Origin of the sequence: Alistipes sp. An54 (assembly GCF_002159375.1) — a bacterium.
Classification (GTDB): Bacteria; Bacteroidota; Bacteroidia; order Bacteroidales; family Rikenellaceae; genus Alistipes; species Alistipes megaguti.
Genome location: NZ_NFIA01000010.1, coordinates 1 through 111,055, shown reverse-complemented (window position 1 = coordinate 111,055; position 111,055 = coordinate 1). Strand labels below are relative to the sequence as shown.

Genomic DNA, 111,055 nt, shown 5'->3' with positions numbered 1-111,055 from the left:
GCCCCTTCTGTCAGCCTCCGGGAGGCTGACCGGAGGCTGACAGAAGGGGCTGCCGGGGGGCTGACGGAGGTGGCTGACCGGAGGCAGACTGAGACAGCTGACCGGGATTACAGTCCGGGAGAGTCGTACCGGGGCAGGGATCGGGCCGTACCGAGTAGCTTGGAATATGCCTGAATTGCGGGACTGACAGGTGTCTGGAAAGAAAACCGTAAAAATCATGGAGAACATACGCAGCAAGATGACTTCACGAGGCGTCGAGTCTCTCGACGACCGGGAGTTGTTATCGTTGTTGATCGAGGACGAACAACTGGCCGAGGTGTTGTTGGCAACTTACGGGGGTTCGTTGGCACGCATGACCCGCGAACCGGAAGCCCGATTGCGCATGGTGGGCGGAATGGGGCTCAGGCGGGCCCGAAATCTGTTGTTGGCCGCCGAGTTGGGCCGCAGGGTGGCGGCTGAAGGGGCGGGGGAGTCCGACTCCATTGCAACGAGCGATGATGTGGTGCGGTTGTTTCGTCCGCAACTTGAACGCCTGACCCACGAAGAGTGCTGGGTAGTCTATCTCACTTCATCCAATCGCATCATTGAGCGCCAACGGGTGAGTCAGGGCGGGGTGACAGGGACGGTGGTCGATCACCGGTTGATCGCCAAACGGGCCCTTGAGTTGCTCGCCACGCGGCTTATTTTGATTCACAATCACCCTTCGGGGAGTCCGGAGGCGAGTGCGCAGGATCGGGCGCTGACCGAACGTATTGCCAAGGCGGCTGCACTGTTTGACATTCGGCTGCTGGATCACGTGATCATAGCCCGCGGCGGCGGGGACTTTTCGTTTCGGGAGGCGGGATTGATCGGATAACCGGCCTTGGGGCGGGTTGGACGGAATACCCGGGAGTTCTCGATGATTGGCCACCGGGGCCACCGGGGCCACCGGGACAGACGGGGTAGGCTGAGCGTGACCGGGGCAGGCCGAGCGTGACCGAGGCAGGCGGCAGGAGCGGACGGAGGCAGACGGGGACTGGCCGGCTGACAGCGGCCCTTGGGATAGCGTTCCATGGGTTAGGCGGGCATTCGGGCGGCAGCCCGCAAGGGGAACTTCCGGTCGGACGGCCCCATGAGAAAATTGTTTTCGGAGTTATCCCGAGAAAGCGAAAAACGACGACATCGGAAGATGCCGTCGTTTTTTCGCAGGGTGGTCGGAGCGGGTCAGATGCCCAGATAGGTCAGCACGTAACGGTACTCCGAGCCGAGATTGTTGCTCAGGGTGATCTCCATGCCGTCGATCTCCTCGCCCCGCTGCCAATTGTTGAGGGAATTGTACTTGTAGGAGAGATTCTCGGTCACCTTCTCGCCGTTGGTCAGCGTCGTGACCACCTTGACAGGCAGCAGGTTGCCCGTCGGGCCAAGCAGCCCCAGACTGCGCAGCATGTCGGAGTCGTAGATGAAGAGGAGCCCCGGATCAATGGCCTGAAGCCCGTTGAGCCGTTCGTATTCGGTTGTGTGCTTGTTGACATTCGCGTCGTAGGTGAACTCCTGCGTGCCGTTCTCCTTCCATCGGATTTGCGAGCAGTTGTTGTCCTGGTAGACATAGTGTCCCTCGTCCTGCCAGGAGAGTGCCCCGTCGAAGGTGGCGTCGATGTAGACGTTCGCCAGCTGACCGGCCTCGTATTCAAACGCATGGGTGCGCGACGACGAGGGATCCGCCGATTCGGTGACCGTTGCATAGTTGATCATGGTGCCGTCGTTGGGTTCGTCGAGGCCCATACCTTCGCAAACCCACTTGTAACTGTATGCGGTATTCTTGTCGAAGTGTTTTTCCGTGGCTGTGAGCCGGCTGGCGCTCTCGTAGCTGAACTCCCAGATGCCTACGGCCGAGGTCATCTCGGCATCGTTGTAGGTGGTGATCGAGGTCAGGCGGTTGGCGTTGTCGTAGGCGAAGATCATGTAGTATTCGGCCCGGTCGTTTTCATACTCCGTGATGCGGACCAGCCGTCCGCTCGGAGCCGGCTCCTGTCCCTCGTCGGAATCGCCTGCGGGGGCCTTCTGCGTGATGGAGATCTCGATCTGCGTCGGGCCGCAGGTGATGGTGATGAAGGCCGTGCGGGACTCCTGTCCGGTGTTGGGCTGCAGGTCGATCTGCACGGTGTAGTTGCCGGCCTGGTCGCCGTGGTCGGGCGTGATCGAGATCCAGTCGGGCGTTTCGGCCCGGGTCTCGCGGATCGAGGCGCTCCAGGCAGCTTCGGTGGTGAAGGTCACGCTGGAGGTTCCGCCTCCGGCTTCGGCCATCTGGACCAGCTGGGAGACGTCGGGAACCTGGATCTGGCCGAAGTCGCCCGATTGGGGCTGGCCGTCGTCGTCGTCGCAGGATGCCAGCAGCAGTCCCGAGACAAAAAACAGAACAAAGAATTTAATGTTTTTCATCATTGTAAAATAGGTTTGGTGAGAACTTATCGGAACAAATATAGGAAATAAAATCGGCATAGGGAGCGGCATTTCTTAATAATTTTGTACTTTTGCCATTTAGAATAGGAAATCAGTAAAACATAATACGATGACTCAGGAAGAACTTTTCAAGAAGCTGGTCGCTCACTGCAAGGAGTACGGATTCGTATTCCCGTCGAGCGAGATCTACGACGGTCTGGGTGCGGTCTACGATTACGGACAGAACGGTGTCGAGTTGAAGAACAACATCAAGCGCTATTGGTGGGATTCGATGGTCAAGCTGCACGAGAACATCGTGGGGCTCGACGCGGCGATCTTCATGCACCCCAAGACGTGGGAGGCATCGGGCCACGTGGCGGCATTCAACGACCCGCTGATCGACAACAAGGACTCGAAGAAGCGTTACCGTGCCGACGTGCTGATCGAGGACTGGATCGCCAAGCAGGATGAAAAGATCGAGAAGGAGGTCGAGAAGGCCCGCAAGCGTTTCGGAGCGGACTTCGACGAGGCCAAGTACCGTGCCACGTCGCCGCGTGTGGCCGAGACGCAGGCCAAGCGTGACGAGGTTCACCGCCGCTATGCCGAGGCGATGAATGCCAACGATCTGGCCGGACTGCGGCAGATCATCCTCGACTGCGAGATTGCCTGCCCGATCTCGGGTACGCGCAACTGGACCGAGGTGCGTCAGTTCAACCTGATGTTCTCGACGCAGATGGGTTCGACGTCCGAAGGTTCGTCGACGATCTACCTGCGCCCGGAGACGGCCCAGGGCATCTTTGTCAACTTCCTGAACGTGCAGAAGACCGGCCGCATGAAGATTCCGTTCGGTATCGCACAGATCGGCAAGGCCTTCCGCAACGAGATTGTGGCTCGTCAGTTCATCTTCCGCATGCGCGAGTTCGAGCAGATGGAGATGCAGTTCTTCGTTCGCCCGGGCACCGAGATGCAGTGGTGGAACGAGTGGCGCAACACGCGTATGGCCTGGCACCGTGCGCTGGGCTTCGGCGACGACAACTACCGTTTCCACGACCACGAGAAGCTGGCCCACTACGCCAACGCCGCCACCGACATCGAATATAACTTTCCGTTCGGCTTCAAGGAGGTCGAGGGCATCCACTCGCGTACGGACTTCGACCTGGGCAATCACCAGAAGTATTCGGGCAAGAAGATGCAGTATTTCGATCCGGAGACGGGCGAGAGCTACGTACCCTACGTGGTGGAGACTTCGATCGGTGTCGACCGCATGTTCCTGCAGGTTATGTCGGCGGCCTACACCGAGGAGCAGCTCGAGGGCGGCGATACGCGTGTTGTGTTGCGTTTCCCGGCCGCACTGGCACCGGTGAAGGTGGCCATCCTGCCGCTTGTGAAGAAGGACGGCATGCCCGAAGTGGCGCAGAAGATCGTCGACCTGCTGAAGTACGACTATAACGTGGCCTACGACGAGAAGGATTCCGTCGGCAAACGCTACCGCCGTCAGGATGCCATCGGTACGCCGTTCTGCGTGACGGTTGACGGCCAGACGCTCGAGGACGGTACGGTGACGGTCCGTCACCGCGACACGATGCAGCAGGAGCGCGTCAAGATCGAGGCCCTGCCGGCCCTGGTCGACGAGGAGTGCTCCTACCGCAAATTGTTCAAGAAACTGAATCTGTAGTCGCCGCGCGACGCCATCCGACATGGGACGGATTCTGGCCATCGACTACGGCACCAAACGTACGGGGATCGCTGTGAGCGATCCTCTGCGGTTGATTGCCGGGGGATTGGAGACCGTTCCGACGCGGGATCTCGAACGCTGGCTGGCCGACTATTTTGCGCGGGAGGAGGTCTCGACCATCGTCATGGGCAAACCCATGCAGATGGACGGCACGCCTTCCGAAACGTGGCGCTTCATCGAGCCGCTGGCGCGCCGCCTGCAGCGAGCGTGGCCCGACAAGGAGGTGGTCTTTCACGACGAACGCTTCACCTCGGTGCTGGCCCACCGCACGATGCTCCAGAGTGGCATCGGACGCATGGCGCGGCGTGACAAGGCGCTGGTGGACAAGATCTCCGCGACGATTATTTTACAAAGTTACATGGAATTTAACCGATGATTTACCCGATAGTGATCTATGGAGACGAGGTGCTTCGCAAGGCGTGTGCACCCGTCACGCCCGAGACGCTCGACGTGAAGAAGTTCGAGGAGGACATGTTCCTGACCCTCGACGAGGCGGGCGGCGTAGGGCTTGCAGCCCCGCAGGTGGGCAAGAATCTGCGTTTCTTTGTGGTTGACTGTACGCCGTGGGCCGAGGAGGACCCGTCGTGTGCCGACTACAAGCGGGCCTTCGTCAACGCCGAAATCTACGAATACTCCGAGGAGACGAAGATCTATAACGAAGGCTGCCTTTCGTTTCCGGGGATCTATGCCGACGTGCAGCGTTCGCTGCGGATCCGGATGCGCTACCTGGATACGGACTTCGTCGAGCACGACGAGGAGTTCACGGGGCTCAAGGCATGGGTCATCCAGCATGAGTACGACCACATCCAGGGCAAGGTCTTTACGGACCGCATCTCGCCGCTGCGTCGTCAGCTGCTCAAGAGCAAACTGTTGAATCTGGCCAAGGGAAAGTTCCGTTGTGCCTACAAAACGCGATAACATGAAGAAGTTCCTCTTTGCAGCCCTTGCCGTGGCAGCCCTTTCGCTGACGGGTTGCGTGAAGTCGCCCGTTTCGGGCTTCGCCTATACGGATATCAAGGACGGCATGGCCATTACGGGCAATGCCGGATCGAGCAAGGTCGGCACGGCCGAGGTCAAGGGGTACGTAGGTCTGGTGGCGCTGGGCGATGCCAGCATCCAGACGGCGGCCCGCGAAGCCGGCATCACGCGTATCCACCACGTCGACTACCAGATGAAGTCCTACGTGGGGCTCTATACCATCTATACGATCATCGTCTACGGTGACTGATTGTCGACAGCCGGGCGGGCCGTTTCCCGAATGCCGGAAAGGGCCGAGGGGGCTAAGGGGGCTGAGGGGTCCGAAGGGGCAGAAAGAGCTGAAGGGACAGAAGGAGCAGAAGGTGTGGAAGAGGTTTGCGATGCCGGAGGATGGAAGGCGGATCGGTCGGGGCCTTTTGGCGGTTGTGTGCTGCTGGGGAGCCTTGTTGACGGCTTCGGGGCAGGAGATCCGCTCGCACTATGTCTCGAAGGCCGAGACCGACGGCACGATCTACCACACCCTTCCGGTGACGCTGTTCGAAAATCCCGAGGCGGGCGATCTGACCTTTGACCTTACCTACAAGGAGCACCGTGGAGGACGGGCGACGCTGAACTTCACGTGCCGGATGGCACGTCCCGAGACGGTTGATTCCATGCGTTTTGTTTCGGGCGGCGTAATTCTCTCCGGGCCGGTCGGCCGACTCTACCTCGAGCCCGAAAAGCGAGGCTGGAAACATCGCTATACGTTCGATCTCGACGCTTCGCAGCTGTGCGGCTTCTTCGACGAGCGCCAGCTCCCTGAAGTGACGCTCTATATCGATGGACGCCCGTGGCTCTATCGGGCCAAACGTTCGGCCTGGCGCAGCTATGCGCCGATCGGCTACCGGATCTTCGAGATGATCCGCATCAACGAGGGGGCAGAATAGGGGCCGAGTAGGGGCAGAATAGGGGCCGGACCGGTGAATGGACCTGGTGCAATGACCGGATATGAGGCCGAATATGGGGGCTGAGCGAAGCGTCGCGCTGTGGTACAGATAGTTCCGAAGGGCTGGAAGCCTGCTCTCGAATTCTCTGAGATTCTCCTGAATCTTACCGGATCGGCTTCGGATGTCGGTTCCGCGTGAGGGCTTTCCCCGAAAAATTACCCCGACAGTCGTGAACACGGCTGCCGGGGTTTTTCGTACCTGCAGAAGACGGATCTACCTACTCCCAGGAGGTGCCGGCTGCCTGTTCGATGGCATCCATCTCAGCCGCTGCGTTGCCGACGTCCGGGCGCACCTTGAGGGCGGTAAGACCGAAGTGGTCGTTTTTGAAACGCCCGTAGAACCGGTTGTTGCTCCACGTGATTTCGGCCTGGGGATCCGAGTCCTCGTATCGGACGACATAGTTGCTGGTGTTGCCCTCGGGTACGACCGCTATGTTGTCCTCGATGCGTGATGAGATGACCGGCAGGGTCATGTTCGACGAGCCGTAGTTGATGTGCATGGCCAGATTGCAGTCCACGAAGGTGTTGCCCTTCACCAGGGCATTCTTTACCTGCGCATAGCCGCTCAGCGAGACGTTCTCCTCCCCGCGGACCAGACACAATGCCGCCTTGTATCCGACGCTGTTCAACCGTTCGAACCAGTTTTCCTCGACGACGTGATCTTCGCCGATGATGCGCACACCGCCCGTATCCGCGATGTCGTTGCCCAGAAAGTAGTTGCCGCTGACGGTGCAGCCGTTTCCCTGACGCAGCGTCAGCGTCCCCTTGCTTTCGTAGAAGACGTTGCCCGAGTAGGTGTTGCCGCAGCACTTGTTCGAGACGATCTCCTGCGCCTCGCCGTTGCACCGGTAGAAGTAGTTGCCCTTGACGACGCATCCGCCCTTCTGCATCGAGTGGGCGCTGTCGCCGACGCGGATGGTCTCCTGCTCGTTGGCCGGTTCACCGTCCGCGTCGAGAATTGTCTCGGGACGCGAAAAGTGGTTGTATGAAATTTCGTGACCGGCCGTCACCCCCTCCTCAAGCCAGACGACGCACAGTGCGCCCATGTTGTTCTTGTTCTCGAAGCGGCAGTGCGTAACGACATTGTGTGTGCCGTAGAGCGACACCCATTTCGTGCTGTTCACGGCATCGGACTCCGACCCCGAACCGTCGATGGCGCAATCCTCCAGTCGGCATGCCTGTGAACCGCTTTCGAAGCGGATCAGATGTTCGCCGTCGGGTACCGGGTCAATCCATTGGAATCCGCTTACGTGCAGGTAGCTGCCGTCGATACTGAGAGTCGAAGCTCCCGTGAAGCGGACTCCGCCCGGGTTTTCTGCGCGGAAGAGAATCGGCTCCGCTTCGCTTCCCGTACCTGTAAGGTGAATCTTCTGGGCATCGTAGGTGCCGTCTTTCCAGATAATGGTGCGACCGGCTTCGAGCGGCCCGAGAGCCTCGAGTTCCGCCGCCGAGGAGATGGTGCTGGTCACCTCCCCTTCGGGAATCTCTTCGTCCGGATTATTCTCCTCGTCGGGATTGCCTTCGTCGGGCTTCTCCCCTGAATCCGAACCGGAGCCGCCGTCCGTTTCGGTTTCTGTTCCGGACGCGGGCATTTCGTCGTTGTCGCCGCCGCACGCTGCGCATGCCAGGAGGGCCAGACCGAGCATTCCGGTCCGTACCCACGCGCAAAAGGTCTTTTTCATCTTTGTTTTGGGTTGAAATTGGTTTGCCAATTGCAATATTAACAAAAATAAATTGGTTAACCAAATTCGGAGCCTCTTGATTTCATCCATTCGGAACCTGCAATCCGTTGTTCAGGATGATTCAACAGGGGCAGAAAAAATCCCGGAAGTCAGATGAGTGACATTCCGGGATGGATTGGAGAAGAGGCTGGTCAGAACCGGTAGGCGGCCCCAATACTGATCGTGACCGGGTTTTTGCGTAGATCATCGAACATGGGCTGCCATTTGAGCCCGGCCGTGATGTCCCAGTCGCGAGCGACCTTGTAGTCGAAACCGCCGCCGAGATTCAGACCGGCAGCCCATCGACCGATATCGTTTGCAGTCAGACCGGCTGCGGGATAGATTTTCCAACCGCTACCGAGGTCGAATACATACTGCACATCGACGTTGAGATCGATCGAGCAATAGTCGTGGAGTAAGGCGATTATCGAGGGTTCGATGCGCCAGTTGTCCGTGAAGCTGTATCGGGCGAATGCGCCCAATCCGACGATGCCGTCTCCTGTATTGGTGTAGATGTTCATGCGGGGACCGACTGCCCAATTCCCTGCATCCTGAGCCGAAGCTGCCGTGGCTACGCACAAAGCGGCGATCGCCGAAAGGAGGATCTTTTTCATGGTTTCGTTGAGATTTTAAAAACGTCCGTTCAAAAACTTTACCAAGACAAATATAGCAAAAAAGGGAGTGTCGTGCAAATAAATTCAACCAATCCGACGGATTTGTCAACATACGGAAAATCCCGCAGCCCGAGGCTGCGGGATTTTGACGAATGATCTTTGGAAGGGTAGGGGGTTGTTCGGGGCAGAATCCGGTAGGTTGGCCATCTTTCTGAGGCGGCACGTTGAGGCTGTTTCCCGCTTTCAGGCGGCTTGCTTCGGTCCGTTTCTCTTCCCGACAGGTCCAGCCTTTTTTCGGGGCGGTTTTTTTTCGGTCCGATTCCTCCTTCCGGGCGGCCCGGCTCAGCTTGTTCTCCTTATGGTCCCGGCTCCTTATGGTCCCGGCTCCTCATGGTCCCGGCTCCTCATGGTCCCGGCTCCACTTGGCCTCGGCTCCTCATGGCCTCAGGTTTTTTTTTTCCCCCCCCCTCTCTACGGTCCCGGTTATTTCTGGTTGAGGGCAGCGTGAGCGGCAGCCAGACGGGCGATGGGCACACGGAAGGGCGAGCAGCTCACGTAGTTCAGACCGGCATAGTGACAGAACTCCACCGACGAGGGCTCACCGCCGTGCTCGCCGCAGATACCGCACTTGAGGGTCGGACGCGTGCCGCGGCCCTTGAAGACGGCCTCACGGATCAGCTGGCCCACGCCGTTGCGGTCGAGGATCTGGAACGGGTCGTTCTTCAGAATACCCTTCTCGAGGTAGATCGGGAGGAACTTGCCGATATCGTCGCGCGAGAATCCGAGGGTCATCTGCGTGAGGTCGTTCGTGCCGAACGAGAAGAACTCGGCCACTTCGGCGATCTGGTTGGCCGTGACGGCGGCACGCGGTACTTCGATCATCGTGCCGACCATGTAGTCGATCTTGTCGTTGCGCTCGGAGAATACCTGATCGGCCGTCTGATCGATGATCTTCTTCTGGTAGCGGAGCTCCTTGTGGTTTCCGACCAGCGGGACCATGATCTCGACGTGAACGGGCGTACCCGTTGCGCGGACGTTCATGGCAGCCTCGATGATGGCGCGGGTCTGCATCTCGGTGATTTCGGGATAGGTGTTGCCCAGACGGCAGCCGCGGTGACCCAGCATGGGGTTGAACTCGGCCAGCGACTCGACCTTCTCGACGATCTTCTGCAGAGGCACGCCCATCTCCTCGGCCATCTCCTTCTGGCCCTTCTCATCGTGGGGCACGAACTCGTGCAGAGGGGGATCAAGCAGGCGGACCGTGACGGGATAACCCTTCATGACCTTGAAGAGACCCTCGAAGTCGCCGCGCTGCATCGGCAGCAGTTTGGCCAGGGCGACCCGTCGTCCGGCCTCGTCGTCGGCCAGAATCATCTCGCGGATGGCCTTGATGCGGTCGCCTTCGAAGAACATGTGCTCCGTGCGGCAGAGGCCGATACCCTCGGCGCCGAATTCGAAGGCCTGAGCGGCATCCTTTGGCGTGTCGGCGTTTGCGCGGACTTTCAGCACGGCGTATTTCGAAGCCAGTTCCATGAGCTTGCCGAAGTCGCCGCTCAGATCGGCGGCCTTCGTGGCTACCTCACCCAGATAGACTTCGCCCGTCGAACCGTTGAGCGAGATCCAGTCGCCCTCCTTGACGGTGAATCCGTTGACGTGAATGGTGCGGGTCTTGTAGTCGATCTGCAGTTCACCGGCACCCGATACGCAGCACTTGCCCATACCGCGAGCCACGACGGCGGCGTGCGAGGTCATACCTCCGCGGGCGGTCAGAATACCTGCGGCGTCGAGCATACCCTTCAGATCCTCGGGCGAGGTTTCGATGCGCACCAGCACGGCCTTCTGACCGGTCTTGGCGAAGACCTTCTCGGCATCCTCGGCGAAGAAGACCACGGGACCCGTGGCGGCGCCGGGCGAAGCGGGCAGACCCTTCGTGATGACCTGCGCCGAGGCGATGGCCTTCTTGTCGAATACCGGGTGGAGCAGTTCGTCGAGCTTGGCGGGTTCGCAGCGCAGCACGGCGGTCTTCTCGTCGATCAGCCCTTCGCGCAGCATGTCCATGGCGATTTTGACCATGGCGGCACCCGTACGCTTGCCGTTGCGGCACTGCAGCATCCAGAGCTTGCCGTCCTGGATCGTGAACTCGATGTCCTGCATGTCGGTGAAGTACTGTTCCAGGTGGTGCTGGATCTCGTTGAGCTCCTTGTAGACATCGGGCATCACCTCCTCGAGCGAGGGGTATTTGCTCTTGCGCTCCTCCTCGGAGATGTTCTGGGCCTTGGCCCAGCGCTTCGAACCCTCGATGGTGATCTGCTGCGGGGTGCGGATACCGGCCACGACATCCTCGCCCTGGGCGTTGATCAGATACTCGCCGTTGAAGATGTTCTCGCCCGTGGCGGCGTCACGCGAGAAGGCGACACCCGTTGCGGAGTTGTTTCCCATGTTTCCGAAGACCATGGCCTGTACCGAAACGGCCGTACCCCATTCCGAGGGAATGTTGTTGAGTTTGCGGTAGAGGATGGCGCGTTCGTTCATCCACGAGCCGAACACGGCGCAGATGGCACCCCAGAGCTGATTCCAGGGGTTTGTGGGGAAATCCTCGCCGGTCTGCTTCTTGACGGCGGCCTTGAACTCCTTGACGAGCTCCTTTAGGTCGTCGGTTGTCAGATCGGTGTCGTTCTTCACGCCGCGTTTTTTCTTCATGGCGTCGATAATCTCCTCGAAGGGGTCGTGATCCTCCTTCGAGGCGGGTTTCATGCCGAGCACGACGTCGCCGTACATCTGGACGAAACGGCGGTACGAATCCCAGGCGAAGCGGGGGTTGCCGGTGCGTTTGGCGACGGCCTCGACGGCCTGATCGTTCATACCGAGGTTGAGAATCGTGTCCATCATTCCGGGCATCGAGGCGCGTGCGCCCGAGCGAACCGAGACGAGCAGCGGCATCTCCTTGTCGCCGAACTTCATGCCGGTGAGGCTTTCGATATTCTTCATGGCCTTTTCGACTTCGGGCTTGAGGAGTTTGATGACGGCCTCCTTGCCGTGGCTGTAGTACTCCGTGCACACTTCCGTAGTGATGGTGAATCCCGGGGGAACGGGTATGCCGATGAGGTTCATCTCGGCGAGGTTTGCACCTTTACCGCCGAGCAGCTCACGCATTTTGCCATTTCCTTCGGCCTCTTTGTTGCCGAAGGTGTAGACTCGTTTAACGTCTGCCATAGTTTCGAGATTTTTGAATTGTATGATAAATATATAAAAAATTTTTCGCAAAAAGGAGCCTCCGAAGTCGAAAAAATTGCGGTGATAACCGATTTGCCACCTCTAAAAAAGGGGCTTTTGCCCGGAGGGATTGCGAATATAGCAAAACTTTCCGGAAAAAACAAATCTCAGTGGCCGATATATACAAACACGGGCAGTGAATACCCGTATCCGCCCCGATAGATGCTTCCGGAGAAGGTTCCAAGGGGGTTACCGCTCTTTTGGTCAACCAGTTGGCGGCGGATGTAGACATCGCCTGCCGGGCATTTGAATGCCGTGTCGACGAGAATTCGGTCGCGCATCTCCCAGCGTCCCGCGCGGCGGATATTTCCGCGTCCGGCTTTTTCGGCACGTGCCATGGCATCGCGCAGCCCGAGGCGTGCGGCCTTCTGGCCGTCGACACGGCCCATGACCACGAGCGGCAACCCGGGATAGTTGTCGCGCAAATCCTCCGCGAGCCATCGTCCCGTGCTTCGATCGCCGCACATCGCCAGCCCTACGCGCAGCCCGTCCAGCTCGCCGATGACCAGCAGATAGCGACGTCCGACTTCGGCGCGTTCCGGGTAGAAGCGGTCGCCGTAGTACAGCAGGGCAAAGTCCATGCCGTCGAGCGTGTTGAGTGTTCGGTGGAGGTAGGAGTATTCGCCGCGGCAGGCCGAGCAGAGGTCGCGGACGACCTGTTCGTTTTCGACGCCCCACAGGGCGACGATCTCCAGCGCCATGGAGTCGATGACAGCGGCCGTGTTTCGGATCTTGCGTTCGTAACGCTCCGAGTTCCAGCCGTAACGACCTTGTGGTGTGTACGCCTCGTCATTGTAGAAGAGGGCGGGGATGGTGTCGTAGATTCGGTCGACGTCGTAGAAGGCGATTCCGGCGGGCTGGCGTCCGAATGCGGCGAGCCCCGCCGCGACGAGTGCGATGATGATCGACAGCAGACGCATCATGACCGGCCGGAGAGGTTAAAGGGGGTTTTCGGGGAGGAAATCGCGGGGCGAGCAGCCGAGGAACTTGGCGATTTCGTTGATATGGTGGGGATTGTATTTGATATCGTATTTGGGGCTTTCGACCTGCCCGATGAAACTTTTCGATACACCGATTCCATACGCCAGCATGGATTGGGAGATATTCTGGCGTTTCCGCTCTTTACGAACGGCATCGATAATATATTGGTCGATCGGGTATATCACAAGTTGCTTGTTTTATCAAGTAAAACTAAGCAACTTATTCTTCGAAACGCTTGTGTATACACAACCGATACTCAGTTATCACTGAGCGTCCTTTCGAAAGATGAAAGGTCTTCTCTCTTTTTGGGCCTGGTTGCGCTCAATTGCTTTTGAAATCCAGTGAGACACGACCTCCCCCCCCCGGATTTCAGTCTCTGTACGGCGACGGGTACGTCGTATAGAGTTTGAAGCCCGGTGAGTCTCAGTTGCCTGCGGGGATCATGCGTCGATCACCCCCGAGCCGACCAGCTCGTCGCCGTCATACCAGGCGGCGAACTGCCCCGGGGTGATGCCCCGCTGGGGTTCGTCGAAGAGCAGATAGGCCCCTTCGCGGCGGATGAAGAGCCGTGCCCCCTGTAACGGCTGCCGGTAACGGATGCGTACCGAGAAGCGGGCGCTCTCTCCGACCTTCATCTCCCGCGTGGGGTTGACCCAATGGATGTCGCCCGGCAGGATGCGCAGCGCCGGCCGCCACAACCCCGGATGGGCGTCCCCCTCACCCACATAGATCACATTCTGCACGGTGTCCGTGGCCAGAATGAACAACGACTCCTTGCGGCCGCCGATTCCGAGTCCCTTGCGCTGACCGATCGTGTAGAAGTGGGCGCCGTTGTGCTCGCCGATCTTCTTTCCGTCGCGCACCGTATAGTGCCACGGTTCGGCCAGAGCGGCCAGCTCCTCATCCGAAGGCTCCATGTCCGGAGCCGGCATGGCCGGTTTGCGGGCATACTTGGGCCACGAGGGGAGAATCTCATGGACGTTTCCGAGCTTCGAGGCGAGCTTCTGCTGGAGGAAAACCGGCAGATCGACCTTTCCGACGAAGCAGATTCCCTGCGAATCCTTGCGCTTGGCCGTGGCAAGTCCCTGCTCGGCGGCGATGCGCCGCACCTCGGGCTTCAGCAGCCCGCCGACCGGGAAGAGCGCCCGGCTCAACTGCTCCTGCGAAAGCTGACACAGAAAATAGCTCTGATCCTTGTTGGGGTCCGAACCGGCCAGCAGCCGGTAGACGATGCGTCCGTCCGGCAGCAGCTCCTCCTCCTTGCGGCAGTAGTGGCCCGTGGCGACGTAGTCGGCCCCCAGTTTGAGCGCCTCGCGCAGGAATACGTCGAATTTGATCTCGCGGTTGCACAGCACGTCGGGATTGGGTGTGCGGCCGCGTTCGTACTCGGCGAACATGTAGTCGACCACACGCGTGCGGTAGTCGGCCGAGAGATCGACGACATGGAGCGGAATATCGAGTTTCTTGGCCACCAGTTCGGCGAACAGGCGGTCGTCGTGCCACGGGCAGTCGCCCTCGAGCGTACCGGTTGTGTCGTGCCAGTTGATCATGAAGAGGCCGATAACCTCGTGTCCCTGCTGCCTGAGCAGCCAGGCGGCCACCGACGAATCGACGCCGCCCGAAAGACCGATTACAACGCGTGCCATGTTATTCCAGATTTAAGAGCCCCTCGGGTAGGACGAAGTGGATCCGCCGCTCCTCGAAGTCGATGTGGGCGATGAACTCCTCGGCGGCGGGGATGAGCACCTGATGCCCGCCGGTCTCCACCTCGAACAGGGGATTCATCTCGCTGTCGTAGAAGTTGGTGACGATTCCGGCATGTTTCGTCTCGGATCCGGCCTCTTCGACCACGGCTTCGAAACCGATGAGATCCTCGAGATAGAATTCGTCATCCTGCTCGTCGGCGGGATCGTCTACGCGGAATTCGAGACCGATGAGCTCCTGAGCGCGGCGTTCGGTGTCGAAGTCGGCGAACGAGGCCGTAGCGCCAGCGATTCCGCGGCGCTCGAATCGGTCGCACCAGAGCGGCACCTCCAGGGCGTCGATCGTGACCATCAGCGGCATGGTCTGAGGGTCGAAGTTGTCGGGGAACGTGGAGTAGAGCGAGAGCATGAGGCCCCCGTCCGTGCCGAAAAGTTTGTTGATACGTCCAGCGGATGCAGCCATTACGAAAGAGTTTGGGACAAAAGTACAAAAAAAACAGGAAATCTCCCCTTCGGGTGATCTCCTGTCTTATCGGAATAGAAAACCTGCTTATTCGGCAGCGGGAGCTTCCGGAGCGGTCTCCTCGGTGGCAGCGGCAGCCTCGGCGGCAGCGGCCTCTGCGGCCTCACGGGCAGCAGCTTCGGCAGCGGCCTTCTTCTCGGCGATGGCAGCGGCACGCTCCTCCTTGATCTTGGTTTCGGCAGCCAGACGGGCCTTTTCGGCCGACTTGGCGTCGGAAGCGATCTTGTTGCTCTTGGCCTCGATCTTACCGTTCTTGGCCTCGATCCACTTGTTGAAGCGAGCCTCGGCCTCGGTCTCCGAGAATGCACCCTTGGCAACGCCACCCAGCAGGTGTTTTTTGTAAAGTACGCCCTTGTACGAGAGGATAGCCCGACAAGTATCCGTAGGTTGTGCGCCTTTGAGTAACCAATCCAGAGCTTTCTCGAAGTTCAGATCGATCGTAGCAGGATTCGTGTTGGGATTGTAGGTACCCAACTTTTCGATGAATTTACCATCACGTGGCGCTCTGCTATCTGCGGCAACGATATGATAGAAGGCGTAGCCCTTCTTACCATGGCGTGCCAGACGAATTTTAACAGCCATTTGCTATAAAATTTTGTTAATTAAAGTAAAAACGCTCACCCGGTTCGGGCATTTAAGCGTGCAAATGTAGGGAAAAAAAACAGATTGGCCAAATAATGGGAGAAAAAAGTGATCCCGGCGCGGCTCGAACGCGCGGCCGGCAGATTAGAAATCTGCTGCTCTATCCAACTGAGCTACGGGACCAATTTGCCCGATGACGGGGAAATCGGTGCAAAATTATAAAATAAATCCTCAAATGCAAAGCCCTTTCCGGCCGAAATGCGCGGATGACGGCATTTTGTCCGCCCAGATCGCCAAGCCTCGGCAGAATCCTCTCCTGGGCAGTTCTGTTTTCGCTCCGGATTGCTCGTTCCTTTCCGGGTCGCTTCTCTCATCCCCGCCCGGACCTCTTTTGGATCGCTCTGCGGCAGCCGGGTACTCGACACAGCCCGGCCTCTCTCGGATTACTCTGCCCGGCCCCACCTCAGACCGGATCTGTCGGAGGCCTGTTCGGCTCCGGTCCTCCTCCAGCCCCCCCCCTCCGGTCCTCCTTCGGTGCGAAACGGGGCGTGGTGTATAATCGGCAAAACGAAATGCGACGGAATTCTAAACCAGATGCGACTTTTCGGGGGCTGAGTTAGACCAAAACGAAAAGCGATGAAAATTTCGCGCACACGCACAAAAAACACCGTTCGAAGGCTTTCGACTGCCGCCCGAACGGTGTTTTGCATCAGGCCGAACTGACACGTCTCCGCCTACTCGCCTAAATATCCACCCTCAAACAGCGAACCTTGTGCTCGTTCCTCGTAGTTGCAAACCATCCATTCCTCCTGCCGTCGACGACTCGACTTCGAGGCACTGATAGTTCGCTCAATGCGGTGGATGATCCATCCGTTGCGCTGGGCGTATCTGTCGATCATATTGAAGGGGAACATCGTCAGCATAAACTTCCCCTTCACCGTCTCGAGCAGACGAAGAAGCTGCTCCATATTCTGCTCGTTGAACGTGTCTTCGTAGTGACCGCAATCCGAATTCACATAGGGCGGATCGACGAAGTGAAAGGCCTCCGGCGCATCGTAGCAGGCGATAACATCGAGTGCATTGCGGTTCTCGATCGTCACTCGTTCGAGTCGAGCACATAGCTGTTCCGTAAACTCCTCCTTCGCATTGCGCAGCTTCTTGGGCATCATACCCCCGAAGTCGTATCCGAACGTTCCATCCATCATCGAGGCGAACGACATCTTGCAGAGCACCCAAACGGCCCAAGCGCGTTCGACAGGCGTGAAGAACTGCGGGTAGCTGTTGATGTGCCCAGCGTGGGCGTGAACATCCCGGCTGTGTAGCGTCTTCTCGATTTGTTCCTTCAATTCCGGGTAACAGACCTTTGCCATCCAGTAGAAGTTTGTTAACTCCATGTTGAGGTCGTTGATCACTTCGGCCTCGGCCGGCCGCTTGGCGAACAGCACCGCGGCGCCTCCGCAGAATGCCTCCGTGTAGATCTTGTGGGATGGTATCAGCGGCAGAATATGTTTGAGCATTGTCTGCTTGCCGCCGTAATAGGAAATCGGTGTTCTCATTTTGCTTTTCAATTAAAATCCGTATCTTTGCGCATCCTCTTACTTACGTACTTTACAACACAAAAAACACCCAACCGCGATTGAGGTATTCCTCGGTCGTGCGGTTAGGCGCCTTTGTGTTAGTACGTAGGTAAGAGGACTACTAATAGGCCGGGGGATTTTTATCCTCCGACTTTTCGACTAAAATCACCCAGTCATCATGCTTTTGTGATATAGAAACAGGCTATGACTACATTAGGGAGCTTAGTGACGATGTTCTTCATAATCTTCACGCCTTTTCAACATAGATTCCCACCAGCGCACTCAGATCGTGGTACACCGCCTGCCCCGTGGAGCGGGTGCACTTGTAGGTCACGCCGTTCTGCGAGTAGTATTTGCCCTCGACAAGTTCCATGTTCCCGTTGTACAGAATCGGGTCCTCCAGTGTCCCGGCCGCTGTCTCGTTGATCTCCTCGTAGAGCGCAGCGGTGAGTTCAGACGGCGCCTGATTCTCCAACACCGTGTCGATCTGCTGGCGCACCCTGTAGAGCCGACCTTCGTAGAGTACCTTGAATCCAGCGTCGAGCGACTTGCCGATAAACGAGGCCCATTCGGGATAGAGGTCTTTGATCTCCAGCGCCTGCTCGTCGGATAGCGACATGGTGTTCACGGCCATCGTGGCGAACATGGCCACCTGCCGGATCGTCGTGTCGGGGATCGGCTCGGGGACATACGGCGCCGGTTCCGGGGTGTACTCCTCGTATGTCACCGTGATGCGGTCGCCGTTGTCGGTGTAGGTCTCGCGGAGCTCATTGCCCGGGTTCGAGATCTCCGGGCGCTCGGTGTATTCCACGGGTTTGTACCCCATCGGGCCGAGGATTTCCGGCCCGGGATTCATGATGACCATCCCGTCCTGCCGCACCTCGCCGGGGGCCGGGATCAGTTGTCCGTTTTCAAGTTTGGCGTATTGCATAGCGTTGTTTTGGTTATTCGTTATAGAGGATCTCCGGTGCACCGTCGGCCGTCATGTCGTAGCCTCCGATCGACTGAAAGAGCGGCTCCATCGACTCGTCAGACAGCGGCAACTGCTTCGCGCTGTCGAGCCAGGAAATCGGGACAGACACCGGAGTAATGCTTTTGATAGTCACTTTGAGATGGCGGGCTATAAATTCATTTTGAGCGTTTCCGGCATACAGCGAGATGTATCCTACTTTGTTCCCCGGAAAAACGGCAACGAATGTCTTTGCCTTGCCGACATCCGAAGGCTGGAATGCCCTGAAGTTTGCATCTCCAAATACCTTCACGCCCAATTGTCCACCAAACCCTACAACTCCATCGATATTGCCATTAACGGTCCGAATATCCATCTCTTCGACCACATACTCCACCTCATATGCACAACGATACGGATAGACGATATTCGTCGGAGTGATATTCTCGAAGTACGGACTTTCCATGTCGAACTCGAAAACATCTGCCGTAGGTTCGACCTCGGGTCCTTTTCTCGACTCCATCAGATTCTGCGGCAGGTACTCGGCAAGGAGGCCGACGGGGCGAAGGCTCAAAATAGAAATCTTTAGATTGCGAGTTGTATAATTCTCCAATTTATTACTTCCGACATAAAAATATAATTGATTGTTTTTACCTTCAATATCGAGTGTTTTAATAATAGCAGTAAGAGTCTTGCCTACATCAGAGTTGGAAAAAGAAACGTCTCCCCCAAGAATAGAAGCATTGATAGCTGATAATGCTCTATATCCGGAATCCGGGGTGTATTCGCATTCATCAATTCTAAATTGAAGTTCATATAAATATGGCTTATTTGTTGCTAAAAATTTAGTTACTGCTACCTGAGTAGTATCATCAAGTCCTATTTCAATTATATTGTTTACAACTGCCCATTCCGGGCCTCTTTCTCGCATCGCCTTCGGCACAACGTACCCCGTCGGGTCGCCGTTGTTGTAGAGCGTGGCGATCTCGTCGGCAGAGAGGGCGTAGTTCCACACCCGAACAAATCCCATATTGGAAGAATTGGCAATGCCGATAGTAACATCGCCATAATCGTGAAGAAGGGTTTGTGTTTTTTGTTCCTTTTGTTCTCCCTCAATAAAGCATTTTACCAAAGTGCCAGATCGAGTTACAACGCAATGAAACATACCTTCTTGAGTTGGGGCTACCCAATTAAGATATAAAATATCTTCTGCGGTGTTTCCGGAAATGCCTCTTCCAAAATATACACGGTCAACTCCATTAGTGCCTGCAGGCTGCGTACTGATGCTGAATGTTCCATCACCTGCATTATTAAAGAAAACAGCTGGTTGATAAAAAGTGTTAGACCCGTAGGTATTGCCCCAAAATTCAATTGAAAAATCATCCGTCCCAATGTGAATGGGACTTGATGTGAATTTCAACGTAGAAGATGCATATAGTCCCTGGTTATACCCCAACCTCACTCCGCTCTGCATCCGCTTGGCCTGCCGGTAGGCGGCCATCTTCTGCACGTTGTTGTAGTAGTACAGCAGGCTATTCATCGTAGGTCATATTGCCCGCACCGAACAGGATGCAGATGGTATAATTTCTGTTTTCCTCGGGTTTCGTCCAACCTGTTATATTGAAATTCTCCGAGTAGGAGAACTGCGTAGCCGTAGTACCCGACGTGAAGCGGAGGATCGATGGCTTCGTCGAGTTCTCGACGCTCGCAATTGTCAGCGAGGTCAACTCTCCGCACACGTACATCGTCCCGCCCTTGATATCCAATGAAACGGCAGAACCCTCGACTTGCTGCACGATGGTGCCGTCGTCGGCCCGGTGCGGCGAGGTCACGTACTGCTGCGTTTCGAGGTCGTAGAACGCCCAATAGGCCATGCCGTTGACCTCCACAATCTTGGGCGGATTGTCGGCCAGCGTCCGAACCCGCGCGGCTTCGTCCTCCGCTTTTCGGGTCGCCTCCTCGCTGTTCCGGATCGCCTCGGCGGTATTCTCCTCTCGCTTCGTCTCCGCAGCCTGGCGTCCCGCTTCGGCCTTTTGGCGGGCCGATTCATTCACTGCCCGGGTCTGTTCGGCCAGCACCCGCTGCTGTTCCGCCGTGATGCGCGCCTGCTCGGCCGTGGCTCGGGCTTGTTCCGACGCCTCCCGCCCCTGCTCGGACTGCACGCGGAGTTGCTCGGCCTGCTTCACTGAAACCTCCGTCTCCTCGAGCTGCTCGACCATCGCCAGCGCAACCCCAGCCGCCTGGATGGGCGACTCGGCATACTCCTCCTCGGTCAGCTGCGAATCAGGGTTGTGACGGATATAGAGTTCGTAGGCCGACATGCCCGGAACACCGATCTCCAGGGTTCCGGCTTCCAACTCGACGGTTTCGACATCAAGGCTCGCTCCAGAAAGCACCTCATCGGACTCTTCGCAACTGCGAGCAACAAGCGTGAAAGCATCACAATAATCGACAACAGTCTGCCCGTCTTTCCCATAATTCTCCCACATCGTGAGACTATATCGTCCCACCCGTGTCTGTTCTACGCCCCGGAATGTGAACTCCGCCACATTTTCGGAACTTACAAACGCCATAGGCAGCTCATTAGATGTCGGTGTACGCAATATGAGTTTCAGATCGCGCCCATCAAGCGGGACTGCATTCCCGTTCGTCAGGATCGGCCAGCGGATTTTCAGATCCTTCCCGATCCGTTTGTGTCGACTCTTTTTCATGGTCATGCAAGGTTAACAGTTTCCGGTTTGTCCGCTTCCGGCGCATCGCCAACGGCGTGAACCTGCTCGCTGAATGCATCGATCAACGCTGGTGTCCCGAAGCGTTCGACAGCCGTCCGCAACAGCCGCAATTCGTCGTCCGTGACGGAGATTTCACCGTCGCTTCGATAGATGGCCAATGCCAGATTCAATGCTTCGATGCCGTGCATCCGGCTATACAGCAAATTGGAGATTTCGCGCCGTATGTCGCAGCGCACTCTTTGCCGCTTCGCGATGTCGGTGTAAAGAAAGAAATCTTTAAAATTGATCTTTGCCATAAATTACGAATTAGTTTCTCCAATATTCAAATACCATATATTATTTTCCGATGAATATACAAAAAGAAAGTATATCACCCCTGTCATAAAGGTTGTATTTGTCTCATTTACTCCATTCATTCGATATATGGGAATACCTCCACTATTAAATGAAATGGATTTGCAGGATCTCTTTAAAATCTCATATCTTTGTCCGTTTTGAGGTTTAGAAGGGAATGTTAACGTTATAGGTACTGAATTACCTGCTTGAACTACAATTGTATGATCCATGTCGGAAAGATATGTACTTGTCGTTACTTTTCTCGTTGCAGGTCTAAAACCATATATTTCGCCATTTAAAATTTCTATAGCTGAACCTCTGTTTATTTTATCTATGCTTATTAGGGGTCTATTATATCCTCTACTATACAAATGCACCAACGCCGAATAATCATATTTATCGGAGTTCATAAGGGGATTAACCGCGAATAATTCATATTGGCTATTAGATGCGTCCATGCTTTCGAGGCTAAAAACTTCCGGAGTTATGCTACCACTATACGTATAACCACCTTTATCTACCATGCTATATTTAATAGCCGGCTCATCCCAATCATTAACGCCTATTTCGAAAATGCCAAACTTTCCGCCATTTGCCTCAATATCATTGGTGTAAAGGTGACCGTCTCCGTATATTCTTGTCTTTGCCGATGCTACATTTTGGATATTCTCGGCTCCGGCGAACATCATCAGAATACCATGGTTCGGATCGCTGAATCCGGCATTATTCAATGACTCCACTCCGCCTCCGTATAATCCGGCAACAACGGCGGCATTCGATTCCGTGCTGTTCTTTACGGCCATCAATTGCGACAGGAAAACACCGTTATTGTCCACAACATTGTTCGGGAAAACCGACTTCAGGTAATCGAGGGCCGTGACGCCGTCGGCAAGCTCTTTCCACTCGCCCATGGCGGAAAGGCCTTTCGATCCGGGGCCGAACAGCACATCGCCCTGGATCAGCAGGCGGCGCCGGTCCGTCCCCTCCTGTTTCCGGTATGCGATCCACGAAGCATCTGCAGCCGAGAGGTCCCTGTCTCCGAACAGCACATCGCCGTGGGCATAGAGATAGGCCTCGCCGGTCCGGGTATCCGCTCCCATCCCGACGAAGTTCTTCTCCGAAAGCGAGTAGCTGTCCAGAAGGGCATATACCTCGACGGATCCATTGAGCGGATTGATGACAATGGCCCGTTGGCGGGCAGGGTCCGTACGGTTACCGAACTGTGCGATCTCGTCTCCTGCCTGGGGAATCCCGTCGCCGTCGGCATCCTCTTTCGAGAGATCCACATAGTCGTCGCCCGCAGCCACCACAAGGCGCCAGTAATACTTGACGACCGAGTGTTGTGCGGCGTCGTAGCGCTGGCACCGAACCTGGTCGTCAACCACCAGGCCGCAGAGTCTGCGCCCCTCTTTCGTGTCGTAGTAGCAGCGATAGACATCGTCGAGGTCCTCGACGCGCGCGATTTCACAGCCGCCGTTTGAGAAGACCGTGGCCCCAACCTGAAAGGTCACCTGATTGATGACCGCCGTATTGAATACGGCCTCCCTGCGCGCCCGCAATATGTCCACCTCGGCCACCGCATTGCCGTTCTCGTCCCGATAGAGGCCGAATCCAGCCCCGGAAAAATCTCCCCGGCGGAAATCTTTGGAGGCGATGGCTCCGCCGACTGTCACGTCCTTGTCGAAGACGACATCCTCTTGGACGGTTCCGCCCCGACGCTTGTTGAGAAATTCCCGCTCACTTTTGCGTGACGTATAGAGCGTTGTGTCGCTGGCGGGCGTCTCTTCCCAGGAGCGGATCAGGTCGGGAAACTCCGACGCTACCTGCTTTGTCAGCCGCTCGACCGAGGTGATGTTGCTTTCGATGCGGCTGATGCGGCCGGTTGAGAGTACATCGCTCATCTTGAGCGTCATGCTCCCGGGCCGGACGACCGATCGCGAAATCGACACGATACGCGTCTCGCGGAACCCCGTATCGGGGAATACCTCCGCAGACTCCAGCCGGACCCGCTGTCCGGGCCGCAGGTCGATGGCCCGGCGTTCGATAACCGTGAAATCGGTCGGCGCCTGCCAGACGGAGACATCCTTGCGGTTGTCAGCCATGAACCGGTCTACAGCCTCCTTATACTCCTGCTCGGCGGCCGGATAGTAACTCTCGGGCATACGGATGTTCCAGAGGATATATTCGTCGCCCGGGGCCGGGATCAACGGTTCGGACGGCAGCTGCAGGTCATCGTCATAGGGCCACTGGGTAATGATCTCGAACTCCTTTTTCTCCGTATCGTAGTTTACCTCGAACTCCCGGCCGCGCAGCTCGCCCGACTGGAAGGTTACCTGCTTGACCAGCCCACCGATCTCGTACTGATTCGGATCGAACGGCATGTCGGGGTCGGTGAAGTACCAGATCGTGAAGGGCTCACCATCGTCGCCCGTCGCCTCCTCGTGGCGCACCGTGCCAACCTGCCCGATGCGCCGGGGAAAGATCCCTTCGAATGCTTCCTGTTCGTAGTGTTCGATGATGCCGAGCTGGGTGTCCTGCTCGACGTATTTCGCCCCGTCGGGAAGTTGCAGACGGGCGTGCCCATAATAGTCGGGGTCGATGTTGCGCGATGACCCCACCGGGAAGAGCCGCGTGAAAAACTTCACCCCGTCGGCCGTGGTGCGCGAGATCCCTCCCAGCAATCCGTCGCCGTACGACAGCGGGATGGGCTCGCCGAACTCGCAGCGTGAGATATTGAGTGTCATACCGTCGAACCACCACTCCGTCCCGGCCGCCCCGGAGAGTTCGGAAAGGGCATCGGAGGCATATTTGCCCGTGTAGTCGATGTCGATGTACTCCGAGACGACCACCTCGCCGACCTTCCAGTCGGTCGTCCCCATCCGGCGGTTCAGGTTTGCCACGATCAATGCCGCATGTTCCCGGGCCGGCGCCGACAGGATCAGCACCGGGTTGTCTCCGTCGTCCGGATTGACCATCAGCGTCTGGGCGGCCAGTCCCTCGACACCGGACAGTCTGACCGAATAGGCCCACTTCCTGCGGGCGTTCATCTGCGGAACATATCGTTCGGTTACCCAGTAACGCCGCCCTTGGAACTCCGCATAGTCGTAGACTTCGAGCGTGACGCATGCAAATGCGGTGAAGGAGAGCGACAGAGTGCTCTCTTCCTGAATGCCGAGCGACTCGGCATTGCTGCTCTCGGGAGCGACGGTCAGCTTGAGCCGTCCGTCTTTCGAATAGATATCGAGTTTCATTCGAATGGTATTTGAACGTTATTCATGGGTTTGACCGGTGAATTCGAAGGTCGGTTGCGGCTCATGGAATTTCACCGTGAAGGAGGCTGCGACCTCGCCCCGGCCGAAGGGTACAAGTTGCGAATAACCGGGCGAAGAGACCATGTACACCCGGAACTGCAGCCCCACGTCCGTCAGGCGGAGTGTCAGCCACCCGTCGTCGCCTTCCTTCAGGAAGCGCATGAAGGCAAAATAGCGCGTGAGGAATGTCCGGGCATCGGGTGCTGCAATGGCGAACTGTAGCGTGATGTCTCGCGCTTCGTATGCCTGAGCAACCACATCGGGAGTCCGCTCCCCGTCCTCATCCTGGAGCGACACCTTCGGCTGTTCCTTGAGATCGGGAAACTGGAGCAGCGAGTCGTAGTTGACATTGCCGTCTTCCGTTTCCTCCGCAAGAAAGGCCCCATACTGTGTATATATGTCTGTTCCGTTGATCAGTAACAAACCGGCAAGCACCTCTTCCATGTCATTTTACTTTTATTCCTTCGCGGTCAAACTTTACAAGCATATCATACATCAAGGGCAGCGACTCGGTATTTGTCGCTATTTTCCGAAGTTCGTCGAGCGATCTGCCGAGCGTCGGAATGATCCCCTCCTCCACAGCATCGTCCATATTTGCCGCATGAATCTGTATCGACGTGACAAGTCCCTCGACACGGGAAAAAGACTCTTGCGTTACGGTGTTCATTGTCCCGGCCTTGCCACTTTGGGTCGTTCCCTGCTGTGCTTCATCAATGGAAAGGCCGTTGGCAGCAGCTATGCGACGGAACTCCTCCCACATCTTGTTGAAATCATCCTGCTGTCCCAACGCGTCGGACACCATCTGCTGCATCGCTTCCGACCACCTGGCAAAACGATCTTCATCCGACAGATTCTCCCGATTGATCGCGTCGAAACGCCGTTGAGCATCCTCGAACGCCTGCCCGACGGTATTCGAATAGATCATCTCCTTGGCCAGCTTCCGCATGGCCTGGCCCACGCTCTCCACGAACGAATCGGCCGCATCCGTACCGTTTTCGAACGCATCAACCAAGGCGTCGGTCAGCGTATTTCCCAGATCGTCAAATATGCCCTGCAAATAGTCATTGACCGCGGCTATGGCCTCCTCATAAGTTTCCCAATCGTTAATCAGAGACTGAAGCAGTGTCCGGTTCTCTTCTGACAGTCTGCCATACATCGAACTTGAATCCTGGACAAACTGCTTCAACGCCTCCATGTTCAGATTCCCGTTGTCAAATAGCTCCGGGGAAATGCTGGCCAGCGACTGATATTTTGCAGATCGGAACCACGTGGAATGTCGAACCTGCACCTGCATGTTGGCCACAGACTGCGCCGCGGATTCCCAGGTTTTGGCCACCTTGTCAAGCCCCGACAATCCTGTTGTTCCTTTGGATAATTCATGGTAAACCTCTTCGCCTCGGAGTATGATTTGCTCCTGGGTTTCCCGCAGCCCGTCAAGCGCCGTTCGTACGACCTCTATATTCTGCTTGTAACGATCGTAAACCCGATCTCCGAAGATCGAATCGTAGGCATCCGAGTCGATCTTCGAACGCTCCTTCATGATGCGCAGTTCCTCGTTAAACTCTCGGGCCAGGCGAAGGTTCCGCTCCATGGAGCTTTCCTGGTCGCTGAACAACCCGACAACGGCCGTGATAACCTGTACGGCAGCCGCAATGATTGTCAGTATCACTGAAGCCTTTTCGACATTCGATATGGAGATTGCAGCGGCATTGGCCATGGTTTGGATTCCTCCGATCATGGTGATTATGGAGGAAGAGATTTGTCCGGCCAGTTGGAGGATCTCTCCGCCCGTGCCTCCCACCTGGTTGCCGATTTGCTCAAACTCATTACTCGCATCGCGGAGCACCTCCTGGAGATCCTGCCACTTCTTGATTGATTTGTCGTCGGGAGAAAGAGATTCCTTGGCTCGCATCTTCTCTAACTGAGCTTCGACTGTTGCAACTTTACCTCGGGCTATTCCCAACGTTTCATCATCCAGATAGGCAGAATCCTGCAGTTCATCCAACTCATTATGTACACGCACAAGTAGTTTCTCCAGATCCTTAATCGACTTGGATACAATGAAATCGGCCCAGGCCTCGAACTGCGGGAACTGCGAGGCGAATTTTACGTCGAACTCATCAAGAGCCTTCTGCTTGGCTTGTTGTGCCACCTCCTGATTCCGGGGATCTGCGGCGAGCTTCGCAATTTCGGCGTCGTATTTCTCGGCCAGGTGCAGACGCCCCTGCTGATAGGTTTCGTATTTCTGCAGCAGTTTCTCGTAAGTTGCCTCCTCCTTCTTGTCAACCTCTTCGAGCTGCCTGTCACGGAGTTTCGCAGCAGCGGCAAGTGCCGAGGCAGAGGTTGCCATCACTTGTGCCTCCGCTCCCGGATCGACATCGGCTCCCGATGCCCGCAGCTTCTTGATAAGCGCGAGCATCTTCCGCTCCTCATCCTCATATTGCTGCCGTTTTTTCTCGTAGTCGAGCCGTATCTGCTCGCACTCCTTCTCGGCCCCCTCCTGCAACGCATCCACCTCGGTCTGCGAAGCCTCATCGCGCAACTTGCGGAGTGATGTCTGCAACTCCTCTTCACGACTTTGTGCATCCTTTAGGGCCTGTTCTACTGCCCTTCTGCGAGCCTTCTCCGCCTCATTCTGATCGTCAGGGCTGTCTATGGTGAATGACTTGGAAGCCTCTTCGGTAAGCCGGAGGCGCAATTCGTCGTTACTGCGGAAATAGTTTGCGAGATTTCCGTCGAATTGCTCGTTGATCCGTTTGATAATATCTTCACCCCCTTCAAACGAACCGATTTCGTCAAAAAGCCGTTTACGAGCCTCGGTCATTGCATCCGCGGCCTCCATGAAACGCTCCTCCGAAGCTCGGGCCGCCTCGAGTGCCGCCGTGTCGTTAGCCGGGCCCCGGGAATAGGCCTCCCGAAGTTCGTTCATCTTGGACATTGCCTCCGCATACGCCTTATATGCCGAGACAAACGGCTTGTATGACGGGGCTCCCGTAACAAGGATCTCCTCTCCCTCCATCTTCGTCAGCGCCTGCGAAGCGGCCCTTGCACGAGCCAGTTCAACGATCGACGTGCGGAGTTTGTCGTAGGTCGCCTTCAGGTTGCCGGCCATAATCAACTCAGCATCCATATTGCCGAAGTAGGCCGGGTAAACCTCCTGCAACTTCTCGACCGCCCGCTTTCGTTCCTCATAGGGACGGGCCGCATCGGTGGCTGCCTTGTAGAGCAGGTTCAATTTCGTGATCTCCTCCTGCGCCGAGACATTTCCTTTCGCCATTGTCGCGTGAAAAGCCTCGGCCGAAAGGGCTGCCGCATCGAAGGCCTTTTTACCCTGGAACAGGTTCGATACGAAGTTTCCGATCTCCTTGCCATAGACGACAGCCAGGGTAATGCCCACTGCCAGCAGGGTCTGGAAGGATCCGATCGACGAGATCACCTGTTTCCATACAGGTGTGGCCTTTTGACCGCTTGCCGTAAGCAGGTCGTACTCCTTACGGGCCCGGGCCAATTCGTCGGTAAAGATCGGCAAGTTGTTCGAGATGGCCATGAAGAACATTTGCGGGCCCATTGCCAGCGACGGCAGTTCCCGCGCCATCTGCTGGATCGACATGTTCAGCCCGTTGTAGGTGCGCTGGACGGTCTGTGCATTCACGGGCGTCAGGTCGGTCTTCTTCGCTGTGGCCTGCAACGCCTGAAGCTCCCGCTGCAACATCTCGATCTGTCGGATGTTCTCCGTCTGATCCATCTTCGGGGTTGCGGCCATGACCTTGTGCAACCGCGCGATCTCCGCCTCAAGCGCCTGGATCCGTTTCTGTGCGGCCGCAGCATCCTTCTCCACACCCTCAATCCCGCCGGAGACTCCGGAGAGTCCCTGGCGGGTATTGTTCTTCACGAGAAATTCGATCTCGACGGGTTTCATAACTTCAATTTCGATTGAAAGATCTGTTCGGTTGTCATCCCTCCGGCCTGCTTGTCGTCGGAGAGTTCGTAGTGCGGCGCATCGGCCAGCATCAGGGTAAGCGTCTGGAAGTTCACCCGCCACAGGATGTAATGCACGGACCATCCCGTTGCCGAGGCGATCTGCCAGATGATTCCGAACGGGCTATGGGAGCCTTCCTGAACGGCTCTTAACTCCCGCTTGTCGGACTTTTTTGGCTCGCGGCGGGCCGAAACGGATTGATTGCTTCGACCGAGGCGATAATATCGGTAAAATCCCGGGTGTTGCGCAGCTTTCTGAACCAGCGCTGCGCCTCGATCAGGTATTCGGGCGGCACCTTCCAACGGATCAGCCAGGCTACGACCGGAGCAAGGATCAGCCCCGAGAGATAGCCCCGGCAGACAGCGTAGGCCACCATCATCGAGAGCTCGCGGAGGTGTTCGACAAAGAAGTCCCGTTCCTGGTCATCGGTAAATCGCTCAACCTGCCGGGAGGTGATGCCGAGCTTCAGGAACTGACGCGCGATGCGCATCTGCGATCCCAGGCAGGGCCGACGCATGACCACCCGCCATGTCCACCCCTTGCCCCAGGGCATCCGGATACGGAAAAGAGGCAGCGAAATCCCCACATCGAGCAGGGCTTCCGCCGCCTCCAGTTCGACGGATCTCTTCATGGCTTATGCGTTGGGCTGCGTGAGCGTTACCGTCGCCTCCTGCTCGGGATTCGACTCAAGGATGAACTTCAGTTCACCGCTTCGCTCGCCGCCCGAATCGTTCGCTTCGGCAATCACCGTCACACGGCCGTTGACGATCTCCACGGAGAATCCTTCGGGAACGGCTCCGACGGAGAACGGCCCGGACGCCTCGATGTTCACAGCCTTGCTCCCGCCGGCCTTTTCGAAGGTGAGCGACGTGGGATCGACCGTGATGAACGGATCCGTCGGCTTGATCGATCCGGGCGAGGATCCATCCAGCGGGGCAAGCATCTTCAGCCCGAACTCGATGCCCAGGGTATTCTCGCCACCGAGACCTCCGCGGATCTTGGATGCCCGCAGGGAGGCCCGTTTGAGCAGGATCGTCTGGCCCGTACCGGTCAGGATCTTCAACTCGCCCTCGACGCGGATCGAGTTGGCGGGCATCTGCCACTCGTCTCCCACGGCCTTGCCGCCCATGATGTCGACACAGTTCTCCGGAACAAGTTCGATCATCTTTCCGGTGATCTCGTTCGTCGCGGCCCGGGTCTCGATGTCGAGGACGGGATTGTTGCGGATCTGTGCCGCCCACAACTCCACGGTTTGTGCATCCTCGCCTCCCCAGTCGATACCGTCTTCGGAGATGTTGCCGATGCGCTTCCCCTTGAAATAGATTGCATCGAGAAGCATCAGGTATCCCTGGTAGTTCGTATTTACTTTTGACATAGTCAGAAAAATTTAATGAGTTTGCGTAAAAAATCAGTCTTGTGAGCCCACCAGCCTCCGAAGGCTCCGAGGATCATGCCGATGAGTATCCAACCTCCCCGATGGGCCGGTGAGCGTGTCCGCTCGACAAGCGTCTGCTCCTGTTCGGCCGAAGAGATATCGGCAAGCAGATCGTAAGCCTCGCGGGCCGCTGCCAGGCTCCGTTCAAGGGAGTCCACCCGCCGGGATTGCCTTACCGTCGTCGCTTCGTAATACTCGATGCGCCGTGACAATGAATCGCACCGTGCCGTAATGCGGAAGAGCTCCCCTTCGCGCCGGGCTTCGAGTGTCAGCGACCCGTCGCGTGCGGTGTAGGCCGCACCGTCGGGAAGATTACGGAGGTTCTCCTCCGTTACCGTCACCGAGGTTGTCCGTGGGGGTATCACCTCCGAGCGCACTTCCCGTTGTACCGAGATCGCCTCCGACTGCGAGGTCGTCGCCGCCTGCATCGTCCGCTTCGTGGTGTCCTGTACGAGGCGATGCTCGTGCCGGGCGGTGTCGGCCCGGATGACCGTTTCGGTCGAGACCGAGCTCTTCATCGGTGCGCAGCTCGTCAGCAGCGCGACGAGTAGCACTGAAAAGTGTATTGTCTTCATAAGAGGTTCGTTTCCCGATGGCCTTGCGGAGCCGCTCGACCTCCTTGGTCAACCGGTCGATACGCATGAGCATCTCCTCCTGGTTGACCTTGAGGTCGATATTCTCCCGACGCAGCTGGATATTCTCCTCGAGGATCTTCTTGTTCTCACCCGAGAGCAGGTTGATCGAACTCTGCAGTTCCCGGAGGAAGTCGTTGTTCTGCTTGCGGCGCGAAACGAACCACGTGACGACGGAGCTGATCACCGGGAGGAAGACGAGCAGGATGTCTTTGATTACAGGCCATCTTTCCATTGTTCTGTCGCTTTATACGCGCTCGATCATCCGGGCGATATCAGAGATCAAGTCGGCGTAGGTTGTCGGATCAGCCGTGCAATAGCCGGCTTTAGCGATCTCATAGGCGAACCGGGTCACATCGTTTCGATACGCCATCGCCGAGGCATAACGTTTGGCCGAAAGGACCTTTGCGTGATCGCGGATGCCATCCTCCAGCGTATCGTAGTCCCGGAACTCCCGGTCGACCTCGTACCGGAAACGCCCGTTCGAGGCACGGGTGATCGAATAGACCCGCTCGAAGCGGAAGCCCTGCCGGTCATCCGGGAAATATTCGAACGTCCGTACGGTCTGCCGTTTTCCCGCCCACTTGTCGCCGGCCGTGATACCGAAAAGGTTGTTGCCGATGGCCGAGTCGCCCCATCCGCTCTCGAGCGCGGCCTGTGCCGCCACGAACAGGGGATTCAGCCCCGTTTCGGCGCAGACCCGCTCGATGGCCGGATAGTATTGGCGCTTGAACTCCGCAGGCTTCATGGCGTTACTCGGTTGCGGCACCCACCAGCGCCATTACACCCGCATTGTCGCTGCGCATGATGCGGCCGCCGGCCCGGACGAGGAAGGAGTAGATATCCCCATAGTAATCCGGAGCCTTCTCCTGCTCGAAGGCCTTGACCTGTCCCAGGGCGCGGCATACCGACTGATCGTGCCAGGCGAGGGCGGCGGCCAGATCTGTGGCGGCCCCGCTTGCGCTCCACGCCTTCGGGGCTTTTGCGGTGGTGTAGAGCGCGGCGCGCGAACGCATCATGACGTTGAACGAGAAGAGCTTTCCGATGATGCCGTTCTGCGCATCCGCCGAGGCGAGGAACGCGGAGTTCTCGTTTTCCGTAAGGCTGTTGAGCAGCTGCGAGTACATCACCGCATCGAGCAGCAGATAGCGGCCCTCCTGAGGAATGTTCTCTTTGTTGAACTTCGTCATGAGCGTCATGACATCGGCCTTGGTGATCGCCTTGCGCTTGCCCGTAGCCGACGGCGTATAGGCGTCTGCCGCCTCACCCGTGGTTTCGATCACGCGGCTCGATTCCGGGCTCCAGTTGAACAGGAAGTCCTCGGCCACGGAATCATACAGGCCGAGCTTGTCCTGGCGCAGCACCGACTCGCGCTTGTCATACGACAGCTCGACCTTTTCGGCGTCGTCGATCAGGACGGGATCCGTTGTAAACTTGTTCAGCTCGAACGTCACATCCGTATCGTTGCGCTGCTTGACGGTTGCCGGCAGCGTCGTGCGATTCTTTACGACCTTCGAGGCTGCCCCGGCCTGCGGGATATGCACGATCTTGCCCGCCTCGACGTATCCGTCGGCGTTGAATGCCTTGGAGAGGAAACTGTTGGAAGCAAAGAGACCTTCGACGATCGCTCTCTCCCAGATTTCTTTCTGAATTGCCATAGTATTATCTGTTTTTGATGAGTTCTACATGTTGGGTTCGGTGCCGAACTCGGCCTTGAACTTCTCGCGGTAGAGTTCCGGGGCCTTGTCCTTGAGCTCGACCAGGCGTCCGGCCTTGTCGAGTTCATTCCACGACTTGCCGGCCAGGTCGGAGAGTTCTGCCGCCTGCTGCCGTTCGCCTTCGCGGATGCGACCGGTAACGGACTGGCGGCGCGGAATGGCGTCGAGCGTGGCCCGCGTGTTCTCGAAATCCGCATCGAAGAGTTTCAGGTATGCCTCCTTGCCTGCGGCATGGATCCGCCCGTCGGCAATGGCTGCATCCACAAGACGGACCGCTTCGGCATGGCGGGCCTCCTTGCGTTCGGTCTCCGCACGTGCTGCGGCCTCTTTGAGTTCCTGGTTTTCACGGGCCAGCCGGTCGTGGTTCTCGATCAGCTGCTTCACGGCGCCGATCACCTCGGCGTCCTGTGCGGAGTCCTGCAGTTTGAGGATCTCCTTCAAGGTTTTGTCCATATTCGAATCGTTTTTTGAGTGATTGAGTCTGTCCATAAGCCGGATGACGGTCGAGGCATCCGTCAGGTCGAGAGGTTTCCCCGTCGAGCGGTCAAAGAGCACCAGAGCGTTGTGGTTGGCGCCGATCGTCATGATGGAGACCTCGCGGGCCGTCCAGCGCGTTACGGTCGGAAGCGTCTGCCCGGGAAGTTTCAGCTCCTCGGCATCGCTTACCTCCTCGGGCGGCCAGGCGCCCATGGAGGCCATGCGCAGGAATCCGCCTTCGACCTTGCCGGCAATCTTCACCGCGATGTCGTCCTTTTCATCGAAGAGGGCATCGGCAAGGATCTGCGTACCCTCGATGCGGATGTTCTCCCAGCGACCGATCGGAAGCTCCCAATCCTTATGGTTGAGCAGAATCACGGGGTTCTTGCGGAACTCCTCGAGGTTGGCACCGCCGGTAAGCATACGGAAGCCGTAGGTGTTGACCGTCTCGTCGTGCAGCACGAATGTGGGTTGTTTCATAAAAGCCATCATTTTTCGGCAAAGTTGGATCGAAAACAGGCCCCTTGCAAATCGCATTGTATTGGTTTACATTCTATTGCAGTTTAACTGCACTTTGCCGGCAGACCATTTATCCGCGATTCGCTCCGTTCGGGCCGAGGCCTTACCTTTGGGGTGTAAAACCGAGATTTTCATGGCGCAGGAATTGGACAACAAGCAGAAAAAGGAGTGGGCAAAACTGCTCTTCCTTACGACGGACCTCACGCAGGCGGAGATCGCCACAAAGGTCGGCGTCTCACGGATCACCGTCGTCCGGTGGGCCAAGGAGTGGGAAGGTCTCAAGCTGAACTTCCTCCAGACCCGGGAGGCGCGGATCAAATCGACGCTCATGCAGCTCAACGAACTCGACGAGAGCATTGCGGCCCGTGAGCAGGGGGCGCGTTATCCGACAGCCAAGGAGGCGGACATCCGGCGCAAGCTCACGGCCGACCTCGAAGCGCTCGAACAGGAGGCCTCCGTGCGGGACATCGTCAATGTGTCGCGGGGCATTCTCGACTACATCCGGGGCCTTGATCTGGAGAAGGCCAAGATACTCTCGGACTATTTCGATTCATACATACAGGAGCGGTTGAAATGGGTAAAGTAGACGACATGCGCGCCTGGAACGAATGGCGCGAATATTACCGGGCCCTGAAGCGCGACAAGGCGGTGGACAGCCTCTCTCCCGTGGAGCGGAAGCGGCGGCTCGAAACGATCGAAAAGGATCCCATAGCGTGGATGCTCTTCTTCTTTGCGGAGTATGCCCGGTATCCCTTCACGCCCTTTCAGAAGAGAGCCATCCGGCGGATCACCTCCAATTCCGAGTGGTACGAGGTGTTATCCTGGTCGCGCGAGCTGGCCAAATCGACCATTGTCTTCATGTGCATCATGTACCTTGTGGTGACGCGCCGCAAGCGCAATGTGCTGCTTGTGTCGAACAGCCACGAGAATGCCACGCGCCTGCTCGAACCCTACAAGAAGGCCTTCGAGCAAAACGCACTGCTGAAGGCCTACTACGGCGACCTGCGGGAGGCCGGCAACTGGACCGCCGATGAGTTCTCGCTGACCTCGGGAGCGGCATTCCGGGCGCTCGGTGCGCTCGAATCGCCGCGAGGCACCCGCAAGGATGCCTTCCGGCCGGACACGATCCTCCCGGACGACTTCGATACGGATGCCGATTGCCGCAATCCCGACATCGTGAAGAAGAAGTGGCAATGGTTCGAGGAGGCGCTGATCCCGACCCGATCGGTGAGCGGCGACCTGCTGGTCGTCTTCTGCGGAAACGTCATCGCCCGGGACTGCTGCGTGACGCGAGCCGGGGCCAAGGCCGACCACTGGGACATCGTGAACATCCGCAATGCCGAGGGCCGTTCGACCTGGCCCGAGAAGAACTCCGAAGAGCGCATCCGCCGCATCGAGCAGACGATCTCCACCAAGGCCTTCCAGCAGGAGTACATGAACAATCCGCTCTCCGAGGGCGAGGTGATCAAGGAGGTGGTCTGGGGAAAGTGCCCGCCGCTCGAACGGCTCCAGTTCGCAGTGGCCTATGCCGATCCGGCGCCGTCGAACGCCCGCAACAAGGCATCGAGCTTCAAGGCGAATTTCCTGCTCGGGTACTGCGACGGGAAATTCTACGTCTACACGGGATTCCTCGACCACGTCACCAACGACGAGTTCGTGGAATGGTTCTACAACCTGCGCGACTATGCGGGCGAGCGGGTGCAGGTCTATTACTTCATCGAGAACAACACTTTGCAGGATCCCTTCTACGAACAGGTGTTCCTTCCGATGTTCGCAGCGCGCGCCCGCGAGCGGGGATTCATCGGCATCACGCCCGATGTACGGTGCAAACCGCCGAAGTTCGAGCGCATCGAGGGTAACCTTGAACCGCTGATCCGCCAGGGCCGCCTGGTGCTGAACTCCGACGAACGCGAGAACCCGCACATGAAACGCCTCGAAGAGCAGTTTCTGCTGCTCAACCGGCAAATGAAATCCCCGGCCGATGGCCCCGACTGCATCGAAGGCGGCGTGTGGATCATCAACCAGAAGATCTCCACGCTTGGCGAGGGCTCCTACACCATCGGACGGCGACATCACGCTTCAAAACGATTCTGATATGGCTTTTCTGACACCTGAAGAGTTGCAGACGCACCTCTACAAAGAGAACATCGCGACCATCTCCCGGGAGGATGATGCGATCGTGGCGGCGGCCATCGATGCCGCCATCGAGGAGGCCTCGGGCTATCTCGGGGCCTATGACCGCAAGAAGATCTTCGGCGCCGTGGGTGACGAACGCAACGCGCTGCTGCTGATCTTCGTCAAGGACATCGCCGTGTGGCACTTCGTCAACCTGTGCAATGCCGGCACGGACCTCCAACTTCGGCAGGACCGCTACGAACGGGCCGTTTCCTGGCTGAAGTCCGTACAACGCTCGGAGACCAAACCCAACCTTCCCGTCGTGAAGGATGCCGACGGCGACGGCAAACCCGACCCCGCCGTCGGAGAGTACATTTTCGGGTCGAATCCCAAACGATCGCAACATTTCTGACCATGGCACAGACTGGCAACAAAACATCTGCCCGAAAGGGCTCCGGCTCGAAAGCCTCGAAGCCGATTGTGGTGCAGCAGATCGTCGTACAGGCGCCGCAGCGCCGCGTGTACGACATCGGAGACTGGCGTACAGCCCTTCGGGCGGCCGACAACGGGCGGCCGAAATACCTCTACAACCTCTTTGAGGACATTCTGATCGACGGCGTGTTGGCCGATGCGATCAACAAGCGCATCGAGGCCGTGCTGAATGCCGAGGTGGTCTTCATGAATGGCCAGGGGAAGGAGGAGGCCGCCATCAGCTCGATCATCGACTCGACGGCCTGGGAGACACTCATCCGCGAGATCATGCACCGGCTGTTCTACGGCCGGGCAGGAGTGGAACTCTTCTTCAACGGCAGTTTCTGCGTCGAACCCATCAAGCCCAAGTATATCGACCTGGACAATCGCCGGATCCTGCTCAATGACGTGGGAGACCGCTCGGTACCGTACGACGATGATCCGAACCTGATGGTCATCGGCCGTCCCGGAGACTACGGACTGCTGCTCAAGACCGCGCCCTATGCCATCTGGAAGCGCGGCGGATTCGGCGACTATGCCCAGTGGATCGAGCTGTTCGGCATGCCGCAGCGTGTCGGCAAGTACAACACCTTCGATCCGCAGAGTCGAGAGCTGCTCAAGAAGGCGCTGGAGGAGGCCGGGTCCGCGCCCTACCTGGTCATTCCGAAGGAGGCGGACATCGAGACCAGGGAGGGAAACACCGGCTCCGGATCGTCGTTCAACGAGTTCCGCCAGGCGACGAACGAGGAGATGCTCATCACGATCCTCGGGCAAACGCTGACCACGATCCAGGGCGAACGCGGGGCCCGTTCGCTCGGGGAGGTGCACCTGCAGGTCGAGGATGCGAAGCACAAGAGCGATCTGCGCTTCGTGCAGCGCACACTCAACGAACGGCTGCTCCCCATTTTGGAGGCTTACGGTCTGCCTGTGAACGGAGGCCGGTTCGTCTATCCGAAGGCGGCCGAGCCGCTCTCGGTGGACGATATCGTGAAGCTCGCGACGATTATCGACATCCCCGCGGCGTTCATCCACGACAAGTATTCGATCCCGATGCCGGACAAGGGAGAGGAGATTGCGGGCAAGAAGATTCAATCGGCTACCGTCCCTCACTCCGAAGAAGATCCCGACGACGGGATCCGGAACGCCGACAGCCGCAGCTTCTGGCACCGTCTCCGGGATTTTTTCGCCGCAGCCCCGCAGGGCGGGGCGACCGATGGCACAATCCCCATGCGGATGCAGGACAGTGATACGCTCGACGAGCGGCTGATGGGACGCGTGGCCGCCTCGCAGCCTACGTTCGACACGGAGCTCTTTCGATTCCTCTCCGAAGACCTTTTGAAGGCCGTTCAACCGGATGCTGACAACATCGGGAATGCCGACGTCGGGATTGCGTACAGCGTGCGCGACGATGCCTTGCAGACGGCCATGGAGATCAACCTGTTCCAGTTCTCGGCCGCCAAGACCCTGGCCGAGTTGCAGGAACTCAACCGTCTCTTCCGCGAGAGCGGCAGCTTCGCGGATTTCGAACGCGAGGCCCACAAGGTTTGCACGGCGTTCAACCGCGACTGGCAGCGCACCGAGTACGACACGGCGCTGCTCACGTCCGAGGCGGCCAGCACCTACCGCCGGTTGATGGGCAAAACGAAGCTGTTTCCCTACTGGGAGTACCGGACCGTCGGCGACGACCGGGTACGTCCATCCCACCGTCGGCTCGAAGGGGTTGTCCTTTCCTGGAATGACGCCCGCTGGAAGAAGATCTTCCCGCCGAACGACTGGCGGTGCCGCTGCCGGGTTGTGCCGCGAATGGCCCACGAGGTCACGAAAGAGGAGGTCGAGGCCTCGCAGCAACGTGTGGACGAGTTCTTCGGAACGGCGACCTGGAAGAAGGCCGAAGCCCAGGGCTGGGGCGTGAACCGAGCTCTCACCGGAGAGGTGTTCACGCAGAACCAGTTCTACATCCGCCGCTTCCAGGACAAGGCCTCGAAGCTGCTCGGCCAACTCTACTACAACGACTGGGGGCTCGACTCCTTTGCCAAACGCCTGGCGGCAGCCACGGAGCGGATGCCCGAATACAGCGGTACGGCCTCCGAGTGGTACGAGGTGCACAAGACGCTGCGCGACTACAAGGGGCGGATGGTAGTGCTGGATAAAGAAGTATTTCAGCGGCATACAACCGGAAGCTATGAAAAAACACGCATACCTCTATTGGGTTGTATTGCTGATGTCTTGAATAGCCCTGACGAAGTCTGGCTGAATGACTATCAGAAATTATTTAAAAATCTAAACTTTATCAAGTTCTATGATGGAAAGGTAATCAATGTGATCTGTGAAGTGGATGAAAATCTCGAATATCGGATAACCACCTGGTTCGAGATCATTCAGACTCCGAACTTGAAACAGAAAACGCGTAACAGCCGCCACATTGACCCGCGATGGAGATACCGGCGGGGCTTGCTTATAAAAAAGTCGTAGCGGCATGTCTTTGCGTCCGGACGTACTGTTGTTTACTCGGGGAACACGTCCCGCAGGTATCCGCAACGCCTTGGATAGCCAGTGTCATACCGCTGCTTCGGGTTTCATACAACTCCCGCCGTCGTGGTCCGGAGACCGGTCCTCTTTGATACCCCCATCACCCGCGAGGGTGGTATCATACCATTCACCAGTAGTCATATGCTTCGGGACAAATATACGCAATTTTCATGAAAATAGAAATCGACAAACTCCTTGAAAACCAAATGGCGGAGATTCTGCAGGGGACAGCCCAGATCGTCGCCGAGACATCCATCGAATATTTCCAGGACTCCTTCCGGCATAAAGCCTTCGACGGAAACCCCTGGGCGCCGCCTCGGGTGCCCAAGCGGTCGGGATCGCTGCTCGTGCAGTCCGGAGCGTTGCTCAACAGCATACGTCCCGTCCTGGTCTCGCCCGAGCGGATCGTCATTGCGGCCGGCAATGAGAAGGTCGACTACGCCCAAGTCCACAACGAGGGTTTCAAAGGATCGGTAACTGTCCCGGCTCACATCCGGCACACACGGCGCGGCGACCAGACCGTCCGACAGCACACCCGGAGCGTGAACATCCCCCAACGGCAGTTTATCGGCGGCGCTCGGGAACTCGAGACCGAGTTGCAGAAAAGGATCGAGGCTTATGTAGAATCCGTATTAACCGACTGACCATGGAAAAAGAACTCTTCATTGCTCTGTGCGACCTGCTGAAAAGCAAGGTCCCCGAGCTGCAATGGGTCGATGCCGACCAGGGGCAGCTCAACGTCTCCGAACGACCTCCCGTAGCGTTTCCCTGCTGTCTGGTGGAGATGAGCTACCCGCAGTGTGTGAACCATACAGCCGGGACGCAGCGCGTCCAGGTGCGGTTCCAGTTGCGGGTGGCATTCAATGTCTCGGCCCCGACGAATGCCTCCGCACCGATCGAGGTGCGCGAGAAGGCCCTTGCACAATACGATACCCTGCAACGAATCCACAAGGCATTGCAGTGGTGGAACTACGGCCGCAGAATCAACCCCACGGCGCGGGTTTCGGTGGCTCCCGAGAGCCGTTCGGACGGTTTGAAGGTGTACAGGATGATCTATGAATCGGCCTTCATGGATTAGCTCCAGTCCCAGCCGGGGAACATCCGCCGCAACTGGCGCTTGGTCGTCCGCTGGCGGATCAGCGTGTTGTAGAACTCATCCTCGGCGACCAGGGCATTGCTGATCGTGCGGTCCTCGACGAAGAATTCATTATCGGCAAGGATCTTCAGCACATCGTCGAAACGTCGCCGTTCGAGCTCCGTCCAGTAGTAGTAACGGGCCGTCAGGATGCGGTTGCGCTTGGCGATCCGCTCCCGACGCGAGGTGATGCTACCATCTCCCGAACGGGCCAGCGAACGCGTACGCCGACGGTTCCCGGCCTTCTCGATGGTCGGGCAGTGAAACAGCTCCTGTGAGTTTATGTGCGTCATGTCACAAAGATAGGGATTACTGCCGAAATTCGGGATGCCTTGCAGATAAAAATCCGCCGGAATCGAATGACTCCGACGGATTTTTCGTCTGCTCCGGATTGTCCGGCTATTTATGCGTCAGTTTCCGGTCGGCCTTGAACAGCTTTCCGTATTCGTCGTAGGAAATCTCGAAATAGAACTTGTCCATGCCGACAGGCTCCCCCATAGTGACATATGCCGGAAAAACCTGGAACCGTACGACGTCCCTGCCTTCACTGGTGGTACGCAACACCGCCAGCATGAACTTGTCGGGATACTCCTTTTGCCAATAGGTCATTGCGGCATCGGTACCGTACGCCTTCTCGTAGCTGTTGTAGAGCGTGCAAGCCGAAGAGTAAAGCAGACGTGTCATATCCAGGAATCCGGAGAACGAGTATTGCGCATTCTTGTGAGATTCGTTGGCGTAGTGCGACACGACACTGACCTGCTGCCCCGGAGTGATCGTTCTCAACGCATTGTAGTCAGTCTCCTCAAGAAGTCCCGCACAGATCGTTCTAAAGTAGCACCAATCCATCTCCAGATTCGGATAGAGGTATGCTCCCTTGTCGTATTCGATGAAGAGGAAACGCATCGTATCTATGCACCCGACAAACAGAGAGCGGAAATTTTCACATTGGACACCTGACTGGAAACGGATCTCCGTATTGTAGCGGCTCTTCCACTTGCCGTCGATTTGTTCCCAGTAGAGGGCTCTCTTTATCTCCTGGGATTTGTACGACAACGTGGTGGCCGGTTGATCCACCCGATCCTGCGCCGACAGACTGCCCGAGCCGAACAGCATGAGCAGACAAAAAATGAGGAGTTTTTTCATAGTCGAGGTATTACGAAGGGTTTATTTGTCCGAAGATACGAAAATTTGTACTCCCGGCAAAATGCAGGATCCCGATGCATTTTCCTCGGCATCGGGATCCTTGCTTATCGGAGACCGGGAGATGACTCCGCCTGGTAGATAAAATCGACATTCACACGGCGGAAAACGGTCAGTTCCATGGTGAAGTCCAGGAATCGGGCGTCCTCCTTCTGAAGCCGGCTTCGGATGAACTCCGTGCATTCCCGCTTCATCTCCGACACCGGCATGCCTTCCTGTCGCGGGATATAGAACCCGCTCAAGTAGCGTTTCCGGTATCCGGGCCGCTGGATGATAAACCGCACCCGGTACATGGCTCAGTCCATGGCTGCCATCGAGAGTGGCAGCGTGTGCTTGACGCCTTTGTCATCCTTGTAGGAAGCCGAGATGAACTGGCAGGTCTCCTCGGGCCGGTAGGCGCCCTGGATGATGTCGGTTGCTTCGATAAGTTCGGAGTACCCGGACTTTCGGGCAATCTCCCGGAGCTGCAGCACACGGCTCGCCTTCAGATTGCCCTTGCGGTCCTTGGACAGCAGGTTCATTACCATCTCTGCCAAAGCTGCCGAGTCGGCATCCCTGGCCAGCGATTTGACGAACTCCTTGACCTTGGCGACACCGACCTCGACCGTATCGTCCCACCCGTCGTTCGTGCGATTGCCCAGCGCCAGCGTGATGCGGCCATCGGAGGTGGTGAACTGGTCGCTGTGACGGTCGGATTTCGTCTTGAACAGCTCCTCCTTGAGTTGGATCAGCGTCTCGGCATCGGCGAACACCACGTCCTTGAGACGCCGCATCTCTTCACTCATGGCCTTGAGCCGTGAGAACTTCAGCCTGCAGAACTCGTCCACGGCGGACTTGTAGGCAGTAACATCGTCTTCGCGTTTCTGTTTCTCGGCACGCTCTTCGGCCTCAAGCTGCGCCTTCAATTCGGCGCGTTCCGCTGCTGTCATTTTCGTGATATCCATATTGAAAAAAGTTATATCTTTGTATCGGGAAGAGGGTTAGTCCAAGGGCAAGAGCCAGACTAATACAGCCCCCAATAGATAATCGGCTTCGGCCGGTTTTAATTAAAAAAAGTTCAAAATTATGGAAACCTTATTTTGAATGTTGGCAGGGTACCTGTTTGGTAAGGCTGTCGACTGACTCATTTATCGTAGTAAGCGATAGCGCCTGCCTGTACAGGGCTTTTGCTACTCCCCCTAACTCGGGGGAGTTTTTATTTCCTTTCATTATCGGGTTCAAACGTCTTGTCGCCTCATCGGTCTCTTTTTTGGCTTTCATACTTGCCTCCATCAGCAGTGAATCCGTGCGACTGCGGGGAATGAACCGCGGAGCTGATGGGCGCACTTCCCGGCCAACCGACAAATAGTGCAAGGGGGACTTCCACAAATACGACCGTCTTTCGACATGAGCAGCACCCCGTCATAAGCAGGGCGCAAACACCCAGAATGATCCGTTTCATAGGTTACTTGTTAGGTGAGATTGCAATAAAATGCTCAAGCAGCGACACCTTCTCCTCTGTTTCACAGCGGCGATTCTCCTGCCGCTCGGTGGCTTCCCCGGACTCATGAATGTCGTCCAGTCGTTCAAGACGTTTTCGGAGCTCCTTCAATGGCTTTTGAAGGATCCTTGCCAGCAACGCTGCCTCCCTCTTGTCGAGGGCGAGCATCTGCTCGTAATACCCGGTAAGCGGGATGGGTTCTTTGATCCACTTCATAAATTCTGATCTTTACGGTTCATTTCGTATTCAGTTCGATTATATTGTCCAGCCTGTAGTCTGTGATGTTCGCACACGCGATCAAGGCCGGGATCCTGTACAGAGGTTTTGCCGGGGCGAAGTCGTAACGGCCCGAGATCCGGCCGTTGTACTTCTCGATCAACCGACACAACGACACTACGATGTTGTAGGACTTCTCCGGCTCGGACAACAGAATGCAGGCCGAGATCCTGCCGTACATCCAGTCAAGTTGGTCGTTGTACTGCCGCGAGGCCGCAGGATTGACCGAGTGCAGCATGTTAAAGGCTGTTCCGTGCGCGTATTCCGTCATGTGGCGAATCTGGCCCATCCGCAGTTTGACCTGATGGCGAAGTTTTCCGACATCGGCAAGTGCCGCCTCAAGGTCGAGAACCGCGTATCCCATACAGGCGACCATCGTAAGCATGCGAACCGCAATCGGCACATATTTCGCGTCGGCCTCACTCGGTCCCCGATCGAGAATCTGAAGGTTCATCCAGGCCGTGCGCCGGATCAACTGCATTTGTTTGTATTTCATATCCAATAGCATATACGATTGTTCACTTGTCAACTCGGCAACTGACCTTCGCGTAGGATGAGCGGGATCATTACCTTTCGAGGTCGGGAGTATCCTTTTCGGCCCATCGCTTCGAGCTTCGAGATCATGATCTCGAGTTCTGCAAGCGAGAGCCGGGCAAACTCCTTCCCTGCGATTCTGTTGCTCAAACAGAAGGTATCGACCACATCCCAATCCGAGGTGTCAATACCCAGACGTTGCATTCGGTGCAGTACTGCGGACCGCAGACGTTTCCGCTCACGATGGAACTCCTCGACGCTTAATCCTGGATGCTCGATCTCTGCTTCGAGGGCCGTACACATGGCCTCGTATTCCGACGTCCGCATATCGCGCAGAGAGGTCGTACGGCCCTGGGTAAACCGCATTACAAGAGCCTCCTTTATTTGCTCCCTGTCGCCGGACACCCGATTGAGGAGTGCGTAAAAGCGAGCATAGCTTGTAGGTTTCCGCTTCATCATTTCGCGCTTTTTGAGAATGGTTTCGGTTTGTTGGGGTCTCCCCAGTATTCCTCGGCTTTTTCGCGCCATATCGTATATTCTCCCGTTGGCCCGAAGAAGCGACCGTTCGTGAAGGCCTTGTATCCCTCGACCCATATCTTCAATCCGGCATCGTACATGACCGACCGGGCTGCCCGACCTGCCGGTTGTTTTCCGTCGGCATGACTCACGAAGACGAGCATCTTGTCCGGATGCCGTTCCTTGAATGCGATGTACTGACGGTAGTCAAGTTGCGTGTACTGGAATGAATCGATGATAACGAAATCCGGAGATTTGCGCTTTGACAGCCGTTCGTCGAGATCTTCCATGGACTCTCCGGCCACCACCTGGAACCGGCGGCCGCAGTCCTGCATGGCATGACGCCGCAGCGCGTTCAGGAATGAAACGGAGAGACCCTCTTCGAGTGAATTGTAAAGAACGCGACCAAACCGGGCCAGTTCCTTGCCGAACGATAATACCGCCGAAGTCTTGCCGTTGCCTGATTTTCCCCAGAAGAATACGACACCCGTACGGTCGATTTCGCCGACACAGTCGCCCCATCCACCTTCGAGACGGAGTGTGGACCGACGGATCGACAACGCCTGGGTTACGGAGAGAGATTTTGCCATTACCGTATGATTGAATAGTGATTGAACAGTGTTATTTCTCGGTTATTGCCGCCAGTCGCTTCTGTTTGTGAACTTCGCGCCGCACCCGCCTCAGATCGAACTCGCACCCGGCAGCATCCTTTACCACGACATTGACCGTCCGGTCGTCTGTGATGCCGTTGGCGCGAGCGATGGCTGCCACCTCGTAGGACGAAGCGGGCGTCAGTTCAATGAATTTGCGGCAGATGCGCGAATGGATTTCGTCATATCCCTTCTTGTTGTAGGCAAGACCGATCTCCATGCGCCGTTTGATATAGCTGGTAGAAATAAAGATGATGCCGCAATAGTTCTCCAGCCGGTTGTAGATGGTGATGAAGTAGTAGAAAACCGTATCGGAGAGTTTGTCGCCCTCGTCGAAGATGAGCAGCGGCCGGTCGAGCGTCAACAGGTGGCGCGTGATCCGTTCAAGCAACTCATGCATGCTCCGGTCCGAGATGGCAATGCCCAGGGCCCGGGACATTTCCCGGATGAAGTCGATACGGTGCATATCCTCCGAACAGGGGATTACGAAGACGTTTTCGTGTTGCGATGCGTAGTCGCGTGCCGTTGTCGTTTTCCCCGAACCGGCCGGAGCGATGGCCCATGCGACGTTCTGGAATTGCTGTGCGTCGGAGAACAGCTCGGAGAGTTCCTGGTACATCCGGGTCTTGCAAAGCTGCCAACCTTCGGCCCGCTGTCCGGAGATCTGTGCCCGCAGCTTCACGAACATCTCGTCGCTGATTGACTCGTATCGGCCATTGAGGATCGTCGACACCGTGCCGGCCGAGATCCCGGTCAGGGAATTTGCGGCCTTGTTCTGGCTCGGATAGCGGCTCACATAGGCCTGCAACATCTCGCGGATCCCGTTTTTCTGTTCGTTGGTAAGTTTCATATCCTAAAATCTGTTTAAAAGTGACACTTCGTCAAAAGTCATATTGCTGAGCTGCTTCTCAACCTGGCCGACGGCAATCGGCTCGCAGCGCTCCTCCTGCAGTGTACAGTCTGAAAAAGCTGCATCCGCATAGCGGTCAAGCAGCCGCTCCTGTGCCCGTGGTGTGAGCCCCTGCAGGCGCGGCGTATGCAGCCCGTGCTGCTCGGGAGCGACACCGTGGGCCACCTCCAGCTCGTAGCCCTCCATCTGCCGGAGGATGCGTTCCCGCTTGTTGGCTTCGAGTGTTTCGCGCAGGAATGCCTGCTCCTCGGGAGTTTGCTCCTGGATGGCGCGGTGAACGACCGCATAGGGAACAGCCGGCATTACCATCCGCAAGCCGCCGACAGCCGGCTTTGTGCAGAGCCAAACGCGCGTCATATCGTCCGGATCGTATCGGACGAAGAACTTGCGTGTGGTGTTCGAGCGGCGGAACTCCATGTCGGGATGCCCTTCGGCGTCGAGTACTTCGTAGCTGTACCGTTGTCCCGCTACCTGAATGGTGATGCCCGAAGAGGTGAATTCGCTCGGGCGCTCCGTAACGCTCCAGAACATCTCCATATAGTCGTATTGCGAGAGGGCCGGAGCTTCGGGGTTCTGCGAACGCAGATACATCTCCCGGCGGCTCATCTTCGATTCGGGATGGCGCAGGTCATTCCATCGCTGGCGGTAGTCGGCATAGGCCGCACACATCTCCTCGAATGTGTAGAGGTTGTCCACGTTGGCCCCGATGAACTCGGAGTTAGGACGGGAATCACGGCTTGTCGCCGTAATATTCTGCCCCGTGAAGCGCCAGTCGGCATGGAGCACCTCGCGCTGGAACCGACCAAACACCGACTCGATGCTCTTGGCCTGCGGCGTATGGGGTGCCGTTTTGCGCGTGATGTGGCAGATCCGCGACATGAAACTCAGCGAATCGGTCGTTTTCTGCCCGCCCTGGTTGTCGGTAACGATCTCGAAGGGCTTGTGTCCGGCTGTTTCGATGGCCATACGGAAGGCGCGGCGCTGCAGCTCGGCATTCTCGGTATCTCCGATGCAGTAGCCCAGCAGCATCTCGCTGTAGGCATCGATCACCTCGTAGACCATGGCCGTCTTCTTGACCAGGCCTCCGTCCTTGTCACGCCCCTTGTAGTAGAGATTCAGTTTCGTACCGTCGCCATACCACAGCGCATCGCGCACTCCGGGGAGAATCGTCTGCTGCTTGCGGTCGAACTTCTGACGTGCGGAGAGCTCTCCGTACACCGCAGCCCACCATTTCGGCGCAACATCCGGCCGCTCCAGGTAGGAGGTGACCGAGTTCATCGATTCGAGCGTCTTCCATCCCTTGCGCTCGGCACGCCGGTTGTACTCGTCGAAGATCTGGCGCAGGGTATAGACCGGTACGCGGCTCCGGCGCAAGGCAACGAGCAGCCGACCTCCCTCGGGTGTGATCTTTGTCCTGTTCGTATTGCAGAACTTCTTAGAGACGAGGCAGATGAATCCCTCGCGCTCATAGGTGCGCACCTTGTCTTTCAATCGGGCTTCGTTGTTGGGCAGCGTATGGTGAAAATCCGCACGCAAGCGCTCGGCCGAGGCCAGAATATTCTCCCAGATGATGCGGGTAGATTGCTTGAGACGGTTGCGGCCAAGGCGTTGTTTCTCGACCTCCTCGTGCAGCACATCGAGTACCGAGGCGTTCAGCGTGTACTCCTCGACCTTGTCGTCGGGGAGCGTCTCCCCGTTCGGGAGTCGGAATGTTCCCGGCTCGAGGCCGGCAAAGAAACGGCGTGCCTCGGCGTTGATCACCAGTGCAGGCTTGTCCTGGCGCAGCAGCTCCTCCGGATCACCGTACTTGGCCTCAAAACGCTTGCGGAACCGCTCCGGCAGCGATGAATACTCGATCTGAACGCGACGGCCAAGTCCTCCTCCGGAATCGATCTTCTTGAGGCGTTTGCGACTGGCCAATTTTTCATAAGTCGTATAAGTCATAACCGCCTCTCCGTCATCGCTGCGCGTCAGATCCTCCACCGTGACTGCAATTGTTTGACCGTATCGTTGCATGATGTTGTCTCATTTATTGGCTCCCGTGCCGGCATCGCTCCGGACAACCCCTGCGAGTTCACGGGAGAATCGCTATATTTGTGCTGTCAACTGCAAACTTTTAGCGATTTATGGGTAAGATCTTTCGTTTGAATGTAACCGTCTCTTATTTTGAGGGTACGAACATCAACCGGTATCGGAAATCTATCTTGGATATTTTCAAGAGTTTTGCCTGGCTTTATCACCTCGATTATGCGATTTCAGTCAATCACGATTTCGGGCTCGAAAGCGGAGAGGCTGATCTGGTGTATCTTCGCTCGACAGACAAGACCGAGATTTCCAAAAAGGAGTTAGACAAGGTTATTCACGATGTGTTTCGCCACAGGCCTTCGTTCTTGTGGGAAGGTGTCGATGTCGGGCGGCAGCTATACAAGGCTTTGCCGGACTTCCCGTTCCCTGATGAGTTCTTTCGGCCACTTCATTATCCATATGTGGAGTTCCATAACGGGAATAAAGCAATACTCTTTGTGCACGAGGAATCTCTTTCAGAGGTACTAAATGAGAGTGAGGATGAACAAAGTTCGATTTCATAATAGCGTTGTTTTAAAGTGGGCTCCCGTGCCGGTATCGCTCCGGACAACCCCTGCGGGTTCACGGGATTTGTCGAGGTTTACGCCATCACTTTCAGCGTATCCTCGATATACTGCTTGTCCTCATCCCACAGCGGCAGATCCATGCGCAGCTTCGTAAGTGTTACCTCCCGCTGACCGATCAGCTGCACGGCTTCCCTGTACAGGTCGGAGTCCTGGTATGCGCAAGCCTTGCCGATGAGTATCTCGGCCAGTTCCGCATGCTTCCTCTTCGTCTCTCGCTTCAGGAAGTTGAGTTCCGCATCCATTGTTCCGACGCGTTTGCCCAGTTCCTTCAGGCATCGGCGAATCTCAATACGATCGTTGGCGCTGTCGTAGGCACACATGATCCGGATCTCCTTGCAGAACTCCGCTTTGTCCATTTCTCCTGCGGCCATATACAGGTTTTCGATCAGCCGGTAATCCTCCGGTGCGATGATTCGTTTTGTCAAATTTTCGAACTCCTTGCGTGTCATAGTATTATAGTATTATTGTTGTTTTTCGATTTGCTTTGCTTCGTACCATAATGCCCAGCTTACCGAACCGCTGGCAATGATCGTGAACAGGTGGATCAGGTTCCCGGCGTACACGCCGAAGATTCCACCGAGCGCCAGGATCCCGAATATCACCGATCCGACGTAGTTCTCGCGGATCATCCACTGCTCGTTCATAGTTGTGTCGGATTTTGTGTTGGTTTGAAGACGCCACCCCGGGCGAGGGCCAGTTTGCGGATTTTGCAGGCTAATGGGGTATTCGTCTGGCCGCTTAAGGCTTCCCGGACGGTCTTGCGGGCTACCCCAAGCAATTGTGCCAGCTTGACGATCTCCCCATGTTCTACAAGTACTCTTGCCATAAAATCAATTATTTCGTATATTTGCCACACGGGTTCCATTTGAAACCTCGATGCAAATATGGGGATAATTATCCCCGATTCCAAATTTTACAGGGATAATTTTCAACGAATATGAATAAAATCTTGCCCCGAATTGAAAGTATCGCTAATAATGAAGGCATTACGATAGGTGCTCTGGAACGAAAAATCGGGGCAAGTAAAGGGGTGTTATCGAGAGCTATTGCCAATGGGACCGATATCCAATCGAAATGGATACAGGCGATAGTTGAAAATTATCCCCGCTACTCGACTGAATGGCTACTATCTGGCAAAGGTGAGATGATCCGAGAAGAAATCACGCAACGGGCTACACCAAGCGTTCAGGCACAATTCTCGCTCCGCACGGATCATCCTGTCGAAATGCAGAATGTCCCCCTTTACGAACTCGATGCCTCGGCGGGGTTGGTTGCTCTATTTGCTGACCAGAACCGTCGCACACCCATATCTCACATCCAAATTCCCGATTTGCCTCCATGCGATGGGGCGGTCTACGTCCGAGGTGATTCGATGTATCCGTTACTGAAGAGTGGCGATATTGTATTGTATAAGGAGATCCCCAACGGATCTCAAGGAATATTGTGGGGCGAGATGTACCTTTTGTCATTCACCATCGACGGCGAGAGCTACATCTCGATTAAATACATTCAGAAGGCAGATGACGATCGTTTTGTCCGACTCGTCAGCCACAACCCGCACCACTCTCCGAAAGATATCCCGGCAGACTCAATTCAGGCTCTGGCGTTAATCAAAGCAAGTATCCGGTTCAATACGATGGGATAAACTCAACAAACCATCGCACACACGCTTTTCGGGGTGGCTATTTTGATCAGCCACCCCGAATTATTTGCACATCAGAATATTATAATCATGTGCATTTATTGTACTGTTGGAATATACTCTGTTGAATACTCTGAAACCCCCTTAAATAAGACATCTAAAATAGTTATATATCCATACTAATAGTATTGTCATAGAGCCTAATATGAACACCTAAATGAACATCTTATAATGATTTTTTGTTTTTTATATACGCATCGGATGAACATCTTAACGAACATCTAAATGAACATCTAAATAAAAAAACGACCATATCGGTGCACCTGCCAATATGGTCGTTTGAAAGGGAATTACGATGCGATTGAACAGCGTTTTGAACGGTTGAACGGCTTGCCGAGACAACCACCTATTGTCTATAATGAAGCCCCGCCAGAATTGCCGTTTTATCGGACTCTGGCGGGGCATTGCATGGATTACACACGCATACAGGAAGGCTTATTTTGGGCTGTTTTTCGGGCGTATTTGGGGGCGTGTAACATTTCCTGCTCGAACGTGCCGTTCAAAAGTCCTCCGAAGTAACACGAAAGTATCACCAAAGTCGCATTTCGATCGATCGGCCGCCCGAGGTGGCTTCGCACTTATCTTTCTGTATTACATCGTATTTACGGGTTTGTTGCTCTCTTCCGCTTTGTCACATTTCGTTTTTACCCCCATAGGTGCTTAGCGGTCGAGCGGTCGAAGCGTCCCTTTGGCGGTTCCTTCCGGACGGTCCCGTTCGGTGCGGAACTCCAGAAAGACCCGGTCGGAGTTGTGGAAGAGGGTCACCAGACAGGAGCGGCTTCGCTGCTGCCATCCCCAGCGACCGTGAATTCGGAACTGCACATCTCCGTTTGCCTTCGTGCCGATTCTTTCGATGCGGCCCTGTTCGTCGGTCGCGCGCATCTGGTCCATTCTGTGGGAGTTCCGCGGCCCGAAGAGGTCGGGTGCGAAGCTGACCTCGAGTTGCGGCCCCTGCATGCGGACGTAGCTCTGGTAGGTGTCCAGTCTTTTCCCCTTTCGGGTGTAGACCTCGTCGATGTCGACGACAAACCGCTGCGATTCGAGCGCCGCAAGCGCCGTTTGAAAGGTTTGGTTGCCGGAGTCCGCCGTGGCGGTTGCCCGCCGTTGCGAGGCACAGCCCGACAGCAGGGCGGCCAGCGTCAGTAAAAAAAGATGTGCAACGTGTCTCATGTTTTTTATCTCTTTTTGTCCATGTTTCGGTGACGGTTCCGGCCTTGATCGGAAGTCGATGCGGCTGACGCCCGCGACAGAGGGTGTCATGTCTTCTGATGACAAGATACGAAAAAAATACAATCGTGCAACGTTGCCGGCGTTGAGAATATCACTATCTTTGCACACGGTATCCGGGGCGAACTGCACCGTGGCACGAACCTCGGAGACCGATGAGCGATGCGGAGAGGAACGGTTCTTCCGGCCTGGCCGCGATGCTTGTCTTGGTTGCGGAGTCCATGACCCGATCCTGTTTTGGCCCGGCTTTTGAACTCCGACAGCGGAAGCAACAATGCCTGAACTAAATATATTGTAGCGATTATGAAAAAGATTCTTGCAGCCGCCGGGCTACTTCTGGCGATGACCGCCTGCTGCTGCCAGCAGGAGAACCTGCCTCTCGAAGGCACTTCGTGGAAACTCTCCAAGATGGAGTCGATCCCCGCAACGGCCATTTCGGCCGAGGAGGATGCCTTCACGCTGATGTTCAATGCCGCCGATACGCTGGTGGCCGGACGTACGAACTGCAACCGCTTCTTCGGCCCTTACATCCTCAATGGCAAGAGCCTGAAGTTCGGGGATCTGGGCATGACGCGGATGGCCTGCCCCGATCTGCAGTACGAGACTTCGTTTGTCGAGATGCTCTCGAAGGTGAACGGATTCGAGATTAAGGGTTCGGATCTGAAGCTTCTCGACGGCGATCGGGTTCTGGCCGAGTTCCAGGGAACGCAGGTAGCCGCCGAATAGCCGGATGTCCGGGGCGGGGTGCGTTCTGCCCGCTGTGGTCCCGATCCATCTCTCTTCCCGATACCCGAACCTGCAGCGGTCTGGGTTTCGGGTTTCGAAAAAAGGGTCCCGCGTCAGTCAAGGACGCGGGACCCTTTTTGTGGGGAGAAGGGGCGCAGGCGAAGTTGCAGCGGGGTGCGATAACCAAAAACGGTCCTCTTCCGCAAGGAAGAGGACCGTTATCTTCAGACAGAGGGAGACTACTCGCTCAGCGGGGTAACGCTGACATAGGATCTTCCTTCGCGCTTCTTGCAGAACTCGACGGTTCCGTCCACGAGAGCGAAGAGCGTGTGGTCTTTGCCCATGCCGACATTTTCACCGGCGTTGTGCACCGTACCGCGCTGGCGGACGATGATGTTGCCCGCCTTTGCGAACTGACCGCCGAACAATTTGATGCCGAGTCGCTTGCTTTCGGACTCACGGCCGTTCTTCGAACTACCTACACCTTTTTTGTGTGCCATGATGCTTCAGTTTTTAAAGGTTTATGCAACGATTTCTTCCACGAGGATCTGGGTGAGGTACTGGCGGTGTCCGTTGCACTTCTGGTATCCGGTGCGACGTTTCTTTTTGAAGACCAGAACCTTGTCATCCTTCAGATGCTTGAGGATCTTGCACTTTACTGCGGCGCCTTCAACTACAGGTGCGCCGACTTTGACCTGACCGTCATTGTCTGTGAGCAGGACCTTGTCGAAACTTACGGACGAATTCTCTTCGCCCTGGAGACGGTGAACATAAAGTTTCCGACCTTTTTCAGCTTTGAATTGCTGACCTGCGATCTCTACGATTACGTACATTCTACGTGTAATTGAATGAATTCGGGAGGCAAATATACGGATAATTTCCGAGAAACAAAACGCCGGCGACAAAAAAATTGTCGGGAGGGATCGGGGCACGGTTTTGGCGGGAGGGGTGAGTGGCGATTTTCGGATCGAATCTGTACTCTTTGACGGGAAGAGGGGCTGACGGGTCCGAAAAATTTCCGGGTCTCATAAATTCTTGCTACCTTTACCATGACAATGACGGAAACAGAAGTCAGGAATCCAAAACCGCGAGTGACGATGATAAACGACAAGGTGCGCCAATATCTGCTGCCTCCGCTTTTCAATGCGGCAGTCAGGGCCGGGGCCTCGATCATGCAAGTATACAAGAATTTCGACGATTACGACATCAGCCTCAAGGCCGACTGTACACCCATTACGCTGGCTGACCGGCTGGCCCACCGCACGATCCGCGAGTATCTGGGGCCGACGCGTATTCCGATTCTGTCGGAGGAGGGTCGTGAGATGCGCTACGACGAGCGCCGCAACTGGGAGCTCTACTGGCTGGTGGATCCGTTGGACGGGACCGTGGAGTTCATCAAGGGCAACAACGAGTTCACGGTCAACATCGCCCTGATGGAGAACAACGTCTGCATCGGAGCGGTGATCTACGTGCCCTATTTCGAGAAGATGTACATTGCCGGGCGCGACTCGGGGTCTTACCTGAAGGAGCATGTGGTGCCGGATGCCGGGGCAAACTATACGTACGAGGAGATTGTAGGCGGATGGAGGCGTTTGCCGCTGGAGAGTGAGGCGCACCACGACCACCTGCGGGTGGCTCTTTCGCGGTCGCACCAGACGCGCGAGACGCACGAGGCCGTCGAGCGGCTCCGCGAACGTTATCCCGATCTGGAGATTGTCGAGCAGGGGAGCTCCTACAAGTTCTGCATGCTGGCCGAGGGTCGGGTCGACTACTACGTGCGCACGACCCATACCTACGAGTGGGATACGGCGGCCGGCGAGTTGATTCTCTTGGAGGCGGGGGGCTCCACGCGGTCGCTGCCCGACGAACGGGAGCTGCGCTACAACGAGGAGGACCTGCACAATCCGTGGTTCTGCTGTCGGTCGAAGTACTGCCCCTTCTGAGGACCGGCGGGCGACATTATAATCCGGTGGGCGACATTATATATAATATAAAGGTCCCGGTTTCCGATGTGCGGAGACCGGGATTTTTTTCGTGAGGGGCGCCGGGATTTGTCGGGCAGCCGGAATGTTCTCGGAATGTGTCGGGGTCGATGGCGTTGGGCTGACTGACGTCTGGCGGTGCTGTCGGGGATGGAATGGCCGGGATATTGCCGGGAGGTGCGGACTTCGGCCATGCCCCGGGAATTGTCGGGCGTCTGCTGCTGTCGGGGATGCGGAGCCCCGGAGGTTGTGGTATGCGTTGATGGAAAGATGGTTACCTGGCGGCCTTGTGTTCGATGTCGCAAGCGCCGCAGTTTCCCGAACATCCGGCCAGGGAGTGGCTGTCGGAGCAGTCGGCCGTACCGTCGGCTTCGCGGGTCTCCTGCACGGCGCACTTGATTCCCAGTCGCTGCATGTCCTTGTTGGTCGAGATCTCCGAGTCGATGTGGTGACCCTTGATCATCAGCGTCAGGGACATCCCCACGACGAAGAAGGCAACGGCAACGATGGCGCAGATCAGTACGATTAACCAGGCGGGCATGGCGGTCAAGTTTTTGTGGTTTGAAATTTTGGCTTTCGGGGACAAATGTATATATTTGTCAGATAAATTGCAAAAATGTTGCCCGAAGGATTCGGGCGACGGATCGCAGGATACAATTTCGGAAAACGTATGAAAATCGTCATAGCGGGAGCCGGAGAGATGGGCAGCCATCTGGCGCGGATGCTCAGCGGCAGCGGACACGACATCACGGTGGTGGACAGCGATCAGAAGCTGTTGGCCGAGGTAGGGGCGCTGGCCGACGTGATCACCGTCGAGGGGGACTCGACGACCTTTGCGGTGCTGCGCAAGGCGTCGGTCCGCAAGTGTGACCTCTTTATCGCCGTCAACCACGAGGAGAACGACAACATCGTGGCGGCGATGCTGGCCAAGAAGCTCGGAGCGCGGAAATCCATCGCGCGCATCGACAACAACGAGTATCTCGAGCCCAACAACAAGGAGATGTTCATCGACATGGGCATCGACTACCTGTTCTATCCGGAGAAGGTGGCGGCGCGGGAGGTGATCAACCTGCTGGGCCACACCTCGACGACCGAATACGTGGATTTTTCGAGCGGCAAGCTTTCGCTGGAGGTCTTCCGCCTGGAGCCGGCCTCGCCGCTGGTGGGACAGGTGCTGACGGGCTTTGCCGACGACCAGACTCCGTTGAGCTACCGTACGGTGGCCATCACGCGGGGCGGTCAGACGATCATCCCGCGTGCGGGGGAGGAGTTCATGGAGGGCGACATGATCTACGTGATAGCCCGCCAGGACGCCGTGCACGAGGTGATGGAGTTTTCGGGGCAGACGAACATCGAGATCCGCAACATGATGATCCTGGGCGGTTCGCGCATCGGCATCCGGGTAGCCACGGAGCTGCAGGACGAGGTCAACATCAAGCTCATCGACTACAACGCCGAGAAGGCCTACCGGCTGGCCGAGATGCTGGACAAGACGCTGATCATCAACGAGGACGGCCGCAATACGGAAGCCATGATGGAGGAGGGCCTGTCGAACATGGACGCCTTTGTGGCGGTGACGGGCCGCAGCGAGACGAACATCCTGGCGGCGATGCTGGCCAAGCGGATGGGCGTGAAGAAGGTGATCGCCGAGGTCGAGAACCTGAACTACATCAACCTGGCGGAGTCGATCGGCATCGATACGATCATCAACAAGAAGCTGGTGACGGCGTCGAACATCTTCCGTTTCACGATGTCGACCGACGTGCAGGCGATCAAGTGCCTGACGGGGAGCGACGCCGAGGTGCTGGAGTTCATCGTCAAGCCCAATTCGCCGGCGACCAAATGCCGGATCAAGGATCTGGGGCTTCCCGAGGATACGATCATCGGCGGCATCGTGCGCGGGGACAAGGTTTTCATCGCCGTGGACAACATGGAGATCAACCCCTACGACCGCGTGGTGGTCTTTGCCATGCCGGCGTCGGTAGGGCGCATAGGATATTACTTTAACTGATTTAACTGACGGGGCGGTGCCCCGGGACGGAGAGATACCGGTCGGGAGGCGGACGGGCGCCGGGCATTCCGATGCGGACGACGCGGCGTCATCCGCCGAAAACTGGAGAAAATGTCTTTTCGAAACAGCATACTCAGAGCGTGGTTCTCGCAGCGCGAACGGTCGATAGACCGGTTCCGCCGCCATCCGGTCGAGACCCAGATGCGCATGTTCCGCCGGCTGTTGCGCCGCGGCCGCATGACGGAGTTCGGCGAACGTTACGACCTGCGGCATATCCGTACGGTGGAGCAGTTCGAGTCGTTGGTTGCGACGTTCGACTACGAGACCTTCAAGCCCTACATCGAGCAGATGCGTGCCGGGGCGTGGAACGTCACGTGGCCGGGCCGGGTTTCGTTGTTTGCCCGCTCGTCGGGCACCACGTCGGACCGGAGCAAATACATCCCCGTGACGCGGGAGTCGTTGTGGCGCAACCATACGCTCGGCATGCGCGACGTGGCGACGGTCTATGCGGCCAACTACCCGCGCAGCCGGGTGCTTGAGGGCAAGACGCTGACGCTGGGCGGTTCGTGCATTGCCGAGGGCCGCAATCTGGTGGGTGATCTTTCGGCGCTGCTGATCCACGAGACGAAGTTCTGGAGCGGGTGGTTCCGGGCGCCGCGCATCGAGACGGCCATCATTGCCGATTTCGATGCCAAGTGCGAGGCGATCTGCCGCGAATGTACGGGCGAGCACATCACGGCCTTTGCGGGGGTTCCGTCGTGGAACCTGGCGCTGATGCGCCGCGTGCTGGAGTACACCGGGCGTCGGAATCTGCTGGAGGTTTGGCCCGATCTGGAGATGTTCGCCCACGGCGGGGTGGAGTTCACCCCCTACCGGCGTTCGTTCGAGGAGCTGATCCCCTCCGACGGGATGCACTACATGGAGACCTACAACGCCTCGGAGGGCTTTTTTGCCCTGGCCGACGATCCTTCGCGCAGCGACATGCTGCTGATGCTGGATTACGGGACCTTCTTCGAGTTCCGCGACGGCGAACGGATCGTTCCGCTCGAGGGGGTGGAGTGCGGCAAGGTTTATGCCGTGCTGATCACGTCGAACAACGGCCTGTGGCGCTATGAGATCGGCGATACGGTGGAGTTCACCTCGACGAACCCCTACCGGATCCGTTTTGCGGGGCGCACGCGTCAGTATATCAACGTATTCGGCGAGGAGCTGATTGTCGATAATGCCGAGCGGGCGCTCGCGGCCGCCTGCCGCCGGACGGGAGCCGTGGTGAGCGAATATACGGTCTCGCCGTGCTACATGTCGCTGCGCGAGCGGGGCGCCCACGAGTGGATCGTGGAGTTCGACCGCGAACCCGATTCGATGGAGTCGTTTGCGGCGGCGCTCGACGAGGAGCTGCGGGCCGTCAATTCGGACTACGACGCCAAGCGCCGCACGACGCTCGAGAGGCTGCATCTGCTGTGCATGCCGCGCGGGGGCTTCCTGGCGTGGATGCGGGCGCGGGGGAAGAACAAGGTTCCGCGGCTGATGAACGACCGCCGGGTGGCCGACGACGTGAAGTCGTTTGCGGGGCTCGGCGGCGAAGAGGGGCACTGAGCCTGTCGTTGTTCGTAAACTGGGCGCCATCAGATCCGATAAAACGAGCGTATGAAAACGGTTTCATCATTCCTCATTTTGTTGTTGCTCCTGATCATGCAAAGCTGCGGATTTGTCTATGAACGGCATCTTACTGGGAATTATTACTTGATCGCAGTGGATACCAAAGAGGATATGGATGTGTGTTATCATCAACCGGAAGATGATGCACCTTATACGGGCATAACCGGGGCGAGTGTTTATGCCGTGGGATATGACGATGATTTTATTCTGGTCAAGGCGTACCGTGCGTTGAAGGACAGTATGGGAGTTTCCTTACCGCGTTATGACAGGCATACAACCGAATATTACATCATTCCCGTCAATAACGCGCAGGAGGCCTGGGAGGCGCAGGAAAACAAATTCGGGGCATTCGATGAAGAGGCCTTTGAAGTGAGGCGGAAAGAGCTGGGAGTACCGGATGATATAACATTCAAGAAGCTGTAATAAAAATTATTAACGATATTAACGGGAGGATAACGCTTTACGTTATCTCTTTTCAAATCATTAACGGATACGGTCATGTACATAGCCATTGCAGGAAATATCGGGAGCGGGAAGACGACGCTGACTGAGATGTTGACGCAGCGATACGATGCCAAATGCTATCTGGAGGAGTGTGACAACCCCTATATCGGCGATTTCTACGAGGACATGAACCGTTGGGCGTTCCAACTTCAGATCTCGTTTCTCGGGAGCCGGATCCAGCAGACGATGGACATGCTTTCGGACAACAAGTCGGGGGTGATCTTCCAGGACCGCACGATCTACGAGGATGCTCACATCTTCGCCGACAACCTCCATGAAATGGGACTGATGTCGACGCGCGACATCGAGACCTACATGAAGATCTTCCGCCTGGTGACGTCGCTCATTCCGCAGCCCGACCTGCTGATCTACCTCAAGGCGAGCGTTCCGACGCTCATCTCGCAGATCCGCAAACGGGGCCGCGAGTACGAGATGAATATCGACGAACTCTATCTGAAACGTCTGAACGACAAATACAACCATTGGATCGACACGATCTACGAGGGGGAGGTCTTTGTCGTGGACAAGGACCACGAGGATTTTGTTTCGGATCCGGCGGTCTTCGAGCGGATCTGCGCGCGGTTGGATGCCCTCAAAGCCCGCGAAGAGCGATGAGTCTGCCCGAACGATTCGTCGAACGCACGCTGCGCGAACTCGGCGTGGAGGAGGGTCGGGCCTTGTGCGAGGCGCTGGAGTCGGAGTCCCCGACCTCGGTGCGTCTCAATGCGTCGAAGTGCCGGCCGGCGGGAGCTTCACCGGCCGATAACCGACAAGAGACTGCGACGTTGCCGGGTGGCGCGACGTTGCCGGATTTGCCCCGTCTGCCGCTGTTGAGACGGGTTCCGTGGTGCGCTGACGGCTGGTATCTGCGTGAACGCCCCTCGTTCACGTTCGACCCCGATTTCCACGCCGGGGCCTATTACGTGCAGGAGGCCTCGTCGCAATTCGTCGGCCACCTGTTGCGTGGTCGGCTCCCCGCGGGGGCCCGTGTGCTGGATCTCTGTGCGGCGCCGGGAGGCAAGACAACCCTCTATGCCTCGCTGATCGGACGTGAGGGGCTGGTCGTGGCCAACGAGATCGACCGACGGCGGGCTTCGGTGCTGGCCGACAACGTGCGCAAGTGGGGGACGGGCAACGTGGCCGTGACGTGCTGCGACGCCGCCTCGCTGGGACGCTTCGAGGCGTGGTTCGATGCCGTGACGGTCGACGCCCCCTGCTCGGGCGAAGGGATGTTCCGCAAGGACCCGGCTGCCCGCGGGGAGTGGAGCGAGGCGAACGTGCGTCTCTGTGCCGCGCGTCAGGACGAGATTCTGCGCGAGGCGTGGCGGGCCCTGAAGCCCGGCGGCGTGCTGCTCTACAGCACCTGCACCTTCAACCGCGAGGAGGACGAGGGGTCGCTTGAACGGATGCTCGCATGGGCCGAAACGGAGGTGGAGGAGACCGGACCGGTCGAGGTCGACCCGGCGTGGGGGATCTGCTGCGGCAGGGTAGGGGCCTTCCGTACCTTCCGCTTCTATCCCCATCGGACTTGCGGCGAGGGGTTCTTTGCCGCCGTGGCCCGCAAGTCGGCCGAAGCCGATGCACGGGCGCGCACTCCGAAATCGCGCCGTTCGGTGCTGACGCCCGTCGACCGCAAATGCGCGGCGGAGCTGTTGCGCTGGTTGACGGAGCCCGAAGCGATGCGTTTCGGGATGGCGGGCGACACCTGCTACGCCTGGTATGCCGGACAGGCCGAGGCGGTGCGGACACTATCCGAAGTGCTGCCGGTGATCGGCTCGGGGGTGGCCCTCGGGCAGATCTTCAAGGGGGTGCTGAAACCCGATCCGGCGCTGGCCTTCTTCCCGGGGCTGAACCGCACGGCGGTACCCGTGGCAGAACTGGCGGAGGAGGAGGCGCTGCGTTACCTGCGGCGTCAGGAGATTGCGGCAGCCGGACTGGCCGAGGGGATGAACCTCATCTGTGTGCGGAACCGCGGACTGGGCTTTGCCAAACGGATCGGATCGCGGGTCAACAACCTCTATCCGAACTCATTGCGAATCATGAAACAATAGATATGGCCGAAAAGATTTTTTATACGATGGGCGAAGTGGCCGAGATGTTCGACGTCAACACGTCGCTCCTCCGCCACTGGGAGTCGCAGTTTCCGATTCTCCGCCCGAAGCGCAACAAGAAGGGCAACCGCCTCTTCACGCCGCAGGATGTCGAGCATCTGAAGATGATCTACCACCTGGTCAAGGAGTGCGGCATGACGCTCGACGGGGCCCGGAAGGTGCTTCGCAAGGAGGGGGCAGCCACGGCGGTCGAACGGGATACGCAGCTCATGGAGCATCTGCAACGGATCCGTTCGCTGCTGGTTGAGGTCCGCGAGGATCTGAAGGCCGACAACGGACAGGTTGTCGATGAAGAGGAGGAATCTTGCGTTGCGGCACCGGAGGAGGAGATGCCCCGCAAGGAGCCGCGACGCCGGGGGGTGTCTGCGGATCGGCTCCGCAAACCGAAGATGGTGGATGTAGAGCCAGCCGCCGAACCTGTGGTCGCCGAGCCTGCCGTTGAACCTGCCGAGTCCGCTGCCGAACCCGTGGTCGCCGAACCCGAGGCCGATTCTGCCGCCGGAGTTGGTGTCGAGCCCACTTCCGGGCCTGCAGCCGACCCCGTGATTGTCGAGCCTGCCGCTGAACCTGCCGAGTCCGCTGCCGAACCCGTGGTCGCCGAGCCCGTTGCTGAGTCCGCCTCCGAACCCGTGGTTGCTGAACCCGCTTCCGAACCCGTCCCCGGACAACCGACCCGACGTACGGCCCGGAAACCTCGCCGCAAAAAGGAGGAAACCGAAAACAAGGAGCTCTTTGCCTTCTACGAGCAGTCACTTTTCTGAACGGTTCGAGACCACCGGTTCGAGGCCACCGGTTCGAGGCCACCGGTCAGAGGCCGTCGGTCAGCGCCGTGTCCTGCTTTGCGATCACCCGGAATCGAAAACCTGAAAATACCTATGAATGCCATGAAAATAAAAGAGATAACCGATGTCATCGAACGCTTTGCTCCGCTTGGCTGGCAGGAATCCTATGACAATGCGGGACTTGTGGTCGGCCGCAGCGACGACGAGGTACGTCGGGCGTTGCTGGCTGTCGATGTCACCGAGGAGGTGCTGGACGAGGCCGAAGAGACGGGGTGCGATCTGATCATCACGCACCATCCGATCATCTTCCACGCTCTGAAACGCTTCAATTCGGCGGATCCCGTGCAGCGCTGTGTCGAGCGAGCCATCCGCAGCCGCATTGCCCTCTACGCCTGTCACACGAATCTCGACAGTGCGCCCGGCGGCATGAGCTGGCGTCTGGCCGGGATCCTCGGTATCGGGAATCTGCGACTGTTGCAGCCCTCGTCGGTCGAAGGGGTCGGTTTCGGCGTTGTCGGCGAACTGCCCGAAGCCGTGGAGCCCCTCGCTTATCTGGGCACGGTGCGCGAACGGCTCGGCTGCGGTGCCATCCGATACAGCGATATCGCCATCCCGGCGGTGCGTCGTGTGGCCCTCTGCACGGGTGCCGGAGCCTCGCTCATCGGCGATGCCCTGCAGGCCGGGGCCGATCTCTACATCACGGCGGATCTCAAGTATAACGACTTTATGACCCCCGACAAGCGTCTCATGGTGGCGGATGTCGGTCATTTTGAGAGCGAATATTGTGCAATTCAGTTATTATTTGAGGTTTTGTCGAAAAATTTATGTACCTTTGCGGTTCGCAAGAGTGAACGCTCGCGCAATCCGGTGAATTATCTCGTGTAAGTCTAAACTATACAGTACATTATATGGCAACGCAAAAGAAAACCGCCGACGTTGATTATTCGATGCAGGAGAAGATCCTCGCACTCTACGAGCTGCAGAAGATCGACAGCAAAATCGACCAGATCAACAAGGTGAAAGGTGAACTGCCTCTCGAGGTCCAGGATCTCGAGGATGAAATGGCCGGAATGAAGACCCGCATCGACCACATCAACGGGGAGATCGAGGAGCTCAATGCCCTGACCAAGCAGCGCAAACGCGAGGTGGATCAGGCCAAAATCATGATCGGCAACTACAAGGAGCAGCAGAACAACGTGCGTAACAACCGTGAGTTCGATGCCATCTCCAAGGAGATCGAATATCAGGAACTCGAGATCGAACTGGCCGAGAAGCGCCTCAAGGAGTATGCGGCCGGCATCAAGGCCAAGAAACTCCAGCTCGAAGAGGCCGAAAACCTCTCCAAGGACCGCTCGGCCGACCTGGCGGCCAAAAAGGCCGAACTCGACGGCATCGAGGCCGAAACCGGCCCGCAGGTAGCCGAGTACGAGGCTCAGCGCGAGCAGGTCAAGGCCAAGATCGACGAACGTCTGCTGGCCGCCTACGACCGCATTCGTCGCAATGTCCGCAACGGTTTGGCCGTCGTGACGGTCAAGCGTGATGCCTGTGGCGGCTGCTTCAACCGCATTCCGCCCCAGCGTCAGGTGGAGATTCGTCAGGGCAAGAAGATTATCGTCTGCGAGTATTGCGGCCGCATTCTCGTAGCCGATCCCGAGGCCGCCCAGGAATAAGTGGGTGCCCGGGGGCCCGGGGGGGCAGGCAGGGGGCCGAAGCAGGTGGCCGAGGCAGGGGACCGGAGCAGGGGCCGTCATCCGAAGGTCCCACCTTTGAAAAGCCTTCTCCCTTGAAAGTATCGAATCATGGAACGGGATTCCGCACCGGCGGAGTCCCGTTTTCGTATGCCTCTCTTTTTTAAAGTTTTTTCGGAACTGCGGATGTTAATTTATTAACACGGAAAAGTTTTCCTACTTTTCCAAATAATCCTTAAATTTGCCGCGATTGGATCTTTCCGACTTAAATTACTGCCATGAAAATAGCCATAGCCCAGTTGAACTACACGATCGGTGACATCGACGGCAATACTTCGAAAATCATCGATTCCATTAACAAAGCAAAGGCCCGGCATGCCGATCTGGTCATTTTCGCCGAGCAGGCCGTGAGCGGGACTCCGGCGTTCGACCTCCTCCGCAAAACGACGTTCCTCGAACTGTGTGAAGATGCCCTGGTGGAGATCGCCTCCTGCTGCGACGGTATCGCCGCCATCGTCGGCCTCCCGATTCTTACCGACAAGGGTACCGTCAGTGCCGCAGCCCTCATCCAGGATCGCAAGGTCCTTCGCTATGTCGGCAAAAAATACATCTCCGCACGCCGCGAAATGGGTTTCCTGGTCCCCTCCAAAGGATACGAATACGCCACCATCAAGGGGCACAAGTGCGCCATCATCGTCGGCGATGACCTCAGCCGCGAACACGACTTCGACAAGTCCGTCGAGACCATCATCTCCATCAACGCCCGCCGTTACGGCAAGGGTACGATGATCTACCGCTACGAAATGATGCACAACCTGGCCTTCGTCGAGGGCAAGAACCTCGTGATGGTCAACCAGGTCGGCGGTTCGACCGAGATCGTCTACGACGGCACGTCCGGCGCCCTGAACAAACACGGCGTCCCGGTGCTGATGATGAAGAACTTCGAGGAGGATTTCCAGATCTTCGACACGGAGGCCGCCGAAACCATGCCCCCCGTCGTCATCCCCTCGACCTACAACGACCGCAACCGGCTTGTCTATGAGGCAGCCCGTTGCGGTCTGCGCGATTTCTTCCGCAAGAACAACTACGAAAAGGCCGCCATCGGCCTCTCGGGTGGTATCGACTCGGCCGTAGTGGCCTGTCTGGCCGTCGACGCGCTGGGCGCGAAGAATGTCCGGGCGCTGCTCATGCCCTCGCAGTTCTCGTCGAACGCCTCGGTCGAGGATGCCAAGACCCTGGCCCGGAACCTCGGCATCGAATACAACGTCATCCCCATCTCGGAGATCTACACCAGCGTGGTCAATACGCTGAAACCCGCCATCGGCGTCACGGAGTTCGACTCCACGGAGGAGAACATCCAGACCCGTATCCGCACGGTGCTGCTCATGGCCCTGCAGAACAAGACGGGATACGTACTGCTCAACTCCTCGAACAAGAGCGAAAATGCCCTGGGCCTCTGCACCCTCTACGGCGATACGGCCGGTGCGTTCAGCCCCACGGGCGACCTCTACAAGAGCGAAATGTACGACGTGGCCCGCTATATCAACCGCCGCTTCGGCGATGTGATTCCCGACTCGATTCTCAACAAGGAGCCTTCGTCGGAACTCCACCCCGGTCAGAAGGACAGCGATATCCTTCCGCCCTACGAGGTGGTCGACGCCATTCTGTTCCGCATGATCGAGGAGGGGCAGCACCGTGAGGAGATCGTCAACGCCGGTTTCGACTCCGCCGTGGTCGAGAAGATCCACTCGATGATCATGCACAACGAAAAGAAACGTTTCCAGTTCCCGCCCGTGCTGCGTTTGTCCTCCTGCTCGTTCGGGCACGAGCGCCTCATGCCACTGACGAACAAATACGGAGACTGAACCGTGGAGGCTGGAATCATCGAACACGACGGGATCGTCGAACGTGTCGAAAAGAGGTGCGTTCGCGTGAAGATCACCTCGCAAAGCGCTTGTGGAGCCTGCAAGGCCCGGCAGGCGTGCGGTATGGCCGAGGCGCAGGAGAAGATCATTGTCGTCCCGACGTCCGACGCGGAGCAGTATCGCCCCGGGGAGGAGGTCCGGGTCGGTGTCCGGAAAAAGGCCGGGCGCATCGCCGTTATGCTGGCATATGGCGGTGCGCTTGTCGTTTTGCTGGCGGCGCTCGTCGTGACGATCGTCGTCTGCGGAGCCTCCGAGGGCGCAGGGCTGCTGGCCGCACTGGGCAGCGTGGCAATCTACTACCTGCTGCTGTGGGTCTTCCGCCGCAGAATCGAACACACAATTCAATTTACAATAACTAAAATCTGATGGAAGTATTACTTTACACGATCCTGACACTGTGCGTGTTGGGTGTGCTCGCCGCCGTGATCCTCTACTTCGTGGCCCAGAAGTTCCGCGTCGAGGAGGATCCCCGGATCGACGAGGTGGAGAAAATGCTGCCCGGAGCGAACTGCGGCGGTTGTGGTTTCGCCGGATGTCGCGGTATGGCCGATGCCCTGGTCAAGCGCGATGACATCTCCGAACTCTTCTGCCCGGTCGGCGGCGGCGACTGCATGAAGGCCATTGCCGGCTATCTGGGCAAGGCTGCGGCCGAAAAACAGCCCGAAGTCGCTACGGTCCGTTGCGGCGGTACGTGCGAAAAGCGCCCCCGCACGAACGAGTACAACGGTGCCCGGTCGTGTGCCGTGGCCGCATCGCTCTATGTCGGCGAGACCGGATGTGCGTTCGGCTGTCTGGGATTCGGCGACTGTGTGGCCGCCTGCGTCTTCGACGCCATCCACATGAACCCCCAAACGGGGCTGCCCGAGGTCGATCCCGACAAGTGTACGGCCTGCGGCGCCTGCGTCAAGGCCTGCCCCAAGATGGTCATCGAACTGCGCAAGAAGTGGCCCAAGAACCGCGCCGTCTATGTGTCGTGTGTCTCGAAGGACAAGGGCGCCGTCGTGATGAAGGCCTGCAAGGCCGGTTGCATCGGCTGCGGCAAGTGCGAGAAGGTCTGCGCCTTCGGGGCCATCACCGTCACGAACAACCTGGCCTACATCGATCCGCAGAAGTGCAAGCTCTGCCGCAAGTGTGTCAACGAGTGCCCGACGGGTGCCATCAAGCTCGTCGGCATGGATCCGCTGCCCAAGGAGCCCAAGGCTCCCGCCGCCCCGAAGGCCGCGGCGCCCGCCGAAAAGGCCGCACCGGCTGTCCCGAAGGCCGCTCCGGCTGAAAAGGCCGCTCCGGTTGCCCCGAAAGCGGCTCCGGCGGAGGCTCCTTCGACCCCGACAGAGCCCAATCATGAATCGTAAATAACGTTAGCAGAGATATGAAGACATTTCCAATAGGCGGAGTCCATCCGTCGGCAAACAAACTGAGCAGCGCCAAGGCCATCGAGGTGCTTCCGCTGCCCGAGGTGGTGACGATTCCCCTCGCGCAGCACATCGGAGCTCCGGCCGTGGCCAAGGTCGCCAAGGGCGACAAGGTCCTCACGGGGCAGCTCATCGCCGAAGCCGGCAGCTTCATGTCGGCAAACATCCACTCCCCGATCTCGGGTACGGTGACGGCCGTCGACCTGGTGGCCAACGGTCAGGGCCTGCGCCAGATGATGATCACCATCAAACGCGAGGGCGACGATTGGGCCGAGGGTATTGACCGCTCCGAAACGCTCGTCAAGGAGTGCCGCCTCTCCGCGCAGGAGATCATCGACCGCATCAAGCAGGCCGGCATCGTCGGCATGGGCGGCGCCACCTTCCCCACGCATGTCAAACTCTCGATCCCGGCCGGCAAGAAGGCCGAATGCGTCATCATCAACGGCGTCGAGTGCGAACCCTATCTGACCTCCGACCACCGCGTGATGCTCGAACACGGCGAAGAGCTGGTCGTTGGCGTCACGATCCTGATGAAGGCCGTGGGCGTCGAGAAGGCCTACATCGGTATCGAGAGCAACAAGCCCGATGCCATCGCCCATCTGCGCAAGATCGTCGCTGCGTACAAGGGAATCGAGGTCGTGCCGCTGCAGGTGCGTTATCCGCAGGGCGGTGAGAAGCAGTTGATCGCTGCCGTGACGGGCCGTCAGGTGCCGCCCCCGCCCGCACTGCCGATCGACGTCGGCGCCGTGGTCTGCAACGCCTCGACCACCTATGCCGTCTACCAGGCCGTGCAGAAGGGCATGCCGCTCATTCAGCGCGTGGTGACGATCACCGGCAAGAGCCTCAGGGAGCCCAAGAACCTGCTGACGCGCATGGGTACCCCCGTTTCGACGCTGATCGCCGCCGCCGGCGGTCTGCCCGAAAATACGGGCAAGGTGATCAACGGCGGTCCGATGATGGGTCGCGCGATGGTCAACCTCGATTCGCCCGTCACGAAGGGCTGCTCGGGCATCACCGTGATGTCGGAGCACGACGCCCGCCGCCGGGTGGCCACGCAGTGCATCAAGTGCGCCAAGTGCGTCGCCGCCTGCCCGATGGGTCTGGAGCCCTACTATCTCTCGAAGATGACCCAGAAGAAGAACTGGGACGAGATCGAGGCCCGCATGATCACCTCGTGCATCGAGTGCGGCTGCTGCCAGTCGACCTGCCCGGCCTATCTGCCGCTGCTGGACTGGATCCGTCTGGGCAAACAGACCACCATGGGGCGTATCCGCGCCCGTGCGGCCGCCGCTGCCCCCAAAAAATAACGCGGTCCGTCAATCCGAAAATTAAAACTTACGATAACACTTATGGCAAACAAACTTATTGTCGCTCCCTCGCCGCACGTCCAGACCTTGCAGTCGACGGCCCACATCATGCGCGACGTGGTGATCGCCCTGTTGCCCGCGCTGGTCGTCTCGACCATCGTCTTCGGGGTCGACGTGCTTCGGGTGACGGCCCTCTCGGTCGCTGCCTGCGTGGTGTTCGAATTCCTGATTCAGAAATACGTGGTCCGCGGCCCGCTGACCATCTCCAACTGGTCGGCCGTCGTTACGGGCGTGCTGCTGGCCTTCAACCTCCCGGCCTCGATCCCCTGGTGGATCGTCCTCATCGGCGCCTTCGTCGCCATCGCCATCGCCAAGATGACCTTCGGCGGCCTGGGCAAGAACCCCTTCAATCCGGCTCTGGTCGGACGTGTCTTCCTGCTCGTGGCCTATCCCGTGCAGATGACCACCTGGCCCCTGCCCGTCAACGGCGCCTTCGACGCCCTGTCGGGCGCTACGCCGCTGGCGGCCGTCAAACAGGGTCTGGCCGCCCCCGATGCCCTCGGCGTGCAGGATCTGCTGCTGGGCAACATGCCCGGTTCGCTGGGTGAGGTTGCCGCACTGGCCCTGCTCGTCGGGTTTGTCTACCTGCTGTGGCGCCGCGTCATCACGTGGCACATCCCGGTGACGATCCTCGTGACGATGGCCCTGTTCGCCTTCGTGGTGGCCCTGTGCAAGGGCGAGTCGGGCGCCATGCTCTGGCAGCTGCCCCTGTTCCACGTACTGGCCGGCGGCGCCATCCTCGGTTCGGTCTTCATGGCCACCGACTACTCGACCTCGCCGATGACCGTCAAGGGCGGCGTGATCTTCGGTATCGGTATCGGCGTCATCACGATGCTCATCCGTCTGTGGGGCGCCTATCCCGAGGGCATGTCGTTCGCCATCCTCTTGATGAACGCCTGCGTGCCCCTGATCAACAAGTATGTCAAACCCAAACGCTTCGGCGTAAAATAAGGAGGAAGGATCCATGAAAAGTACACTTGTCAACATGACTGCGGTCCTCTTCGTCATTACGCTCGTGGCGTCGGCCGGCGTCGGCGTCGTGAACATGATCACCGAAGAGCCGATCGCCCTGGCCAAGGAGGCCGCCACGAAGGCCGCTCTTGCCGAAGTGCTCCCGGCCTTCGATTCGACCGAGGAGCAGACCCTGACCGTCGATGAACTCCCCATTACGGTCTACACCGCCACCAAAGAGGGTCAGGTGACCGGTTATGCCGTGCAGACGATGACCAAACAGGGCTTCAACGGCGTTGTTCGGCTGATGGTGGGCTTCACGCCCGACGGCGAGGTCGTCAACGTCAACGTCCTCGAACAGTCCGAGACCCCCGGTCTGGGAACCAAAATGGCCGATGAAGGCAACCCGCTGCTGGGCAGCATTCAGGGCCAGAAACTCGAAAACAAGAAACTCGTCGACGGAAAACTCGCCGTGACGAAGGATGGCGGCGATGTCGATGCGCTGACGGCCGCTACGATCTCCTCGCGTGCCTATGTCGATGCCGTCAACCGCGCCTGGATGGCCTACAAGAGTGTGGCTGCGGGCGTCGAGGCTACGGATACCGCCTCCGGTGCCACGCATTCCGTCGCTGAACAAACCAATGAGCCTGTGGCTCAGGAAGGAGGGCAATATGAATAAACTGAAAATCGCCTTGAGCGGCATCATCAAGAACAACCCGACGTTCGTACTGGTGCTCGGCATGTGCCCCACGCTGGGTACCACCACCTCGGCCGAAAACGGCATGGGTATGGGTCTGGCTACGGCCGCCGTGCTGACCCTGTCGAACCTCGTGATCTCGCTCATCAAGAACCTCATCCCGGACAAGGTCCGCATCCCGGCCTTCATCGTCGTGATCGCCTCGTTCGTTACCGTGATCCAGATGCTGATGCAGGCCTTCGTGCCGGCACTCTACGCCTCGCTGGGCGTCTTCATCCCGCTGATCGTCGTCAACTGCATCATCCTCGGACGCGCCGAGGCCTTCGCCTCGAAAAACTCGCCCGTCGACTCGATGATGGACGGTCTGGGCGTCGGTCTGGGTTTCACCCTCTCGCTGACGGTCATCGGCGCCGTGCGCGAGATCCTCGGCAGCGGCGCCATCTTCGGCGTCAGCCTCGGCATCTCCGACTACACGCCCCTGATCTTCGTCCTTGCACCCGGTGCCTTCCTCGTGTTGGGGTATCTGATGGTTCTGTTTAACAAATTAGCCAAGAAGTAGTCATGGAGATCTCCTATTTCGCAATCATCATCGGCGCCATCTTCGTCAACAACGTCGTTCTGGCCCAGTTCCTCGGCATCTGCCCCTTCCTGGGCGTGTCGTCGAAGGTCGAAACCTCGATGGGTATGGGTGCCGCTGTTACGTTCGTCATGGCCCTGACCGCGCTGGTGGCCTGGCCCATTCAGACCTATATCCTTGTCCCGCTGCACATCGAGTACATGCAGACGATCGTCTTCATCCTTGTCATCGCAGCGCTGGTGCAGATGGTCGAGATCATCCTCAAGAAGGTTTCCCCGTCGCTCTATCAGGCGCTGGGTATCTTCCTGCCGCTGATCACCACGAACTGCGCCGTGCTGGGCGTCGCCATCCTCATGATCCAGAAGGAGTTCAACCTGCTGCAGAGCGTCGCCTATTCGGTCTCCACGGCCCTGGGATTCGCCCTGGCACTGGTGATTTTTGCCGGCATCCGCGAGCGTCTGGAGTTCGAGGAGGTGCCCAAGGCCTTCCGCGGTGTCCCCATCGCCCTGATCACGGCCGGCATCCTGGCCATGGCCTTCCTCGGCTTCTCGGGTCTGGTTTAGTGAATGCTCCCGGGGACGGACCTGCGCCGGTCCGCCGCCCGCCAACGATTTGGTCCGTACGTCGTTCTGCCTTCGTGCAGCGACGTGCGGACCGTTTCTTTGTAAAAAAATGAGGCGTTTCTTCGTTTCTTGACGGCAATTCGCTATTTTTGCACTATTGTAATCTCATAATCCCCAAAAATTCCCGAACTGCATGGAGGATATCATAAAACTTCACGACAGGAAGTTCAAGATCATGATTCCCGCGGCCAAGATCGACCAGGCGGTCGAGGCGGTCGCCCAACGGATCAATCACGATTACGCCGACAAGGAGACCCCCTTGTTTCTGGGCATTCTCAACGGTTCGTTCATGTTCATGAGCGATCTGATCAAGAAGATCGATTTCCAGAACGAACTCTCGTTCGTCAAACTCGCCTCCTACGAAGGCACCGAATCCTCGGGACAGGTGCGCAGTCTGATCGGTCTGACCACGCCGATCGAGGGCCGTCACGTCATCATCGTCGAGGACATCGTCGACACGGGCGAGTCGATCGACCACATGATCCGCGATCTGGAGAAGCGCAAACCTGCCTCGATCGAGGTCTGCACGCTCTTCTTCAAGCCCGGCTCCTACCGCAAGACACGCCCGATCAAGTACCGCGCCATGGAGATCGGCAATGAATTCATCGTCGGCTACGGTCTGGACTACAACCAGCTGGGCCGCAGTCTGAAGGATATTTACGTCGTGACGGAGTAATGGCTGTGACGACTGATCCCGCGTTGTTCGACGGCGGACGGCTGCTGCCCCTCGTCGAGGACTTCTATACGATTCAGGGCGAGGGTTTCCATGCCGGAAAGCCCGCCTATTTCATCCGGCTGGGCGGCTGCGACGTCGGCTGCCGGTGGTGCGACGCCAAGTATACGTGGAACCCGAAGCTCTATCCGCCGACCGACGTGCGGACGGTCATCGAGCGTGCCACGTCGTGTCCGGCGCAGGCCATCGTCATTACGGGCGGCGAACCGCTGCTCTATCCTCTGGGCGTGCTGACCGACGAACTGCGCAAAAAGGGTCTCGAGATCTTCCTCGAAACCTCCGGGTCGCACCCCTTCAGCGGGGTGTTCGACTGGGTCTGCCTCTCGCCCAAGCGGCAGCAGCCCCCGTTGGACGAGGCATACGGCCGGGCCGACGAACTGAAGGTAATCATCGAATCGGAGGCCGATCTGGAGTGGGCCGAGCAGAATGCCGCCCGCGTACGCCGGCGTTGCCTGCTCTACCTGCAGCCCGAGTGGAGCCGTTCGGAGGAGGTCATGCCCCTGCTGGTGGAGTATGCCAAGGCCTATCCGCACTGGAACATCTCGATCCAGACCCACAAGTATATGCATATTCCGTAGCCGGTGATGAAGATTCGGATTGGACGTCGTTTCTGGATCCTCCTCACGGCAGGCATCGTGGTCTTCTCGGTCTTCGTGATCGGGCGGAACGCCCTGCATGCCGTGAAGATCAAACGGCAGATCAATGGCCTCGAGCGGCAGTATGACTTCTACGTCGAAAAGATCGCTCAGGACAGTACGCTGCTCGAAAGACTGCGTTACGACGACTATCTCGAAGAGTATGCCCGCGAGCATTACCACATGCAGCGGCGCAACGAACACGTCTACATCCTGGAAGAGTAGACGGCCGATAGGCGGCACCAACGAATCGGGCCCTTCTCCATCGGGAGAGGGCCCGATTTTTTGGGGGCTGGCGGGAGTGGCCGGTGAGTTGCTCCCGGAACGACGGTGGAGCGAAAGTACGGGCTGTCGTTTCGGTCCGCGCGGGTGCTCCGCTAATAGTGCGAAAATCCCTGCCAGTCGTGGGGCTCGGGGCGGCCGTTGCGCAGCCAGGTGAGCCCCGCCTCGGAGGTGATGCGGCCGATGGGGTAGAGCGGCGTGCCGAAGCGTGTGCGGAACTCCGCCGTGAGCCGTTCGGCCGAGGCGGTGTCGGCCGTCAGCAGCAGCTTGTAGTCCTCGCCCCCGCAGAGCGCCGTCTGCAGGTCGGAGCCCGCGGCCACGGGAATCTGTTCGAGGTCGATCTCCGCCCCGACGTGCGAGAGGTCGAGGATGTGGCGCAGATCCGAAGCCAGCCCGTCCGAGAGGTCCATCATGGCGTGGACCTCCGGCCGCGAGCCGAACCACACCCCCTCGTCGACCTGCGGCACGGGGTTGCGGTGGAGGGCAGCCAGCGGGGTGTCGAGCCGTCCGGCAAGCAGATCGCGCAGTCCGGCTCCCGAGGCGCCCAGTTTGCCCGCTGCAAGGATCACGTCGCCCGGGCGGGCGTCGCGGCGCCGCTTGAGGTGCGTAAGAGGGGCGCGGCCGATGGCCGTGACGTTGATCGTGATGCCGGCTTCGGAGCGCGTCGTGTCACCCCCGACAAGCGGCGTGGAGTAGCGTTCGGAGAGCGTGCGGTACCCCTCGATGAACTCCAGCGCCCACGACTGGGCGGCATCCCGCGGAAGGGCAATCGACAACAGCGTCGCTACGGGACGCGCCCCCATCGAGGCCACGTCGCTCAGATTGACGGCCAGCGATTTGCCGCCCAGTTCGCGCGCCGAGGTGGCGTGGCGCAGGAAGTGGACCCCCTCGGTCAGCAGGTCTGCCGTGAAGACAAGCGCCTCGCCCCCGGCGAGCGGCAGCACGGCGCAATCGTCGCCGATTCCCTCGAATCCCTGATCGGGAATCGGGGCGAAAAGTCGGCGTATCTGTTCGATGAATCCGAATTCGGTCATGTTTTTGTTGCGGCTGTGGGGCAAAGATACCGATTTTTCGTCGAAAATAGTTACCTTTGTTCCGAATTCCCCGGCCGCGATCCCCGCGGCGCGGACCCATAACCCGTAAACTCATGAAAATACTGATTCTCAACGGCCCGAATCTCAACCTGCAGGGACGTCGCGACCCGGCCGTCTACGGCACGCAAACCTTCGGGAAACTCTTCGATGAATTGCGCTCCCGTTATCCGCAGGTCGAGTTCGACTACGTGCAGTCGAACCACGAAGGGGTGCTCATCGACACGATCCAGCAGGCCGACGGCCGCTTCGACGGCGTCGTGCTCAATGCCGGCGGATACACCCATACGTCGGTGGCACTGCGGGATGCCGTGGCTGCCGTCGAGGTGCCGGTTGTCGAGGTGCACATCTCCTCGATCCTCGCCCGCGAGTCGTTCCGCCACACCTCGCTGCTCGCCTCCGTGGCCATGGGGTCGATCATGGGCTTCGGGCTCGACTCCTATCGTCTGGGTGTCGAGGCGCTGATTCACGCCGCTGCGGCCCGATAATTGGGGGATTCACAGGTTATCAACGCAAAAAAGAATTTCGTTATGTATCGCATGAAAAACACCAAGATCGTCGCCACCATGTCGGATTTCCGCTGCACCGAGGAGTTCGTCCAGAAGCTCTTCGATGCCGGAATGGACGTCGTCCGTGTCAATTCGGCCCACGTTACCGAGGAGGGTGCCACGAAGATCGTCGAGACCGTACACCGGGTTAACCCCGCCATTCCGATCATGATCGACACGAAAGGCCCCGAGATCCGCGTCACGACGATCGCCGATGAATACGGAAACAGCATTCGCTTCCAGGCCGGCGACCGTGTCGTCGTGCGCGGTTCCGACGGCTCGGACCTCTCGACGCGCAAGGTCATCTACATGAACGTTCCCTCGATCGTCCGCGACATCCCTGTCGGCGCCCGCATGCTGATCGCCGACGGCGAGTTGGAGATCCGCGTTCTGGGCAAGAGTGACGAGGAGCTCGACTGTGAATTCGTGGTCGGCGGAGCCCTCCGCTCGCGCAAGAGCGTCAACGTGCCGGGTGTCTCGATCGACCTCCCGTCGGTGACGGTCAAGGACCGCCGCTTCATCGAGTGGGCCGTGCGCAACGACGTCGACTTCATCGCCCATTCGTTCGTCCGCTCGGCACGCGACGTGAAGGCCGTTCAGGAGATCCTCGACGCCCACGGCAGCCATATCAAGATCATCTCCAAGATTGAAAACCAGGAGGGGCTCGATAATATCGACGAGATCATCGAGGCCTCGTACGGCATCATGGTCGCCCGCGGCGACCTGGGGGTCGAACTCCCCGCCGAGGAGATCCCCAATGCCCAGCGCCGCATCGTCGAGAAGTGCATCTGCGCCAAGCGTCCGGTGATCATCGCCACGCAGATGCTCTATTCGATGGTCAAGTCGCCGCGCCCGACCCGTGCCGAAGTCAGCGACGTGGCCAGCGCCATCTACGAGCGCGTCGATGCCGTGATGCTGAGCGACGAGACCGCCATGGGCGACTATCCCGTCGAGTCGGTCGAGACGATGGCCCGCGTGGCCCGCGCCATCGAACGCGACGGCGAGCACTTCCAGCCCATGATCGACATGAACATGGTCTCCGTAAACCACGAAATCACCGCCCAGCTGGCCCGGTCGGCCGTGCGCGCCTCGACCAACCTGCCGATCAAGTATGTCATCCTCGACACCAAGACCGGCCGCACGGGGCGTTATCTGGCGGCGTTCCGCGGCCGCAAGAACGTCATGGCTGTCTGCTACTCGCTCCACGCGCAGCGCATTCTGGCCCTGTCGTACGGCGTGGTGCCCATTCTGCGCAAGCAGGAGCTCTCGGATCGCTACCACTTCCTGGTCGATGCGCTGGAGTTCATCGACCAGTACCACAAACTCGACGACGAGGATCTGATGGCCATCGTCGGCGGCAGCTTCGGCCCCGACGGCGGCGCTTCGTACGTCGAGATCTCCAACGTGAGAAATCTCCGGCGCCGCAACGCCGAGATCGTCGCCCAGCAGAAAGCCTAGGTCTTGGCCGGAGAACTCAAAGAGAAGGTCACTCAGGGGGTCGCCTGGAGCATGGCCGAGAAGATCGGATCCATGCTTCTGACCATGGCCGTGCGCTTCGTGATCCTGCGTCTGCTGACGCGCGAGATCATGGGCTTCATGGCCATCCCCACGGCCATCGTCACCGTGCTGCTGGTCATCGTCGACGGCGGTTTCTCGCAGGGCCTCATCCGCCGCAAGGATCCTTCGGGAACGGACTACAAGTCGGTCTTTCTCTTCAACATGACCGTCTCGCTGGGCTGTTACGTGGGAATGGTGGCTACGGCGCCGCTGCTGGCCCGCTGGTACGACATGCCCGTCATCGCTGAGATTGCTCCGGTCTTCTACCTGCTGCTCCCGCTGACGGCCCTGTGTGCCGTGCAGAACACGATATTCATCCGGCAGTTCCGCTTCGCCCTGCTGTCGAAGGTCACCTTCCTCTCGTCACTCGTCGGCGGACTGGCCGCCATCGGCTGCGCGCTGGCCGGGTGGGGAATCTGGAGTCTGGTCATCGAACGGGTCGTCTCGGTGGGGCTGCGCACGGGCATCCTCTGGTGGCTCAGTGACTGGCGCCCCCGCGGCAGCTTCTCCCCGCAGCCGCTGTATGAGATGTCGAAGTTCGGATGCAGCCTGATGGCCACCGACCTGATCTCGAACTTCTACAACAAGATCCCGCAGTTCTTCCTCGGATCGCTCTATCCGGCCGCTACGCTCGGCTCGTTCGATCAGGCCGTCAAGATCAAGGACATGCCCGCGGTGACGGGCGTCCAGGCCGTGCAGAATGTCACCTTCCCGGCCTTTTCGAAGATCCGCGACGACCTTCCGAAACTTACCGAAAGCTACCGCCAGGTGGTGATGATCGTCGCCTACGTCATGTTCCCCGTCATGCTGGGGCTCTCGGCCGTGTCCCACGACCTCTTCGCCGTGCTGCTGTCCGAAGAGTGGATGCCCACGGTCCCCTATTTCGAGGTGGTCTGTCTGGCCGGGTTGTTCTCGCCCGTGGCCGTCATCTCGATGAACATCCTCAAGGCCCGCAGCGCCGGCCCGCTCATCGTGCGGCTCGAAATCCTGAAAAAGATCGTTATGACGGTGATCTTTGCCGTGACGATCCCCCACAGTGTCATGGCTGTCGTCTGGGGACTGGTCGCCATCGCCTTCTGCGAAATGGCCATCAACTTCTGGGCCACGCGCCGCTTCACGCAGCTGACCCTCGGCCGCTTCCTCCGCACGCTGCTCCCCATGGCACTGCTCTCCGTCGTGATGTGGCTGGCCGTACGCGGCGTCGGAATGTGGATCCCCGACAGTGCCATACTGCGTCTGCTGGCCGGGGTGACGGTCGGCGTGGCGCTCTACGTCGGCCTCTCGGCCCTCTTCCGCCTCGAAGCCTTCCGTCTGGTCTGCGACCTCCTGAAAAAACAGATCGTCCACAAGGCGTAGACGATCTGTTTTCCATTCGGGTGCGATGCCCGGCTCCTATTCGTAGACTTTCGGGGTGATGATCCCCCGCAGCACCACCAGCGCATTCTGTACCAGCGCCTCGAGTTCATTCTCTCCGGGATAGACCGTCACCGGGGCGATGAACGAGCAGTGGCGGCGGATATACTCCACGACCGGCTCGTTGTAGGCGATGCCGCCCGTGAGCAGAATGCCCTCCACGTCTCCCTCGAGTGCGGCGGCCATTGCGCCGATCTGCTTCGAGATGTTGTAGCACATGGCGTCCAGCACCTTCCGGGCCCGCTGGTCCCCCTGTGCGATGCGTTCCATCACCTGAATGACGGAGTTTGTCCCCAGATAGGCCACCAGTCCGCCCTTGCTCGAAACGTATTTCAACAGCTCCTCGCGGGTGTACTGTCCCGAGAAGCAGACCTTGATCAGGTCGCTCGACGGAATGCTCCCCGCACGGTCCGGGGCGAAGGGTCCGTCGCCGTCCAGCGCATTGTTGACGTCGACGATCCGCCCCCGGCGGTGAGCTGCCACCGAGATGCCGCCGCCCATGTGGGCCACGATCAGGTTCGTCTCCTCGTATGTGCGGCCCGTCTTCTTGCAGTGCAGCCGCGCGATGGCCTTCTGGTTCAGGGCGTGGAAGACCGACTTGCGCGGGCACATCGGCATGCCGGTGATCCGCGCCGTGTCGTCCATCTCGTCCACCACCGGCGGATCGGCAATGTAGGCCTTCACCTTGGCCATGTGGGCGATCTGGGCCGCAAGCAGTCCGCCCAGGTTGCAGGCGTGCTTCATCACGGCGTTGCGCAGGTCGTAGCGCATCCGCGAATTCACCTCGTAGACTCCTGCCGGTATCGGGTGGATCAGCCCTCCGCGGCCGATGACGGCCGACAGTTCGCGAAGCGGAAAGTTTGCCTCGCGAAGGGCCGAAAGGATCAATCCCCGCCGCCAGTCCAGCTGGTCAATGACGTCGGTGAAGCGTTGCAGCTCCTCGGTCGAATGGCGCAGCGTCAAATCCAACAAAGGCCGCTCTTCCTCGTAAAGAGCGACCTTTGTGGATGTTGAGCCGGGATTTATAGCTAAGATCTTGTAGCTCATAAAGTTTTCGGTTCAGGGTTAGTGCGCGGCTATCCCGCCGCAAAGGTCATTTCTTCACGGCCAGGCAAGCCAGTGCGATCGAGTAGAGTTTCGTGAGGCTCGTATCGCCGCGCGAGGTCAGCACGCACGGTACGTTCGTACCCATGACCATGGCGGCCAGCTCGCCGCCGCACAGGTGCGTCGTGCTCTTGAAGAAGACGTTGGCCGACTCCAGGTTCGGGAAGAGCAGGCAGTCCGGATCGCCGGCCACCGACGAACCCTTCACCTTCTTGTGCTCGGCAACCTCCTTGTAGAGGGCTACGTCCAGCGACAGCGGGCCGTCGACAATCACGTTGCCCAACTGGCCGCGGTCGCCCATCTTGGCCAGAATGGCGCCGTCGGTCGACGATACCACGCTCGTGAGAACCTGCTCCGAGGGGGCGATGCAGGCGATCTTCGGGCAGTCGATGCCCAGCAGCTTGGCCGTCTGGGCCAGGTAGCCGATCTGCTTCATCTTCTGCTTGAAGTCCGGCAGCGGAATGACGGCCACGTCCGAGATGATGAGCAGCTTGTGGTAGCACGGCATCTCGATGATCGAGACGTGGCTCAGCACGCCCTTCGGCGGGAAGAGGCCGGCATCCTTGTTCAGGATTCCGCGCATGTATTTGTCCGTCGAGACCAGACCCTTCATCAGTACGTCGGCATTGCCGGCCACTACGGCGGCGACGGCCTGCTGCACGCACTTCACGTCATTGGTTTCGTTGACGATGTTGAAGGCCTTGATGTCGATGTTGTTTTCCGAGCAGACCTGCTCGATCACGGCCTTGTCGCCGTAGAGCGTCGGCTCGACAAGTCCCTTCTTGTAGGCTTCGTAGACCGCTGCCAGCGTGTGCGAATCCTGGCCGTAGGCTACGGCAAGACGTCTTTTACCCCTCTTTCTCGCCTCTTCGACGATCTCGGTAAGATGCTGAATCATGATGTTTGAGTTTTTTGGGATGGTTTATCCGTTGTTTGTTTGTCTCTTCTATTTGACCAGGTTGTAGGTGTCCGTGGCGATCATCAGCTCCTCGTCGGTGGCAATCACGGCCACCTTCACCTTCGAGTCGGCCTTCGAGAGCAGCTTGTTCACGCCCCGGGCGCCGCGGTTGGCCTCCGGGTCGAACTCCACGCCCATGAACTCCAGACCCGTGCAGACCGCCTCGCGCATCTCGCTCGAGTTCTCGCCCACACCGCCCGTGAAGACGATCAGATCCACGCCGCCCATCTCGGCCGCATACTGCCCGACGAACTTCTTGATGCGCAGGTAGTACATGTCGCGCGCCAGGATGGCCCGTTCGTTGCCCTCGTCGTAGGCGCGGTCGATGTCGCGCATGTCGCTCGAGATGCCCGTCAGACCCAGCACGCCCGACTTCTTGTTCATCATCGTGTCGAGTTCGGCGTAGCTCATCCCCTCCTTTTCGCCGATGAAGGTGATGGCGCTGGCGTCAACCTGGCCGCAGCGCGTGCCCATGACCAGACCGTCGAGCGGCGAGAAGCCCATCGACGTGTCGTACGACTTGCCGTCGAGCACGGCCGTGATCGAGGCGCCGTTGCCGATGTGGCAGGTGATGATCTTCGAATGTGCGAAGTCCAGACCGGCCAGTTCGGCGCCGACCCGTGCCACGTACTTGTGGCTCGTTCCGTGGAAGCCGTACTTGCGCACGCGATATTTCTCATAGTATTCGTAGGGCAGGGCGAACATGTAGTTCACGGCCGGGATCGTCTGGTGGAACGACGTGTCGAAGACCGTCACCTGTCTGATGCCCGGAAGCACCTTCTCCACGGCGTTGATTCCCTCGAGGCTGGCCGGGTTGTGCAGCGGCGCGATCTGGCACAGCGACTGGATCTTGGCCTTGACATCCTCCGTGACCAGGCAGCTGGCCGGGAAGTATTCGCCGCCATGGGCCACGCGGTGGCCGACGGCCTTCACCTCGTCGAGCGACGCGATGACGCCGTGCGAGGGGTCGGTCAGTGCCTCGAGCACCAGTTTGATGCCGGTCGTATGGTCGGGAATCGGCTGGTGGAGTTCGAAGGGCGTCTTGCCCACGGGTTTGTGCGTGAGGTCTCCCTCCGGAAGGCCGATGCGTTCCACGAGTCCTTTGGCGAGCAGTTTGCCCGATGCGTCCGTCATGTCGATCACCTGGTATTTGATCGACGACGAACCGCAGTTCAATACGAGAATTACCATAGTTTATTCTTTTTGAGTCTTTGTTGTTTCATTCGTTTTTGCCTCACGCCGTGCGGGTCTGCGAGCCGAGGAGCATGCCCAGTGCCGTAAAGAGCAGGCAGACCGCGATGCTCAGCACCACATAGCAGACCGCCGGGGTGTAGTCGCCGGCCCTGAGCAGCCGCACCGTATCGGCCGAAAAGGTCGAGAAGGTCGTGAAGCCTCCGCAGAGTCCCGTCACCAGCAGCCATCCCCACGTTGAGGAGTTGAGTGTCTGGAGCAGGAAGCCGATCACGAGCGATCCTACGGCATTGACCGTGAAGGTCCCCAGCGGAAAACCGAACAGCAGATGGCCGCCGAGCATCCATGTCGAAAGCGCATGACGGGCCATACAGCCGATGGCGCCGCCCAGTCCCACGCAGAAGAGTTCACGAATCATAAGTAAAAGTAGGTATTATTCTACGGACTTGCAAATTTAACGAAAAAATGATTACGGATTGTTCTGTTTTTTGCCCGAAAAGCGGGATTTTTCATCCGTTCTGCTACGGTTGCCGGATCTGGCCGTCGCCCGTGACGATGTATTTGTAGGTGGTCAGTTCGGGAAGTCCCATCGGACCCCGGGCGTGGAGCTTCTGGGTCGAGATCCCGACCTCGGCCCCGAAGCCGAACTGTCCGCCGTCGGTGAACGACGTCGGCAGGTTCACGTAGAGGCACGCCGCATCGACGCGGCGCGTGAAGCGTTCGGCCGCCGACGCATCTTCGGTTACGATCGACTCGCTGTGGTGCGACGTGTAGCGGGCGATGTGTGCGAGCGCCTCGTCAAGCGACGCAACGCTCCGGATGGCCAGCTTGTAGTCGAGAAACTCCGTGCCGTAGCTCGCTTCGGTGGCCTGTTGGAGCAGCTCGGCAGGGTAGTGCCCTTCGAGGGCCGCGAGCGATGCGGTGTCGGCGTAGAGCGTGACGTGGCGTTCGGCCAGCGGGGCGCAGAGCGCCGGCAGGTCGTCGAGCCGCGAGCGGTGGACGAGAAGGCAGTCCAGGGCGTTGCAGACGCTCACACGGCGTGTCTTGGCGTTGCAGATCACGCGGCGCCCCTTTTCGACATCGCCCGCCGCATCGAAGTAGGTGTGGACGATCCCCGCACCGGTCTCGATCACCGGTATGCGGGCCTCTTCGCGCACGAAGCGGATCAGTCCCGCACCGCCGCGCGGAATCACCACGTCGACGTAGCCCACGGCGTGGAGCAGCGCCCTCACGGCGGCGTGGTCCGAAGGCAGCAGCGTGAACGACGCTTCGTCGAGCCCCGACCGGCGGAGCGCTTCGTGCAGCACGCGGGCAATGGCCTCGTTCGAGCGGCGGGCGTCGCTGCCGCCCTTCAGCACGCAGGCGTTGCCCGTCTTCAGGCAGAGCGAGAAGATGTCCGTCGTGACGTTGGGCCGCGCCTCGCAGATCATCCCCACGACGCCGAACGGCACGCGCACCTTGCGGATCGTCATGCCGTTGGGGCGCTTCCAGGCGGCCAGCGTCTCGCCCTGCGGCGAGGGAAGCCCGGCAACGGACTCCATGTCTGCGGCCATCGTCTCGAGCCGCTCGGGCGTGAGCCGCAGCCGGTCGCACAGCGGCGACGCGGGATCCATGGCGGCCAGATCCTCGGCGTTGGCCGCGAGGATCTCCTCCAGGTGGCGGCGCAGTGCTTCGGCCGCCGTGCGGACCGCCTCCGAGAGGCGTTCGGCCGGGATGTCAGGCAGGGCGGCGCCGGCTTGCCGGGCCGCCTCGAAAAGGGGTTGGTAATCGGTCTGCATGCGTCTATTCCAGATAGAGGTAATCACAATGAATCAGCGGGCGGAGCCCCTTGCGGCCCAGGTTGCGGCGGGCCGTGGCGCTGTCGCACGCGATGCGTCCCACGCCCAGCGGCATCCCTTCGGGCGAGAGGATCCGCACGATGTCGTCGCGCTCGAAGTCGCCCTCGACCTGCGTGACCCCCACGGCCAGGATGCTCGCCGCCTGGCTCCGCCGGATGGTCTCGACCGCTCCGGCATCGAGCCGCAGCGCCCCCTTGGCGAAGCCTTCGCTGCTGGCAATCCACTTCTTGAGCCCCGAGGCCGGGCGGGCGGAGGGTTCGAAACGCGTGCAGATCACCTCGCCGTCGCCCAGAACGAGCTCCGTCAGGATGTTGTCGCGGCGGCCGTTGGCGATCACCACCTCGATCCCTTCGCCCGCCACGCGGCTGGCGATGCGGTTCTTCGAGGTCATGCCCCCGCGCCCGCGCGACGAACGCGTCGCGTCGATATAGGGCGAGAGGTCCTCGCCCGGAGCCACGCGCCGGATGACGCGCGAGGCGGGATCCGACGGCGAACCGTCGTAGATGCCGTCGACGTTGCTCAGAATCAGCAGCGCATCGGCCCCCATCATCGCCGCCACGAGCCCCGAAAGTTCGTCGTTGTCGGTGAACATCAGCTCCGTCACGGAGATCGTGTCGTTCTCGTTGACGATCGGGATCACCCCGGCCGTCAGCATCGCCTCCATGCAGTTGCGCTGGTTGAGGTACTGGCGCCGCGTCGAGAGGCTCTCCCTGGTGGTGAGCACCTGCCCGCACGCAATGCCGTATTCGTGGAACAGGTCGTAGTAGCGCGTCATCAGCCGCACCTGTCCCACGGCCGAATAGAGCTGGCGTGCCGAGACCGTGTCGATGCGTCCCGTGCACGGTTCGAGCAGGCTGCGCCCCGAGGCTACGGCCCCCGACGAGACGAGTATCGTCTCGATGCCCGCCCGGTGGAGGCGTGCCAGCTGGTCGACCAGCGCCGAAATGCGCGTCGTGTCGGGCCGGCCCTCCTCGCGCGTGAGCACGTTGCTGCCCACCTTGACGACGATCCGGCGGTATTTACCTTCCTGTATCATGACTCTTAACCTTGCTAACCCTTTTCATGCGGACCGATCTCCCATCGGTCCGACCGAACGCCCCCCCCCTCAGGGCTCGTACTTGTAGCCGACGCCCTTGACCGTGACGATGCGTTCGTCGCCGATCTTCTGGCGCAGCTTGCGGATGTGGACGTCGATCGTGCGGTCGCCCACGACCACCTCCGTACCCCAGATCTTGGCGTAGATCTCCTCGCGCGGAATCAGCTTGCCCGGCGACGAGTAGAGCAAATCGAGCAACGCGAACTCCTTGCGCGGAAGGCTGATCTCCTCGCCGTCGCGGATCACCATGTAGCGTTCGCGGTCGACCGTAATCCCCGCCGAAGGCCGCTTCTCGGGAGGCGTGCCGGCGTCGATGCGCTTGAGGATCGCCTGCACGCGGCTCACCAGCAACTTCATCTTGATCGGTTTGGTCAGATAGTCGTCGGCCCCCACGCCGAAGCCCGTCAGCTGCTGCTCCTCCTCGCCCAGCGCCGAGAGGAAAACCACCATCGTATCCTTCAGTTCGGGGTTGGCGCGGATCGCCCGGCAGGTCTGCGCACCGTCCATCACGGGCATCATCATGTCCAGCAGGATCAGATGCGGATGGCACTCGGCGGCAACCTTCAGCGCCTCGGCGCCGTTCTGCGCCGTGAAGACCTCGTAACCCTCGCGGACGAGGTTGTATCGGACGAATTCGAGGATGTCCACCTCGTCGTCCACCAGCAGGATGCGATGGCTCATTGTCGTCAGGTTCTGGGGCGGCGGACCGGAGTGCGCCGCGGGGTATACAACCTGCGAATGTAACAAAAATTTTCCGAAATCCCGCCGTTTTTTTCGGCGGATCACCTCCCCGCGATGCGGGACCGTTCCGCTGTAGGTCGCGATTGCGCGCTTGTTGCAGGTTTTGTCGATTTCTCTTTCGGGTTCCGCATAAAATGGTTATATTTGCGGGATTTATGGACGCTCCCTTCGCCGGGATGCAAAAACCTCTACTGTGATGGCTACTGAAAAATCGACACTTCCTGCTCCCGAGGAGCAAGTCAGCCCCGTGGCTGAAGATGCGAAAACGAGTCCCGTGGCGACTCCCGAATCCGCTGAACCCGAAACTCCGACCGAGGCGTCGACCCCGGCTGAATCCGTGACGGCCCCGATGCCGGAGACCCCGCAGGAGCCCGTCGGTGCCGCTCCGGAAGAGGTAGCCCCGGAAGAGGTGGCACGCCCCAAACGCGCCCGGATCAAACCCGCTGCGGAACCCGTCGCCGATTTCGATGATGAGACGGCTCCCGCTGACGTGCGGGTCGATTTCGCCGACGAGGAGGCCGCTCTGGCCGCCCACGACGCCGGACTCGAACTCGAGGGCGAAACCGCCGAGGAGGCCGAAGCCGATCGGCTGGCCGAAGAGCAGAAAAGTTCGCCCGAGGAGAAGTTCGCCGGCAAGAGCAAGGAGGAGCTCGTGGGACTCTTCGCCCGCATGCTCGAAGAGCAGCCCGTACAGTCGATCCGCCGCGATGTCGAGGCGCTGAAGATCGCCTTCTACCGCCTGCGCCGCGCCGAGGTCGAGGCGGCACGCCGCCGCTTCCTCGAGGAGGGCGGTGCCGAGGAGGATTTCGCCCCCGCCGTCGACGGCGCCGAGGTGCAGCTCAAGGAGCTCTTCAAGGAGTACCGCCGCCGCCGCGACATCTTCATCGCCAACCTCGAGGCCGAAAAGGAGGCCAATCTCAAGGTCAAGCAGCAGATCATCGAGGAGCTCAAGGAGCTCGTAAACTCCGATGAAACGCTCAACCATACCTTCAACAAGTTCCGCGAACTGCAGCAGCGCTGGCGCGAAACGGGACCCGTTCCCCAGCAGTACATCAAGGATCTCTGGGAGACCTACAACCTCCATGTCGAGAACTTCTATAACTTCATCAAGATCAACAAGGAACTGCGCGACCTGGATCTGAAGAAAAACTACGAACAGAAGGTTGCCCTCTGCGAACAGGCCGAGGCCCTGCTGCTCGAACCTTCGGTGGTCGAGGCCTTCCACAAGCTGCAGAAGCTCCACGATCAGTGGCGCGAGACGGGTCCCGTGGCCAACGAGTACAAGGAGGCGCTCTGGGAGCGTTTCAAGGCCGCCTCGAGCCGCATCAATAAACTGCATCAGGAGCACTTCGAGGCCCTGAAGGCCGAACAGGTCAAGAATCTCGAACTCAAGACCGGCCTCTGCGAGGCAACCGAGGAGCTCGCCTCGCAGCCGCTCACTACCCGCAAGGAGTGGAACCGTGCCAGTGACAAGCTGCTCGAGATCCAGAAGACCTGGAAGACCATCGGTTTCGCCCCCAAGAAGGACAACAACCGCATCTACGAACGTTTCCGCACGGCCTGCGACAAGTTCTTCGAGGCCAAGCGCCAGTTCTACGCCGGCCTGAAGACCGAGATGGAGCACAACCTGCAGCTCAAGAACGAGATCTGCGAGGCCGCCGAATCACTGGTGAACAGCGAGGAGTGGAAGAAGACCACCGACGAACTGATCGCCCTGCAGGCCCGCTGGAAACAGATCGGCGCCGTCTCGCGCCGCCACTCCGAGGCCGTCTGGAAACGCTTCCGCGCCGCCTGCGACAAGTTCTTCGAGCGCAAGGCCGCCCACTTCGCCTCGGTCGACGGCGAGTATGAGGAGAACCTGCGCCGCAAGCAGGCCCTGCTCGACGAAATGGCCGCGGCCGACGTCCGCACGGGCGGCTACGAGGTGATCCGCGACTTCCAGCGTCGCTGGAGCGAGATCGGATTCGTGCCCATCAAGCAGAAGGATGCCATTCAGAAGCGATACAAGGCCGCTGTCGACGAACTCTTCAACGCCCTGCGCGGTTCGGAACGCGACCGCTCGATGGGCCGCTTCCGCGAGAAGATCTCCTCGATGAAGGGCTCCGGCGACCGCCGCCTGCGCACGGAACGTGACCGCCTCTACAACAAGGTGCGTCAGTTGGAGCAGGAGATCGCCCTGCTGGAGAACAACATCGGATTCTTCGCCAAATCGAAAAACGCCGAGTCGCTCATCGCCGACGTGCGCGCCAAGATCGAACGGGCCCGCCAGGAGATGGCCGCAACCGTCGAGAAGGTCCGCATGATCGACCGCCAGGAGGCCGACGCAGACAAGGACCCGAACGCCTGACAGACGCTTCTCAAACCGTATCGATCGGAGCCAGTCCGGTCGATCGGTGTTTAAGGATTCAACCGTAAGAGACAGACAAGACAAAATACAGAAAATCAAGACAGCATGAAACTGACCAAACCCAAGTACATATTCGTGACGGGCGGTGTGGCATCGTCGCTCGGCAAGGGTATCATCTCGGCTTCGATCGCCCGCCTGCTGCAGGCGCGTGGCTATTCGGTGACCATTCAGAAACTCGACCCCTATATCAACGTCGACCCCGGAACGCTCAACCCCTACGAGCACGGCGAGTGCTATGTCACCGAAGACGGCGCCGAGACCGACCTCGACCTGGGCCACTACGAGCGCTTTACGAACCAGCCCACCTCGAAGGCCAACAACGTCACTACGGGCCGCATCTACAAGAGCGTCATCGAGAAGGAGCGCAAGGGCGAATACCTCGGCCGCACGGTGCAGGTCATCCCCCACATCACCGACGAGATCAAACGCCGCATCCAGCTGCTGGGTCAGACCAAAAAGTTTGATATCATCATCACCGAGATCGGCGGTACGGTCGGCGACATCGAGTCGCAGCCCTTCATCGAGTCGGTGCGTCAGCTCCGCTACTCGCTCGGCTACAGGAATACGGCGCTGGTCCATCTGACGCTGATCCCCTACATGGCCGCTTCGGGCGAGATGAAGACCAAACCGACGCAGCACTCGGTCAAGGCGCTGCTCGAGAACGGTCTGCAGCCCGACATCCTCGTGCTGCGCGCCGAGCGTCCCCTGACCACCTCCCTCAAGCGCAAGGTGGCCCTCTTCTGCAACGTCGACGCCAACGCCGTCATGGAGTCGATCGACGTGCCGACGATCTACGAGGTGCCCCTGAAGATGCACGAACAGCACCTGGACGAGGTCGTTCTCGACAAGCTCAACCTCCCGGCCGAGAAGGAGCCCGACATGACCGCCTGGAGCGCCTTTGTCGACAAGATCAAGCACCCCTCCCGGAAGATCGACATCGCCCTGGTCGGCAAGTACACCGAACTCCACGACGCCTACAAGTCGATCAGCGAGTCGTTCATCCACGCCGGGGCGGTCAACGACTGCCACGTCAGGCTCCACTACGTCAACTCGGAGAAGATCACGCCCGAGACTGTCGCCGCCCAGCTGGGCAAGATGGCCGGTATTCTGGTGGCCCCCGGTTTCGGAAACCGCGGCATCGAGGGCAAGATCGAGGCCGTGCGCTTCGCCCGTGAAAACCGCATTCCGTTCCTCGGAATCTGCCTGGGCATGCAGTGCGCCGTGATCGAGTTCGCCCGCAACGTCCTCGGCATCGCCGACGCCAACTCGAGCGAAATGGAGCAGACGCCCCATCCGGTCATCGACCTGATGGAGGAGCAGAAGGGTGTCACGGCCAAGGGCGGCACGATGCGTCTGGGCGCCTATCCCTGCGTGCTGAAGAAGGGTTCGAAGGTGGCTGCCGCCTACGGAAAACTCAACATCTCGGAGCGTCACCGCCACCGTTACGAATTCAACAACGACTATCTGGAGCGTTTCGAGGCCGCCGGCATGAAGGCCGTCGGCGTGAACCCCGACACCAATCTGGTCGAGGTGATCGAGATCGAGGACCATCCCTGGTTCGTCGGTACGCAGTACCACCCCGAGTACAAGAGCACGGTGCTGAGCCCCTCGCCGCTCTTCGTCGCCTTCGTCAAGGCCGCACTCGATTACGCCGACGCGAAAAAAAAGTAGCCCGGTCCGGTTTGATCGCTTCCCCGTTTGATTACTCACTCAAAAACAAGCAACAACGTTTGAATGGACAAGAAATCGATTATCGGTATTGCCGTCGTGGCGCTCCTCTTCCTGGGGTTCGCCTTCTTCAGCAGTAAGGAACAGAAAGAATATCAGGAGCAGAAGGCCCTCTACGACGCCTATGTCGACTCGGTGGCCCGGGCTTCGCAACCCGTGACCCCGCTGGCTGCAGGCGCCGATTCGCTCGCTGCGGCGGATGCCGTGTTGGCCGATCCGGCCGATGCCGATTCGCTCGCCGCTGCGGCCCGGGTGCGTCAGGTCGAGATGCTCGGCGAGGCTCTTACGGCCGCCCGCGAGGCCGAGGCCGAGGAGTTCACCGTCGAGAACGACGTGATCGCCGTCCGCTTCTCGACCCGCGGCGGTCAGGTCAAGGGGGTCACCCTGAAGGATTTCACCAAGTATGCCCCCCGCGGAGAACGCAGCCAGCTTGTCGAGCTGATGGATCCCTCGACGTCGCGTTTCGGGTTGTCGTTCTATGTCAAGAACGGCCTGCGGAATATCCCCGTCAACACGCTGGACTACGTCTTCGAGGCGCAGCCCGTCGAGACGCTCGGGGACGGGGCCCGACAGGTGGTCATGCGTCTGCCCGTGGCCGAAGGGGCCGCGTTGGAGTACCGGTACCTTATATATGATACGAAGACCCCGCAGCGCGACTATCTGGTCGATTTCGACGTGTGCCTGGTCAACATGGCTCATGCCATGGCCAACCAGACCCAGATTCAGATCGACTGGTCGAACGATACCTATCAGAACGAGCGTGGATTCCAGAACGAAAACATGTACACCACGCTGGCCTACCGCTTCCCCGATGAAAACTCGATCGAAGAGCTGGGCATGAGCGAAAAGTCCAAGTCCAAGGAGGTCTCTTCGCAGGTCAACTGGGTGGCCTTCAAGCAGCAGTTCTTCTCGTCGGTCTTCATCGCCCCGGAGAATGTCTCCTATGCCAACCTGTCGTTCACGACGGCCGCTCCCGAATCGGATCTGCTCAAGAGCTTCTCGGCTCAGATGACCGTGCCCTATACGCCGCAGACCCAGAACTATGACTTCGCCTTCTACTTCGGCCCCAACAAGTATTCGATCCTCAAGAAGGTCGAGTTCCCGGCCGGTGACGACATCCACCTCGAACGGCTGGTTCCGCTGGGGTGGGGTATCTTCGGTTGGGTCAACCGCTGGTGCGTGATTCCGGTCTTCGACTTCCTGCGCAACTACATCGCGAACTTCGGCATCATCATCCTGATCCTCGTCATTCTGGTCAAGATCGTCATCTTCCCGATGACCTACAAGAGCTATGTCTCGATGGCCAAGATGCGGCTGATCAAGCCCAAGGTCGACGAACTCAACAAGAAGTATCCCAAGCAGGAGGATGCCATGAAGCGCCAGCAGGCTACCATGGAGCTCTACAAGAAGGCCGGCATCAACCCCATGGGCGGTTGTATCCCGATGCTGATTCAGCTGCCGATCCTGATCGCCATGTTCCGCTTCTTCCCGGCTTCGATCGAGCTGCGCGGGCAGTCGTTCCTCTGGGCCGACGACCTCTCGTCGTACGACAGCGTGCTGAATCTGCCCTTCTCGATCCCCTTCTACGGCGACCATGTCTCGCTGTTTGCCCTGCTGATGGCCATCTCGCTCTTCGGCTATTCGTGGTACAACTACCAGCAGACGGCCTCCTCACAGCCCCAGATGGCCGGCATGAAGTTCATGATGCTCTATCTGATGCCGATCATGATGCTCCTGTGGTTCAACAGCTACTCGAGCGGTCTGTGCTACTATTACCTCCTCTCGAACCTCATTACCATCGGGCAGACGCTCGTGATCCGGCGGATGGTCGATGACGAGAAGATCCATGCCATCATGGAGGCCAATGCCGCCCGAAAATCCAAGGGCAAGAAATCGAAATTCCAGCAGCGTTATGAAGAGTTGCTCCGTCAGCAGGAGCAGCAGCAGCGCGCCCGCCGCAAATAGTCGGATGGCCGTTGTCCGCGGTTCGTCGGGGTCGGTGATCCGGCCTGACTGACGTCCCGGAGCTTCGGACGAAGCCGTATGAAAAAGGGCTCTCCCCCGACGGGAGAGCCCTTTTTCGTGCGGTGCGCTTCGGGATCGGATTGGGTGCTCCTTCTATTCGTCGAACCCGATCGAAAAGAAGGTCAGTATGTCGGCCAGCACCTGCTGCCAGTAGCGCCACGTGTGGCCGCTGTGCCGCCTCCGCCCATCGAAAGCCCGGCTATGGCACGGTGCTGTTTGTCGGCAAGAATCCGGTAGCGGCGCGTCGTGTCGCAGTCGTAGCCGTCGGGCAGGTAGACTGTGCAGCTCTTGTCGGCGTTGAGCAGTTGGCTATGCAGCGTTAAGGTCTCCAGACGGCTCTTTGCCGTCAGTGGGGCGGCGAAACAGAGTATCGCCGCAAGGGATCGACAAGCGTTTCATATTTAGCTGGAATTTGGAATTCGATTCGGCCTTCTTTTCCGCGGCCCGGCTCCTTGCAGCGTCCCGGCACACTCTCGGCGGCTTGGCTTCCTCTCGGCGGCCCGGGTTCTTCACCCCCCCCCTTCGCCTCTTTCGCTACTCGACGTAGAGAACCAACCCCTTGAGGTATTCGCCCTCGGGGTGGTAGATGTTGATCGGGTGGTCGGCCGGCTGGGTCAGCTGGTGCAGAATCCGCACCTTGCGCCCGGCGATGGCTGCCGCCGAGAAGACCGTTGTGCGGAACAGCTCCTTCGAAACTGCCTGCGAGCAGGAGAAGGTGAAGAGTATGCCGCCCGGACGGATCTGTGACAATGCCCGTGCATTGAGCCGTTTGTAGCCCTGCATGGCGTTGCTCAACACCTTGTGGTGTTTGGCGAAGGCCGGAGGGTCGAGGATGATCAGGTCGTAGCGGTCACCGATCTCCTTGAGGTACTCCACGGCATCGGCCGCCAGTTCCCGGTGGTTGTCCGTCTCTCCGAAGTTGAGCCGCATGTTCTCCGTGGCCAGCTCCACGGCCCGCTCCGACGAGTCGACCGAAACCACCTCGCGAGCCCCGCCCGAGAGGGCATAGACCGAAAATCCGCCCGTATAGCAGAACGTATTGAGCACCGTGCGGCCTCGGGCGTAGCGTTTCACGAGCTCGCGGTTCTCACGCTGGTCGAGGAAGAAGCCCGTCTTCTGCCCCTCCTCCCAGTTGACGAGAAACTGTTCGCCGTTCTCGAGGACCACCTGCGACGGGTTTTCGGCGTGGCCCCACAGGTAGCCGTCAACGGCCCCGAGGTGCGCCTTGAAGGGGAGTGTCTGCGACGATTTGTCGTAGATGGCCGTCAGGCGGTCGCCGTAGGCCGCGCGCAGCGCCTCGGCAATCTCCATCCGTGAACGGTACATCCCCACCGAGTGGCACTGGATGACGGCCGTCGTGCCGTAGATGTCCACCACGAGTCCCGGCAGCGAATCCCCCTCGCCGTGGATGAGCCGGTAGCAGGTCGTCGTGGAGTTGTCCGTCAGACCGAGCGTGCGCCGCACGTCGTGGGCCACGGCCACGCGCCGGTTCCACCATGCCTGGTCGATCGGTTCGCGTTCGAACGAGAGCACCCGCACGGCGATCGATCCGACCTGATAGTGGCCCTGGGCGATGAAGTCGCCCGTGTGGGTGTAGACCTCGACGAGGGCCCCTTCGGCGAAATCCTCCTCCTCTTCGGCCCGGATGTGGTCAATGGCCCCCGAGAAGATCCACGGGTGGCGGCGCAGGAGCGACTCCTCCTTGCCTTTGCGCAGAATGACTTGTGGTATCATGATCGTAGCGTTTTTTGCGGGGTGCGGAGCAGCTTTTCGTAGATCCGTGTGCAGACCCACGCATCGGTGGCGGCGTAGAGCTGCTGCTTGTCGGTCAGCGTCGCGGCCTCCCAGTTGCTCAGCCGCTGGGCCTTCGAGACACGCTGTCCCAGCACGATGGCCGAGAGCTTGCGCAGGCTCTTCTCGCCGATGCCCCACTGCGGGGCGATCGACTGCAGGTCGATGAATCCCGCCTCGCGGAAGTGGCGGATCTGGTGCAGCGCACGCAGATCGCCTGCCACATCGGCCCCGACCTTGAGCACCTGTTTGTTCTCGAGCAGCTGCAGGATGGGTTTGGCCAGCGGAATCCGGTTCAGCCGGAAGAGATAGCAGACCGTCGGCGTCGAAAGCTGGAGCAGCGATACGCGGAAGGTCACCCCCGGACGGAACGACGGCCGCGTCTCGGTGTCGAAGCCGATCACCGGTTCGGCGGCAAGCACCTTGCAGGCCTCGACGATGTCGCGTTCGTGGTCGATGATACAGATCCGGCCTCCGAACTCGATGGCCGGAAGCTGGGCGGTCTCTTCGTTGCTGATCTTATCGGTAAAGTTGTTGACTGTGGTCATCCCGAGTGAATGTACCTGCAAAATTACGGAATAATTTTCAATATCCCGCTGCCGTCGGCGACGATTTTGCCCTCGGCGAGCAATTCGCGGAGCACCGAGGCGATGCGTTCGGGCGAGGCGGCACAACCGGCAGCCAGTTGGCGCGGATCGGCCGGACGGGCCGTCAACCGTTCGAGCAGCTGTCGCCGCAACTCCTCGTCCGAAGCCGCGGCCGACGGAGCGGCGGAGACGGTCGATGGGGCGTCGGAGTCGGCCGGGGAAGGGTTTTCGTTCGCATCGCCCGGCGTATTCGGAGTTCCGGCAGCCGCTTTGGCCGCCCGCTTGCGGGCCAGGCAGACGTCGCAGATCCCGCACGGCTCCGCAGACTCGGCCCCGAAATAGCGCTCCAGAATCGTGCTGCGGCACTCCGTTTCGTTGCGCGCGTAGGCGAGCATCTGCTCGAAGCGTTCGCGGATGAGTTCCTGCCGGCGGCGGTAGGTCTCCGGGGCAATGTAGAGATCCTCGCGCGGAAGCCGCTCTTCGTTCAGGTAGAGCAGCGGCGAGCGGTTCGACGGAATGTAGCGGATCACACGCAGCTGCCACAACTCCCGGAGCAGCTCCTTGACCCGTTCGACCGTATAGCCGCTCCAGGTGGCCAGTTCGCCCTCGTCGATGGGGCGGAATTCGGTGAAGATGCCGTTGTAGAGGCGCAGCAGCGTGCGGATGAACGGATCGAGCCGGTCGCGCTGGAGCCGAAGCCGGTAGAGATCGTCGCGGCTCACGCAGAACATTACCCGAGCGGGGTTGTCCTGCAGATCGGTCAGGGTCATGTAGCCGTTCTGCTGGAGCAGCTTCACGGCGCTCTGCACCGTCCCGGCATAGAGGTGTTCCCGCGCGCAGAAGTCGTAGAGGTTGAACAGATGGCTCGTCTCGCCCCCTTCGCCGATGCCGATCTGCAGGTAGGAACAGATCCGCTCGTAGATCTCCTTGATCTTCTCCAGTGGCGGAAACTCCTGCTCGAAACGGCGCGAGATCCGTTCGCCGTCGTCCGAGGCGACGAGCAGCAGCGCGTAGGCCCGCTTGCCGTCGCGTCCGGCACGCCCGGCCTCCTGGTAGTAGCTCTCCAGCGAGTCGCACATCGCGTAGTGGACCACGAAGCGCACGTCACCCTTGTCGATGCCCATGCCGAAGGCGTTCGTCGCAACCATCACCCGGACCCGTCCCTGCAGCCACTCCTCCTGACGCTGCGAACGGTCGGCGTGGCCCAGACCACCGTGGTAGGCGGCCGTCGTAATGCCCTCGTTGCGGAGCTGTTCGGCCAGCTGTTCGGCCCCGTCGCGCGTGCGGGTGTAAACGATGCCCGATCCCGGAACGTTGTGCAGCAGCCGCAGCAGCTGGCCCAGTTTGTCGTCCGTGTGGCGGACGCTGTACGAAAGGTTCGGCCGCGCGAAGCTGCTGCGGATGACGTTCGGCTCGGCGAATTTCAGATGGAGCATGATGTCCTCGGCCACGGGGCGCGTCGCCGAGGCTGTCAGCGCCAGCACCGGGACGCCCGGCAGCCGCTCGCGCAGCTCGGCGATCCGCAGGTAGGAGGGGCGGAAGTCGTAGCCCCACTGCGAGATGCAGTGCGCTTCGTCGACGGCCAGCAACGTCACGGGCATCCGCACGACCCGCAGCCGGAAGGCTTCCGTGGTCAGCCGTTCGGGCGCCACGTAGAGGAATTTCGTGTCGCCGTAGACGCAGTTGTCCAGTGCGATGTCGATCTGCCGCGGCGAGAGCCCCGAGTGGATCGCCACGGCCGGGATTCCCTGCCGCCGAAGCCGGTCGACCTGATCCTTCATCAGGGCGATGAGCGGCGTGACGACGATGCACAACCCCTCGCGCGCCATCGTCGGAACCTGGTAGGTGAGGGATTTCCCGCCTCCGGTGGGCATCAGCACCAGTGTGTCGCGCCCCTCCATTACCGAACGGATGATCTGCTCCTGAACGGAGCGGAAACACGTAAAGCCCCAGTAGCGTTCGAGTGTGCGGTAGATGTTGTCCGTGACAGATTCCATGTTCACAAAGGTACGAAAAATTAGGCGTTCTTCGGAATTTTTCCTATTTTTGCCCTCGGACAAGTCGTTGCATGATGAAGATCCGCTCCGAATACAGGCTCCGCGAAATGGTCGGCGAACAGGTTGCCGTGGCCCCCGGAGAGGCCGAAACCGCCGCTCCGACACGCATTCTGGCGCTCAACGCGTCGGCCCGTGCGCTGTGGAATCTCTTCCGCGGGCGGGAATTCTCGGCCCAACAGGTGGCCGAAGCATTGACGGAACGCTACGACGTGAGCCCCGAAAGTGCCCGCAGCGACGCCCGGAAGCGGATCGGACAACTCGTCCCGTGCGGGATCATCGAATCATGAAGCTCAAACGCTGCATAGCTCTGGCGCTCTGCGCCCTGTACATCGCGGCAACGGCCTCGGTGTCGCTGGCGTCGATGACCTGCAAGTGTCTGGGCATGATGCGTGCGCAGACCGAACACCGTTGTGCGGAGTGCTGCGCGGCCGACCTGTGCACCGATCCGCTGCCCTGTGGCGGAGGGTGGCTCGCTGCGGGCTGCGACTGCGACCGGCACTCCACCGAAATCGAACTCTATACGTCGTCGCATTCGGACGACAGCGAAAAATATCTCCGTTGCATCGTCTCGGAACTGCCGCCTTCGCTGGCGGCCGAACTCCCCGAACCGGCCCGTCTCATCCTTCCGGCCGGCGATGCTTCGCTTGCTCCGGTTCCGCTCCCCCGGGAGGTCATCCTGCGGAACCGCGGGATGAGGGCTCCTCCCGTGAGAGGGTAGTCGGGAGCGTGTGCGGCGGAGCTGCGCACACTCCGCCGCGTATGAGCTCCCTGGCCGTACGTCGCCGGTTTTTCCCCTGTTTCGCAAATCGTTGAACTCCGCTGTCGGGCAGGCCTGACAGCAGTTGACCGTCGAAAAGCATGAACGACAACCGTTTGGAAGAGATTCTGCAACAGCACGGTATCCGCCCTACGGCGGTGCGGATCCTGTTGCTCGAGATCATGGAGCGCTTCGAGAATACGTTCAGCCTCGCCGACCTCGAAACCGAGGCCGACACGCTCGACAAATCCTCGATCTTCCGCTCGCTCACGCTCTTCGCCCGTCACCATCTGCTCCACGTCGTCGAGGACGGCAGCGGTGCCACGAAATACTGCCTCTGCCACAACGACCACGCCTGCCGCGTCGAGGAGATGCATTGCCACTTCCATTGCGAAATCTGCGGAAAAACCTTCTGCCTGGACAACATCCATATCCCCGTGATCAGCTATCCCGAGGGGTATGAGGTCCGGGAGATCAATTACCTGATCAAGGGACGCTGTCCCGCCTGCCGGTCGAAGCACTGATCTTCGCGCGCTGCCCGTCTTTGCAATCGGGTTGCAAAAACGTTGCGATACCTTTGCCGGCGTAAACAAATTGGATGATCTCATGATTCGCTTGCATCTGAACACTCTTTTCATGACGGCTTTGGCCGTCCTCTGCGGGTGCGGGGCCGCCGTGGCCCAGGACCTGCGCGGCGTGGTGCGCGACGCCGACAACAACCCCCTCGTCGGCGCTTCGGTCTACTGGGCCGGAACCACCATCGGGGCCAGCACCGATGCCCAGGGGGTATTTCTGCTCCATCGCGTCCGGGGATACGACCGTCTGGTGGCCTCGTATCTCGGTTATGTCAATGATACGCTCCGCGTCGAGAACGGCGCCGAGCGCGTCGAGTTCGCCCTGCGTGCGGAGGGCGTAGCTCTGGAGGATGTCGTCGTCGAAGGGGCCGTCAGCGGCAACTTCGTCAAGCGCGACGGCATCGTCAAGGGCGAGATGATCTCCTTTGCGGGCCTCTGCAAGATGGCCTGCTGCAACCTGGCCGAGTCGTTCGAAAACTCCGCCTCGGTGACCGTCGGCTACAGCGACGCCATCTCCGGAGCCCGGCAGATCAAGATGCTCGGTCTGGCCGGAACCTACACCCAGATCCTCGACGAAAACCGCCCGATCATGCGCGGCCTGAGCGCCCCCTACGGCATGAGCTACACGCCGGGCATGTGGCTCAACTCGATCCAGGTCTCGAAGGGCGTGGCCTCGGTGACGGCCGGCCACGAGGCCATCACCGGGCAGATCAACCTCGAACACCGCAAACCAACGGACGAGGAGCGCCTCTTCCTGAACGTCTATCTCGACGATGAGCTCCGCCCCGAGGTCAACCTCTCGTCGGCCTTCCCCGTCACGCGGGACAAGAAGCTCTCGAGCGTCATCCTGCTCCACGGTTCGGGTGACACCGACGTGCGGAGGATGGACCACAACGACGACGGATTCCACGATCTGCCCATCTCGAACCAGGTCAACGTGGCCAACAAGTGGCTCTATGCCGCCGATAACGGCATGCAGATCCGCTGGGGCTGGAAGTTCGTCCAGGAGAACCGCCTGGGCGGCATGATGGACTACAAGAATACGACGGCCATGCGCGACGCCATGCTCGAGGACTGGAACTGGAAGGCCGAGGACAAGCCCATGCCGCTCTACGGTTCGCACATCCGCAACCGCAACGTCAACGGCTATTTCAAGCTCGGCATGCCAGTCGGGCCGTCGGTCTACGATGCCGAGGAGGAGGACGAGATGCGCTCGAACCTGGCGTTCGTGGCCGATTTCGACCACTTCAACGAGGCGGCCTACTTCGGGCTGAACAACTACGACGGCAACCAGAATTCGCTGGCCCTGAATCTGATGTACAACCACTACTTCACCTACCGTTCGTCGCTCATCGTCGGCGGACAGCTCCATCTGGACTACTACCGTGAGGGGCTGCTCAACCGCACGCCTTGGATCACACAGTTGGCCAGCGCCGATTTCGATCTGGACCGCAACGAGCGTGAGGCGGGCCTCTACGCCGAGTACACCTACGCCATCAAGGACAAGTTCTCGGTCGTGGCCGGTGTGCGCGGCGACTACAACCACTATTACGACCGCTTCTTCGTCACGCCGCGCGGCCATCTGAAGTGGAACATCACCCGCTCGACCACGCTCCGCGCCTCGGCCGGTCTGGGTTACCGTTCGACGAACCTCATCACGGACAACATCGGCGTGCTGGCTACGGGCCGCGCCATCCGTCCGGTGACCTTCGACGAAGCCGGGCTGCACTTCGACGGTTCGTTCCGCGATATCGACCGTATGGAGAAGGCCCTCACCGCGGGTGGAAGCCTCACGCAGACCTTCGGCCTTGTCGAGCCCGATGACGCCACGCTGAGTTTCGACTACTTCCGCACGCAGTTCTACAACTCGGTGGTGGCCGACCAGGAGATGTTCGCCGATCGGATTGTCTTCTACAGCACCGACGGCCGTTCGTCCACCGATACCTATCAGGTTGACTTCTCGTGGACGCCCATCGAGCGGCTCGACATCTTCGCCACGTTCCGCTACACGGACAGTGAGATGACGATCCGCCGTGCGGACGGCACTTCGGCCCGTGTCGAACGCCCGCTGGTGAGTCAGTACAAGACGCTGCTCAACATCCAGTATGCCACGAAATTCCGCCGCTGGACCTTCGATGCCACGACGCAGCTGAACGGTCCGGCGCGTATTCCGACGCAGAATGCCGATCTGGCCGACAGCTACTACTCACCGCGCTATCCGATGTTCTACGCCCAGGTGAGCCGCAAGTTGGGCAAGTTCGACCTCTATGTCGGGTGTGAGAACATCGCCGACTACATCCAGAAGGACCCGATCCTGAATGCGGAGAATCCATACGATTATCGCTTCAACTCGATGAACGTCTGGGGGCCGCTCATGGGTCGCAAGTTCTATATCGGCCTGCGGCTGAATATCTATTGATCGGCTGCTGGACAGGGGCCGATATGGAACCGATGCAGACAATCCCTCCAAACCTCCCTTTGAGAAGGGAGGCTTCGACAGCGGTTGACAAAGATGCGAAGATCGGCCTGCAGCTGAATATCTATTGATCGGCTGCCGAGCGGAGGCCGATATACCTGACAGGAGACCGATATGCCGGAAAACCCGGAAAACAAAACCGAAACAACAACCGATAAAATGGCAAAAACAATGAAACGAATTCTGATGCTGTGCCTGGCCCTGGTGATGGGCGTGGGCCTGACGGTGGCTGCCCCCAAGGGCGCTCCCAAAAAGATGGTGACGACGATCTTTGCGGCCGAAGTCGACTGCGAACATTGTGTCAACAAGATCCTGAACAACGTCCCTTCGCTCGGCAAGGGGATCAAGGACGTACAGGTAAGCCTCGAGAAAAAGGAGGTGACCGTGGTCTACGATGCCTCGAAGAACAGCGACGAGAAGATCATCCAGGGGCTGGCCTCGCTCAAGGTGAAGGCCGAAGTCAAGAAGTCCTCGAATACCGAATCCGCGGCGAAAAAGTAACTGCCTGCCTCTTTCAAAGGAATCGGGGCGGTCTCTCGGCTGAGAGATCGCCCCGATTCGTTTCGGGCGGGCAAAAGCCTCGCGAGGGTTATTCCAGCGGCCGGATGCGGACCTCGGTCACCCCGTCCAGCTCCTGTGTGAGGCGCTCCAGATCGGTCTTCTCCTCCACTTCGCCGTAGTGGTAGGGGTAGAAGATCGCCGGGCGGATCGCCTTGACCGCCTCCACGGCCTGATCGACGGTCATCGTATAGGGCTGGTTCACAGGCAGGAAGGCGATGTCGATGTTTTTCAGCTTCTTCAGCTCCGGAGTCGGCTCCGTATCGCCGGCCACGTAGATGCGTGTCCCGCCGATCGTCAGCACATAACCGCAATCCTCGCGGTCCTTCGGGTGGAACTGAAGGTGTCCCGGCGTGGTGTTGTAGGCCGCCACGGCCTCGATCTTCACGTAGTCGCGCGGCGTGGCGACGCTCCCCGGACGCATCGTGTAACAGTTCATCTCGAAGGCTTCGGCCGAGGTCCGGTCGCAGAGAATCTCCGTCTCGGGGGTCAGAATCCGATCCACGGCCGTGATGTCCAGGTGGTCGTGGTGCGAGTGGGTGATCAGCACCAGATCGCCTTTCGGCAGCGAGGCGTAGTCGGCGTATTCGCTGACCGGATCCACGTAGATCCACTTCCCGCCGGTCTCGATGGCCAGCGAGGCGTGTTTGAAGAAGTGAAACGTCATTTCGCGCCCGTCGCGCGCCGTGAGCGTGTCCGACGGGTATTCGGGGGCCTTTGAACGGCCGCATCCGAAGAAGGTAAGTAAGGACATAATGGTTGTTCCGATTATCAAATGGGTCTTCATCGTGGATTAAAGATACGATTTTGCGGCGAATTGTCCAAATATTCCGCTCCTTCGTAAAAAAATCGTACCTTTGGGACATGATCCTGTTTTTTTTGCTTCGGGCATGCAGTAATCCGCTCCGGAGCCCGTTTTATGGAAAACGTATAACCGACAACATCGCATGAAGAGAATTTTTGCTACGCTGATGCTCGCGGCCCTGGCGCTCTCGAGCTGTGTCAAGGAGAATGACTCCTACAAGGACTGGCTGCCCGTACAGCCCGGTCAATATATCTACACCTACGTCATGACCCAGGATCGGGTCGCCATGCAGGCTGCCAATGCCGGCATGCGGGTGGCCGTGATGGCTGCCGAGGTGGCCAAGCAACGGGCCGCCGGGGAAGATGAGGTGACCATCGGGACGGTGAAGTACAACAATCAGCTGTTGCTTTCGGCGCTTTTCAACTCCGGAACCAAGATCGAGGAGACAGACGACGGATATATGCTTACCTTCTCGAAGGATTATCTGATGCCCGACGGATTCCATCTCGAAGGCTCGCTGCTTGTCCGCACGGGCGGTGCCGCCGAACTGGCCAACGGAGCCGAATGGCGTGTGGAGATGCAGCCCGATTTCAAACTCTACAGTGACTCCGCTTACGGAAGCGTGCAGTCGCAGGTCAACATGTACGGCGGCACCACGACGCTCACGGACAATCAGGACGGATCTTATACCATTCGTCTCTCAGGCATAGCCGCCGAAGTCGATGGCAGTCACATCGGATCCTCGAACTGGAGTACTTCGGACGAGGGCTTTGTCCTCCGCCCCGAGGATGAGAAGGTGACGCTGGCCTACTCCTCCTGCCACGGCGAGACCTTTCGGATCAACGGATCCGCTTCGGGCCTCTCGATCTATGCCAACATGTCTGGATCCCGCCCGTTGAGCATGTCCTACACCGTGACCGACGGACTCTTCGTCGGGCTGCGGATCATCGGCGGAACCCAGGAGTGTGAGTTTACCTCGACCTCCGACTACGATACGACGGGCTATCCCGCTCCCGATGTCCGCGTCGAGTGGACCAACGGTCAGTCCCGCATCTTCTACAACGGAAACGTCTATCCGAAGGAGTAACCTCCTCCCGCAAGACCGCGAAAAAAGGCTGCATCCACATAAGGGGATGCAGCCTTTTTTCGTGTCCGGAGCCTTGCCAGCGGATCACTGCTTCTGCGTCTGTTCGAGGTAACGCTTGTATTCGACGGGCGTCACCTTGATGAACTGCCGCACGTAGCTCTCCCAGTTCTCCAGCATCCGACGGCCGATGGCGCTGTTCGTGTGGCGGACGTGGGTGATGATCAGCCGGTGCAGCTCTTCGCGGTCATCGGCCCGGTCGAGCAGCGTCAGTTCGACCATCTCCATGTTGCAGTAGTAGTCGAAATCGCCGCGCGGGTTCCAGACGTAGGCGATACCGCCGCTCATGCCTGCGGCGAAGTTGCGGCCCGTCTGTCCGAGGATGGCCACGCGGCCGCCGGTCATGTATTCGCAACCGTGGTCGCCGACTCCCTCGACGACGGCCGTCGCTCCGCTGTTGCGCACGCAGAAGCGTTCGCCGACCCGGCCGTTGATGTAGGCCTCGCCCGCCGTGGCGCCGTAGAGCAGCGTATTGCCGGCGATGACGTTTCCTTCGGCGGCGAAGCGGCTCCCTTCAGGCGGTACGACAACGAGCCGTCCGCCCGAAAGCCCCTTGCCCAGGTAGTCGTTGGCGTCGCCCTCGAGGCGGAACGTAACCCCCGGGCAGAGGAAGGCGCCGAAACTTTGACCGGCGCTTCCGCGGAAGGTCACCGTCAGCGAACCCGTCGTGAGTCCCCGGCTGCCGCAGCGGCGCGTGATGTGGCCGCTGAGCATCGCTCCGACACTGCGGTCCGTGTTGGCGATCGGCTGGGCCTGCACGAGATTCTTCCGTTCGTCGATCACCCGGTCGGAGAGCGGCAGCAGCTGCCGGTCGATGACCTCCGTCAGGGCGTGCTCCTGCGGCTGGGTATGGCGCCGATCGGCATCACCCGCCGGGCGGAAGAGCAGCCGTCGCAGATCGAGTCCGTCGCCCGGTGCGCCGGCGGCAATCGGACGCTGGCGCAGCAGGTCGCTGCGGCCGATCAGATCGTCGAGCCGCGCGTAACCCATGGCCGCCATTCGGCGCCGCAGATCTTCGGCCAGCAGCCGGAAGTAGGTGATCAGGTGTTCGGGCTTGCCGGTGAAGCGCTTCCGCAGTTCGGGGTTCTGCGTCGCCACGCCCATCGGGCAGGAGTTCGTATGGCACTTGCGGATCATCCGGCACCCCAGCACCACGAGGGCCGCCGTGCCGAATCCGTACTCCTCGGCTCCGAGCAGGGCGCTCACCAGCACGTCGTGGGTGCACTTCATCTGCCCGTCGGCCTGCAGCCGCACGCGGCCCCGCAGACGGTTGCCCACGAGCGTCTGCTGGATCTCGGCCAGTCCGATTTCGACCGGTACGCCGGCGTATTTCATGGAGTCGGCCGGGCTGGCTCCCGTGCCGCCGTCCGAACCGCTGATGAGGATCTTGTCGGCCTTGGCCTTCGCCACGCCCGCAGCGATGGTCCCCACGCCGCTCTCGGCGACGAGTTTCACGCTGATCAGCGCCTCGGGGTTGATGTTCTTCAGGTCGAAGATCAGCTGGGCCAGATCCTCGATCGAATAGATGTCGTGGTGGGGCGGGGGCGAGATGAGCGTGATGCCCGGGATCGAGTGGCGCGTGCGGGCGATCATCTCGTCGACCTTGAAACCCGGAAGCTGGCCGCCCTCGCCGGGCTTGGCCCCCTGCGCCACCTTGATCTGGATCTCGTCGGCGTTGACCAGGTACTCGGCATCGACGCCGAAGCGTCCCGAAGCCACCTGCTTCACGGCACTGCGCAGCGACGTGCCGTCCGCCAGCGGCGTGTTGCGGGCCGGGTCTTCGCCCCCTTCGCCCGTGTTGCTCTGGCCGCCGATGCGGTTCATCGCTGCGGCGATCGTCTCGTGCACCTCCTTGCTGATGGCCCCGAACGACATCGCCTCCACGACGAAGCGGTGCATGATCTCCCCGGCCGGTTCGACCTCCTCGAGTGCGATGGGCCGGCGGTCGCTGACGATCTCCATCAGATCGCGCAGGAAACGCGGCTTGTCGCGGTGTTCGGCCTGGCGGGTGAACTCGGCGAAGGTGGCCTCGTCGCCCGTGCGGGCGGCACTCTGCAGCGAGAGCACCGTGGCGGGGTTCCAGCCGTGGAACTCGCCGTCGCGGCGGTAGGCGTAGCGCCCGAAGTTCTCGAGCGGCCTCTCTTCGAGGGCCGGAGCGGCGAAGCCCCGCGCATGCAGGGCCGAGGCCTGGCGCGCCACCTCCTCGAGCCCGATGCCGCCGATCGACGAGTGGCCGCCGCCCATGTAGCGTTCGAGCAGCGCATCGCCCACGCCCAGCGGTTCGAACAGCGCCGCGCCGCGGTAGCTGCGGATCGTCGAGATGCCCATCTTCGACATGATCTTCAGCATCCCCTTGTCGACGGCCCGGATGTAGTGCTGCTCGGCCCCTTCGTAGTCGAGTTGCAGTTCGCCCGCGGCGGTCAGCTGCCGGAGGATGGCAAAGGCCATGTAGGGGTTCACGCCGCTGGCGCCGTAGCCCATCAGCAGCGCCACGTGCATCGTCTCGCACACCTCGCCGCTCTCGACGATCACGGCGATCTGCGACCGTTTGCGGCGCGAAATGAGGTAGTGGTGCACGGCCGACATGGCCAGCAGCGACGGGATGGCGGCGTGCTCCGGGTCGATGCCGCGGTCGCTCAGGATCACGTAGTTGTAACCCTCGTCGACGGCCCGTTCGGCCGCCCGGCACAGCGCGTCGAGCGCCTCTTCGAGCGCCCGTCCGTCGCCTCCCGCCGGGAAGAGCATCTGCAGCGTGATGGTGCGGAAGCCCTTGTATTCGAGGTTGCGCAGGATGTCCAGATCGCGGTCCGAAATGATCGGCGAGGCCATCATCACCACCTTGCACAGCTCGGCCGAGGGCTTGAGGATGTTCTTGCGCACGGCGCCGATGTAACTGGTCAGCGACATGACCAGCTCCTCGCGGATCGAGTCCATCGGCGGGTTGGTCACCTGGGCGAACTGTTGTCGGAAGAAGTTGAAGAAGCGCTGCGGCTGTTCCGACAGCACGGCCAGCGGCGTGTCGTCGCCCATCGAGACGGTCGGGCCGGCCGCGGCCGTGGCCATCGGCTTGAGAATGCGGTCGATCTCCTCGCGGTCGTAGCCGAAGGCCCGCAGCGATTGGGCGTAATGGGGCACCTCGTGCGTCACGCGGCGTCCGCTGGTGATGTGGCGCAGGATGATCCGGTTGTCGTGCAGCCACTCGTCGTAGGGGTGCTCCGCGGCCAGCTGGCGCTTGATCTCGTCGTCGAAGAGGATCTGCCCCTGTTCGGTGTCGACCATCAGGATCTTGCCCGGTTCGAGGCGCCCCTTCGATTCGATCTCGTTGGCCGGGATATCCAGTACGCCCGTCTCCGAGGCGATGACCATCAGTCCGTCGCGCGTGATCAGGTAGCGTGCCGGACGCAGTCCGTTGCGGTCGAGCATGCCGCCCGCGTAGCGTCCGTCGGAGAAGATGATCGCCGCCGGACCGTCCCACGGCGCCATGAAGATCGAGTGGTATTCGTAGAAGCTCTTGAGCTTTTTCGAGAGCGGGTTCTTCTCGTTGAAACTCTCCGGAACGAGCATCGCCAGCGCGTGGGGCAGCGACATGCCGCCCCGCAGGAAGAACTCCAGCGCATTGTCGAACGAGGCGCTGTCGCTCATCCCCGGCTGGATGATCGGTCCCAGTCCGCCGTCGGTCCGCCCGGCAAATTCGGGATGGAGCACCGCCTCGCGCGTCCCCATCCAGAGGCGGTTGCCGCGGATGGTGTTGATCTCGCCGTTGTGGCCGATCAGCCGGAAGGGTTGCGCCAGGCTCCATGTCGGGAAGGTGTTGGTCGAGAAGCGCGAGTGGACCAGCGCAATGGCGCTCGAGAAGTAGGGGCTCTGCAGATCGGTGAAGTAGTGGCGCAGCTGGCGCGACGAGAGCATTCCCTTGTAGACGATCGTGCGCGTCGAGAGGCTGGCGATGTAGCAGCTTCGCTTGTCACGGATCGTCGACGAGGCGATCCGTGCCTCGAGGCGTTTGCGCACGACGTAGAGCAGCTCCTCGAGCCGCTGGCGGTCGTCGCACCCCACGATGAAGAGCTGCCAGATGTCGGGCTCCGTGGCGGCGGCATCCTCACCCAGGATCGTGCTGTCGACCGGCACGCGGCGTGTGGCCATCAGCTGCAGCCCCTGCTCCTCGACCGATTCGGTGGCCAGCCGCATGAAGAGCCGCTGGTCCTCCTCGTTGCGCGGCAGGAAGACCATTCCCACGCCATAGCGCCCCTTTTCCGGGACGGGAATGCCGTTCAGCAGGATGAATTCGTGCGGAATCTGCACCAGAATACCTGCACCGTCACCGGTTTTGTTGTCCGAACCTTCGGCGCCGCGGTGGGCCATGTGCTCCAGCACGCAGAGTCCCTGGTCGACGACCGAGTGGTATTTGTTTCCGTTGATGTTGACGACGAGTCCGACCCCGCAGGCGTCATGCTCGTTCTCCGGACGGTAGAGTCCACCCTCCGGCATGGCATACGTTTTCTTCATAGGATTCTCGCTAACTAACCTTCGACAGACTGTGGCGGGGCGACGGGGTGATTTTTGTTTTACCCCCCCCCTCCTCTCCGGCAGCAGTCAATACTTACAAAGATAAGGATTTTTGAAAAATGATGCAAATCGGAGGGTTATTTTTGAAATTATTTTAATATTATTCCGGCCTTGCAAAGTGTGGGTGGAAACTTATTGTGTTGGTTCTAAGTGTGTTGCATTGACTGCTCTTTGCAAGGAGGGGAATTCCGCCGGGGCGTGGGTCGGAAATGGTGGGGGCGTCGGAAGTGAGGGGAATAGTGCCGCTGGTTGCGGGGCGATGGACGGTCGGCCCCGAAAGGGCCGGAGAGTGGGGAGGCGCAGGTGGCTGTTGGGCGAGATCGGGTACGGACGGGACGGTATGAGGTAAAGTCGGCTGTCGCGGGGCGATGGACGGGTTGTTGGGACGTGTGCCGGAGGCGGCAAGATGTCGGGCCGGTGGCCGGGTAGGTTTGCGGCCGGTTAGGAGGTGTTTCGGAGGGATGGCGGCGAGGTTCGGGCCGTGGCCGGGGTGATTTGTGGCCGATTGAGGGGGGGGCTCCCGGAGGGTGGTGGCAGGGTGTCGGGCTGGTGGCCGGGGTGATTTGTGGCCGATTGAGGGGGGCTCCCGGAGGGTGGTGGCAGGGTGTCGGGCCGATGGCCGGGGTGGATTACCGCTTGTTGGAAGAGGAATCCGGCTGTTCGGGGTGTCGGTCGAGCCGCAGCACCGACGGCAGGCAGAAGGCCACGCTCCCCAGCAGGCAGATGGCTCCTCCCGAGAGGACGAACGTTGTGGTCAGCCCCACCTGCTCGGCCAGAAATCCCGTGCTCAGCAGCCCGAGGGCTGAGGGCAGCAGTCCGAAACTGCGGTAGAGCGACAGCACGCGTCCCAGCAGACCCGCCTCGATGCGGGTCTGGAGCACGGCGACGAACGAGGCGTTGAAGACGCTGCTCGAGACGCCGGCGGCGGCCGTCAGCACCGCAAACCAACAGAAGGCCGTCGGTGGCAGCAGTCCCGAGAGCAGGAATGAAAGCCCCACCACGATATACATCAGATTGATCAGCACGATGCGGTTGATCGGGTAGTTGCGGGCCCCCATGATCGCCCCGCCGAGCAGGGCTCCGCCGCCCCAGATGATCTCCACGAAGCTCATCTCCCAGGTGCCGCCGCCGAAGTGGTTGAGCGTCATGAGCGGGAACATCACCCCGACGGGCATGATCAGAAACCAGATGGCGATGGCCAGCACGAAGAACCATCCCAGACCGGGTTGCGAGTGCATGGCGGCGAATCCTTCGCGCAGTTCGCGCCACAGATCGGCCTTGCGCTCCGGGCGCTCGGGGTTCGGAATGCGGACGAAGAGCAGCGTCGTGCAGGCGATCAGCGCCCCCACGACATCGAGCAGCAGGATGTTGCCGATCGAGGTGAGCCCCAGCAGCAGGGCTCCCAGCGCCGGTCCTGCCAGGTCCGAGAACGACGAAATCACCTGATTCACGCCGGCGATGCGTGTCAGCTGCCGCTCGGGGGCCAGCAACGGCACCGAGGCCTGCATGGCCGGTACGTGGAAGGCCGTCCCCACCGAACGGCAGGCCAGCAGCACGTAGACATGCCACAGCTCGGCCCGCCCGCTCCAGAACAGCGCGGCCAGCCCCAGCGTGCAGAGGGCGATGAAGCTGTCGGCCAGAATCATCGTGCGTTTGCGGTCCCAGCGGTCGATGTAGACCCCCACGAAGAGCCCCAGAACGGCCTGCGGCAGCATGCCGGCCATGGCCGAAAGGGCCAGCACCTCGGCCGAACGCGTCTCGACGCTCATCCAGAAGATGATCGCGTAGGCGACGATCGAACTGCTGAGGATCGAGACGGCCTGACCGCTCCAGATGACGGCGAAGGTATGTTTCCAGTTCTCTGCGGACATGGGGATCGGGAAAGAAAAGAAACGGCGGGCACCCGTGAGGGTATCCGCCGTGCTGAACCCTCGTCAGAAGGGTTATTTAACTGCGTTAACTATTGCCTCGAATGCCTTCGGCTCGTTCATGGCCAGATCGGCCAGCACCTTGCGGTTCAGGACGATGCCTTTGGCGTTGAGCTTGCCGATGAATTGCGAATAGGTCATTCCCTGGGCGCGGACGGCAGCGTTGATACGCATGATCCACAGCGAACGGAATGTCCGCTTCTTGAGCTGACGGTGTGCATAGGCAAAGCACAACCCTTTCTCGACCGTGTTTTTCGCAACGGTCCATACGTTTCCCCTTGAACCAAAGTTACCCTTGGCAAGTTTCAAAACTTTCTTTCGACGTGCGCGAGACGCAACAGCGTTTACTGAACGTGGCATAATGTAAAGTTTTTGGAGGACGGCCAGCGACACGGTTCTCCCGTGTTCTTCGGGGCTGGTTTGTCCCGGTTTGTGAATTGGGTTTGCCCTGGCGGGCGGCTATCCGAATCGGCCGGCGGATTACTTCACCAGCAGGTTCTTGATTTTGGCCTCGTCGGCCGCAGATACGGTACCCGAATAGCAGAGGTTCCGCTTCTGCTTCGTCGTCTTTTTGGTCAGGATGTGACTGTGATAAGCGTGTTTACGCTTGATCTTTCCTGTGCCGGTGAAGGTAAAACGCTTCTTCGCAGCGGCATTGGTTTTCATTTTCGGCATTTTCGTAAACAGTTAATTAGTTAAACATAGCCTGCAAAAGTACGAATTTTTTTGCTTCGTGCAATCTTTTGCCGCGAAAACTTTGCGGTCTCGCCCTTTTTTCGTAATTTGTTGCATCAAAAACGTTGCGTCATGAGGAAGTCTATCTGGTTGTTTGCGTTGCTCGCGGCGGTCGGAGCAGTGCCCGGGGCCAAGGCCCAGCAGCCGCCCGTGCAGACCGTGGGTGTCGAATTGAGGGGGGATACGATGGTTTACCGTACCGTGAATGTCCCGCACCGTCGCCACGGCGTTCTGCGCGGCAGGGCCTGGGCCGGCTATTCGCATACGCCCTGGAGCCCGGAGCAGCGTCTCTTCGCCCTCTCGAAGCTCTGGATGGAGGTGCGGCGCAATTTCGCCTACATGGACCGTTTTGGCGTCGAGCGCTGGGATTCGCTCTACCGTTCGATGATCGTCCCCGTGCAGCAGGCCCGCAACGACGTGGAGTTCTACCGCCAGCTCGAGGGGCTCTGCGCCCGCCTGCAGAACGAACAGACCTTCATCCGCCACAGCCGTGACTTCCCGCAGTCGGCCGTCCGCTTCGAGGATGGATGGCTGCTGCGCCTGATGGATGTCGGCGGGCATGTCGTGGTCTCGGAGGTGAGCCGCGACAAGGCCCAACTCATGCCGCCCGGATCCGAGATCCTGGCGGTCGACGGCCGGCCCGTCGAGGCGTGGCTCGGGGAGGTGATGACACGCGTTTCGGCCTCGACCGACCGTGTGCGGCGGCGTCTGGCCGTCGAGCAGATGCTGCTCGATATGGTCGGCTCGCCGCATGAGGTGACCTTCCGCCGCCCGGATGGCTCGCAGGCCTGCGTGCGGCTGGTCAACGCCCGGCCCGAAGCCGGTGAGCGGATCGCCTGCACGGCTCTGCCCGGACACGGATGGGACGAACTGCACGAGGATTTCCGCGTGACGTGGTATCCCGGTGACGTGGCCTGTCTGAAGATCGGTTCGTTCCGCCCCGGACGTGTCTTCCGGGCCTTTCACGATGCCTTCCCCGGGGTAAAGAACCGGGCCCGGGCGCTGATCATCGACCTGCGCTGGAACGAACGCGGCAGCAGTCGTATGGCCGCCGAATTCCTTTCGCATCTGACCCGCGATACGCTTCTCCGCGGTGCCGTCTGGCGTACGCGGATCTATGATGCCGCTCTGGCTTCGTGGGGTTCCGATGCCACGCCGGCCGACACGGTGGGCAATGCCCGCGTGAAGCTGGCCTATGAATACTACAACGATGCGGCCTTCTCCGAACCCGAGCGCAGCGCCTATCGCTTTCCGCGCAGCCGCGAGGTGTTGGAGGTGCCGACCGTGATTCTTGTCAACGATGCGACGGGCTCGGCCGCGGAGTGTTTCCTGGCGTTGGCCGCTTCGCAACCCCACATGTCGACCGTCGGAACGCCGACGTCGGGGTGTGCCGGAACTGTTGCCCTTTACGAGCTGCTGCCCGGTCTGCAGTGTGGAATCTGTACGCAGGAGGTGCGTTTCTCGGATGGCAAGGAGTTTGTCGGGCTGGGTATTGCCCCCGATGTGACGGTTGAGGATACGCTGGATGACATCCGTGCCGGGCGTGACGCCGCTCTGGAGAAGGCCCTCGAACTGCTCGGCGTGGAGTGATGTGAGGCGTGTCAACGTAACGGAGTGAATGATGAATATGGAGTGGGATTTTCTGATTCGTTTGTGTGTGGCCGGGCTGTGCGGTACGGTGATCGGCCTGGATCGTGAGTACCGTGTCAAGGATGCCGGCTTCCGCACCCATTTTCTGGTGGCGCTCGGAAGTGCGCTGATGATGATCGTTTCGCAATACGGCTTCGAGGATTTTCTGGCCTCGCACGACGGCCTGCGTTTGGACCCGAGCCGCATTGCGGCCCAGGTGGTCAGTGGTATCGGCTTCATCGGCGCCGGCACGATCATCATCCACCGGCAGCTGGTCCGCGGTCTGACCACGGCGGCCAGCCTCTGGGCCACGGCCGGAATCGGTCTGGCGGCCGGCGGCCACATGTATCTCGTGGCCGCCGCGGCAACCGTGCTGACGCTCTTCGGACTGGAGGTTCTGTCGCTCTTCTTCGGCGGACTGGGCTGCCGACGCACGATGGTTGTCTTTTCGGCTCCGACGCGGGCTGTGGTTGACGCCATGTTCAACCGGCTCGAAAGCCGCGACTACGCGGTAATCTCCTATGAGGTGGAGGCCGCCCGCACGCCCGACGGCATTGTCTATCGCGCCACGCTGGTTATCCGCTCCAAGGGGGCGGTCAGCGAGGAGGGTTATATCGACCTGCTGCGGGCCGATCCCGACATTACGATCGAGCGCATCGTCTGACCGGAGACGAGTGTCGGGAAGGTGAGTTTCGGGGACCGGGTGCCGGGGCAGTTCAGAGAGATGAGAGGGGGCGTTTTGAGGCCGGGTACCGAGAGGGACCGTTTAGAATGCTGAGTGCCGAAGGGCTGTCTCAGGGGTGGTTCTCGAGGACAGTCCGGGGAGGGTGGTTTCGAAAAAACGGTCGCGAGACGGCTGTTTTGGACGGTGTTGGAGGCAAGGAAGTACGTTCGGGAAGGGAGCACGAACGTCGGTGCTTCCGGCGCACGGCTGTCGTCCCTTTCAGAACCAGCGGCTGACCTCTTTCAGGTGCGGATCGTGGGCCATATCGTTGGGATTGGTACCCGGCTCACCTTCGGGAATCGGCTCTCCCAGCCGTTCGAACAACTCCATCCAGAAGGCGGGCATCGTCCCGTCTGTAGCTCGGAAATTCATCGGCCGGGCCGGAAAGATCCGCTCCCCGTCCGGCGTGCGATAACTCTCCCAGATCAGTTCGCTGCAGTAGAAGCGTCCATTGTCCGGGCGGTAAGAGTAGTCGTAGGGGAGTCCCCTGAAGCTTCGCGCCCGTGCGACCGAGGCTGCTACGCCCGTCGTATCGCTTAGGCGCATGGCCACGACGGCCGGACGGTCATTGATTCGGGACGCATTCTTCAGAAATTCATCCAGCGAAGTCATCCGGACCCCGCCATTGCTGGTCGCTTCGAGTACCGAATCGGCCCCTTCGCAGGTGATTGCAATTCCTACATGGGTGAAATTCAGCGGGCTGTCGTCTCCGGTTGCGGCGGTGATTGCTCCGCTCATCTCCGATGTGGCGCCGACCTCAAACAACAGATCGCCGGTCCGGATTTCGGGCTCTGATGCCGTGCAGGCAAAAGCCGCCCACAGGGTCGCTATATATATAAGTGTCCGTTTTATTTTCTGCGTGGTTTACTTCGGGCAAAGATATTAAAAAATTTTCATAAGTAACTGCCTGACGGATAGGGATGTTGGAGATTTGGGTAAAAAGAGGGGCAAAAAAAGTGTGGAAAATATTTGGAGGGGACGGAAAAAAGTGCTTATCTTTGCACCCGCTTTGAGAGAGAGACGGCGGTTGCAGCCGCGGGATTTCGACCGAAGTGACGAGGTTCTGAGACGTTTTGACAAGATCTTTCGAAAAGATTTGGAAGATTCGGAAAAGGTTGTTACTTTTGCAGCCCGCAAGGAGGTCAGCGATGGCCGAGATGCGAGTGAGAGGGTTCTGGAAGTTTTCGAATTGAAAAGAAATCTTGAAAAAAGATTTGGAGGTTTCAAAAAAAGTGTTTATCTTTGCACCACTTTCCGCTGAAAAAACGGCGGTCAGTCCAGGGGCGAAGGAGGGCAGAGAGAAGCGATCGGAACCCCGCAAGAATAAGGAATTGTTCATATAGCCATATACGAACAGCGTTCTTTGAAGTGATTGAGCAGCTAAAGTTTTCCACTCTTGAAAAAGAGTGATTTCAAACAATACCTTTGAGATTTGAGCTAAAGATTTAACAAAACATTTTATACAATGGAGAGTTTGATCCTGGCTCAGGATGAACGCTAGCGGCAGGCCTAACACATGCAAGTCGAGGGGCATCGGGATTGAAGCTTGCTTCAATTGCCGGCGACCGGCGCACGGGTGCGTAACGCGTATGCAACCTACCCAGAACAGGGGGATAACACTGAGAAATTGGTACTAATACCCCATAATATATTGGAAGGCATCTTCCGATGTTGAAAACTCCGGTGGTTTTGGATGGGCATGCGTTGTATTAGCTGGTTGGTGAGGTAACGGCTCACCAAGGCGACGATACATAGGGGGACTGAGAGGTTAACCCCCCACATTGGTA

At 59.3% G+C, this 111,055-nt stretch carries 107 protein-coding genes, 1 tRNA gene, 1 rRNA gene and 1 pseudogene; 50 read left to right on the top strand and 60 right to left on the bottom strand.

The features are described from left to right. The first annotated feature begins 217 nt into the window (after positions 1-217). A complete protein-coding gene (gene radC / locus B5G09_RS10415) occupies positions 218-856 on the top strand; it encodes a DNA repair protein RadC (RefSeq protein WP_239403326.1) in 639 nt (212 codons plus the stop codon). Positions 857-1,203: 347 nt separating this feature from the next. Here radC and B5G09_RS10410 read toward each other — a convergent pair whose 3' ends face one another. Next, on the bottom strand, positions 1,204-2,418 hold the full coding sequence (locus B5G09_RS10410; RefSeq protein ID WP_162608265.1) for a BACON domain-containing carbohydrate-binding protein: 1,215 nt from the start codon (positions 2,416-2,418) through the stop codon (positions 1,204-1,206). Positions 2,419-2,548: 130 nt separating this feature from the next. Here B5G09_RS10410 and B5G09_RS10405 point away from each other — a divergent pair, with 130 nt between their 5' ends. The 5 genes from B5G09_RS10405 (at position 2,549) to B5G09_RS10385 (ending at position 6,057) form a co-directional block, all read left to right on the top strand. After that, positions 2,549-4,093 (top strand): glycine--tRNA ligase, encoded by a 1,545-nt coding sequence (locus tag B5G09_RS10405; protein ID WP_087405101.1) that lies wholly within the window; start codon positions 2,549-2,551, stop codon positions 4,091-4,093. A gap of 22 nt (positions 4,094-4,115) precedes the next feature. Further along, positions 4,116-4,529: a Holliday junction resolvase RuvX gene (gene ruvX / locus B5G09_RS10400; RefSeq protein WP_087311703.1), complete on the top strand. Its 414-nt coding sequence runs from the start codon at positions 4,116-4,118 to the stop codon at positions 4,527-4,529. After that, positions 4,526-5,071, top strand: coding sequence for a peptide deformylase (gene def / locus B5G09_RS10395; protein ID WP_087405100.1), 546 nt, complete (start codon positions 4,526-4,528; stop codon positions 5,069-5,071). Before ruvX ends, def begins: the two co-directional genes overlap by 4 nt. 1 nt (position 5,072) lies before the next feature. After that, entirely contained in the window at positions 5,073-5,381 is a 309-nt protein-coding gene (locus B5G09_RS10390) for a TRL-like family protein (protein WP_087405099.1), read from the top strand. Between the two features lie 175 nt (positions 5,382-5,556). Further along, positions 5,557-6,057 carry a hypothetical protein gene (locus B5G09_RS10385; RefSeq protein WP_241147633.1) on the top strand — a complete coding sequence of 167 codons (501 nt, stop codon included), beginning with the start codon at positions 5,557-5,559 and terminating at the stop codon, positions 6,055-6,057. Between the two features lie 277 nt (positions 6,058-6,334). Here B5G09_RS10385 and B5G09_RS10380 read toward each other — a convergent pair whose 3' ends face one another. From B5G09_RS10380 to B5G09_RS10265, 25 genes are all read right to left on the bottom strand, one after another. Further along, entirely contained in the window at positions 6,335-7,798 is a 1,464-nt protein-coding gene (locus B5G09_RS10380) for a polysaccharide lyase 6 family protein (RefSeq protein WP_122120476.1), read from the bottom strand. Positions 7,799-7,989: 191 nt separating this feature from the next. Continuing rightward, on the bottom strand, positions 7,990-8,451 hold the full coding sequence (locus B5G09_RS10375) for an outer membrane beta-barrel protein (RefSeq protein ID WP_087311693.1): 462 nt from the start codon (positions 8,449-8,451) through the stop codon (positions 7,990-7,992). Between the two features lie 483 nt (positions 8,452-8,934). Beyond that, the gene (gene ppdK / locus B5G09_RS10370; RefSeq protein ID WP_087311691.1) at positions 8,935-11,664 is read right to left on the bottom strand and encodes a pyruvate, phosphate dikinase; all 2,730 of its coding nucleotides are present in this window, start codon (positions 11,662-11,664) and stop codon (positions 8,935-8,937) included. A gap of 167 nt (positions 11,665-11,831) precedes the next feature. Further along, entirely contained in the window at positions 11,832-12,647 is an 816-nt protein-coding gene (locus B5G09_RS10365; protein ID WP_241147632.1) for a hypothetical protein, read from the bottom strand. 15 nt (positions 12,648-12,662) lie between these two features. Next, positions 12,663-12,890: a helix-turn-helix transcriptional regulator gene (locus B5G09_RS10360; protein ID WP_087311689.1), complete on the bottom strand. Its 228-nt coding sequence runs from the start codon at positions 12,888-12,890 to the stop codon at positions 12,663-12,665. A gap of 255 nt (positions 12,891-13,145) precedes the next feature. Continuing rightward, entirely contained in the window at positions 13,146-14,351 is a 1,206-nt protein-coding gene (gene mnmA / locus B5G09_RS10355) for a tRNA 2-thiouridine(34) synthase MnmA (protein WP_087405097.1), read from the bottom strand. A 1-nt stretch (position 14,352) separates the two neighbouring features. After that, on the bottom strand, positions 14,353-14,871 hold the full coding sequence (gene rimM / locus B5G09_RS10350; RefSeq protein ID WP_087405096.1) for a ribosome maturation factor RimM: 519 nt from the start codon (positions 14,869-14,871) through the stop codon (positions 14,353-14,355). Positions 14,872-14,958: 87 nt separating this feature from the next. After that, complete coding sequence (locus B5G09_RS10345) at positions 14,959-15,513, bottom strand: 30S ribosomal protein S16 (RefSeq protein WP_087405095.1); 555 nt, start codon at positions 15,511-15,513, stop codon at positions 14,959-14,961. 109 nt (positions 15,514-15,622) lie between these two features. Continuing rightward, positions 15,623-15,696, bottom strand: a tRNA-Arg gene (locus B5G09_RS10340). 551 nt (positions 15,697-16,247) lie between these two features. Beyond that, positions 16,248-17,069, bottom strand: coding sequence for a DNA adenine methylase (locus tag B5G09_RS10335; protein ID WP_087405094.1), 822 nt, complete (start codon positions 17,067-17,069; stop codon positions 16,248-16,250). Between the two features lie 268 nt (positions 17,070-17,337). Then, on the bottom strand, positions 17,338-18,021 hold the full coding sequence (locus B5G09_RS10330) for a hypothetical protein (RefSeq protein WP_087405093.1): 684 nt from the start codon (positions 18,019-18,021) through the stop codon (positions 17,338-17,340). Positions 18,022-18,034: 13 nt separating this feature from the next. Continuing rightward, on the bottom strand, positions 18,035-19,579 hold the full coding sequence (locus B5G09_RS10325; protein ID WP_087405092.1) for a LamG-like jellyroll fold domain-containing protein: 1,545 nt from the start codon (positions 19,577-19,579) through the stop codon (positions 18,035-18,037). Then, positions 19,572-20,750, bottom strand: a complete 1,179-nt coding sequence (locus B5G09_RS10320) for a cell envelope integrity protein TolA (protein WP_143256538.1) — start codon at positions 20,748-20,750, stop codon at positions 19,572-19,574. The genes B5G09_RS10325 and B5G09_RS10320 overlap by 8 nt, the downstream gene beginning before the upstream one ends. A gap of 2 nt (positions 20,751-20,752) precedes the next feature. Next, a complete protein-coding gene (locus B5G09_RS10315; RefSeq protein WP_087405090.1) occupies positions 20,753-21,067 on the bottom strand; it encodes a hypothetical protein in 315 nt (104 codons plus the stop codon). A gap of 3 nt (positions 21,068-21,070) precedes the next feature. Continuing rightward, the gene (locus B5G09_RS10310) at positions 21,071-24,358 is read right to left on the bottom strand and encodes a hypothetical protein (RefSeq protein WP_087405089.1); all 3,288 of its coding nucleotides are present in this window, start codon (positions 24,356-24,358) and stop codon (positions 21,071-21,073) included. Positions 24,359-24,376: 18 nt separating this feature from the next. Beyond that, complete coding sequence (locus B5G09_RS10305) at positions 24,377-24,862, bottom strand: hypothetical protein (RefSeq protein WP_087405088.1); 486 nt, start codon at positions 24,860-24,862, stop codon at positions 24,377-24,379. A 1-nt stretch (position 24,863) separates the two neighbouring features. Then, positions 24,864-28,337 carry a hypothetical protein gene (locus B5G09_RS10300; protein WP_087405087.1) on the bottom strand — a complete coding sequence of 1,158 codons (3,474 nt, stop codon included), beginning with the start codon at positions 28,335-28,337 and terminating at the stop codon, positions 24,864-24,866. Next, positions 28,334-28,474, bottom strand: a complete 141-nt coding sequence (locus tag B5G09_RS14100; protein WP_162608264.1) for a hypothetical protein — start codon at positions 28,472-28,474, stop codon at positions 28,334-28,336. Before B5G09_RS14100 ends, B5G09_RS10300 begins: the two co-directional genes overlap by 4 nt. Positions 28,475-28,545: 71 nt before the next feature. Next, positions 28,546-29,028: a hypothetical protein gene (locus tag B5G09_RS14095; protein ID WP_162608263.1), complete on the bottom strand. Its 483-nt coding sequence runs from the start codon at positions 29,026-29,028 to the stop codon at positions 28,546-28,548. Positions 29,029-29,031: 3 nt separating this feature from the next. Beyond that, positions 29,032-29,772 carry a BACON domain-containing protein gene (locus B5G09_RS10290; RefSeq protein WP_087405085.1) on the bottom strand — a complete coding sequence of 247 codons (741 nt, stop codon included), beginning with the start codon at positions 29,770-29,772 and terminating at the stop codon, positions 29,032-29,034. A gap of 2 nt (positions 29,773-29,774) precedes the next feature. After that, positions 29,775-30,173 carry a hypothetical protein gene (locus B5G09_RS10285; protein ID WP_087405084.1) on the bottom strand — a complete coding sequence of 133 codons (399 nt, stop codon included), beginning with the start codon at positions 30,171-30,173 and terminating at the stop codon, positions 29,775-29,777. Continuing rightward, on the bottom strand, positions 30,145-30,699 hold the full coding sequence (locus B5G09_RS10280; protein WP_087405083.1) for a hypothetical protein: 555 nt from the start codon (positions 30,697-30,699) through the stop codon (positions 30,145-30,147). The genes B5G09_RS10285 and B5G09_RS10280 overlap by 29 nt, the downstream gene beginning before the upstream one ends. A gap of 12 nt (positions 30,700-30,711) precedes the next feature. Beyond that, positions 30,712-31,212 (bottom strand): glucosaminidase domain-containing protein, encoded by a 501-nt coding sequence (locus B5G09_RS10275; RefSeq protein ID WP_087405082.1) that lies wholly within the window; start codon positions 31,210-31,212, stop codon positions 30,712-30,714. 4 nt (positions 31,213-31,216) lie between these two features. After that, the gene (locus tag B5G09_RS10270) at positions 31,217-32,122 is read right to left on the bottom strand and encodes a hypothetical protein (RefSeq protein WP_087405081.1); all 906 of its coding nucleotides are present in this window, start codon (positions 32,120-32,122) and stop codon (positions 31,217-31,219) included. Positions 32,123-32,146: 24 nt separating this feature from the next. Continuing rightward, positions 32,147-33,139 carry a hypothetical protein gene (locus B5G09_RS10265; RefSeq protein ID WP_087405080.1) on the bottom strand — a complete coding sequence of 331 codons (993 nt, stop codon included), beginning with the start codon at positions 33,137-33,139 and terminating at the stop codon, positions 32,147-32,149. A gap of 172 nt (positions 33,140-33,311) precedes the next feature. Here B5G09_RS10265 and B5G09_RS10260 point away from each other — a divergent pair, with 172 nt between their 5' ends. From B5G09_RS10260 to B5G09_RS10235, 6 genes are all read left to right on the top strand, one after another. Then, on the top strand, positions 33,312-33,764 hold the full coding sequence (locus tag B5G09_RS10260; RefSeq protein ID WP_087405079.1) for a helix-turn-helix domain-containing protein: 453 nt from the start codon (positions 33,312-33,314) through the stop codon (positions 33,762-33,764). Further along, positions 33,752-35,272: a hypothetical protein gene (locus B5G09_RS10255; RefSeq protein ID WP_087405078.1), complete on the top strand. Its 1,521-nt coding sequence runs from the start codon at positions 33,752-33,754 to the stop codon at positions 35,270-35,272. The genes B5G09_RS10260 and B5G09_RS10255 overlap by 13 nt, the downstream gene beginning before the upstream one ends. A gap of 1 nt (position 35,273) precedes the next feature. Then, positions 35,274-35,705, top strand: a complete 432-nt coding sequence (locus B5G09_RS10250; RefSeq protein ID WP_087405077.1) for a phage protein Gp36 family protein — start codon at positions 35,274-35,276, stop codon at positions 35,703-35,705. A 2-nt stretch (positions 35,706-35,707) separates the two neighbouring features. Continuing rightward, complete coding sequence (locus tag B5G09_RS10245) at positions 35,708-38,236, top strand: DUF935 family protein (RefSeq protein ID WP_087405076.1); 2,529 nt, start codon at positions 35,708-35,710, stop codon at positions 38,234-38,236. A gap of 227 nt (positions 38,237-38,463) precedes the next feature. Next, positions 38,464-38,937, top strand: coding sequence for a phage virion morphogenesis protein (locus tag B5G09_RS10240; RefSeq protein WP_087405075.1), 474 nt, complete (start codon positions 38,464-38,466; stop codon positions 38,935-38,937). A 2-nt stretch (positions 38,938-38,939) separates the two neighbouring features. Beyond that, complete coding sequence (locus B5G09_RS10235) at positions 38,940-39,371, top strand: hypothetical protein (RefSeq protein ID WP_087405074.1); 432 nt, start codon at positions 38,940-38,942, stop codon at positions 39,369-39,371. Here the strand turns inward: B5G09_RS10235 and B5G09_RS10230 are convergent. From B5G09_RS10230 to B5G09_RS10185, 9 genes are all read right to left on the bottom strand, one after another. Next, positions 39,368-39,721, bottom strand: coding sequence for a hypothetical protein (locus B5G09_RS10230; RefSeq protein ID WP_087405073.1), 354 nt, complete (start codon positions 39,719-39,721; stop codon positions 39,368-39,370). The genes B5G09_RS10235 and B5G09_RS10230 overlap by 4 nt on opposite strands. A 106-nt stretch (positions 39,722-39,827) precedes the next feature. Further along, entirely contained in the window at positions 39,828-40,571 is a 744-nt protein-coding gene (locus tag B5G09_RS10225; protein WP_143256537.1) for a hypothetical protein, read from the bottom strand. 353 nt (positions 40,572-40,924) lie between these two features. Further along, positions 40,925-41,572, bottom strand: a complete 648-nt coding sequence (locus B5G09_RS10215) for a DUF3164 family protein (protein WP_087405070.1) — start codon at positions 41,570-41,572, stop codon at positions 40,925-40,927. Between the two features lie 500 nt (positions 41,573-42,072). Continuing rightward, positions 42,073-42,324, bottom strand: a complete 252-nt coding sequence (locus B5G09_RS10210) for a hypothetical protein (RefSeq protein WP_087405069.1) — start codon at positions 42,322-42,324, stop codon at positions 42,073-42,075. Positions 42,325-42,343: 19 nt separating this feature from the next. Next, entirely contained in the window at positions 42,344-42,880 is a 537-nt protein-coding gene (locus B5G09_RS10205; protein WP_241147631.1) for a hypothetical protein, read from the bottom strand. Positions 42,881-42,909: 29 nt separating this feature from the next. Next, the gene (locus B5G09_RS10200; RefSeq protein WP_143256536.1) at positions 42,910-43,284 is read right to left on the bottom strand and encodes a hypothetical protein; all 375 of its coding nucleotides are present in this window, start codon (positions 43,282-43,284) and stop codon (positions 42,910-42,912) included. A gap of 89 nt (positions 43,285-43,373) precedes the next feature. Then, positions 43,374-44,024 carry a hypothetical protein gene (locus B5G09_RS10195; protein WP_087405066.1) on the bottom strand — a complete coding sequence of 217 codons (651 nt, stop codon included), beginning with the start codon at positions 44,022-44,024 and terminating at the stop codon, positions 43,374-43,376. A 31-nt stretch (positions 44,025-44,055) separates the two neighbouring features. Continuing rightward, positions 44,056-44,934, bottom strand: a complete 879-nt coding sequence (locus tag B5G09_RS10190; protein WP_087405065.1) for an ATP-binding protein — start codon at positions 44,932-44,934, stop codon at positions 44,056-44,058. Between the two features lie 3 nt (positions 44,935-44,937). Next, entirely contained in the window at positions 44,938-47,010 is a 2,073-nt protein-coding gene (locus B5G09_RS10185; RefSeq protein ID WP_087405064.1) for a DDE-type integrase/transposase/recombinase, read from the bottom strand. A 110-nt stretch (positions 47,011-47,120) separates the two neighbouring features. On the opposite strand from B5G09_RS10185, the gene B5G09_RS10180 reads away from it, so the two are divergent. Next, entirely contained in the window at positions 47,121-47,582 is a 462-nt protein-coding gene (locus tag B5G09_RS10180) for a hypothetical protein (protein WP_087405063.1), read from the top strand. A 77-nt stretch (positions 47,583-47,659) separates the two neighbouring features. Here the strand turns inward: B5G09_RS10180 and B5G09_RS10175 are convergent, their stop codons facing one another. Genes B5G09_RS10175 through B5G09_RS10165 form a run of 3 tightly spaced genes read right to left on the bottom strand, consistent with a single transcriptional unit; the run spans position 47,660 to position 48,471 of the window. Continuing rightward, positions 47,660-48,070 carry a hypothetical protein gene (locus tag B5G09_RS10175; RefSeq protein ID WP_143256535.1) on the bottom strand — a complete coding sequence of 137 codons (411 nt, stop codon included), beginning with the start codon at positions 48,068-48,070 and terminating at the stop codon, positions 47,660-47,662. A gap of 36 nt (positions 48,071-48,106) precedes the next feature. Further along, positions 48,107-48,289, bottom strand: coding sequence for a hypothetical protein (locus B5G09_RS10170; protein WP_087405061.1), 183 nt, complete (start codon positions 48,287-48,289; stop codon positions 48,107-48,109). After that, on the bottom strand, positions 48,286-48,471 hold the full coding sequence (locus tag B5G09_RS10165) for an ArsR family transcriptional regulator (protein ID WP_143256534.1): 186 nt from the start codon (positions 48,469-48,471) through the stop codon (positions 48,286-48,288). The genes B5G09_RS10170 and B5G09_RS10165 overlap by 4 nt, the downstream gene beginning before the upstream one ends. A 111-nt stretch (positions 48,472-48,582) precedes the next feature. Between B5G09_RS10165 and B5G09_RS10160 the strand changes: the two genes are divergently transcribed. Further along, entirely contained in the window at positions 48,583-49,290 is a 708-nt protein-coding gene (locus B5G09_RS10160) for a S24 family peptidase (protein ID WP_087405059.1), read from the top strand. Positions 49,291-50,007: 717 nt separating this feature from the next. Here the strand turns inward: B5G09_RS10160 and B5G09_RS10155 are convergent. Further along, a complete protein-coding gene (locus B5G09_RS10155; RefSeq protein ID WP_087311681.1) occupies positions 50,008-50,517 on the bottom strand; it encodes a hypothetical protein in 510 nt (169 codons plus the stop codon). 360 nt (positions 50,518-50,877) lie between these two features. Between B5G09_RS10155 and B5G09_RS10150 the strand changes: the two genes are divergently transcribed. Beyond that, positions 50,878-51,300, top strand: coding sequence for an META domain-containing protein (locus tag B5G09_RS10150; RefSeq protein WP_241147630.1), 423 nt, complete (start codon positions 50,878-50,880; stop codon positions 51,298-51,300). Between the two features lie 239 nt (positions 51,301-51,539). On the opposite strand, the gene rpmA is transcribed toward B5G09_RS10150, so the two are convergent. After that, a complete protein-coding gene (gene rpmA / locus B5G09_RS10145; RefSeq protein WP_087311677.1) occupies positions 51,540-51,800 on the bottom strand; it encodes a 50S ribosomal protein L27 in 261 nt (86 codons plus the stop codon). 21 nt (positions 51,801-51,821) lie between these two features. Next, the gene (rplU, locus tag B5G09_RS10140) at positions 51,822-52,133 is read right to left on the bottom strand and encodes a 50S ribosomal protein L21 (protein ID WP_022308068.1); all 312 of its coding nucleotides are present in this window, start codon (positions 52,131-52,133) and stop codon (positions 51,822-51,824) included. A 264-nt stretch (positions 52,134-52,397) separates the two neighbouring features. On the opposite strand from rplU, the gene B5G09_RS10135 reads away from it, so the two are divergent. Next, positions 52,398-53,243, top strand: coding sequence for a 3'(2'),5'-bisphosphate nucleotidase CysQ (locus tag B5G09_RS10135; protein ID WP_087311675.1), 846 nt, complete (start codon positions 52,398-52,400; stop codon positions 53,241-53,243). Positions 53,244-53,556: 313 nt separating this feature from the next. On the opposite strand, the gene B5G09_RS10130 is transcribed toward B5G09_RS10135, so the two are convergent. Further along, entirely contained in the window at positions 53,557-53,823 is a 267-nt protein-coding gene (locus B5G09_RS10130) for a hypothetical protein (protein ID WP_087311752.1), read from the bottom strand. Between the two features lie 129 nt (positions 53,824-53,952). Between B5G09_RS10130 and trkA the strand changes: the two genes are divergently transcribed. The 19 genes and pseudogenes from trkA (at position 53,953) to B5G09_RS10035 (ending at position 71,182) form a co-directional block, all read left to right on the top strand. Then, positions 53,953-55,293, top strand: coding sequence for a Trk system potassium transporter TrkA (trkA, locus tag B5G09_RS10125; protein WP_087405107.1), 1,341 nt, complete (start codon positions 53,953-53,955; stop codon positions 55,291-55,293). Between the two features lie 111 nt (positions 55,294-55,404). Beyond that, positions 55,405-56,889 (top strand): GH3 auxin-responsive promoter family protein, encoded by a 1,485-nt coding sequence (locus B5G09_RS10120; protein ID WP_087405057.1) that lies wholly within the window; start codon positions 55,405-55,407, stop codon positions 56,887-56,889. 51 nt (positions 56,890-56,940) lie between these two features. After that, the gene (locus B5G09_RS10115) at positions 56,941-57,375 is read left to right on the top strand and encodes a DUF3997 domain-containing protein (RefSeq protein ID WP_087311671.1); all 435 of its coding nucleotides are present in this window, start codon (positions 56,941-56,943) and stop codon (positions 57,373-57,375) included. 75 nt (positions 57,376-57,450) lie between these two features. After that, positions 57,451-58,071 carry a deoxynucleoside kinase gene (locus B5G09_RS10110; RefSeq protein WP_087311669.1) on the top strand — a complete coding sequence of 207 codons (621 nt, stop codon included), beginning with the start codon at positions 57,451-57,453 and terminating at the stop codon, positions 58,069-58,071. Then, positions 58,068-59,507 carry a methyltransferase domain-containing protein gene (locus B5G09_RS10105; RefSeq protein WP_087405056.1) on the top strand — a complete coding sequence of 480 codons (1,440 nt, stop codon included), beginning with the start codon at positions 58,068-58,070 and terminating at the stop codon, positions 59,505-59,507. The genes B5G09_RS10110 and B5G09_RS10105 overlap by 4 nt, the downstream gene beginning before the upstream one ends. A 2-nt stretch (positions 59,508-59,509) precedes the next feature. After that, a pseudogene (locus tag B5G09_RS13950) lies at positions 59,510-59,854 on the top strand (MerR family transcriptional regulator); the annotation flags it as partial. 597 nt (positions 59,855-60,451) lie between these two features. Next, positions 60,452-61,234, top strand: a complete 783-nt coding sequence (locus B5G09_RS10095) for a Nif3-like dinuclear metal center hexameric protein (protein WP_087311747.1) — start codon at positions 60,452-60,454, stop codon at positions 61,232-61,234. Positions 61,235-61,257: 23 nt separating this feature from the next. Beyond that, entirely contained in the window at positions 61,258-62,019 is a 762-nt protein-coding gene (locus tag B5G09_RS10090) for a C4-type zinc ribbon domain-containing protein (RefSeq protein WP_087311663.1), read from the top strand. 296 nt (positions 62,020-62,315) lie between these two features. Next, on the top strand, positions 62,316-63,902 hold the full coding sequence (locus B5G09_RS10085; protein WP_087311647.1) for an NAD+ synthase: 1,587 nt from the start codon (positions 62,316-62,318) through the stop codon (positions 63,900-63,902). Positions 63,903-63,905: 3 nt separating this feature from the next. After that, positions 63,906-64,328, top strand: coding sequence for a SoxR reducing system RseC family protein (locus B5G09_RS10080; RefSeq protein WP_087311645.1), 423 nt, complete (start codon positions 63,906-63,908; stop codon positions 64,326-64,328). After that, positions 64,328-65,314, top strand: coding sequence for an RnfABCDGE type electron transport complex subunit B (locus B5G09_RS10075; RefSeq protein WP_087405054.1), 987 nt, complete (start codon positions 64,328-64,330; stop codon positions 65,312-65,314). The genes B5G09_RS10080 and B5G09_RS10075 overlap by 1 nt, the downstream gene beginning before the upstream one ends. A gap of 17 nt (positions 65,315-65,331) precedes the next feature. Next, positions 65,332-66,681 (top strand): electron transport complex subunit RsxC, encoded by a 1,350-nt coding sequence (gene rsxC / locus B5G09_RS10070; protein WP_087405053.1) that lies wholly within the window; start codon positions 65,332-65,334, stop codon positions 66,679-66,681. A gap of 42 nt (positions 66,682-66,723) precedes the next feature. Beyond that, the gene (locus B5G09_RS10065; protein ID WP_087311639.1) at positions 66,724-67,692 is read left to right on the top strand and encodes an RnfABCDGE type electron transport complex subunit D; all 969 of its coding nucleotides are present in this window, start codon (positions 66,724-66,726) and stop codon (positions 67,690-67,692) included. 13 nt (positions 67,693-67,705) lie between these two features. Further along, complete coding sequence (locus B5G09_RS10060; RefSeq protein ID WP_241147629.1) at positions 67,706-68,371, top strand: RnfABCDGE type electron transport complex subunit G; 666 nt, start codon at positions 67,706-67,708, stop codon at positions 68,369-68,371. After that, the gene (locus B5G09_RS10055; protein WP_087405051.1) at positions 68,364-68,948 is read left to right on the top strand and encodes an electron transport complex subunit E; all 585 of its coding nucleotides are present in this window, start codon (positions 68,364-68,366) and stop codon (positions 68,946-68,948) included. Before B5G09_RS10060 ends, B5G09_RS10055 begins: the two co-directional genes overlap by 8 nt. A gap of 2 nt (positions 68,949-68,950) precedes the next feature. Continuing rightward, a complete protein-coding gene (gene rsxA, locus B5G09_RS10050; protein ID WP_087311637.1) occupies positions 68,951-69,529 on the top strand; it encodes an electron transport complex subunit RsxA in 579 nt (192 codons plus the stop codon). Positions 69,530-69,722: 193 nt separating this feature from the next. Further along, a complete protein-coding gene (gene hpt, locus B5G09_RS10045) occupies positions 69,723-70,265 on the top strand; it encodes a hypoxanthine phosphoribosyltransferase (protein WP_087311635.1) in 543 nt (180 codons plus the stop codon). After that, complete coding sequence (locus B5G09_RS10040; protein WP_087405050.1) at positions 70,265-70,900, top strand: 7-carboxy-7-deazaguanine synthase QueE; 636 nt, start codon at positions 70,265-70,267, stop codon at positions 70,898-70,900. Before hpt ends, B5G09_RS10040 begins: the two co-directional genes overlap by 1 nt. Positions 70,901-70,906: 6 nt before the next feature. Next, positions 70,907-71,182 carry a septum formation initiator family protein gene (locus tag B5G09_RS10035; protein ID WP_087311631.1) on the top strand — a complete coding sequence of 92 codons (276 nt, stop codon included), beginning with the start codon at positions 70,907-70,909 and terminating at the stop codon, positions 71,180-71,182. A gap of 152 nt (positions 71,183-71,334) precedes the next feature. Here B5G09_RS10035 and thiL read toward each other — a convergent pair whose 3' ends face one another. Beyond that, positions 71,335-72,273: a thiamine-phosphate kinase gene (thiL, locus tag B5G09_RS10030; RefSeq protein ID WP_087405106.1), complete on the bottom strand. Its 939-nt coding sequence runs from the start codon at positions 72,271-72,273 to the stop codon at positions 71,335-71,337. A 113-nt stretch (positions 72,274-72,386) separates the two neighbouring features. Between thiL and aroQ the strand changes: the two genes are divergently transcribed. Genes aroQ through B5G09_RS10015 form a run of 3 tightly spaced genes read left to right on the top strand, consistent with a single transcriptional unit; the run spans position 72,387 to position 75,791 of the window. Next, positions 72,387-72,818 (top strand): type II 3-dehydroquinate dehydratase, encoded by a 432-nt coding sequence (gene aroQ, locus B5G09_RS10025; protein WP_087405049.1) that lies wholly within the window; start codon positions 72,387-72,389, stop codon positions 72,816-72,818. A 42-nt stretch (positions 72,819-72,860) separates the two neighbouring features. Further along, positions 72,861-74,336, top strand: a complete 1,476-nt coding sequence (gene pyk, locus B5G09_RS10020; protein WP_087405048.1) for a pyruvate kinase — start codon at positions 72,861-72,863, stop codon at positions 74,334-74,336. Between the two features lie 3 nt (positions 74,337-74,339). Next, the gene (locus tag B5G09_RS10015; protein ID WP_087405047.1) at positions 74,340-75,791 is read left to right on the top strand and encodes a lipopolysaccharide biosynthesis protein; all 1,452 of its coding nucleotides are present in this window, start codon (positions 74,340-74,342) and stop codon (positions 75,789-75,791) included. 36 nt (positions 75,792-75,827) lie between these two features. On the opposite strand, the gene buk is transcribed toward B5G09_RS10015, so the two are convergent. From buk to B5G09_RS09980, 7 genes are all read right to left on the bottom strand, one after another. Then, positions 75,828-76,895, bottom strand: a complete 1,068-nt coding sequence (gene buk, locus B5G09_RS10010) for a butyrate kinase (protein WP_087405046.1) — start codon at positions 76,893-76,895, stop codon at positions 75,828-75,830. Between the two features lie 46 nt (positions 76,896-76,941). Further along, the gene (locus B5G09_RS10005) at positions 76,942-77,850 is read right to left on the bottom strand and encodes a phosphate acyltransferase (RefSeq protein WP_087311620.1); all 909 of its coding nucleotides are present in this window, start codon (positions 77,848-77,850) and stop codon (positions 76,942-76,944) included. Positions 77,851-77,898: 48 nt separating this feature from the next. After that, positions 77,899-79,101, bottom strand: a complete 1,203-nt coding sequence (locus tag B5G09_RS10000) for an acetate kinase (RefSeq protein ID WP_087311617.1) — start codon at positions 79,099-79,101, stop codon at positions 77,899-77,901. A gap of 43 nt (positions 79,102-79,144) precedes the next feature. Then, positions 79,145-79,519, bottom strand: a complete 375-nt coding sequence (crcB, locus tag B5G09_RS09995) for a fluoride efflux transporter CrcB (protein WP_087405045.1) — start codon at positions 79,517-79,519, stop codon at positions 79,145-79,147. 103 nt (positions 79,520-79,622) lie between these two features. After that, positions 79,623-80,879 (bottom strand): glutamate-5-semialdehyde dehydrogenase, encoded by a 1,257-nt coding sequence (locus B5G09_RS09990; protein WP_087405044.1) that lies wholly within the window; start codon positions 80,877-80,879, stop codon positions 79,623-79,625. A gap of 4 nt (positions 80,880-80,883) precedes the next feature. Further along, positions 80,884-81,975, bottom strand: coding sequence for a glutamate 5-kinase (proB, locus tag B5G09_RS09985; protein WP_087405043.1), 1,092 nt, complete (start codon positions 81,973-81,975; stop codon positions 80,884-80,886). 69 nt (positions 81,976-82,044) lie between these two features. Then, positions 82,045-82,716 carry a response regulator transcription factor gene (locus B5G09_RS09980; protein ID WP_087311610.1) on the bottom strand — a complete coding sequence of 224 codons (672 nt, stop codon included), beginning with the start codon at positions 82,714-82,716 and terminating at the stop codon, positions 82,045-82,047. Between the two features lie 256 nt (positions 82,717-82,972). Here B5G09_RS09980 and B5G09_RS09975 point away from each other — a divergent pair, with 256 nt between their 5' ends. The 3 genes from B5G09_RS09975 (at position 82,973) to yidC (ending at position 88,876) form a co-directional block, all read left to right on the top strand. After that, on the top strand, positions 82,973-85,123 hold the full coding sequence (locus B5G09_RS09975; protein ID WP_087405042.1) for a DUF349 domain-containing protein: 2,151 nt from the start codon (positions 82,973-82,975) through the stop codon (positions 85,121-85,123). A gap of 105 nt (positions 85,124-85,228) precedes the next feature. Beyond that, a complete protein-coding gene (locus B5G09_RS09970) occupies positions 85,229-86,854 on the top strand; it encodes a CTP synthase (RefSeq protein WP_087405041.1) in 1,626 nt (541 codons plus the stop codon). A 63-nt stretch (positions 86,855-86,917) separates the two neighbouring features. Then, the gene (gene yidC / locus B5G09_RS09965) at positions 86,918-88,876 is read left to right on the top strand and encodes a membrane protein insertase YidC (RefSeq protein WP_087405040.1); all 1,959 of its coding nucleotides are present in this window, start codon (positions 86,918-86,920) and stop codon (positions 88,874-88,876) included. A gap of 594 nt (positions 88,877-89,470) precedes the next feature. Here the strand turns inward: yidC and B5G09_RS09960 are convergent. The 3 genes from B5G09_RS09960 to B5G09_RS09950 are packed head-to-tail and all read right to left on the bottom strand — an operon-like array spanning position 89,471 to position 93,311. Further along, entirely contained in the window at positions 89,471-90,670 is a 1,200-nt protein-coding gene (locus tag B5G09_RS09960) for a class I SAM-dependent rRNA methyltransferase (RefSeq protein WP_087405039.1), read from the bottom strand. Further along, positions 90,667-91,275 (bottom strand): 3'-5' exonuclease, encoded by a 609-nt coding sequence (locus B5G09_RS09955; protein ID WP_087311597.1) that lies wholly within the window; start codon positions 91,273-91,275, stop codon positions 90,667-90,669. The genes B5G09_RS09960 and B5G09_RS09955 overlap by 4 nt, the downstream gene beginning before the upstream one ends. Before the next feature lie 23 nt (positions 91,276-91,298). Next, positions 91,299-93,311 (bottom strand): ATP-dependent DNA helicase RecQ, encoded by a 2,013-nt coding sequence (locus B5G09_RS09950; protein ID WP_087405038.1) that lies wholly within the window; start codon positions 93,309-93,311, stop codon positions 91,299-91,301. Between the two features lie 74 nt (positions 93,312-93,385). Here B5G09_RS09950 and B5G09_RS09945 point away from each other — a divergent pair, with 74 nt between their 5' ends. From B5G09_RS09945 to B5G09_RS09925, 5 genes are all read left to right on the top strand, one after another. Then, positions 93,386-93,658, top strand: a complete 273-nt coding sequence (locus tag B5G09_RS09945; RefSeq protein ID WP_087405105.1) for a PqqD family protein — start codon at positions 93,386-93,388, stop codon at positions 93,656-93,658. After that, positions 93,655-94,089 carry a hypothetical protein gene (locus B5G09_RS09940; protein WP_087405037.1) on the top strand — a complete coding sequence of 145 codons (435 nt, stop codon included), beginning with the start codon at positions 93,655-93,657 and terminating at the stop codon, positions 94,087-94,089. The genes B5G09_RS09945 and B5G09_RS09940 overlap by 4 nt, the downstream gene beginning before the upstream one ends. A gap of 140 nt (positions 94,090-94,229) precedes the next feature. Beyond that, a complete protein-coding gene (locus tag B5G09_RS09935) occupies positions 94,230-94,652 on the top strand; it encodes a transcriptional repressor (protein ID WP_087311590.1) in 423 nt (140 codons plus the stop codon). Positions 94,653-94,734: 82 nt separating this feature from the next. After that, on the top strand, positions 94,735-97,122 hold the full coding sequence (locus B5G09_RS09930) for a TonB-dependent receptor (RefSeq protein WP_087405104.1): 2,388 nt from the start codon (positions 94,735-94,737) through the stop codon (positions 97,120-97,122). Positions 97,123-97,350: 228 nt separating this feature from the next. Beyond that, a complete protein-coding gene (locus B5G09_RS09925; RefSeq protein WP_087405036.1) occupies positions 97,351-97,680 on the top strand; it encodes a cation transporter in 330 nt (109 codons plus the stop codon). 88 nt (positions 97,681-97,768) lie between these two features. On the opposite strand, the gene B5G09_RS09920 is transcribed toward B5G09_RS09925, so the two are convergent. Then, positions 97,769-98,491 (bottom strand): MBL fold metallo-hydrolase, encoded by a 723-nt coding sequence (locus B5G09_RS09920; protein WP_087405035.1) that lies wholly within the window; start codon positions 98,489-98,491, stop codon positions 97,769-97,771. 193 nt (positions 98,492-98,684) lie between these two features. Here B5G09_RS09920 and B5G09_RS09915 point away from each other — a divergent pair, with 193 nt between their 5' ends. Further along, positions 98,685-99,629, top strand: coding sequence for a hypothetical protein (locus tag B5G09_RS09915; RefSeq protein WP_241147628.1), 945 nt, complete (start codon positions 98,685-98,687; stop codon positions 99,627-99,629). A gap of 84 nt (positions 99,630-99,713) precedes the next feature. Here the strand turns inward: B5G09_RS09915 and gltB are convergent, their stop codons facing one another. The 4 genes from gltB to rpmI all read right to left on the bottom strand — a co-directional run bounded on the left by gltB (position 99,714) and on the right by rpmI (position 106,855). Next, positions 99,714-104,192: a glutamate synthase large subunit gene (gene gltB, locus B5G09_RS09910; RefSeq protein WP_087405034.1), complete on the bottom strand. Its 4,479-nt coding sequence runs from the start codon at positions 104,190-104,192 to the stop codon at positions 99,714-99,716. Positions 104,193-104,881: 689 nt separating this feature from the next. Then, positions 104,882-106,123, bottom strand: coding sequence for an MFS transporter (locus B5G09_RS09905; protein ID WP_087405033.1), 1,242 nt, complete (start codon positions 106,121-106,123; stop codon positions 104,882-104,884). Between the two features lie 72 nt (positions 106,124-106,195). Continuing rightward, positions 106,196-106,540 (bottom strand): 50S ribosomal protein L20, encoded by a 345-nt coding sequence (rplT, locus tag B5G09_RS09900; RefSeq protein WP_087311651.1) that lies wholly within the window; start codon positions 106,538-106,540, stop codon positions 106,196-106,198. Between the two features lie 120 nt (positions 106,541-106,660). Beyond that, a complete protein-coding gene (gene rpmI / locus B5G09_RS09895) occupies positions 106,661-106,855 on the bottom strand; it encodes a 50S ribosomal protein L35 (protein ID WP_009598828.1) in 195 nt (64 codons plus the stop codon). 132 nt (positions 106,856-106,987) lie between these two features. Between rpmI and B5G09_RS09890 the strand changes: the two genes are divergently transcribed. Together B5G09_RS09890 and B5G09_RS09885 are read left to right on the top strand one after the other, a co-directional pair. Beyond that, positions 106,988-108,505, top strand: a complete 1,518-nt coding sequence (locus B5G09_RS09890) for a S41 family peptidase (protein WP_087405032.1) — start codon at positions 106,988-106,990, stop codon at positions 108,503-108,505. 31 nt (positions 108,506-108,536) lie between these two features. Then, a complete protein-coding gene (locus B5G09_RS09885; protein ID WP_087405031.1) occupies positions 108,537-109,208 on the top strand; it encodes an MgtC/SapB family protein in 672 nt (223 codons plus the stop codon). A gap of 279 nt (positions 109,209-109,487) precedes the next feature. Here B5G09_RS09885 and B5G09_RS09880 read toward each other — a convergent pair whose 3' ends face one another. Together B5G09_RS09880 and B5G09_RS09875 are read right to left on the bottom strand one after the other, a co-directional pair. Then, positions 109,488-110,033: a YiiX/YebB-like N1pC/P60 family cysteine hydrolase gene (locus B5G09_RS09880; protein WP_241147627.1), complete on the bottom strand. Its 546-nt coding sequence runs from the start codon at positions 110,031-110,033 to the stop codon at positions 109,488-109,490. Beyond that, the gene (locus B5G09_RS09875; RefSeq protein WP_087405029.1) at positions 110,026-110,688 is read right to left on the bottom strand and encodes a hypothetical protein; all 663 of its coding nucleotides are present in this window, start codon (positions 110,686-110,688) and stop codon (positions 110,026-110,028) included. Before B5G09_RS09875 ends, B5G09_RS09880 begins: the two co-directional genes overlap by 8 nt. Before the next feature lie 42 nt (positions 110,689-110,730). Between B5G09_RS09875 and B5G09_RS09870 the strand changes: the two genes are divergently transcribed. Further along, a 16S ribosomal RNA gene (locus tag B5G09_RS09870) occupies positions 110,731-111,055 on the top strand; the annotation flags it as partial.

Coding starts and splice junctions, on each gene's coding strand:
- radC (WP_239403326.1), top strand. CDS start 218: ATGGAGAACATACGCAGCAAGATGACTTCACGAGGCGTCGAGTCTCTC.
- B5G09_RS10410 (WP_162608265.1), bottom strand. CDS start 2,418: ATGAAAAACATTAAATTCTTTGTTCTGTTTTTTGTCTCGGGACTGCTG.
- B5G09_RS10405 (WP_087405101.1), top strand. CDS start 2,549: ATGACTCAGGAAGAACTTTTCAAGAAGCTGGTCGCTCACTGCAAGGAG.
- ruvX (WP_087311703.1), top strand. CDS start 4,116: ATGGGACGGATTCTGGCCATCGACTACGGCACCAAACGTACGGGGATC.
- def (WP_087405100.1), top strand. CDS start 4,526: ATGATTTACCCGATAGTGATCTATGGAGACGAGGTGCTTCGCAAGGCG.
- B5G09_RS10390 (WP_087405099.1), top strand. CDS start 5,073: ATGAAGAAGTTCCTCTTTGCAGCCCTTGCCGTGGCAGCCCTTTCGCTG.
- B5G09_RS10380 (WP_122120476.1), bottom strand. CDS start 7,798: ATGAAAAAGACCTTTTGCGCGTGGGTACGGACCGGAATGCTCGGTCTG.
- B5G09_RS10375 (WP_087311693.1), bottom strand. CDS start 8,451: ATGAAAAAGATCCTCCTTTCGGCGATCGCCGCTTTGTGCGTAGCCACG.
- ppdK (WP_087311691.1), bottom strand. CDS start 11,664: ATGGCAGACGTTAAACGAGTCTACACCTTCGGCAACAAAGAGGCCGAA.
- B5G09_RS10365 (WP_241147632.1), bottom strand. CDS start 12,647: ATGATGCGTCTGCTGTCGATCATCATCGCACTCGTCGCGGCGGGGCTC.
- mnmA (WP_087405097.1), bottom strand. CDS start 14,351: ATGGCACGCGTTGTAATCGGTCTTTCGGGCGGCGTCGATTCGTCGGTG.
- rimM (WP_087405096.1), bottom strand. CDS start 14,871: ATGGCTGCATCCGCTGGACGTATCAACAAACTTTTCGGCACGGACGGG.
- B5G09_RS10345 (WP_087405095.1), bottom strand. CDS start 15,513: ATGGCTGTTAAAATTCGTCTGGCACGCCATGGTAAGAAGGGCTACGCC.
- B5G09_RS10335 (WP_087405094.1), bottom strand. CDS start 17,069: ATGAGAACACCGATTTCCTATTACGGCGGCAAGCAGACAATGCTCAAA.
- B5G09_RS10330 (WP_087405093.1), bottom strand. CDS start 18,021: ATGCAATACGCCAAACTTGAAAACGGACAACTGATCCCGGCCCCCGGC.
- B5G09_RS10325 (WP_087405092.1), bottom strand. CDS start 19,579: ATGAATAGCCTGCTGTACTACTACAACAACGTGCAGAAGATGGCCGCC.
- B5G09_RS10320 (WP_143256538.1), bottom strand. CDS start 20,750: ATGAAAAAGAGTCGACACAAACGGATCGGGAAGGATCTGAAAATCCGC.
- B5G09_RS10315 (WP_087405090.1), bottom strand. CDS start 21,067: ATGGCAAAGATCAATTTTAAAGATTTCTTTCTTTACACCGACATCGCG.
- B5G09_RS10310 (WP_087405089.1), bottom strand. CDS start 24,358: ATGAAACTCGATATCTATTCGAAAGACGGACGGCTCAAGCTGACCGTC.
- B5G09_RS10305 (WP_087405088.1), bottom strand. CDS start 24,862: ATGGAAGAGGTGCTTGCCGGTTTGTTACTGATCAACGGAACAGACATA.
- B5G09_RS10300 (WP_087405087.1), bottom strand. CDS start 28,337: ATGAAACCCGTCGAGATCGAATTTCTCGTGAAGAACAATACCCGCCAG.
- B5G09_RS14095 (WP_162608263.1), bottom strand. CDS start 29,028: ATGAAGAGATCCGTCGAACTGGAGGCGGCGGAAGCCCTGCTCGATGTG.
- B5G09_RS10290 (WP_087405085.1), bottom strand. CDS start 29,772: ATGTCAAAAGTAAATACGAACTACCAGGGATACCTGATGCTTCTCGAT.
- B5G09_RS10280 (WP_087405083.1), bottom strand. CDS start 30,699: ATGGAAAGATGGCCTGTAATCAAAGACATCCTGCTCGTCTTCCTCCCG.
- B5G09_RS10275 (WP_087405082.1), bottom strand. CDS start 31,212: ATGAAGCCTGCGGAGTTCAAGCGCCAATACTATCCGGCCATCGAGCGG.
- B5G09_RS10270 (WP_087405081.1), bottom strand. CDS start 32,122: ATGGCAATTCAGAAAGAAATCTGGGAGAGAGCGATCGTCGAAGGTCTC.
- B5G09_RS10265 (WP_087405080.1), bottom strand. CDS start 33,139: ATGAAACAACCCACATTCGTGCTGCACGACGAGACGGTCAACACCTAC.
- B5G09_RS10260 (WP_087405079.1), top strand. CDS start 33,312: ATGGCGCAGGAATTGGACAACAAGCAGAAAAAGGAGTGGGCAAAACTG.
- B5G09_RS10255 (WP_087405078.1), top strand. CDS start 33,752: ATGGGTAAAGTAGACGACATGCGCGCCTGGAACGAATGGCGCGAATAT.
- B5G09_RS10250 (WP_087405077.1), top strand. CDS start 35,274: ATGGCTTTTCTGACACCTGAAGAGTTGCAGACGCACCTCTACAAAGAG.
- B5G09_RS10245 (WP_087405076.1), top strand. CDS start 35,708: ATGGCACAGACTGGCAACAAAACATCTGCCCGAAAGGGCTCCGGCTCG.
- B5G09_RS10240 (WP_087405075.1), top strand. CDS start 38,464: ATGAAAATAGAAATCGACAAACTCCTTGAAAACCAAATGGCGGAGATT.
- B5G09_RS10235 (WP_087405074.1), top strand. CDS start 38,940: ATGGAAAAAGAACTCTTCATTGCTCTGTGCGACCTGCTGAAAAGCAAG.
- B5G09_RS10230 (WP_087405073.1), bottom strand. CDS start 39,721: ATGACGCACATAAACTCACAGGAGCTGTTTCACTGCCCGACCATCGAG.
- B5G09_RS10225 (WP_143256537.1), bottom strand. CDS start 40,571: ATGAAAAAACTCCTCATTTTTTGTCTGCTCATGCTGTTCGGCTCGGGC.
- B5G09_RS10215 (WP_087405070.1), bottom strand. CDS start 41,572: ATGGATATCACGAAAATGACAGCAGCGGAACGCGCCGAATTGAAGGCG.
- B5G09_RS10210 (WP_087405069.1), bottom strand. CDS start 42,324: ATGAAGTGGATCAAAGAACCCATCCCGCTTACCGGGTATTACGAGCAG.
- B5G09_RS10205 (WP_241147631.1), bottom strand. CDS start 42,880: ATGAAATACAAACAAATGCAGTTGATCCGGCGCACGGCCTGGATGAAC.
- B5G09_RS10200 (WP_143256536.1), bottom strand. CDS start 43,284: ATGCGGTTTACCCAGGGCCGTACGACCTCTCTGCGCGATATGCGGACG.
- B5G09_RS10195 (WP_087405066.1), bottom strand. CDS start 44,024: ATGGCAAAATCTCTCTCCGTAACCCAGGCGTTGTCGATCCGTCGGTCC.
- B5G09_RS10190 (WP_087405065.1), bottom strand. CDS start 44,934: ATGAAACTTACCAACGAACAGAAAAACGGGATCCGCGAGATGTTGCAG.
- B5G09_RS10185 (WP_087405064.1), bottom strand. CDS start 47,010: ATGCAACGATACGGTCAAACAATTGCAGTCACGGTGGAGGATCTGACG.
- B5G09_RS10180 (WP_087405063.1), top strand. CDS start 47,121: ATGGGTAAGATCTTTCGTTTGAATGTAACCGTCTCTTATTTTGAGGGT.
- B5G09_RS10170 (WP_087405061.1), bottom strand. CDS start 48,289: ATGAACGAGCAGTGGATGATCCGCGAGAACTACGTCGGATCGGTGATA.
- B5G09_RS10165 (WP_143256534.1), bottom strand. CDS start 48,471: ATGGCAAGAGTACTTGTAGAACATGGGGAGATCGTCAAGCTGGCACAA.
- B5G09_RS10160 (WP_087405059.1), top strand. CDS start 48,583: ATGAATAAAATCTTGCCCCGAATTGAAAGTATCGCTAATAATGAAGGC.
- B5G09_RS10155 (WP_087311681.1), bottom strand. CDS start 50,517: ATGAGACACGTTGCACATCTTTTTTTACTGACGCTGGCCGCCCTGCTG.
- B5G09_RS10150 (WP_241147630.1), top strand. CDS start 50,878: ATGAAAAAGATTCTTGCAGCCGCCGGGCTACTTCTGGCGATGACCGCC.
- rpmA (WP_087311677.1), bottom strand. CDS start 51,800: ATGGCACACAAAAAAGGTGTAGGTAGTTCGAAGAACGGCCGTGAGTCC.
- rplU (WP_022308068.1), bottom strand. CDS start 52,133: ATGTACGTAATCGTAGAGATCGCAGGTCAGCAATTCAAAGCTGAAAAA.
- B5G09_RS10135 (WP_087311675.1), top strand. CDS start 52,398: ATGATAAACGACAAGGTGCGCCAATATCTGCTGCCTCCGCTTTTCAAT.
- B5G09_RS10130 (WP_087311752.1), bottom strand. CDS start 53,823: ATGCCCGCCTGGTTAATCGTACTGATCTGCGCCATCGTTGCCGTTGCC.
- trkA (WP_087405107.1), top strand. CDS start 53,953: ATGAAAATCGTCATAGCGGGAGCCGGAGAGATGGGCAGCCATCTGGCG.
- B5G09_RS10120 (WP_087405057.1), top strand. CDS start 55,405: ATGTCTTTTCGAAACAGCATACTCAGAGCGTGGTTCTCGCAGCGCGAA.
- B5G09_RS10115 (WP_087311671.1), top strand. CDS start 56,941: ATGAAAACGGTTTCATCATTCCTCATTTTGTTGTTGCTCCTGATCATG.
- B5G09_RS10110 (WP_087311669.1), top strand. CDS start 57,451: ATGTACATAGCCATTGCAGGAAATATCGGGAGCGGGAAGACGACGCTG.
- B5G09_RS10105 (WP_087405056.1), top strand. CDS start 58,068: ATGAGTCTGCCCGAACGATTCGTCGAACGCACGCTGCGCGAACTCGGC.
- B5G09_RS10095 (WP_087311747.1), top strand. CDS start 60,452: ATGAAAATAAAAGAGATAACCGATGTCATCGAACGCTTTGCTCCGCTT.
- B5G09_RS10090 (WP_087311663.1), top strand. CDS start 61,258: ATGGCAACGCAAAAGAAAACCGCCGACGTTGATTATTCGATGCAGGAG.
- B5G09_RS10085 (WP_087311647.1), top strand. CDS start 62,316: ATGAAAATAGCCATAGCCCAGTTGAACTACACGATCGGTGACATCGAC.
- B5G09_RS10075 (WP_087405054.1), top strand. CDS start 64,328: ATGGAAGTATTACTTTACACGATCCTGACACTGTGCGTGTTGGGTGTG.
- rsxC (WP_087405053.1), top strand. CDS start 65,332: ATGAAGACATTTCCAATAGGCGGAGTCCATCCGTCGGCAAACAAACTG.
- B5G09_RS10065 (WP_087311639.1), top strand. CDS start 66,724: ATGGCAAACAAACTTATTGTCGCTCCCTCGCCGCACGTCCAGACCTTG.
- B5G09_RS10060 (WP_241147629.1), top strand. CDS start 67,706: ATGAAAAGTACACTTGTCAACATGACTGCGGTCCTCTTCGTCATTACG.
- B5G09_RS10055 (WP_087405051.1), top strand. CDS start 68,364: ATGAATAAACTGAAAATCGCCTTGAGCGGCATCATCAAGAACAACCCG.
- rsxA (WP_087311637.1), top strand. CDS start 68,951: ATGGAGATCTCCTATTTCGCAATCATCATCGGCGCCATCTTCGTCAAC.
- hpt (WP_087311635.1), top strand. CDS start 69,723: ATGGAGGATATCATAAAACTTCACGACAGGAAGTTCAAGATCATGATT.
- B5G09_RS10040 (WP_087405050.1), top strand. CDS start 70,265: ATGGCTGTGACGACTGATCCCGCGTTGTTCGACGGCGGACGGCTGCTG.
- B5G09_RS10035 (WP_087311631.1), top strand. CDS start 70,907: ATGAAGATTCGGATTGGACGTCGTTTCTGGATCCTCCTCACGGCAGGC.
- thiL (WP_087405106.1), bottom strand. CDS start 72,273: ATGACCGAATTCGGATTCATCGAACAGATACGCCGACTTTTCGCCCCG.
- aroQ (WP_087405049.1), top strand. CDS start 72,387: ATGAAAATACTGATTCTCAACGGCCCGAATCTCAACCTGCAGGGACGT.
- pyk (WP_087405048.1), top strand. CDS start 72,861: ATGTATCGCATGAAAAACACCAAGATCGTCGCCACCATGTCGGATTTC.
- buk (WP_087405046.1), bottom strand. CDS start 76,895: ATGAGCTACAAGATCTTAGCTATAAATCCCGGCTCAACATCCACAAAG.
- B5G09_RS10005 (WP_087311620.1), bottom strand. CDS start 77,850: ATGATTCAGCATCTTACCGAGATCGTCGAAGAGGCGAGAAAGAGGGGT.
- B5G09_RS10000 (WP_087311617.1), bottom strand. CDS start 79,101: ATGGTAATTCTCGTATTGAACTGCGGTTCGTCGTCGATCAAATACCAG.
- crcB (WP_087405045.1), bottom strand. CDS start 79,519: ATGATTCGTGAACTCTTCTGCGTGGGACTGGGCGGCGCCATCGGCTGT.
- B5G09_RS09990 (WP_087405044.1), bottom strand. CDS start 80,879: ATGCAGACCGATTACCAACCCCTTTTCGAGGCGGCCCGGCAAGCCGGC.
- proB (WP_087405043.1), bottom strand. CDS start 81,975: ATGATACAGGAAGGTAAATACCGCCGGATCGTCGTCAAGGTGGGCAGC.
- B5G09_RS09980 (WP_087311610.1), bottom strand. CDS start 82,716: ATGAGCCATCGCATCCTGCTGGTGGACGACGAGGTGGACATCCTCGAA.
- B5G09_RS09975 (WP_087405042.1), top strand. CDS start 82,973: ATGGCTACTGAAAAATCGACACTTCCTGCTCCCGAGGAGCAAGTCAGC.
- B5G09_RS09970 (WP_087405041.1), top strand. CDS start 85,229: ATGAAACTGACCAAACCCAAGTACATATTCGTGACGGGCGGTGTGGCA.
- yidC (WP_087405040.1), top strand. CDS start 86,918: ATGGACAAGAAATCGATTATCGGTATTGCCGTCGTGGCGCTCCTCTTC.
- B5G09_RS09960 (WP_087405039.1), bottom strand. CDS start 90,670: ATGATACCACAAGTCATTCTGCGCAAAGGCAAGGAGGAGTCGCTCCTG.
- B5G09_RS09955 (WP_087311597.1), bottom strand. CDS start 91,275: ATGACCACAGTCAACAACTTTACCGATAAGATCAGCAACGAAGAGACC.
- B5G09_RS09950 (WP_087405038.1), bottom strand. CDS start 93,311: ATGGAATCTGTCACGGACAACATCTACCGCACACTCGAACGCTACTGG.
- B5G09_RS09945 (WP_087405105.1), top strand. CDS start 93,386: ATGAAGATCCGCTCCGAATACAGGCTCCGCGAAATGGTCGGCGAACAG.
- B5G09_RS09940 (WP_087405037.1), top strand. CDS start 93,655: ATGAAGCTCAAACGCTGCATAGCTCTGGCGCTCTGCGCCCTGTACATC.
- B5G09_RS09935 (WP_087311590.1), top strand. CDS start 94,230: ATGAACGACAACCGTTTGGAAGAGATTCTGCAACAGCACGGTATCCGC.
- B5G09_RS09930 (WP_087405104.1), top strand. CDS start 94,735: ATGATTCGCTTGCATCTGAACACTCTTTTCATGACGGCTTTGGCCGTC.
- B5G09_RS09925 (WP_087405036.1), top strand. CDS start 97,351: ATGAAACGAATTCTGATGCTGTGCCTGGCCCTGGTGATGGGCGTGGGC.
- B5G09_RS09920 (WP_087405035.1), bottom strand. CDS start 98,491: ATGTCCTTACTTACCTTCTTCGGATGCGGCCGTTCAAAGGCCCCCGAA.
- B5G09_RS09915 (WP_241147628.1), top strand. CDS start 98,685: ATGAAGAGAATTTTTGCTACGCTGATGCTCGCGGCCCTGGCGCTCTCG.
- gltB (WP_087405034.1), bottom strand. CDS start 104,192: ATGAAGAAAACGTATGCCATGCCGGAGGGTGGACTCTACCGTCCGGAG.
- B5G09_RS09905 (WP_087405033.1), bottom strand. CDS start 106,123: ATGTCCGCAGAGAACTGGAAACATACCTTCGCCGTCATCTGGAGCGGT.
- rplT (WP_087311651.1), bottom strand. CDS start 106,540: ATGCCACGTTCAGTAAACGCTGTTGCGTCTCGCGCACGTCGAAAGAAA.
- rpmI (WP_009598828.1), bottom strand. CDS start 106,855: ATGCCGAAAATGAAAACCAATGCCGCTGCGAAGAAGCGTTTTACCTTC.
- B5G09_RS09890 (WP_087405032.1), top strand. CDS start 106,988: ATGAGGAAGTCTATCTGGTTGTTTGCGTTGCTCGCGGCGGTCGGAGCA.
- B5G09_RS09885 (WP_087405031.1), top strand. CDS start 108,537: ATGAATATGGAGTGGGATTTTCTGATTCGTTTGTGTGTGGCCGGGCTG.